Here is a 115,343-nt window from a genome sequence, read left to right on the forward strand (position 1 = left end):
TTCTGCGCATGGTCAACGATGGTCAGGACGATGCCGAACTCGTAAGCGCCGTACAGCAATTGCTCAACTATCCGGTCACGCCTGCAGTCAAGGCTATGGTTGCCCGTCATACGGGCGATATGGAGTGGCGTCGGGTGCGTGCACCGCTGGTTTCATTGAACGACGCGGATTTCAATGCAATTGGCAGTGTATTCGACCGTTTGCATATGGCAAAAGCGGCCTGATCACGGCATAAGCGAACGGCACTGAGAGGGGACAGGCTTTGGCGGAAGATCATAACGAACCGGTAAAATTGCGGGATAAGGCTTATCAGAGCTTCACCCAGCATTTGCTGGCGCGCGATTTTCATCCGGGCCAATTCGTTTCTCAGCGTCAGCTCGTCACCATGACGGGGTTGCCGCTCGGTGCTATCCGCGAGCTGATCCCGCGTCTTGAAGCGGAAGGTCTTATCAAGACCGTTCCGCAGCGCGGGCTTCAGATCGCCCATATCGATCTCAATCTGATCCGCGAGGCGTTTCAGTTCCGCCTGTTCATCGAAAAAGAAGCGATTGCGATTTTCTGCCAGTCGGCTTCCGATGAACTGTTACGTTCGTTGCGTGCTGAGCATGAAGGCACACTCAATCGTGCAATGAGTGAGGGCGAAACGCCGGAGCTGGAAGAGCAGGCGCAGAATATCGACTGGAGCCTGCACGATACGATTGTTGGCTCGCTGGATAATGAAATCATCTGGCGCGCCTACCAGACCAACACGATCAAAATGCGTCTGATCAATCAGGAGCGCTTCCGCATCACCGGGCGCGTTATCCCGGTCATGCAGGAACATCTTTCCGTATTGAGCGCAATCGAGACCCGAGAACCGCAGACAGCCATGGACGCCATCGCTGTTCATATCAACAATGCGCGGAAGCTGGCTTTGCAAATTTAACGTTGAAGGCCGGGCAAGAGGAGTTGCCGGGCCGGAAGACTTACAGGGCCTAAAAACCATAGGGGAGGAGCAAGCAATGAATCTATTACGTCCTACACGCCGTCAGTTTATGGCGGGAACAGCTGCAATCGCTGCATCAGGGATAACGGGCATCAGCCCATCCTTCGCCCAGTCGAATGTTGACTGGAAGAAATTTGCCGGAACCACGCTTGAAGTAAATCTCATCAAGAGCCCGCGCGGTGAAATTCTTCAGAAACATCAGAAAGAATTCGAAGAACTGACCGGCATCAAGGTGAATTCCGAGCAGATGCCGGAACAGCAGCAGCGCCAGAAGGCGGTGATTGAGCTGACTTCGGGTCGTCCGAGCTTCGACGTCATCCATATCAGCTATCACGTTCAGAAGCGTCAGTTTGAAAAGGGTGGCTGGCTTGCCGATCTTAATCCGTTCCTGAAAGACCCAACGCTCACAGATGCGTCGCTGACAGAAGATGATTTCGCAAGCGCTGGTCTTACATTCGCCAAGGATGCCAATGGCCGCTTTGGTGCGCTGCCGTTCTCGGTTGATTACTGGATTATCTATTGGAACAAGGAGCTCTTTGCGGAGAAGGGCATTGAATATCCAAAGACCTTTGAAGAGCTGGTCGCAGCCGCTGAAGCGCTCACCGATCCAGCGACCAGGACCTATGGTTTCGTCGCTCGTGGCATGAAGAATGCCAATGCCCCGGTCTATACCAGCCTGCTGCTTGGCTATGGCAAGCAGTCGGTTGATGCCGATGGAAACCTGCAGACGGATTCCGCTGAAGGTATCGAAGCTGCCAGGCTCTATCAGCGTTTGATGACCAAGTCGGCACCTCCCGGTGTTGCAGGCTTCAACTGGGCTGAATGCCAGTCGAACTTCCTTCAGGGTCGTGTCGGCATGTGGCTCGATGGTATTGGCTTTGCGCCACCGCTCGAAGATCCGAACAAGTCGCGTGTTGTCGGCAAAGTTGGCTATGGCGTTATGCCCGCTGGCCCGAATGCACAGGCAGCACCAACCACCGGCGACGGCATTGGCGTGACCGAAGCTTCCAAGAACAAGGAAGCGGCATATCTTTATTGCCAGTGGGCGATTTCCAAGGAAATGGGCGCACGTCTTCTGCAGTCGGGATCGGGCGTTCCGTTCCGCAAGTCAATCATTGACGACGAAGCGGTGCGCAAGGCTGTCACCATGCCGGAAGGCTGGGTGGAAGCCCTCTCGAAGTCCGCCCCGATCAGCCAGCTCTGCCTGCCTGTCATCGTGCCTGTCACGGAATTCCGAGACATTATCGGTGTGGGCCTCACCAATCTTCTGAATGGTGCTGACGCAGAAACTGAAATGAAACGCGCGACGGAAGAATTCCGTCCGGTCCTCGCACGGAGCGAAGGAAAATGACATCTGCCGCCCCGATAGGAGCAAAAACGGAAGCTGCTGCCACAGCAGCTTCCTCCACCAAGCCGGTCACGAGCCGCTTGCGGCCAAGTTACTGGCCGTTTGTTCTTCCAGCCTTGATCACCGTCGGGGCGGTGATCGTCTTCCCATGGGTGTTTACGCTCTGGATGAGTGCCAACCAGTGGCAGCTCGGCGGGGAGCAGAGCTTTGTCGGCTTCGACAATTATCTGCGTCTTGCAGCCGATATGCGCTTCTGGGAATCCATGTGGCATACGGTTATTTATACGATCCTGTCTGTTGTCGCGCCCATGGTTTTAGGCACCATTGCCGCGCTGGTTTTTGACAGCAAGCTACCAATGCGGGGGTTGTTGCGCGGTATCTTCGTCATGCCGATGATGGCAACGCCGGTTGCTGTCGCGCTGGTCTGGACGATGATGTATCACCCGCAGCTGGGTGTCCTGAACTATCTTCTGTCGCTGATCGGCATACCGCCACAGGAATGGATATTCAATCAGAATACGGTCATTCCGTCGCTGGTTGCCGTTGAAACCTGGCAGTGGACGCCGCTGGTCATGCTGATCGTGCTGGGTGGCCTTGCTTCGATGCCACGTGATCCGTTTGAAAGTGCGGAAATAGATGGTGCCAATGGCTGGCAGAAATTCCGCTATATCACGCTTCCGATGATCCTTCCTTTCATCATGGTGGCGGTCATCATTCGCTCGATCGATGCGCTCAAAAGCTTCGACATCATCTATGCAATGACACAGGGCGGTCCCGGAACCGCATCAGAAACCATCAACATCTATCTCTATAACGTGGCGTTTTCCTATTACGACATTGGCTATGCATCTGCGATTGCCGTGGTGTTCTTCATTGTCATTATCGCCATGTCACTTGTTCTTCTGGCACTGCGCCAGCGGACCAAGTGGAACAGCTGAGGACCGACCATGGCACGCAAGTCAATTCTTTCGAAGCTTGGCACGGCACTCATGGTTTTCATCATCGTGTCGCCAGCGATCTTCTTCTTTGTCTGGATGCTGTCGCTTTCGTTGAAATATGAAATCGACAATGGCGCTTATCCGCCGATCCTGATCCCCGACCGCATCGCGTGGTCGAACTATACCGATATTTTTGCGACCAACGACTTTCTGCTCTATTTCTGGAACAGTCTTCTTGTCACAGGAACTGCGACCCTGCTCGCGCTTCTGGTTGGCGTTCCTGCGGGATACGGCATCGCAAGGCTCAAGGCGCATAAATCGGCAATCGTCATCATGATTGCCCGTATGACGCCGGGCCTGTCCTATCTGATCCCGCTGTTCCTGCTGTTTCAGACCCTGGGCTTGCTTGGCACGCTCTGGCCGCAGATCATCATCCATCTTGTCGTCACCGTCCCAATCGTGATCTGGATCATGATCGGTTATTTCGAAACGACACCGATGGAGCTTGAAGAAGCAGCTATTATCGATGGGGCATCCTCGTGGCAGGTGTTCATGAAGGTAGCGCTGCCGATCGCCAAACCCGGTGTTGTGGTGTCGCTCATCCTTGCGGTGATCTTCTCATGGAATAATTTCGTTTTCGGTATCGTGCTCGCAAGTCGCGAGACACGCACCCTGCCGGTCGCGGTCTACAACATGCTGTCCTTTGAACAGGTCAGCTGGGGTCCGCTTGCCGCCGCAGCACTTGTGGTCACATTGCCGGTCCTATTGCTGACCGTTTTCGCACAGCGCCAGATCGTTGCCGGTCTGACCGCAGGCGCCGTCAAATAAGAGTTGAGGTTTAAGATGGCATCTGTATCCATCCGAAATGCAATCAAGAAATATGGCAATGTCGGCGTTCTGCATGGCGTGTCAGTGGATATTCAGGACGGTGAATTCGTCGTTCTGGTCGGTCCATCGGGCTGCGGTAAGTCCACGCTTCTGCGTATGATTGCAGGGCTTGAAGACATCAGCGGCGGCGAAATCGCCATTGGTCCGCGCGTGGTCAATGACCTGCGTGCCAAGGAACGCGATATTGCCATGGTGTTCCAGAATTATGCGCTCTATCCGCATATGACGGTGGCTGATAATATGGGCTTCGCGCTCATGCTGAAAAATGCTCCGAAAGAAGAACGCGACAGTCGCGTTAATCGCGCAGCGGAAATTCTCGGTCTCAACAAGCTGCTCGACCGCTTTCCGCGCCAGCTTTCCGGTGGTCAGCGCCAGCGTGTGGCCATGGGCCGTGCGATTGTTCGCGATCCGCAGGTGTTCCTGTTCGATGAGCCGCTTTCCAACCTCGATGCCAAACTTCGCGTGCAGATGCGCGGTGAAATCAAGGGCCTGCACCAGCGTCTGAAGACCACCACGATCTATGTGACCCACGATCAGATCGAAGCCATGACCATGGCCGACAAGATCGTTGTCATGCGTGATGGTCTGGTCGAACAGATTGGCGCGCCGCTCGATCTTTATGATCGTCCGGCCAATATGTTTGTTGCTGGCTTCATTGGTTCTCCATCGATGAATTTCGTCAACGGCAAGATCGAGGAAGGCACTTTCCTCGCTGATGGTGGCTTCCGGTTGCCGTTGCCAAAGGGCGATTATGCAAGCCTTTCAGGCAAGGCCGTTTACGGTGTTCGCCCTGAGCATATGAAGATTGCGGATAACGGCGTGCCGGTCACAGTCGAAATCGTTGAGCCAACCGGTTCGGAAATCATGGTTATGGGCAAACTCGGCGGTCAGCCGATCACTTGCCTGTTTCGTGAGCGCCTGACCGTGCGTCCGGGCGACGTGCTGACAATCGCCATTGATCCGGCAACGAGCCATGTGTTTGAGCCGGAAAACGGCGCTCGCGTCAGCCTGTAAATCGCTTGTCTGAAATGAAAAACGCCGGGTTTTGCCCGGCGTTTTGCTTTAGTGCGTTTCTGTTTTATTCGGCTGCTTCTTTCACGGCCATCGGGTTGTTTGGATGAGTCGTCCAATTGGAATAATGGTCCGGGATCGGAGCGTTGGTGCGTGGGTCAAAGTCGCTAATCTGCTCCATGGTGATGCAGTCCTCGACAGGACAGACACTGACGCAGAGATTACACCCAACGCATTCCTCGTCGATCACCTCAAAATGGCGCGCACCATCGACCATAGCAGTGATCGCCTGATGCGATGTGTCTTCGCAGGCAATGTGGCAGCGACCGCATTTGATGCACAGGTCCTGATCGATGCGGGCCTTGGTGACATAGTTGAGGTTGAGATACTGCCAGTCGCTGACCTGAGCGACAGCGCGCCCCTGAAAGTCTTCGAGACGCTCATAGCCTTTGCTGTCCATCCAGTCGGACAGGCCGTCGATCATTTCCTGCACGACCTTGAAGCCATAGGTCATGGCCGCTGTGCAGACCTGAACTGTGCCACAACCAAGCGCAATGAATTCCGCTGCATCGCGCCATGTCGTGATGCCGCCGATACCTGAGATCGGTAGTCCTGCCGTTTCCGGATCGCGGGCGATTTCCGCCACCATGTTAAGAGCGATCGGCTTTACTGCCGGGCCGCAATAGCCGCCATGGCTTCCGCGTCCGTCGATGGAAGGAACCGGTGACATATTATCGAGATCAACTGATACAATGGAATTGATCGTGTTGATCAGCGACACAGCGTCGGTGCCATTGGCTTTTGCGCCGCGTGCAGGCTTGCGAATATCGGTGATGTTTGGCGTCAGTTTGGTGATCACCGGCATCCGGCTATATTGCTTGCACCATTTCACGACCATGCCGACATATTCAGGCACCTGACCGACAGCCGCGCCCATGCCACGCTCACTCATGCCATGCGGACAGCCGAAGTTAAGTTCAATGCCGTCAGCGCCGGTTTCTTCGACCAGAGGCAGGATCGCTTTCCATGCTTCTTCTTCGCAAGGCACCATGATTGAAGCGATCAATGCGCGGTCGGGCCAGCGCATTTTCACTTCTTTCATTTCACGTAAGTTCACCTCAAGCGGCCGGTCGGTGATGAGTTCGATATTGTTAAGACCCAGCAAGCGCCGGTCAGCACCATGGATTGCGCCATAGCGCGGACCATTGACGTTGACCACCGGCGGGCCTTCAGACCCCAGCGTTTTCCAAACCACGCCGCCCCAGCCTGCCTTGAAAGCACGCTCGACGTTATAGGCCTTGTCGGTTGGCGGGGCCGAGGCCAGCCAAAACGGGTTCGGGGATTTGATACCGAGGAAATTCGTTGAAAGATCAGCCATATTTACTCTCCTCAGCCCTGTTGCTGGCCCAATGGGACACTGCGATCACGCGAAGCAGACGGTGTGGGCGCATGGAGCGCACCGCCCGAAAGTACGGCATCGGCAAAGCCCTCAATCGCTTCGGGTCGTTTGGTCAGCATTGCATGGATGGATTCAGCGGCAATCTTACCATCTTCCACCGATGCAACGGTCAGATCCTGACCACCGGCAACACAGTCGCCCCCCGCCCATATGCCCTCAACGGATGTGCGACGTTCCTCATCAACGCTGATGCGTCCTTTGGAAAGGCTGATGCCTGATCCAGCGACTGGTTCAGGTTCGAATTTCTGCCCGATTGCCTTGAAGACCTGATCGGCTTCAAGGATCAGGTATTCGCCAGTGCCGGAAAGCTTGCCGTCTTTGGCTGTCGTATATTCCATGACGATTGCATTGACCGTGCCGTCTTCATTCCGTTCCAGCGCATGTGGCTGCAACCAATGACGGATCACCACACCATGAATTTGCGCCAGTTCCTGTTCATAGGCGCTGGCATTCATGCTTTCCTGACCGCGGCGATAGACGATGGTGACGTTTTCAGCGCCAAGCTTTTTGGTCTGGATCGCGACATCAACTGCCGTCATTCCGCCGCCGATAACCACAATATTGCGGCCAACCGGGAGGGACGAGAGGTCCTTTGCCTGACGGAGATTGGCAATATAATCGACGGCGTCGATCACATTTGGCGCGTCTTCGCCAACCAGTCCCAGATCGTTTACGCCGGGCATGCCCATACCAAGGAACACGGCATCATATCCGGCCTTAAGGGCCTCAATAGTGATATCCTGACCGAGTGTCTGGTTATATTCGATGTTGATCGCGCCAATCTTCAGCACGAATTCCAGCTCACGCTGTGCGAAGTTGTTGACCGTCTTGTAAGCGGCGATACCATATTCATTGAGGCCGCCGCCTTTGGCGCGGGCTTCAAAAATCGTGACTTGATGGCCATGCATTGCAAGGCGATGAGCTGCTGAAATACCTGCCGGTCCAGCACCAACGATTGCGATATGCTTGCCGGTTTCAGGAGCGCGCTTGAACGGATGATTGCCCGTTTCCATCAGAACATCGGTAGCATAACGCTGCAATTCACCGATCTTGACCGGCTTGCCTTCCGACGTTTCGCGAACGCAGACTTCTTCGCACAGCGTTTCGGTCGGGCAGACGCGTGCGCACATGCCGCCAAGAATGTTCTCTGACAGGATTGTCTTTGCGGCACCAACCGGATTGCCTGCATTGATCTGGCGAATAAACAGCGGAATATCGATGCTTGTGGGACAAGCATTCATGCAGGGTGCATCATAGCAGAAATAGCAGCGGTCAGATTCAACGATGGCTTCGTGCTTGGTAAGCGGCGGATGCAGATCATCAAAGACATGCGCATAGTCGGCCTTTTCAAGCCGCGAGCCATGAATGTCCGGCCCCGACACATCAGGTCGGGTCGCATGATCGATTGCATCAATAGGCGAATTATCTGCTGATCGCATGGATCGCATCTCCCATTTTTGCTTGCGTTACGGCGCGGGTTCCCTTTGCGCACCTTAACTCTGTTCCGGGCTGCGATCTTTGCCGTCGCGTGATGCCCGTTGATGACAGGATGACAGATTTTTACGGAAGGTCAAATTTTTTATCATCTGGTCAATTTATGAGAAATACAGACAACAAATGCAGAAAAGGCCCGGCTGTGAAAGCGCGGGCCTTTGAAAGGAGTTACGTTGTGAAATCAGAGTGGGTCGGATTTGAGTGCGTCCGGCGTTGGCTCTGTTATAATCGCTGGATCGGAGAAAGTTTCTGCTTCACGTGGCAATACCGGGCGTGAACTGAGCACCAGAGCACAGCCTGCAATGATGACCGCTGCACCGATGAACTGGATGAAGGACAGCTGCTCTTTCAGGAAAACGGCACCTATCAGAACCGCGATTACGGTCACGGCAAATTCAACGCTGATGGCTTTGGTCGGTCCTACATTTCCCACGAGTTTGAAATAGAGCACATAGGTCAGAGCACTCATCACGCAAGCCGAGATAAGCAGATACGTGAAATCAACCAGTCCCGGTATGGTTGGCACAGGCACTGCGAAAATCAGCGGCAAGGTCAGGATGCCGCCAAAGACGAATGCGCCGATGGTTGTTTCCCAGGAACCTGTGCCGGAAAGGCGGCGGCTGGCATAATTGCTGCCGAAAGCTGCGGAAAAGCAGGAGAAAAGCACCGCAAGGCAGCCCATAATGAAGGCTGGCGTAACTGCGACCGCTGGAAAACCAACCAGCAGCACAATGCCCGTAACACCAAGCAACAGGCCCAGGAGGCCGCGCGACGTGATACGTTCAAGCCCCCAGAGCTGGCTGATAACCATTGAGAACAGTGGAATTGATGCGACGCAGATGGCGGCCATTGCTGTTCCGATCAGCGGTGTACCGTAGGACAGGCCGATAAGCTGACCAGCAACGGTTGTTGCACCAACCACGGCAAAAGGTTTCCAGCCCGCGTGAAAGTCCAGTTTGCGACCAGAGAGTTTTGCAATCGCGAAAAGCGTTCCGGCTGCGATGAAGGAGCGGAAGGCAACCGCGCCAACCCAGCCAAAGGCTTCAACCACGCGCAGAACCACGAGGAACGATAGTCCCCATGCTACGGCAAGGAAAATATACGTCGCAATATCTCTGGGTTTCATGCCGATAGGCCTTGTTACGGGTTACGCATTATCGACTATCTCAAATGGGCGAAAAGCAAAAACGCTTTCGCGCCTCTTCCAATATCATTTTGGAATGAAATTATGCCGTTTTTGCAGCGGCATTTTCTGCCGCTTTTTGCGCTGCCGCCGCGCCGATATTGGCAAAGAACCGATCTGCAATCTTGCGCGCCACCGAGCCAAGCAGTTTCGAGCCAAGCTGGGCTATCTTGCCGCCTGCATCGCCCCGGATCACGTAAGAGAGGATCGTGTCATCACCGTCCGTGGTGAGTGTTACATCGGTATCACCATGGGCGAAGCCCGCAATGGAGCCTTCGCCGCGGCCTGAGATGGTGTAAGAAACAGGTGGGTTCATGTTGGAAAGTTCGAGCATGCCGTGGAAACGAACTTTTATCACGCCAAGGCTGACTTTAAGCGCTGCGCGTATTTCCGAGTCCGACAGACGTTCGAGATCTTCGCAGCCCGGAATGCAGTTTTTCAGCGTCTCAATGTCGTTGAGCGCGTCCCATACGGCCTGCCGGGGCGCCGCGATTCTTTCTTCTCCGACGAGGTCCATGCTTTACACTTCTCCTGATCAACCTAAATTGATGCATATCCCTATATGGAACGACATCAAAATGGAAAATTTCTGTAATTTAACGGATGCACTTCTTCACTAAAATGCTCTATTAAGACAATTAAATCGATTTGATTGACCGGGAGTACCATCATGGCAAGAGACGCGGCGAAGCTTGAAGCAACGGTCGCAAAGCTGAAAAAGCACTGGACGGACGCTGCACCAAAGGACATGCGCGCAGCATTCAAAGCCGATCCGGGCCGTTTTGAGCGCTATTCGCTATCTCTGGACGATCTTCTGTTTGACTGGTCGAAAGCACGTGTCAACGACGAGACGATTGCGCTTCTGACCGAAGTGGCCAAAGCCGCTGACGTTGAAGGTCGTCGCGCTGCAATGTTTGCAGGCGAGCACATCAACAACACTGAAGACCGTGCTGTTCTCCATGTGGCACTGCGTGACACCACCTCCAAGGAAGTGCTGGTCGATGGCCACAACGTCCTGCCGGACGTAAAGGAAGTTCTCGACCGTATGGCTGCCTTCTCCGATGGCATCCGTTCAGGCTCGATCAAAGGTGCGACCGGTAAGAAGATCACCGATATCGTCAATATCGGTATTGGCGGCTCCGATCTCGGACCGGTTATGGCGACGCTGGCGCTTGCACCTTACCATGACGGTCCGCGTGCGCATTATGTCTCGAACATTGACGGCGCACATATTGCAGACACGCTCAATGCGCTTGATCCGGCAACGACACTCATCATTGTTGCTTCCAAGACTTTCACCACCATCGAAACCATGACCAACGCGCAGACCGCGCGCAAATGGATTGCCGATGCGCTGGGTGAAGACGCAGTTGGCGCACATTTCGCGGCTGTTTCCACAGCACTTGATAAGGTTGCGGCATTCGGCATTGGCGAAGACCGCGTCTTCGGCTTCTGGGATTGGGTTGGCGGTCGCTATTCGGTCTGGTCGGCTATCGGTCTGCCAGTTATGATCGCGGTTGGTGCTGACAATTTCCGCAAGTTCCTTGCCGGTGCGCATTCGATGGACGTGCATTTCCGTGATGCACCACTGGAAAAGAACCTGCCAATCTGGCTTGGTCTTATCGGCTATTGGCATCGTGCGATCTGCGATTATTCGAGCCGCGCTGTCATCCCTTATGATCAGCGTCTGGCGCGTGTTCCGGCCTATCTTCAGCAGCTCGATATGGAATCGAACGGCAAGAGCGTAACCGTGGATGGCAAGCCTGTTTCAGGTCCAACCGGTCCGGTTGTCTGGGGCGAACCCGGCACCAATGGCCAGCACGCTTTCTTCCAGCTGCTGCATCAGGGCACTGACACCATTCCGCTCGAGTTCATCGTTGCGGCAAAGGGCCATGAAAAGCATCTCGATCATCAGCACGAAATGCTGCTCGCCAACTGCCTTGCGCAGTCGGAAGCGCTGATGAAGGGGCGCACGCTGGATGAAGCACGCGCGCAGCTTAAGGGTAAGAACCTGCCGGAAAGCGAAGTCGAACGCATTGCGCCGCACCGCGTCTTCTCGGGCAATCGTCCATCGCTGACACTTATTCACGACAAGCTGGACCCATTTGCATTCGGTCGTCTGATCGCACTTTACGAGCATCGCGTGTTCGTTGAAGCACAGATTTTCGGCATCAATGCGTTCGATCAGTGGGGCGTAGAGCTTGGCAAGGAACTGGCAACAGAGCTTCTGCCAGTTGTTTCCGGTGCTGAATCGGCAGAGGGTAAAGACGCTTCGACCATCGGCCTCGTTGCCCATTTGCATGCACGCCGTAAAGCCTGATAATACAAACAGGTGGATAAGGATAAAGCCGGGTTTCACACCCGGCTTTTTTTTCGGCTAGTTATGAAGTGCTGAATGAAAATGGGAACTGAAATGAAGACCGAGATTATCGAGTTTGCCGGCGATGTACCGGGTAACGCCAACGAACTGCGTGTGCTGCGTTTTGCAGGCAATAACAGCGATGCGCCGACCGCCTATCTGCAATCCTCGCTGCATGGGGGCGAGTTGCCGGGGCAGGCAGCTCTGCATTTTCTCGTACCTTTGCTGAAAAAAGCCGCCGATGAAGGCCGCATTCTCGGCAATATTACGGTTATTCCACAGGCCAATCCGATTGGCTCGAACCAGTGGCAGGCGCATCAGCATCTGGGCCGTTTCGAGTTTTTCTCAGCCGTCAATTTCAACCGCGCTTTCCCGCTTTTGCCGGATTTCGACACGTCTGATCTGCCGGGTCCTGATGCGCCGGTTGCCCTTGCACAGCGCCTGAAAGCAACGCTTCTGAAGCTCGCTCTCGCCAATGATATCGTGCTTGATCTGCATTGCGACGACGAAAGCGAAAACTATGTCTATATCGCGAAGGAATTCGTCGAGGACATGAAGGATCTGGCAGTTGCGTTGGGTTCTACGGCAGTTCTTGCATGGGATACCACAGCGGACGCAGCTTTCGAGGAAGCCTGCGCGCATCCTGTGCTGCAATTGCCTGCCGACAAACGCAACATGAAGCGCCGCGCTGTTACCACGGTCGAATTCCGTGGCCTGAGTGATGTTTATGCCGATATGGGCAAGGGTGATGCGGAAGGTCTTTACAAGTTCCTCGTCCATCGCGGCGTTGTCCGTGATGAAAGTGTAAAACTTGACCTTGATTATAAGGGACTGGTGACACCTCTCGAAAACGTGGAAATGTTGCGCGCGCCGGAAGGTGGCATGGTGCTTTATCACGTTGCCCCCGGTGATGTAGTGGAGGCGGGTACAAAGCTTGTCACCGTTGTGACGCGTCCGGGTGAGCCGGAAGGCGACATTACGCTGACTGCCCCACAGGCAGGGCGCATCCTCACCCGCCGTACGCTGCGTTACGTTCGCCGTGGCGATGATTTGCTAAAGCTTCTTGGCTCCAAGCCATCGACAGTTAAAAAGCGCTCTGGTGCGCTGGAAGCATGAGTGCAGCACTTCCCTCTGAGAAGCTGAAAGCGATCCGTGCCATCCTGTTCGACAAGGATGGCACACTGATCGATTTCGACCGGACGTGGTTCACTGTGTCGTGGAACCTCGCACAGCGTACTGCCAATGGTGATGAACAGCGCGCGCGCTCTCTGCTCGATGCTGGTGGTTATGACTGGGAAGCCTCACGCTTCCGTGCCAACTCGGTCATTGCGGCTGGAACGGTGGAAGACATAGTTCAGCTCTGGCATCCCGATATCGATGAAGCCGATATCAAGGCCAAAATCAACGAGTTTGACACTTATACGGTTGCCGAAGGAGCTCGTTCGGCGGTGGCAATAGAGGGCCTCAGAGAGACACTCGAAACGCTGCGCGAGATGGGTTATCGGCTTGGTATTGCGACCAATGATTCAGAAGCCGGTGCACATGCGACAGCCAAAGCGCTTGGTATCGAGCATCTGTTTGAAGTGGTGATCGGCTACGATACGGCAGCGCGTCCCAAACCTTATCCTGATCCGCTGCTGTACTTCGCAGAAAAGGTCGGGCTTGCACCAGGCGCTATTGCGATGGTGGGTGACAATCTGCACGATCTGGAAACCGCGCAAGCTGCGAAGGCCGGTCTTGCGGTGGGCGTTCTCTCGGGCAACAGCCCACGCGAAGCGCTGGAGCCTCACGCAGATGTGGTGCTTGATTCCATCGCGGGCTTACCTGACTTGCTCAAATAATCCTGGCTGGGTGGTGAAACGCCATCCAGCAGCCAATTTGTCATTTCTGGCCAAAGGCTCTGCGCAAAACGTGAGCGGAAGAAGCCGAGATGGCCGATTGGCTGACCGCCGGTGTTCGCTGGCGAATACCAGCGCTGCTCAATTGGCGCATTGGTATGATAGCTGAGAAAATGGCTGACAGCACGCCGCGTTCCCCAAGGGTCGTCATCAAGCCCAATAGCCAGAATGGGCGTCCTGACCCTGGCAATCAGGTCGGCAGCGCCAAGCTCGGGGTCATCAAAGAAATAGTTTTTCATCCGACACCATCGTGCCCAGTCTCGGAAAACGGAGCCGGGGATAGGTTCGCCGTTCATCCAGCGTGGCGTATTGGGTGTGAGGTAGGAAATCGGGACGCCGACGATATTCATACGCGGCCAGACCCATTTATCATCCAACAGATGCACCGCCCCGGACATGGTTGCCACCATGCCATAACGCACGAAAGCGTTGGAGCAGTCAGAAACACCCAGCGCCTGTCCTCCAAATGATTGGCCAATGCCAACGACGTCATGTCCCACGGCCACAGCTTGCAAGCGCTGGAGCGCGGCAGGGAAATCCTGAATGGCCCAATCCTTGAAGCGGATCTCTGGCACTGCTTTGCGCGCACGTCGCGAGGCTGCGACACCGCGATAGTCGTATGTGAGAACTGCGCGCGCACCGTCTGCGATCAGGTGCTTTGCGAAAGCTGAATAAAAGCCTTGCGGCACGGCTGTGGCCGAGGAAATCAACACAAGTGGCTTGTTGCCTGTGCCATGAAACAGCTGGCCGGAAAGTGGAAAGCCGTCGCTGGCCTCGAAGGTGATTTCTTCAATCATAGGTCCATTTCCTTTGACACAAAGCTTCACCGTCTGCGGCTCAACAGAGCCGCAGTTTACCATCCTCATTGATCTGGACTTTTTAGTCCCTCAGTTCGCGACGCAGGATTTTACCGACATTGGTTTTCGGCAATGCATCGCGGAATTCCACTTCGCGCGGGCGCTTATAATTGGTCAGACGCTGCGCACAGAAGGATTTGACGTCTTCCTCGGTGAGGTTGGGGTCGCGGCGTACGACATAAAGTTTCACCACTTCCCCTGAGTGTTCATTTGGAATGCCGACAGCGGCGGATTCAACAATCCCCGGATGTTCGGCGGCCACTTCTTCAATCTCATTTGGATAGACGTTGAAGCCTGAAACCAGGATCATGTCCTTCTTGCGGTCCACAATCTTGGTGAAACCGTTTTCATCCATGAAGCCCATGTCACCGGTACGGAAGAAACCATCGGCCATGATGGACCGTGCGGTTTCATCATCGCGGTTCCAGTAGCCGACCATGACTTGCGGGCCGCGGACGCAGATTTCGCCCACTTCGCCGAGCGGCAGGTCCTTTCCGTCATCATCACGGATCGCAATCTCTGTGGATGGCATGGGGAGTCCGATGGTGCCGCTGAATTCAGTCGCATCAAGCGGGTTGGCGGAGGCGACAGGTGATGTTTCCGAGAGGCCGTAACCTTCCGTGATGTGGCAGCCGGTAAGTTCCTGCCAGCGTTCGGCGACCGGACGCTGCACAGCCATGCCGCCACCCAGTGTCAGAACAAGTGGCTTAAAGTTCAGCGCACGGAAATTGTCGTTGTTCATCAAGCCGTTGAACAGCGTGTTGAGCCCGGGAAAGATATGGAACGGAAATTTTTGCAGTTCTTTTACGAAAGCAGGAATATCACGTGGGTTCGGAATGAGAACATTGCGTGCGCCAAGCTTGATGCCGATCATCGCATTCACTGTGAGTGCGAAAATATGATAAAGCGGCAGGGCGCAGACGAAGTTGAGTTCCTTCGGCTTGCCTTTATTCTGGAATGCGACGTCCATCCATAGCCGCATCTGCTCAACATTGGCGAGAATGTTGTTGTGGCTCAACATCGCGCCCTTTGAAATGCCGGTTGTGCCGCCGGTATATTGCAGAAATGCGAGATCGGAATTGTCGACAGGGACAGGATTGAAAGACTTGTTGCGACCCTGTGCGAGCGCATCTTTAAAGCGCACATGATCAGGGATGCTCCAGGCAGGAACAAGCTTCTTCACCTTGCGCACCACCAGATTGATGATGTGGCCTTTCAAGCCATGCATGTCGCCCATCGAAGCAACGATAATATTCGGGACATGAATAGATGCGAGTGATTTCTGCACGGTTGCGGCAAAGTTTTCGAGCACGATCAGCGCCTTGGCGCCTGAATCGTTTAATTGATGCTGAAGCTCACGTGGCGTGTAGAGCGGATTGACGTTGACGACGACAAGACCTGCTCGCAGAACTGCTGCAATCGTGATTGGATATTGCAGGATATTGGGCATCATCACTGCAACGCGGTCGCCCTTGACCAGGCCGCGTGATTGAAGCCATGCAGCGAGTGCGCGTGAGTTTTCGTCCAGATCCTTATAGGATAGATCCTTACCCATACAGGTAAAGGCCGGCTTGTCATTAAACTGACGGCACGCAGCAGAGATCATGTCGCCAATAGACGTGGTCTTGCTCAGATCAATCTCATGCGGCACAGTTTTTGGATAGGATTTCAGCCAAATCTTATCGATTGCGGGCACAGTGGCTGTTGCCTTGCTCGACGTTGTTGTAGTCTCTGTTGCCTTTTTTGCCATGCCTTCTCCCCGGATTTCTCCGTCCTTTGTTTGAGCAGCAAGCCCGCCACCCTTCTCCCGATATTGCCTGATCCAGAAAGATGGATAGGCGCGCTCCTCAGAAATTAATGTGGGCGACTTTCGTCGCAATCGCAAGAGTTACATTGACGTAAGCGTAAATTAAAAAGCTGTCGGGCGTCTTTCCCAATTTCTTTGGCCGGACCAATGGAGCGCACAAAGAATGCACCGTTTTGTCAAATTTGGCATCACTTTGCTGTAAGAAGGAACCCGGGCTGTGCTGTCAGTCAAATACGAGCCAGCTGCACATTCGAGTATTTCCATTTATCGCTGAACTGGAAAAAATGTGCTAAGAATTTGTTTTGTCGCACTTATTTTACACTAGTGGATTGAAGCTGACGTTTGAATCCCGACTGACACAAATGCTGTTTCAAATGTCAAATTCGAAAAAAACCGCTAGCTTAATGAGCGCTTTTGTCGAAATTTACTATGCGCTGCGCATGGACTGTATCATTGTTTTGATGGTTTTGCTGCCGGACCCAACCAGATCAAAGCCGCGTTCACTTCTGAGCCATTCGTTGAGCAGGCCACCCAGTACAGCGAGAAGAATTTGCGCTGCCGTGAAAGATGTCCATTCTCTGGAAAGCTCTCCACGACGCTCTGCAACCTCGAGCAACCCTATGAAAAGAGACAGCACATTGGCCCGTGCTTCTTTCAGATGCTCGACGACAGGGGCGATCTCACCAACATATTCGCAACGCTGATGAATGATCGTGAATACATCCTGCTGTCGTTCATTGGTGATGAAGAGTTCTATTGCCGTCAGGATCGATTGTTCAAGAACATATAAAGGATTGGGGTGGTCACAGGCGGCTGCCTGTAGCATAATCTCTTCATGCGGAAAGCGAGTACGATTGATAATCGCTTGAAAAATGTCGAGTTTGTCGTGAAAATGAAAATAGATCGCACCACGGGTCACACCAGCATGACGTGCGATTTCCATCAAGGTAGACTGAGTTACGCCGCGTTCTAAAAAAACTTGCTCGGCGGCCGCGAGAATGGCGTCACGTGTTTCCGCGGCCTCGGCTTTGGTCCTGCGCATTCGGGTTCTTTCGATATTCCAAGGTGAAAGACGTTCAAAGCCGGTCTGGGCTTTTCCTTCACAATTGGGATAACTCATTCGTGATATGTAATATTATGTGATTGACTATAACACGGTAGTTCGTATTTACAAACATTCGTGTATGTTTATTCGGCTGCACCGTGCGACATCAAGGGCAACTCCCATTATGACCATGAACCGTTCTATTCGGCTTTTTGCGGCGGGAGCCGCATTTTTCATCATTGCAGGACAGTCTGCATTTGCGCAGGCACCGGGAGGCGCAACGCCACCGCCCCCGCCAGTCACTGTTACCGAAATCAAGGCGCAGAGCGTTTCCGTCCCTTATGAATATGCCGCTCGTGTAAGCGCATATCGTGATGTTCAGGTGCGTGCGCGTGTCGGCGGTATTCTTATGCATCGCAATTTCGTAGAGGGTACTGAAGTCAAGGCTGGCGATGTGCTTTTCGAAATCGATCCGGCACCTTATGAGGCTGAACTGGCCCGCGTTGAGGCGCAGGTAGCGCAGGCTGAAGCTCAATATCAGCAATCGATCCGCGATGCAGAACGTGCAGAACAGCTCGTTCAGCAGAAGGTTCAGAGCACGGCTGCCCGTGACACTGCCTTTGCAACCCGTGATCTTAACAAAGCTGCTGTTGCTGCTACCAAGGCTCAGTTACGCACGGCGGAGCTCAATTTGAGCTACACCAAAGTAACTGCACCAATTAGCGGCATAACCAGTCTTGAACAGGTTTCTGAAGGCAGCCTCATCGGTACGGATTCTGCGTCGAGCCTGTTGACTTCGATCACCCAGATCAACCCGGTCTACGTCAATTTCTCCTTCACCGACACGGAAGCTGCGGAAATCCGCAAACTGCGTGAGGCGAGGGGAGCAACGGGGCAGGATGCTGATCGTCTGCGTATCAGGATTCTGTTTGGTGACGGACAGGCTTATGATCACGAAGGCACCATCGACTTCACGTCTTCATCTCTCGATACGGAAACCGGTACATTGGGTGCCCGCGCTGTTGTGGAAAATCCCGATCAGCGTCTGATCCCCGGTCAGTTTGTGCGCGCCTCAATTCTTGGCGTTACCATCGAAAACGCAATTCTGGTTCCAAAGGCTGCATTGGTTCAGAGTCCGCAGGGACAGTTCGTCTATGTTGTGAACAAGGACAATGTTGCGGAAGTTCGTCCGGTTACGATTGCCCGCGAATTGACTGACGCCTGGCTCGTCAGCGATGGCTTGCAGGCTGGCGACCGCATCATCACTGAAGGCGTGATCAAAGCTGCTCCAGGCAAGACGGTTCAGCCGGTTGAAGCTTCGGCCGAAAAGGCCGCAGGCGCCGCTGGAGCAGAGGCCGGTAAAGAACAGGCGGCAGACAAGCAATGAATAGATTCTTCGTCGACCGCCCGGTTTTCGCGGCGGTTATCTCTATCGTCATTGTGTTGGCAGGCCTCATTGCGATGCGGATCCTGCCTATCGCACAATATCCCGAGCTGACGCCACCACAGGTTGTCGTCAGTGCGACCTATCCGGGCGCAAGTGCGGAAACGGTGACGCAGACTGTTGCAGCTCCACTTGAGCAGCAGATCAACGGCGTCGAGAACATGCTTTATATGCAGTCCTCGAGCCTTGGCAGCGGCACCATGCAGTTGACCGTGACCTTTGCTCTTGGCACTGATCCGGATCAGGCGACCATCAACGTCAACAACCGTGTGCAGCGTGCAACGTCTTCCCTGCCTCAGGAAGTGCAGCGTCTGGGCGTTACGGTCGACAAGCGTTCGAGCACAATTCTCGGCATGGTGGCGATGTTCTCCACCACTGACCGATACGACCGTACCTATGTCGGTAACTACGCGCTTTTGAACGTTATTGACGACCTCAAGCGTCTTACGGGCGTTGGTGACGTTCAGCTTCTTGGCAACATCGATTATTCGATGCGTGTCTGGCTGCGCCCTGACAAGCTGGCACAATATAATCTGACACCCGCGGACGTGCAGACAGCTATTCAGGAGCAGAACGCGCAGTTCGCGGCGGGTCGTTTTGGTGATCAGCCTGACCCGCAGGCGGGTCCGTTCACCTATACTGCGACAACGCAGGGTCGGTTGCCCGATGCGTCAGCGTTCGAGAACATCATTCTTCGTTCCGACAAGAATGCTGCAACACTGAAGCTCAAGGATGTGGCGCGTGTTGAACTGGGGACGGAAAGCTATCTCGTCGACAGTGCTCTCAATGGCACGCCGGCGGTTCCGATTGCGATCTATCTGCAGCCGGGCGCCAACGCGCTTAACACGATGGAACTCATCCAGAACCGTATGGCGGAGCTGAAGACGAGCTTCCCTGAAGGCATCGACTATTCGGTTCCATTTGATACGACCAAGTTCATTAAGGTCTCGGTCGAGGAAGTGATCCACACCTTCATCGAGGCGATCATCCTCGTGGTTCTGGTGGTCTTTATCTTCCTTCAGAACTGGCGTGCGACGCTTATTCCGGTCATTGCAGTTCCGATCTCGATCATTGGTACATTTGCAGGCATGTATGTGCTTGGCTTCTCCATCAACCTGCTGACACTGTTCGGTCTGGTTCTTGCCATCGGTATCGTGGTCGACGATGCCATTGTGGTGTTGGAAAACGTCGAACGTATTATGACGACGGAAAAACTGCCACCGCGCGAAGCCGCCATCAAGGCAATGAGCGAGGTGACAGGACCTGTTATCGCAATTGTTCTGGTGCTCTGCGCTGTGTTTATTCCAGTCGCCTTCATGGGCGGTCTGGTCGGCGAAATGTATAAGCAGTTCGCTGTTACGATTGCGATTTCGGTTATCATCTCTGGTATTGTGGCCCTGACGCTCACGCCCGCTTTGTGCGCGCTGATCCTCAAGCCGGGCCACCATGAGCCGATGCTGCCATTCCGCATTTTCAACCGTTTCTTTGACGGTTTGACGCGCGGTTACACCAACGGCGTGCGCTTCTTCCTGAAACGCGCGGCCATTGGCCTGTTGATTTTCGCAGGCTTGTTGGGCGGCACGTACTATCTCTTTGAGAAAGTGCCGAGTTCACTTTTGCCGGATGAAGATCAGGGCTTCCTGTTCAGTGTCGCTATCCTGCCACCAGCCGCATCGTTGGAGCGCACGAGTGCGGTTCTTCATGAGGCCAGCAGCAATATTCGCAAGCATCCTGCTGTTGAAAGCGTCTTTGAAGTCTCCGGTTTCGACTTGCTCTCGGGCGGTTTGAAAACCAGTGCGGGCACGATGTTTATCATGCTCAAGGATTGGAAAGAACGCACGACTCCGGATCTCGATGCACGTAATCTGCCCGGTGCGATCATGGGCATGAATGCGGGTATTCAGGATGGTATGGTTCTCGCATTCAATCCGCCTCCGATCATGGGCCTCAGCACGACCGGCGGTTTTGAACTCTACGTACAGGATCGTACCGGCGGCGGCGTGGAATCGCTGACCAATGCGACCAAGCTTCTGACAGACGCTGCGGCCAAACGCCCGGAACTGACAGGCGTCCGTACGACGTTCGATCCGAATGTGCCGCAATACGACATCCAGCTTGACCGCGAAAAGGCCAAGGCGATGGGCGTGCCGATCAACTCGGTATTCACCGCCATGCAGGCGACCTTCGGTAGCGTTTATGTCAACGACTTCACGCTCTATGGCCGTAACTATCAGGTCAATCTGCAGTCGGAAGCTGAGTTCCGTCGTGATCCAAGCGACCTCAAGCATGTGTTTGTGCGCGCCGATTCTGGCAGCATGATCCCGCTGAGTGCATTGGTAACGGTGAAGCGTGTCGTAGGCCCTGATCAGCTTGAACGGTTCAATGCGTTCAATGCTGCCAAGGTCACAGGCAATCCGGCACCGGGCTTCACCTCCGGCGACTCCATCAAGGCGATGCAGGAAGTGGCGGCTGAAGTGCTTCCACAGGGCTATCAGATTGCCTGGACGGGCTCCGCCTATCAGGAAGTCACGACGAGCGGTAGCGGCAGTCAGGCTATGATCTTTGGTCTGATCATGGTGTTCCTGATCCTTGCTGCCCAGTATGAACGCTGGAGCCTGCCGCTGGCTGTTATCACGGCAGTACCATTCGCAATCTTCGGTGCGCTGCTTGCAACCGATCTGCGTGGCCTGACCAATGACGTCTACTTCCAGATCGGTCTGGTGACGCTCATAGGCCTTGCGGCAAAGAACGCGATCCTGATCGTGGAGTTTGCGGTGTTGCAACGTGAAGAGGGCAAGTCGGCTATTGAGGCTGCTGCTGAAGCTGCGCGTCTGCGTTTCCGCCCGATTGTGATGACGTCACTGGCGTTCATCCTTGGTGTGGTTCCGCTGGCAATCAGCTCAGGTGCGGGTTCTGCAAGCCGTCACTCGATTGGTACCGGCGTTATCGGTGGTATGTTGGCTGCGACCTTTATCGCAACCTTCTTCATCCCGATGTTCTACAGCCTGATTGCACGCAAGCCGCCCAAAAAACGTCCTGACGATGCGGCAGTCACACCAGCTCCGGTTCAGACTGCTCCGGGTGAGGAAAGTGGCCCTTCTGCGCACTAGAGCACGTCTCCCAAAAGTGGTGACCGGTTTTGGGAGATAAGCGTAAAAGCAAAGAATTAAAGCGTGTCGTATGGATATGATAAAACGCGATACGCTTTAGTGATCTAATTCCGACATTTGCACTCCGGGTTATGGAAGCCGAGCAAATGTCGGAATTCAAATTGCCACTCGTGATTTTATGAAACGCCCAATCCGAAAGCTGTTTTTCCCTTTTGAGAATGCGAACTGGCCCTGTGTTCCATTACTGTCTCAACGGGTGCGCCAGGAATGGGGTCTTTGTCGAATTCAAGCATAAACACTGTACGACAGGACAAAGAAAAGCCCCGCTCTCTGGCGGGGCTTTTTCGTTGAAGCGCCGGTCTGACTGAAACAGATCGGCGCTTGAAGATTCGTATCTGGCGCAGGGCTCATTCCAAGTCACTATATGCTTTTTCGCGGTGCGTTCCTGAGCCAAGCAACCATGATCAAGCGCAACGAGCTCGCGTCAATACCAGCGCATTTATAACTGCGCGTTTCCTCCGGCGCAAAACATCCGGGGCTAAATCACAGCCCAACTCCGTCCTGCGCAGTAACAACGAGCGCTCCCGACTTGAATGCTGTCTGTGGGGTCAGAAATGCGTCGCGATGCTTTGAACAATTGCCCAAAGGATGATTGCTGCAGGAACCGTCAGACATGTCAGAAAGATGCCGAAGAATACGTAAGTAGCTTCATTCGGCGAACGTTGTGTTTGTGCAGGAGTCTTGTGCCAATGAGTGCTGATACCTTGGTACATGTATAATTCCTCCTTTTCCTCGATATTGATTATCGATCAAAAGCAAAAATCTTCAAGATCAAATAAATAACTGGATTTATTGACGAAATATGATAAAAGCGACACGGAAATAAGAGAATTAAGTCGATCTCTCATCGAGAATTTCCAAAAAATCCCGCTCAATATTCTGATTTCAAATAATTTTACTTTCGTACTGTAAGTATCGAATGAACGGAAGTTTCAAAAATTAGTGAAAATTAGACCTGCATTGCGCATCGTGGTGCGACAAAATGGCACAAAATTAACAGGCATCTAAAGGGAGTCGCAGTGGCTGCGGCAGGCCTGAATTCACCGAACGACTTCATTCAGCAGGCATTCTGAGAGTGTGAAACGTCTTTCAGGCGAGATATCTATGGAAACGGAAGCACAGAGCTCCACCCAATTCAAACGGGTCCCGATCCGCTAAAGATTGGTCGTTGAATGGTACATACTCGGTGTGTGATGGTTTCTAATAAAAGCTGTTGGGAAAATAGCGCAGATAAAGCTCTGTGAGTTTGCCCTGTTGTTGCAGGGACTGAAGCGCATTATTGAAAGCACTGGCCAGTGTTGCATTGTCCTGTGCCACAGCTATGCTTAGACCGGAGCCGAGATATTGCGGCGCGAGATAAGGCCCGTCGGCGAAGCTGCAACAATCATTGGCCTGATCACTCTCCAGCCAGAACGACAGGGCCATTCCGTCATCAAATGCCGCATTCACGTCGCCTGTTTGCAATGCGGTTAGCAGAGCTGTGCGATCGGGATAAGGTTTGACGATTGCTTGTGGGAAGTAAGCTTTCAGAAGCTGCTCATGTGCTGTTCCAGCTATGACCCCGATATTTTTATCGCGGACAGCGATAGCTGCGGGCTCGGAGAAACGATTTGTTTTGATTGTCACGAAGCGTGCAGGAAGGCGCATATAAGCACGGGTGAAAATAAACTTTTCCCGGTTGAGCGGATTAGCACTTAAACCTGCAATGATGGCTTCAGCCTCGCCACTTTCAAGCTTGGCTTCAAGCTCAGCCCACGGCACAGCTTCGATCTGGCATATGTCACTCAATCCCATCTGGCTGCACAGCGCTTTGGCGAGATCAATATTATAGCCGGAAAGCTGACCGGCATCGTTCAGCGCATTGAAGGGCGGAAAGTTGAGCGTGGTTACGAAGCGAAGCCTGTTGAGGCCCTGCAAAGACGGCAAAGCCAGCCTTTCCTTCTGGTTGAAGAAGTCAGGTGCTTTGGGTGCAGGCTGTGCGCCAGCCGGAAGGCTGCCAAAAAGCCACGAAGCTGCAACCGCTATGCTCAAAACGTGCCGTTTCATCGGTGCTTAGTGTAAGCAATATCCTATAATTTCACGTTAATTATCTTAATTATCTGGGCTTTAAAATCCCCGGTGATTTTGAACGTGAGCCATCTGTGTCGGAAAACATAAAATAAGTTTAATCTGATGCGAAGATTCATGTTTCAATTTTAAATAGAATGAAATAAATATTCATATGTGGTATTATTTAATAAATACATAAATTAGTAAAATAAATAAACCGCATCATGAATATGAATTAATATTACAAGTTATATAATATAATCCAGTAGTAGTGCGGGGGTACTATGAGTAACGGATCGATTTCTTTCGATCTGGGGATATGCACTGCCATATCTGCCAGATTGGAACGACGTGGCGTGCCGCGCGATCGCCTGAAGCAGGCATATGAAGCAGCAATCATAAATGGGACGAGTTTCTGCGAGGAAGTCGCGCATCAGCAGGGTATTTCAGAAGAGATTCTTTTTGAAGCGATAGCCGATTATCTCGAACTCACATTCACAGAAGAGGTTCTATCGAACCGGGTCTTTGTCACTGGCGAGGAAACATCGGCCATCTTCACCGACCCGGGGCAGTTGATGGTGCTCGGATATGACGGTACCTCCTATCTTTATCTCGCGCCGACCGAAAGTCGTATCGCAAAACTGCGAGATCACATTCGGCAGGCACCGGATCTGCGGGATCGGATCAGGATCTGCACACCCTCATTCATCAAGAAAATTCTGCGGCAGCGCCATCAGAAAGATCTTATCGCACGTGCTCACGCGATGACACCGCAGCTGTTTTCTGCTTCCCGTGTTCTCGAGACTCCACAGGCCTTTATCATCGCAATGGGGCTTTATGCGTTCATCGCCAGCATTGTGAACTGGCCGATACAAACCATTCTCGCATTGCACGTGTGCCTGACATTGTTCTTTTTTGGCTGCGTGCTTATTCGTCTTTTTGCAGCGGTTGGCAGCCGACGCCTGCGCTTTCCTGAGATTATGCCTTTCAAACGGCGTGACTTGCCGGTCTACTCCGTTCTGGTGCCTCTCTATCGCGAGCAGGCCGTCGTCGGGCAGTTGATTGCCTCGCTCGAACGGCTCAATTGGCCGCGCAGCAAGCTGGATATCAAGCTTGTGTGTGAGAAGGATGATTTCGATACAATTGCCGAGATCAGAGGACGGACGCTACCCTCCAATTATGAGCTGGTTCTCGTACCGTCAGGCGGGCCGCGCACCAAGCCAAAGGCGCTGAATTATGCGTTGCAGTTTGCACGCGGCGAAATCATCGCGGTTTTTGACGCGGAAGACCGCCCGCATCCTGATCAGTTGCTTGAGGCGTGGCAGGCATTCCAGCGTGGCGGTAAGCAGCTTGCTTGCGTTCAGGCACCGCTCATTATCGGTAATTTCCGACAGAACCTGCTGACACGCATGTTTGCATTTGAATATGCCACGTTGTTCCGTGGCCTGTTGCCATGGCTTGCATCGCAGGGGCTGGTCATCCCGTTAGGCGGAACTTCCAATCATTTTCGTCGCTCCTGCCTTGATCAGGTTGGCGGGTGGGATGCCTATAATGTGACGGAGGATGCCGATCTTGGCATGCGGCTTGCCCGCTTTGGCTATGGCATAGATGTTATTACACGCGGTACCGTCGAGGATGCGCCGGTGGATTATTCCGTCTGGCACAAACAGCGGACGCGCTGGATCAAGGGGTGGATGCAGACATGGCTCGTGCATGGCCGAAATCCTTACACGACGTGGCGGGAGCTGGGTTGGTGGCGCTTCGTGGTCAACCAAATTTATACGCTCGGTATTATTGGATCGGCACTTTTGCATCCATTCATGCTGATGACAGTTACAGTACTCGTTGCGATGATGATCTTCGGACCATTAGGCTCTGAGAATGTATGGCTTCTGCGCATCGATATGGTCAATATCATGCTGGCCTATCTGAGCTTCTATGTGCTTGGCTCCAAGACAATGGAGCCGACGGAACTGGGCGGATACGCCTATATTCTGGCCATACCTGCTTATTGGGTCTTGATCTCGATTTCGGCCTGGAGAGCCCTGTGGCAGCTGGTGCGTAAGCCGCATCTTTGGGAGAAAACTCCGCACCAGCCAAGTGCGTTTTATTTGCTGGAAGGTGAAGGGGCAGGTGTTTTGGATGCGAGGAATTCCGCACCGCGTCCGATAATGGACTGATCTTCAGGTCCGATGGCCTCGAGATCACGTCCTTCATAGGGCAATGTCAACAAGATGCGCCGGATTGCTGCCAGTCTGGCGCGTCTCTTGTCGTTGGAGCGGATGATGGTCCAGGGCGCATAACCGGTGTCGGTGCGTTCCAGCATTGTGTGCAAGGCCGCGGAATAATCATCCCAGCGTGAAATGCCCGCTACATCCATCGGAGAGAATTTCCAGTTCTTGAGCGGGCTGTGGCGGCGTTCATGGAAGCGTTTGAGCTGCATTTCCTGACCGATATCAAGCCAGAACTTGAACAGATGAATGCCTTCAGTAACAACCATGCGCTCGAAATCAGGTGTTTCCGTCAGAAAGGTCTCAAGCTGCTCTGGCGTGCAGAACTGCATGACGCGTTCGACACCGGCACGGTTATACCAGGAGCGGTCGAAGGTGACGAACTCTCCAGTCGTTGGGAAAAGCTGCACATAGCGTTGGAAATACCACTGACCGCGTTCGGTTTCGGTCGGTTTGGGCAACGCGACGTTACGTGCGGTACGTGGGTTCATGAATTGACGGATTGTGAAGATCGTACCGCCTTTGCCGGCAGCATCACGCCCTTCAAAGACTGAAATTACGCGCCCACCGGTCCCTTGCAACCAGTATTGCATTTTGACGAGTTCGATCTGAAGCCGCTCCAGCGTTTCTTCATAATCCTTCGTTTTCATCTTTTCTTCGTAGGGATAGTGGCCGGATTGCAGAGCCTGGTCGTCTATCCAATCCGGAAGTTTTGGATCATTGATGTCGAACTTGTGCGTCTCGCCTTCAATTTTGATCTTCAAGGGCTTATCAGCGGATTTCGAGTTGTCCTTTTCTGCTTTCTTTTTGTTAGCTGTCTTTGAACTGTCACCCACGGCAAGCTCCTTTGGTTTATAGAAAAGCACGCTTTGAAAAGTGCCCATATAGCATCATGCATGATATGGGCTGTTTATAAGCCGCGTAAAGGATGGTTTGCCTGCTTTTGGAACAATAGCTTGGGTAGGGTAAATCGCTTGCGCGGTGCAATAGTTGAGAGATGTCAGAATGAGTGAAAACAGCAGCCAGCCTTCGCCCGGTTCCGAGCCAGAGGAAAGCCTCTTCGCTCCACTGATCAGGGTCAAAGGTGTGCTCATTACCAGCATGGTTCTGGTAGTCTGCATCATGGTGCTGGAATTGCCGTTATGGTTCCGTATCGCTTTGATGGTCCTGATCATTGTCGGTGCCATATGGGTCGCAAGTGCTACGCGCGAGGAGACGGTTGAGGATAAGCCGCAGGGCGTGCATGCAACCAATGAAATGGCAGACGTTTCGGGGGAGCGGCTGGCTGAATTATTAACAGATCCGATGATCGTCTTCGATCAGCGCGGAACTGTCCTTTTTGCCAATGCGGCTGCTCTTGAAGCGTTTCAATCTCTCGAAAAAGACACGGGCCTTTATCTGCGTTTTCGCGCACCGGAAATGCATGCCCTCATCCAGGGCGTTATCGCAGATGGCGAACCGCGCAGCATCGATTATTTTGAACGCGTACCGATTGATCGCTGGTATAAAGCGGTGGTCAAGGCGCTCCGCGATCCAGACGGCAAACCGGAGCTTTTCGTCCTTCTGTTCCGCGACCAGAGTGAAACGCGGCGCATAGACCGTATGCGTTCAGACTTTATTGCCAATGCCAGCCATGAACTGCGCACCCCGCTTGCTTCGCTGCTGGGCTTTATTGAAACGCTGCAAGGTCCGGCACGTAACGATGCCGCAGCGCGGGATAGATTTCTCGGCATCATGCAGAAACAGGCAGAACGCATGTCGCGCTTGATAGATGACCTGCTGTCACTGTCGCGGCTTGAGATGCGTGCACATCTGGCTGTAAATGAATGCGTGGATATGACGGCGGTGCTCAACCATGTGGCTGATACGCTGAGCCCGCTCGCGGCAGGGCTGGATGTCACGATTGAACGCCATCTTCCGGATCATCCGGTTAATGTGACAGGCACACGGGATGAATTGATCCAGGTGTTCCAGAATCTGGTTGAGAATGCCTGCAAATATGGACAGGGCGGCAAGCGTGTTATTCTGAAACTGGATGAAGAAAACAACAGTGGCGCATTTGAGGTTGCGGCTTCCGTGCAGGACTTTGGCCCTGGCATTGCTGCGGAACATTTGCCCCGTCTGACAGAGCGGTTTTATCGTATCGATGTCGAAACCAGTCGTGCACAAAAGGGAACAGGCTTGGGGCTTGCGATCGCAAAGCACATCCTGGCGCGACATCGCGGACGACTGGTTGTACGCTCGCAGCTTGGTGAAGGCTCGACCTTCCTGGTCCGCCTGCCTAAACGGGCATGAGTGAGGGCTTATACTCAAAAGTGAGGACCGGTTTTCGGGAAAGGCGTGGATTCAGATAAGATATCAGCGCTTAGATCTCATTCAATCGGATTATAAATGCGCCTCAGGACTTCCTTCGAATAAAAGCCCCGGTAGCGTTTCCGCTCCGGGGCTTTTGTTTATAGACTTGGCTTTATCGTTCAGCGTGCGCGGCGGCGTTCTGCCGTCGGCTGGAAAGCCAGTTTCGAATGATATCCGCAATATGGGCTGGATTCACCGGATTCACTACCGCAGAAGTGAAAATCTTCATTGAGCGGATCACCGATTGGCCATTTGCAGGTACGTTCGCTAAGCTGAAGCAAGGTCAGCTTGCGCGAAATAGGAACAACAACGTCCGAAGTTGGTCTTACGACCCGTTCAGTCACTGCATCAGCCACATATTCCATCTGAAGCGCAGTTGCGCCAACGGTATGTGTAACAGTTGCTGTGCGGATGGTCGTGGTCGCCTGAGGACGGCTGCTGCCATTCGTCTGTGTTGCTGCAGGACGCGGCGCGGCTGCAACAGTATTAACTTTTTTGCTGCGCGGAGCAGCCGTGGTGGTTTTGCCACGGCCCGAAAGCTTCAAACGATGCACTTTGCCGATCACTGCATTGCGGCTCACGCCACCAAGCTGTGCTGCGATCTGGCTTGCACTCAAGCCCTCGTTCCATAATTTCTTCAGCAGTTCGACGCGCTCATCTGTCCAGTTCATCGCCCTGGGCTCCAATCAATTTTCGTTATCCGGAATCCACCAGTGTTCCCGGATTGCTCCAGGCGCAAACACTATATCTATCCGGGTGACTAGGTCCGTCGCACGAAATGTAGTTTTTTTGCTTTGAATAGAAACTACATTAATGAACGACTTCATGACAAGGGATAGCCTTGTCAGGCGGATTCCATTTTTATGGTTTTCCCCAACTTGGGTGCTAAAGACGGTTTTTCTGAGTCAGCTTCGGCCATTTTGCGGGAGCTTTTCAGCGGGATGTCCCGTCAGGGAAAACATCTGGCGTCTATATATCGACCCAATCCGCAAAATGCCAGCCCTGCACCGCATAGGTCCCATCTTATATAGTGAGTTCTTTCCAGCATGAACTCATGCATAAAGATGGATGATTATCCTTGCGCGCTTTGATTGACATTTTTTTTGCGAGCGCCAATATACGCCCGGGATTAAATAATGCCGCCTTGAGGGCGGTTTTTTATTTCCGCTGGGAGGCTCATGCAAAGACATGAGATCGCCTGATCCCGTTCCGGGGACTTTTTAGGCTCGTGGTGCGGGGTATTAGAGCGGTGTGCGTCCCTATCGGGCGCACAAAGGTCGCTCTAAAAGTTTAAATTTGCTGCATAATTTTACCTGTAACTGTTTCAGGTTTAAGGAATTAGGCAGTAACACAATGGGAAACGCTGCCTGACCGGCATTGCCGGAGGCGCTGCATTTACAAGGCTTATGGAGGCCTGACTGCAATGACCGACGTTACGACTGTGCAACCGCTCTACGACACCTATAATCGTGCGGCTCTGCGCTTCGAGCGAGGTGAGGGCATCTGGCTGATTACCGAAGGCGGCGACCGTTATCTAGATTTTGCTGCTGGCATTGCAGTTAATTCGCTGGGCCATTCCCATCCGCATCTGGTCAATACGCTCAAAGATCAGGCCGATAAGCTGTGGCATCTGTCCAATCTCTATGAGGTTCCCGGACAGGAGAAGCTTGGCCGTCGTCTGGTTGAAGCGACATTTGCCGATAAAGTGTTCTTTACCAATTCGGGTGCCGAGGCTCTCGAATGCGCGATCAAGACCGCGCGCCGTTATCATTTTGTAAACGGCAATCCTGAGCGCTTCCGCGTCATTACCTTTGAAGGTGCATTCCACGGACGTACGCTGGCAACGATTGCTGCTGGTGGTCAGGCCAAGTATCTCGAAGGTTTCGGCCCGAAAGTTGACGGCTTCGATCAGGTGCCGTTTGGCGATGAAGCAGCACTGCGTGCCGCGATCACCGAGGAAACTGCAGCGATCCTGCTTGAGCCTGTGCAGGGCGAGGGCGGTCTGCGCGGCTTCCCGGAAGAGTTCATGCGGCTGTTGCGTCAGATCTGCGACGACAAGGGGCTTCTTCTCATCCTCGATGAAGTTCAGACGGGCGTTGGCCGTACCGGCAGACTGTTCGCTCATGAATGGTCGGGCATCAAGCCGGACATCATGGCAGTCGCCAAGGGCATTGGCGGTGGCTTTCCGATGGGCGCTTGTCTTGCAACCGCAGAAGCTGCCAAGGGCATGACTGCTGGCGTTCATGGCACGACCTATGGTGGCAATCCACTGGCCATGGCAGTCGGCAATGCCGTGCTTGACGTCGTGCTTGCTGATGGCTTCCTCGAAAACGTGCAGGAAACAGCATTGACGCTGAAGCAGGGCCTTGCATCGATCATCGATCGTTTTCCGAACGTGGTTTCGGAAATTCGTGGTCGTGGTCTTCTTATGGGCATCAAATGCGTTGTGCCAAACGTGACGCTTATTCAGGCTCTGCGTGATGAGCATTTCCTGAGTGTCGGCGCTGGTGACAACGTCATCCGTCTTCTTCCTCCGCTTGTCACGACGCCTGAAGAGGCTCGTGAAGCATTGAGGCGTATTGAGATGGCTGTAGAACGGCTTGCAATCGCAAATCCGACCAGTAAGACGGCGTGAGATCATGGCGAACAATAACGGTATTAAGCACTTCATTGACCTCTCGACCGTTCCGGCCAGCGAACTTCGCGCCATTATGGAAGATGCCAAGGCACGCAAGGCGCGCCTGAAGGCTGGTGAACTCGAAAAGCCTTTTGCCGGCAAGGTGCTGGCAATGATTTTCGAGAAACCATCCACGCGTACCCGCGTCTCGTTTGATGTTGGCATGCGTCAGCTCGGCGGTGAGACGATCATGTTGACAGGCTCGGAAATGCAGCTTGGCCGCAGCGAGACGATCGCGGACACAGCCAAGGTGCTTTCGCGCTATGTGGATGCGATTATGATCCGCACGACATCGCATGATCGCATGCTGGAACTGGCTGAATATGCGACCGTTCCGGTTATTAATGCACTGACCGACGACACACACCCTTGTCAGATCATGGCTGACGTTCTTACATATGAGGAACATCGCGGTTCGATCAAAGGCAAGACCTTTGCCTGGATGGGGGACGGTAACAACGTCCTGCATTCTCTTGTGGAAGCCGCGGCGCGTTTTGATTTCAACGTCAATATCGCAACGCCGGAAGGCAGCGAGCCGAAGCAGCAATATATCGATTGGGCAAAGGCAAACGGCGCGAACATCATGTCCACAGCGGACCCGGATAAGGCGGTAAGCGGTGCAGATTGCATCGTGACCGACACTTGGGTTTCGATGGGGCAGGAAGATCACGCCCGTGGCCATAATGTTTTCATGCCCTATCAGGTTAATGCACATCTGATGGCTAAAGCTGACCAACAGGCGCTTTTCATGCACTGCCTGCCCGCGCATCGCGGCGAGGAAGTGACCGACGAAGTGATCGACGGCCCTCAATCGGTCGTATTCGATGAAGCTGAAAACAGGCTCCATGCCCAGAAAGCTATTCTGGCCTGGTGCCTGCAAGGCGGCATTTAGGAGCATAAATTGTCTGACAAGATCAGCAATGAGCAAATCGAAGTCGAAGACATCCAGATCGCTCTGGAAGACCTCGACTTCGCCGGTGACGATGCCGTTGTGCCCTTCCAGGTGGAGGGGCTCGACGTGCGTGGTCGCGCCGTACAACTGGGCGGCAGCATTGACGCTATTCTGAAGCGCCACAACTATCCGGAACACGTCGCACGCCTTCTCGCCGAAGCGACGGTTTTGACTGTGCTTCTTGGCACGTCTTTGAAATTTGAAGGCAAGTTTATCTTCCAGACCCAGTCTGGCGGCCCTGTCGATATGCTGGTGGTCGATTTCCGCACGCCGCGTTCCGTACGTGCCTATGCGCGTTTTGATGCTGAACGCGTCAAGGAAGCTGTAGCGGCAGGACAGACCCGTCCTGAGGAACTGCTTGGTCGCGGCACGCTGGCTTTCACCGTTGATCAGGGTGCCTATACGCAGCGCTATCAGGGCATTGTTGCTCTTGATGGATCGACGCTGGAAGAGATTGCACGCACCTATTTCCGTCAGTCGGAACAGATTCCTACCGATGTGAAACTGAGCGTTGCCAAGCTCGTTGAGCGCGGTGCTGACGGTAAACTGGTCGAGCGCTGGCGCGCTGGTGGTCTGGTTATTCAGTTTCTGCCTGAATCTGAATTGCGTTCACGTGTGCCGGATCTTCCGGGTGGTGATGGTGACGAAAACACGATTACGCGCGATCTGGAAGATGACGGCTGGGATGAAGCGCGCTCGCTGGTCGGCACGATTGAAAGCTCTGAGCTGACCGATCCGCAAGTTGGCTCGGAACGTTTGCTTTATCGTCTGTTCCATGAACGCGGCGTCCGCATCTATGAAGCCGTTCGGGTTCTGGATGAGTGCTCGTGCTCGCGTGAGAAAATCGAAGGTGTGTTTTCCAAGCTCTCGGCTGAAGAAATTAAGGACAGCATTGAGGACGGCAAGATTTCCGTGACCTGCGAATTCTGCTCGACGCATTACGAGTTTGACCCAGCGCAGTTTGCGAAGTGATCAGGCGCGCAGCTGGAAAAGTGTGACGCGGTTCTCTGATAGACTGAGCAACAGGTAAAATATTCATGGCGTCGATAGGCGCTCATAGAAAAAGGCGCTTCGTGAGAAGCGCCTTTTTTAATTCAGTGTACGACGTGTCTCTGGAATATCGAGAGAGAAGGCCGGAATATTGACTTCAAAAGCGTTGCCGTCGGAAGCCTGCATCTGATAGCGCCCGACCATCACACCAGATGTGGTGGAGAGTGGGCAGCCTGAAGAATACTGATAGGAATCACCGGGATTCAGCGTCGGCTGATCTCCAACGACACCGTCTCCCTTTACTTCTTCTATATGACCATTCCCGTCAGTGATCTGCCAGTAACGCGAGCGCAACTGTATGGTGTCAGAAGAATTATTGGCGATAGTAATCCGATAACCCCAGACGTAGCGGTTTTCTTCAGGCTCTGACTGATCTTCAAGATAAAAGGGCTCGGCTGTTACTTCGATACCCCGCGTTACCGCTCTGTACATACGCACCCGCCTTTGAATCGCATCAAGTCTTCGTCTTTCACCTATCGCGAAAGTTGCGCTGGAGGTCAACGATTTGAAGCGGACAATTGCGTTGCAATTGCCAAAATGTTCCGGCAATTGCGTTGTTTATGCATCATTTTGCGATCAAAAGACGCTAAAATAGCACATTCGCGTTAGCGAGCAGCCTTCAGCGCTTCCAATACATCTTCGATCAGATCGTCTGTGTCCTCAAGGCCCACAGAAAAGCGCAGCATACCATCCGAAATTCCGAGTTCTGCACGCGCTTCATCGGTGAGGCTCTGATGCGTGGTCGTGGCCGGATGTGTGATGATGCTCTTTGCATCGCCGAGATTATTGGAGATGCTGAAGACCTGAAGTGCATTTTCAAACTTGAATGCTGCTTCTTTGCCGCCTTCCAGTTCCAGTGCAATCAGCGTCGAGCCACCGGTCATCTGACGCGCGATAATATCTGCTTGCGGATGGTCGGCGCGTCCCGGATAGATGATCTGCTTGACGCCAGTCTGACCTGCAAGGGCGTCTGCTACTGCGGCTGCCGATTGCGTCTGCTGACGCACGCGCACACCGAGCGTTTCGAGCCCCTTGAGCATGATCCAGGCATTGAATGGGCTCATACCCGGACCGGTATGACGGAAGTAAGGCTGCAAAACTTCTTCGGTCCATTCCTGATCTGAAAGGATAATGCCACCCAGGCAACGGCCCTGACCGTCAATGTGTTTGGTGGTCGAATAGACAACGATATGCGCACCCAGTTCCAGTGGCTTCTGGAAGAGTGGTGTTGCAAATACGTTGTCCACGATCAGCTTGGCACCGATCTCATTGGCGATGTCGGCGACAGCAGCGATGTCGATGACTTCCAGCGTCGGGTTCGACGGGCTTTCAAGCAGCATCACTTTGGTGTTTGGACGGACAGCAGCTTTCCAGTTTTCAATCTGCGCGCCATCAATAACGGAAATTTCCACGCCATATCGTGGCAAAAGCGTTTCGACGATATAGCGCGACGAGCCGAAAACAGCGCGGGCACAAATCAGGTGGTCGCCAGCCTGTACCTGACACAGGATGGATGCCGCAACCGCAGCCATGCCCGATGTCAGTGCGCGTGCATCTTCAGCACCTTCAAGCGCACACATGCGCTTTTCAAACATATCGGTGGTTGGATTAGCATAACGCGAATAGATGAACCCCGGGTCTTCACCCTTGAAGCGAGCCTCAGCGGCTTCCGCCGTTGGATAGAGAAAGCCCTGTGTCAGATAGAGGGCTTCTGACAACTCTGCGAAACCCGAACGCAGCGATCCTGCATGAACGAGTTGAGTTGCCGGGCGGAACTTGCGGGTAGTCTCATTCGTCATTTTTCCAACCTGTCGAAAGCTGGTCGGCCGGGGCATGGTGACGCCTCGGCGGCCAATAAAAAACCGGCCTTGCGAAAACGCAAAAGGCCGGTAACGAACCGCGGCCTCATTTAGCGAATTCTTTAACGTGGCTGCAAGCCGGCCGGCCAAATCACCACGGAACACTTTTTCCTTATGCCTCTTGGGCGGGGTCGTCAATGCCAGAAGGATCAGTTTTCAGGAAAACGCCAGTCTGCCAAAGCATTGAACCCTGCGATTCCTGCGGAAAACCAGCGAACTGCGGGGTTTCAGGGTTGGCATTGAGGCTCAGAGCGGTCAATGGTCATAGACCAGTTTTAAGCCAGTTTTTAAAAAGTCACGGAGTTCAGTGTTATGACGCAGAGGGACGCAGGAATTCTGGCAGATGCGGATATTGCCGCACTGTTTGACAGCGGGTTGCTCGTATCTGCACGTCCGCTGGATGCCGACCAGATTCAGCCTGCCAGCCTTGATCTGCGGTTGGGTGTGAAAGCCTATCGTGTGCGCGCATCCTTCATGCCCGGTCCCGGTACGCCGGTTATCGATAAGCTCGAACGCCTCAAACTTCACGAGATCGATCTGACTGCGGGCGCAGTGCTGGAAACAGGCTGTGTCTATATCGTGCCACTGCTTGAAAGCCTGTCACTTTCACCAGAGCTTTCAGCATCTGCCAATCCAAAGAGCTCGACAGGTCGTCTTGATATCTTCACCCGTGTCATCACCGATGGCGCGCAGGAATTCGACAAGGTTCCGGCCGATTACAAAGGCCCGCTTTATCTTGAAGTCAGCCCGCGCACATTCCCGATTGTCGTGCGAACCGGTTCGCGTCTGTCGCAGATCCGCTTCCGAAAGGGGCGTGCGCAGCTGAACGAAGCTGAACTTTCGACCCTTCACCAGAACGAGACGCTCGTCGCTTCTGAAATGCCGAATATTTCCGGCGGTGGCATCGCGCTTTCTGTCGATCTGTCAGGTAGCGAAGACAGGCTCATCGGCTATCGCGGTAAGCACCACACGGCTGTTGTTGATGTCGACAAGCGCGCAGCACACGATGTGCTCGATTTCTGGGAGCCGATCTATGATCGCGGGTCACGCGAACTGGTGCTTGATCCCGATGAGTTCTACATCCTCGTTTCGCGGGAAGCTGTGCACGTACCGCCGCTTTTCGCAGCTGAAATGACGCCTTTCGACCCGCTGGTCGGTGAATTCCGTGTGCATTATGCGGGCTTCTTTGATCCCGGTTTCGGCCACAGCTCTGCTGGTGGCACTGGAAGCCGTGCGGTTCTGGAAGTGCGCAGTCATGAAGTCCCGTTCATTCTTGAACATGGCCAGATTGTCGGCCGTCTTGTTTATGAGCACATGTTGAATCGCCCGAAGGCGCTCTACGGTGTCGATCTTGGATCGAACTATCAGGCGCAACAACTCAAGCTCTCCAAGCATTTCAGGTGATTGCACTCTTCTTGGTTCCGCCTTTATAAAATAGGCCCGCCTTATAAGTAAGGATGAGGCGGAGGAGGTCGGTAGAGTGAAGCATGGGAAGGAATGGGAACGGGAGAACACAATAGATGTGCCGCCGCGCCGTCTGTTGGTGGGTATCGTTGCATTGCCGGGCTTCACACTGACGGCACTGAGCCTGTTTCTTGATCCGTTCCGACTGGCGGCCGATGATCGCGATAAAAGCCGACAGATCAGATGCGGGTGGAAAATCTGCACAATGTCCGGTGATCCGGTCACGTCGAGTTCCGGCATGGTAATCGAACCTACCGCAACCATCGGTGAGCTTGATGAATGTGACTATGTGGCCGTGGTGGGAGGTTTGCTTGCCCAATATCGCCCACGACAGCAGGCACTGATTGATCTCATCAAGAGGGCGGACAAACGCGGCAAGACGGTGGTCGGCCTTTGCACAGCCGCTTTTCTGCTTGCTGAAGGCGGATTGCTGGACGACCGCAATTGTTGTGTAAGCTGGTTCCATCGCGACGATTTCCTTGATCTTTTCGATGGCCATACGGCTGATACGACCAGCCTTTTTCATCGCAGCGGTCGGCACTATACTTGCGCAGGTGGGCTGGGCGCTGCGTCGTTGTCTCTGTCGATCATCCAGAATGAAATCTCGGAGGAACTGGCACGTAAAAGTGCCTCCATCCTGATGATCCCTTATGAACTGGTGCGTTCGGAACAGCCGGCACTCAGCTTCAATGGCGTTCGCTCGCCGATGATCCGCAGGGCGATCCGTATTTTCGAGGAAACGCTGGAAGAGCCAGTGCCGATGATCGATGTGGCGCGCAAGCTTGGCATCTCTGTGCGTCAGATGGAGCGCGGTTTCCGCATGGCCGTGGGGCGCACTGCGTTCGAGGTGCGCGAGGAGCTGCGGGTCAAGAAAGCGCGTGAGCTGTTGTTGGAAACCGGGCTTTCGCTTCTGGAAGTGGCTGTTGCCAGCGGCTTTACGGATACGCGCAGCATGAACCGTTCGTTTTTCAGGCAGAAGCAGAAAGCCCCACGCGAATATCGTAAACACCACTGAGTTTGTGAGATAACTTGCGAATCCCGCACTGACCTCCTATTTTCCGCGACGAAACTGCCAGTTTGGCAGAGGGGCTGAAACGCGGTGCATTCTATCGTATCCAAGCGACGCGTTTAAAGCCTTTGTTTTTACGCATGTCTTTAACGGAAAACCGGTTCCCACTTTTCCGAGACATGGTTTGATGCAGGAGATTTGCATGTCTGATGGTGTAAACCGTTTCCTTGGCGACTCGCCAGCGCGCGTGCTGATCAAGCTTGTGCTGATCTCGCTTGTCGTGGGCGTAGTGATGAGCGCATTCCACTGGACGCCTTATGATATACTTTATGGCATCCGTGATTTTGTTCTGCGTCTCTGGAATATGGGCTTCTCAGCCATTGCTGGTTTTGCCGATTATCTCATTCTTGGCGCGGCAGTTGTCATTCCTGCCTTTATTTTGCTCCGTATCCTGAGCTACCGGAAATAATCAGAGCGTTTAAGCCAAGGATGCGAAGCATTTTTGTGCCGAACAATGCTCCAATTTGAACCGTTCAGAAATCGGACAGATGCAGCAGAACGACACGTTTATTCTTTCCCGGCGTGGTTTTTTGATCCTTGCCGGTGGTGCACTGGCTTTTGCGGCCTTGCCCGCAGGCTTTGCGAATGCCGCGGCAGACGTCGATCCAACAGAATTGTTCAATCAAATCCGCAAGGCCAACGGCCTGTCGTCGATGGCAACTGACAGCAAGCTTGAGCAGGCAGCTCTTTATCAGGCACGACGTATGGCAGCCCATGGCAAGATCGGCCACTCGGTAGGCTGGGGCAATGGGTTTGTATCAAGGCTCAAACAGGCCGGTATTCGTGGACCTGCCGCGGAAAACGTGGCCTCTGGTCAGCCCAATACACAAGCCGTCTTCGATGCCTGGATGAAATCACCTGGCCATCGCAAAAACATGCTTGATGCGACTTTCCAGCATTACGGCCTTGCCTGGGCAACGCCAGAGAACAATCCACGTCGCATTTACTGGGCGATGATGCTGGGGCTTTAAATCTTATCTTCAGCTAAAAGCCCTGAAGCCAGATGTTGAAACACCTCTACAGCCTTTTTCAGCGCAGATGCCGGGTTGTCGCTTGCGGCAACCCAAAGTGCAGCATTCAGCGCCGCGCCGCTTAACAGTCGCGCTGCAGCATCCACATCGACGGGCTTCAAAACGCCTTCCGTAACCAAAACTTCGACCGTTTTGCGAGTGACGTCGAGGCAGGCATTCTGGCTGGGCCATTGCGAGGGGTCGCCAAGAAAAGCCGGGCCGTCCAGAAGCACGATGCGCTGCACTTCTGGTTCCAAAGCCATCTCAATATAGGTCGCAGCCTCTGTCATCAAAGCAGCCCAAGGGTCTGCTTCTAAGGAAGCTGCATTCTTTGCGCGTGAGGCCATTTCGCCATCAATCTGCGCGACAACGGCAGCCAGCAGTCCCTTTTTGTCCCCGAAATTATGATAGAGCGCTCCGCGTGTCAGTCCCGCTTCCGCTGTCAGATCATCCATGGATGATGCTGCAAAACCCTTTTTGGCAAAGGCTTTTCTCGCCGCAGCCAGCAACAGCTGGCGGTTTTCCATCATGGTTTCAGCGCGAGACCTCGGGGCCATGCAAATCTCCGTTATTGACATACGGTTCGTATATGAAATACACATACGTTACGTATATCAAATTTGCAGACCAGAGAAAAGCTGCATACCGAAAGGATATTCTATGACCCGCACCGCTGTATTTCCCGATGGCCGCCAAGACCTTTACGAACAAAACGGATACTCTGCTGCCATTCGCTCCGGCGATCTTGTTTTCGTATCAGGGCAGGTCGGCAGCCGCGAAGACGGATCGCCTGAACCTGAATTCAAGGCACAGGTTGAACGTGCCTTCGATAATCTGCGCAATGTATTGGCAGTGGCGGGCTGTACTTTCGATGACATCGTGGACGTGACCACTTTCCATACCGACCCGCAGAACCAGTTCGCCACGATCATGGACGTGAAGTCCCGAATGTTTGCCGAAAAGCCCTATCCAAACTGGACGGCCGTCGGCGTAAACTGGCTCGCTGGTTTCGACTTCGAGATCAAGGTTATTGCGCGCATTCCGAACGAGTAACCGCGTCCAATCTCTCCTGACATAGCGCTGTCAGACCTGCGACAATGCGGTGGCCGAATTATCTGTCGTTTCCAGAAATTCCAGAGTAGAGCTTCCTCCAATTGCTAATTAGTTGTTGGGGTCAGCTATGGATCAGATGCTGCACGAAAAGAGCATCGTTTCCAGACCATTTGATGTGACGCATCGCATGGTGATGATGATCGCCGTGCCGATGACGCTGGCTGCCGTCACCACACCTTTGCTGGGTCTTGTCGACATGGGCGTGGTCGGTCAGATGGGGCAGGCCGAACTGATTGGCGGACTGGCAATTGGTGCGCTGGTTTTTGATTTTTTGCTGACAATGTTCAGCTTCCTGCGTTCAGGCACCACTGGCCTTGTTGCGCAAGCCATCGGTGCAGAGGATAAGGCGGAAGAGCAGGCTATTTTCTGGCGCGCAATCATCATTGCGATTGTTGCCGGTTGCCTGATGATCTTAAGCCTGCCGCTTGTTCTCACTGTCGCGTCTGACTTTATTCACCCAACACCTGCGACACAGGCCGCGATGGTGAGCTATGTTTCCATCCGCATGTTGTCGGCACCTGTTGCGCTGATCAATTATTCAGTGCTTGGTCTGTTGCTCGGTCGTGGACAGGGCGTACTTGGCTTAAGCCTTCAGGTGTTGATCAACGGCATCAATATTGTGCTTTGCATCTGGCTCGGTCTGGAACTTGGCTGGGGTGTCGAAGGTGTTGCCTGGGCGACGGTGACGGGCGAAACAGTAGCCGCTATTGTCGGGCTGTTCCTTGTCATGCGGCATTTTCATAAGCAAACAGGCCGCCACCCGGATATCAAGCACATTCTGCATAAGGCTGGCATTGTGCGGATGATCGCGCTCAATCGCGATATCATGATCCGCTCTATCCTGCTTTTGACGGCATTTGCTTTCTTCACGCGCGCAGGCTCGGAGCTTGGACCTGTGACGCTCGCTGCGAACGCAGTGCTGATGAATTTCTTCCTCGTCTGCGGTTTCTTCCTTGATGGAATGGCTGCGGCTGTTGAGCAGATTGTCGGGCGCTCGGTTGGCGCGCGCCACAGCCCGGCTTTTGTGCGCGGCGCCAAGCTGACCTTCGTCTGGGGACTGGTCATGGCAAGCGTGATTGCACTCATCTTGCTGGTATTTGGTGATGCGATTATCGGCCTGCTGTCAAAGGCCGAAGATGTGCGCGATGAGGCGATCAGATATTTGCCATGGGCGGCACTAACAGGCCTGACTGGCCTCCTCGCGTTTCACATGGATGGCGTCTATATCGGCGCAACATGGTCGCGCGACATGCGCAACATGATGTTCTTCTCGCTGATATTCTTTATGGCAGTGCTTTATGCAGCAAAGCCCGTGATGGGCAATCACGGGCTTTGGCTTGCAATCAATCTGTTCCTGTCTATCCGCGGCGTAACGCTTCTGGCGTTGTTGCCACGCAGATACAGATCAGAATTTCATCAGTCTTAATCAGGCAGCTGGCGTGCGGCCCATTCCTTTGTGTCTCGGTCGCGCAACGCGGCAATATTGGCCACGCCTTCGGCCTTGACTGCTTCCGAAAGCCCACGCAGGATTTCTGATGCGAGGCCCGGACCGCGATAGATCATACCGGTATAAAGCTGCACAAGATCGGCACCGGCCTTAATCTTGACGAGTGCGGTTTCTGCATTGTCGATGCCGCCCACGCCGATCAGCGGCATGTCCGCACCGACACGCTCACGCATACGCGCAAGAATGATGGTCGAACGCTCGAAAAGTGGCGCGCCGGACAGGCCACCGGTTTCTTCACGGTTCTCAGCGCTTTTCAGGCCAGCGCGCGAAAGCGTGGTGTTGGAAACGATGATGCCATCGAGCTTCTGCTCTGTGGCTTCGGCTGCAATATCGTCCAGTTCTTCATTGCTGAGATCAGGCGCGATCTTGAGAAAAACCGGCCGCTTCAGCGTGCACATCTTGCCTTCTTCGTCACGCGCTGCAAGCACGCGTGAGAGAAGTTCGCGCAGTGCCTCACGGGATTGAAGATTGCGCAGGCCGGGTGTGTTGGGCGACGAGATGTTGACGGTGAAATAGCGCGCAAGCTGATAGAACTTGCGGATACCAGCCACATAATCGCCGATACGATCCTCAGTATCCTTGTTGGCACCGATATTGACGCCGACGATGCCGCTCTTGCCTGCACGCTGCGACAGCCGCTTGAACGCGGCATCATGGCCTTCATTGTTGAAGCCAAGGCGGTTGATCACGGCTTTATCGTCTGGTAGCCGGAAAATGCGCGGGCGAGGATTGCCGCTCTGCGGGCGAGGGGTGATTGTGCCGACTTCCGTGAAACCGAAACCAATTTTCAAAAGCGCGTCCGGCACTTCGGCGTTCTTGTCATAGCCTGCGGCCATGCCCAATGGATTGGGAAACTTCAGTCCTGCAATCTTAACCGAGAGCGCAGGATCATTGGGGCAGCTGCATGTGACAATACCGGTTTTAAGACCGGCAATCGACAGACCATGCGCCTGCTCGGCATCGAGCGAGAACAATGCACGTCGCCCGATAAGTTCAAAAATCCCGCTCATTTATCCTCAAGCTCCGGAAAAATATGGAGACCATTTTTGTCGAGCGCTAGTGGCTCGACTTTCATGACTGCCGACATTGGCAGCGCTGCATAAAGATGCGGAAACAGCGCCCCGCCACGCGAGGCTTCATATTTCAGCGCATCGCCGAAACTGCTCGTAAGAGAATCCGCATCCACGCTTACAAGCAGCAGATCCGTTTGCCCGGCGAAGTGTTTGGCGGCCGTTTCGAGCACCTGTGTACTGGTGGAGAAATGGATATAGCCATCAGCAATATCAACCGGTGCTCCGGTAAAAATGCCAGCCTCTTCTGCCTGCGCCCAGAGATCGCGCGGGGCGATCTTGTAGATGGTCCTTTTGGTCATGGCTGCTCTCTAGACCGAATTAATTAGAAAATCAAAGCATGACGTGTTCGTTTTTCTTGCATAGCTCCCATATGTTGGGTGGAAGCCTAAACTGCATCCCGAAAAGTGTGAAATAGTTTTCGGATAAGATGCGCTGAAAACGTGCCCTCAAAGGAGATCGAACCATGTCTGGCAAAACCATGCCGCTATTTCGCACACTGGCAGCTGTTGCATTGCTTGGTACAGGCTTTGTTGCAAGCAGTGCTTATGCTGAAGAAAATGGACGCTATCGCCTTGAGGGCACTGAAACCGGCTATGTGCGGCTTGATACGCGCACTGGTGCACTGTCGGTTTGTAATGAACAACAGGGGCAGCTTATCTGCAAGATGGCGACCGAGGATCGAGAAGCTTACGAAAATGATCTTTCCGATTTGCAGGATCGGGTGAAGAGGCTTGAAGATCAGGTTACAGCTCTCGAAGGTGGTGGCGCGTCTGTGACAGCGTCCAAGTTGCCAACAGATGCGGAATTTGAGCAGTCTCTTGGCTATATGGAACGTTTTATGCGTCGTTTCATGGATGTGACGAAAAGTTTCGACAGTGAAACCGACAAACCAGCCGAGGCTGCGCCACCCGCTCAATAGAGTGGTTGCGGCTAATAGTGAAACGCTGCAACCGCGTCTCACTATTTGTTTTACGCATTTCCTGACGCAAAATCGGGTCCCACTTTTGCGGGCAATGCTCTGACGAATTGATAATAGGGGAGGCCTTGCGCGCTTCCTATGAAAATGCTTGCCTTTTCCTGCCTGCTTCCTCCAACTATTAGGGTAGCAGCAGGGGGAGGATCGTCCGGTAATGCAGGGCTGGGGAATTATAGGCGCGGCCTTTTTATATCTGTTGATGCTGTTTGCTGTTGCAAGCATCGGCGACAGGCGGGCTGCGCGCTGGAGCAGTGCCCCACGTCCGTATATTTATGCGCTCAGCCTCGCAGTTTATTGTACCTCATGGACATTCTTCGGCTCAGTTGGCCTATCGGCGCAGCGCGGGCTTGAGTTCCTCGGCATTTATATAGGTCCTATCCTGGTCTTCACGCTCGGCAATCGCCTCTTGCGCCACATCGTACGGCTGGCGAAATCTGAACATATTACCTCCATCGCTGACTTTCTGGCCGCCCGTTATGGCAAGAGCTTTGGCGTAGCCTCGCTTGCTACCTGTATCGCAGCCGTTGGTTCCATTCCCTATATTGCGCTGCAACTCAAAGCCGTTTCCGGCAGCGTCGGGCTGGTGATGGAGCATTATGGTTCGGCTTTTGATCCAGCGTCCTTTGTCTTTGGCGATATTTCGTTGCCGGTGGCGGCGGTTCTGGCTGTCTTCGCTATTTTGTTCGGCACACGCCATACGGATGCGACTGAACACCAGAACGGCCTTATTCTGGCGGTCGCACTTGAATCGGTAATCAAGCTTTCCGCATTTCTGGCGGTCGGCTTTGCCTGCACTTTCTTTGTTTTTGGTTCGCCGGGAGAATTGATCGAGAAAATTTCGCAATCGCCAGCGGCCCTTGATGCCTTTCATTATGAGACATCCATTGGCACGTGGATTGTGCATACGACATTGAGCGCTGCAGCAATCATCATGTTGCCACGTCAGTTTCATGTGACGGTTGTCGAAAGCCGCAGTGAACAAGAATTGCGCACAGCCTCATGGCTGTTTCCGCTTTATCTGATCCTGATCAATATCTTCGTTTTTCCGATTGCACTCATCGGTGTGATGACGCTTGGCAACACAGTCAGCGGCGATCTTTATGTGCTGGCGCTACCGCTGTCTGCCGGTGCCCACTGGCTGGCGCTGATAGCTTTTCTGGGCGGGCTTTCGGCAGCCACAGCAATGGTCATTGTCGCCTGCGTGGCGCTGGCGATCATGATCTCCAATCACCTTGTGCTGCCACTCATCATTCGCAGGCTTGCTGTTCGCCACCCGGCTGAACAACGTGATCTGACGATGATCATTCTCAATACGCGACGATTGACGATTGTCGGCATTCTTGCGCTGGCTTTCGTCTATTACCGCATGGCGTCCAATAATATTCACCTTGCATCCATCGGCCTTATCTCTTTCGCAGCCATTGCGCAGTTCATGCCCGCATTCATCGGGGGGCTGTTCTGGAGAAACGCCAATGGTCGTGGTGCAATGCTCGGCTTGTCTGCAGGATTTCTGATCTGGGCCTACACGCTGCTTCTGCCAACCATGGCTCCGGAAAATGCCGCGATTCTAAGTGAAGGATTTCTTGGTTTCACTGCGTTAAGGCCTGAAGCGCTGTTTGGCACCGACGCCCTGCCTCTGACCAATGGCGTCATGTGGAGCCTCGCGGCCAATACGTTATTCTATATCCTTGGATCGCTTTCGCGTGCCTCGACACCGCTTGAACGCATTCAGGCGAGTATTTTCCTGCCGCGCTATTTCATCGGCACACCAACGCTAAAGCGTTTTCGCACAACCGTGACTGTCGCCGAACTTAAAGCGACCATGGCGCGTTATCTCGGAGCCGAACGAGTGGAGCGTGCTTTCCTGCGCTTTGAGGCACGAGAACAGCGCAGGCTCGATCCTGGTATGACGGTGGATACGCCGTTGATCCGTCATGCGGAACAATTGCTGGGAACGGCAGTCGGCTCATCGTCGGCACGTCTCGTGCTGTCTTTGCTTCTCCAGCGCAATGATGCTTCCGCACGCGATGCACGGCAATTGCTTGACGATGCTTCTGCTGCCTTGCAGCAAAATCGTGACCTTCTGCAAATCGCGCTTGATCAGATGGATCAGGGCATAACCGTGCTCGACAAGGATCTGCGGCTGACATGCTGGAACCGTCAGTTCCGCACTCTTTTTGATCTGCCGGATGAGGTGATGCAGGTTGGTATTCCGGTATCTGAGATTGTAGAGCATCTGGCCAGCAGCGGTGATCTCGCTGTCAACGCGCAGAATTCGGTCATACGATCTCTTGCAACTCTCAGGCAGCCATGGCGCATGACGCTGAAATCGACCGGAACAGTCATGGAGATAAACTCCAATCCGATGCCGGATGGCGGACTTGTCGCAACTTATACCGACATTACCACTGAAGTTGAGGCTGACATGATGCGCCAGAAGGCAGCTGAAGTGCTTGAGCAGCGTGTCGCGGATCGAACTGCCGAGCTTACGCATGTAAACCAGAAGCTTGCAAAGGCGCAAACAGCCGCCGAGGAAGCCAATCTCGGCAAGACACGGTTTCTGGCAGCTGCTGGTCACGACATTCTGCAACCGCTCAATGCAGCACGGCTTTACAGCACAGCACTGACAGAAAAGCTGGGCCGTGCGGAGACAAGCCAGCTCGCCCGTAACATCGACTCGTCACTGGAATCCGTTGAGGCGATCCTTGGGATGGTGCTCGACATATCGCGGCTTGATACAGGTGCACTCAAGCCGGAAGTCTCGGTCTTCCGTCTCGATAAACTTTTAAGCCAGATTGCGACTGACTTCACCCCGATGGCTCGTAAAAAAGGGCTCAAACTCCGCGTGGTGCCATCGAGCATCGCGGTAAAGACAGACCGCAACATGCTGCGGCGCCTCATCCAGAACCTGGTTTCAAACGCCATCAAATACAGCCGCAAGGGTGGTATTCTGTTTGGTGTTCGTCGACGTGGCAATTTCATTGAATTGCAAGTGCTTGATACCGGTATCGGTATCCCGCAACAAAAGCTGAAACTTGTTTTCCGTGAGTTTACGCGTCTTGATGAAGGTATGCGTGAAGCGGACGGTCTTGGCTTGGGTCTCTCTATCGTCGATCGTATTGCACGTGTTCTGTCGCTGCCCCTGACACTATCCTCAACGCCGGGAAAGGGCAGCGTTTTCACGCTGCGCATTCCGGTTAGTACAGCGCCTGCACCAATGGAAGAGGTTGCAAGCCGTAAGGGCCTGAAGCGCGCGTCAAGCCTCACTGGTCTTGATGTGCTTTGTATCGACAATGACGCCAACATTCTGGCCGGGATGGAAACACTGCTGATTGGTTGGGGTTGCAATGTAACCACCTTGCGCGGTGGTTCCGAGCTGAAGGTTTTCTGCCTCGAGCGCGAAGTCGCTCCCGATATTATCGTGGCCGATTATCATCTCGATAATGAAAACGGGCTCGATATGATTGGTTTTGCGCGCGAAAGTTTCAAACAAGAAATTTCGGCTATTCTGCTGACCGCCGATCGCTCCAAAGAAGTTCGCAAGCGTGCGGATGATGAGAATGTCGTCGTCCTGCACAAGCCATTGCGTCCGGCAGCGCTGCGTTCACTGCTATCAAGCGCACTGCATCAGCGTCAAAGCGTTGCAAGAAATCCGACAGCTGCGGAATGATCTTGCAGGCTCAGCTGGCTTCCGAGGTAAGGGCGTCGTTGCCAATCCGTGATAGAAGAATGACCGCCTGCGTGCGACTGTCAACGCCGAGCTTTTGCAGAACAGCAGAGACATGTGCCTTGACCGTCGCCTCTGAAACATTCAGCTCATAGGCGATCTGTTTGTTGAGCAAACCTTCGGCAAGCATGGTCAGAACACGCGTCTGCTGTGGCGTGAGAGTTCTGATCTTGTTGATGAGCGCTTCAATTTCAGGATCATGCGCTTGATCGAGATCTATATCGGACGGTGTCCAGATGTCGCCAGCGATGACTGCGTGTACTGCTTCACCGATCGTTTCCATGCTTGCGGATTTCGAAATGAAGCCAGATGCGCCCAGCTCGACCGCATGTCGGATCGTTGTCGTATCATCGGTGGCCGAGACAATAATGATTGGCAAGGCAGGCTGAAGCGCTTTCAGCGTGACCAGACCTGCAAGGCCGGTCCCCCCTGGCATGGTCAGATCAAGCAATAGCAAATCGATATCGTCACGTTCGACGACCAGCTTTTTTGCTGCATCGAAATCGCCGACTTCGAGGATTTCTGCTTCTTCGGGCAGGCTGGACAGAACCTGTCGCAGCGCGCCTCTGAAAAGCGGATGGTCGTCAGCGATGATAAATTGCATAAGCCTCGCACGCCATTCTGAAAGTCCTCCCCATGCGCTGCACTTTAAATGCAACTCTCTCGTTTTATGCCGATTTTCGTTCCGGGCAACCTAAAATAGCGTTGCTTAGCTGGATTCATATGTCGCATTGCCGCCTTCTGGCCGCATTATGTGCTAATTTTAGTTATGAACGAGAGCCTTCCCAGCCAAGATGGGAGCTGCTCCAGCGGGAACGAAAAGGCACTATATGACGCGCAATACGCTTTATCCGGAAATTCAGCCCTTCAAGGAAGAGATGCTGCAGGTTTCGACATTGCATCGCATCCATGTCGAGCAGTGCGGCAATCCTGATGGTAAACCTGTTGTCATGATTCATGGTGGCCCGGGCGGCGGCATCACGCCAGCCATGCGACGCCTGCATGATCCCGAGAAATATCGCATCATCCTTTTCGATCAGCGCGGCTGCGGACGCTCGACGCCACACGCAGAATTGCGCGAGAACACCACCTGGGATCTCGTGGCCGATATGGAGCACATTCGTGCACATCTCGGCATCGATAAATGGCAGGTTTTCGGTGGTTCATGGGGTTCGACGCTGGGGCTTGCCTATGCTGAAACCCATCCCGAACGGGTGTCGGAAATCATTCTGCGCGGCATTTTCATGGTGCGCCGATTTGAAGTTGAATGGATGTATTCCAACGGGGCGAGCATTATTTTCCCCGATCACTTTGAGGCCTATCAGGAGCATATCCCTGAGGAAGAACGCGGTGATATGATCGCGGCCTATTACAAGCGCCTGACAGACCGTAATCCGCAGGTTCAGCTTGCAGCTGCTCGGCTGTGGGCGCGGTGGGAAGGCTCTGTGCTCTCGGTGCAGCCCGATCCCGCTCGCGTTGATGCCTTTGGCGAAGACCATCACGCCATCGCCTTTGCGCGTATCGAATGCCACTACTTCCAGAACCGTGGTTTTCTTGAAAGCGACGACCAGCTTCTGCGGAATGTCGAACGCATCCGGCAGATTCCGGGCGTCATTGTCCACGGCCGTTATGATATCTGCACGCCGTTTATTAACGCATGGCAGCTCAAGAAGATGTGGCCGGAAGCTGATCTTAAAATCGTTGAAGACAGCGGTCATGCGGTGACAGAACCTGGAATTACCCATGAATTGATCGAAGCAACCAAGCGGTTTGCTGCTTAAGCTTGTTTCCGGAGGCGCATTTTTTGCGTCTCCATCACTTAAACATTAGCAAAATCAAAAAAAGGCACATCTAAACGGTGCATTTTGTGTGCTTCATCTTTTCTTTGTGTATTTTCGCCTACAAACTAGGGAGTGAACATTTGTGATCCTCCCCGATCCCATCAGTTCATCGTAAAGATTTCATCTGGCGAACCTTATCGCAGCAAAGACGGCCCGGTTTGAGTTCGTGTTCGAGAGGGATACAGGCTAATGTTGAAAGAGTTCAAGGAATTTGCTCTCAAGGGCAATATGGTCGATCTGGCCATCGGTGTTATCATCGGCGGGGCCTTCGGTACCCTCGTCAATTCCATCGTCAACGACATCATCATGCCGGTCATCGGTTTGCTGACGGGTGGTATAGATTTCTCCAATATGTATATCCAGCTTGCTGGCGATCCTAAAGGCACACTGGCTGCGGCCCGTGAAGCCGGTGCGACCATTGCTTACGGCAACTTCGTTACCCTGCTCATCAACTTCCTGATTATTGCCTGGGTTCTGTTCCTTGTCGTTAAAGGCATGAACAGGCTTAAGAAGAAGGAAGAAGCCAAGCCTGAAGCCGCTGCGGAACTGCCACGCGATGAAGTGCTGCTGGCCGAAATCCGCGATCTTCTTGTCAAGCAGAGCAAAGCCTGATTGTTTCGGGAATATTCGACAGAGAACGGGGCCTTTATGGCTCCGTTTTTTATTGAACGTGTTTTGAAAAGCGGGAGCTGATTTGATCCATCAATGCAGTTGATCGGATCATCACAAAATGCCACGTGATTTCATGATTGCTCCTTGCTAAGCAGGTGTAATCAAAACCGAATTTTATGTGGGAACAAATGACTCTTATCGCCAATCTTCGCCGTGAAGCAGCCCAGTCACCCGAAAGCGGCATTGTTGCCGTTGCCAATCACGGTCGTGGCAAAGAGGGCCTAATTCCGCTGTGGGTTGGTGAGGGTGATCTGTCCACGCCTGATTTTATCCGTGAGGCAGCCCAGAAGGGCATTGCCGATGGTGAGACATTCTATACCTGGCAAGCAGGTATTCCTGAACTGCGCGAGGCGCTTGCTCGTTATCATGCGCGCCATTTTCCGCAGACCTTCAAGCCGGAAAACTTCTATGTCACAGGTTCGGGCATGCACGCCATCGAGATGGCGCTGAAGGCAACAACGGGTGCAGGCGAAGAGGCAATTTATCTTTCGCCAGCCTGGCCAAATTTTGTGGGTGCTGCTGGTCTTGCCGGTGCGGTTCCGGTGCCTGTAGAGCTTGAATTCGGTGCCAATGGCTGGGTGCTTGATCCTGAAAAGATTGCGGCTGCGATCACCCCACGCACTCGCGCATTGTTCATCAATACGCCGTCCAATCCGACTGGCTGGACGGCAGATCGCGAGACACTGCGTTTTATTCTCGATTTGGCGCGTGAAAAGGGCATATGGATCATTGCCGACGAGATTTACACCCATTTCTATTATGGCGGTGCGCGCGCGCCGTCCTTCATGGATATTATGGAGCCAGACGACCACATCATCTTCGTCAACTCCTTTTCCAAAAACTGGGCGATGACTGGCTGGCGCGTGGGCTGGATGACAGTGCATCCTTCGATCGGCCCTGTCGTTGAAAATATGATCCAGTATTCCAACTCAGGTGTCGCACAGTTCATGCAGCGCGGAGCGGTCGCAGCACTCGACCATGGCGATGACTTTATTGCCATGCAAGTCGAGCGCGCACGCACCACACGTGACCGCCTCTGCGCCACTTTGCAGAGCACTGGAAAGGTACGCCTGAGCCCACCACAAGGTGCATTCTATTTGTTCTTTGGCGTCGATGGTGTGACGAATTCGGTAAAGGCCGCAATCGACATGGTCGATAATGCCAATGTCGGCCTTGCTCCGGGCAGTGCATTCGGGCTTGGCGGTGAAGGCTACTTCCGCCTTTGTTTCTGCCGCGATCTGCAGCAGATGGATGAATCTGCAACGCGCTTGGTTCGCTGGATCAACAGTCTTTAAAAATGAAAAAGGCCGGTGAAAACCGGCCTCTCTTCAATTCTGTTGAGCTGAGTTTATCAGCCGCCAGCTTTTGATACCATCAGCGGAATAATGCGGTCAGAATTTGCGACTTTCGGCGCATCCGGTTCAGCAAACGGAATGCCAAGCGTATTCCATACTTCCAAGAGCGCATCCTTGAGGCCGTCAATCAGCACATCGTCATGCAATGGCGATGGTGTGATGCGAAGACGCTCTGTGCCGCGCGGCACGGTCGGATAGTTGATCGGCTGGATATAGATGCCATGTACGTCGAGAAGACGGTCGCTGGCTTTCTTGCACAGTTCCGGATCACCAACCAGAATTGGTACGATGTGGGTTTCCGACGGCATGACCGGGAAACCGGCAGCCGACAGAACATCTTTGGCGCGCTGCGACTGGCGCTGCTGGCCATCGCGCTCGACCTGCGAAACCTTCAGGTGACGGATCGCAGCGGTAGCGGAAGCGGCAACTGCCGGCGGAAGTGATGTCGTGAAGATGAAGCCCGGTGCGTAGGAACGAACGGCATCAACGATGGCGCGTGAACCTGTGATATAACCGCCCAGCGCGCCGAATGCTTTTGCGAGCGTGCCTTCGATAATATCCATGCGGTGCGCAAGGCCATCGCGTTCAGTGATACCGCCGCCGCGCACGCCATACATGCCAACAGCATGAACTTCATCGATATAGGTCATGGCGTTATATTTGTCGGCCAGATCAGCAATCTTCTCGATCGGCGCAATATCGCCATCCATCGAATAGACGGATTCAAATACAATCAGCTTGGCGCGGGAGTGATCCGCAGCCTTAAGAAGCTGCTCAAGATGCTCGACGTCATTGTGGCGGAAAATCTTCTTCTCTGCACCCGAACGACGCACACCTTCGATCATTGAGGCGTGGTTCAGCTCGTCAGAAAGGATCAGGCAGTTTGGAAGCAAACGTGCAATGGTCGAAATCGAAGCTTCGTTGGACACAAAACCGGACGTGAAGACGAGGCCAGCTTCCTTGCCATGCAGGTCAGCAAGTTCGGCTTCAAGTTCTACGAGGGGGTGGTTGTTGCCCGAAATATTGCGCGTTCCGCCTGCGCCGGAGCCAGTGCTGTTGGCCGTATCGCACATCGCCTGAATGACATCTGGATGGTGTCCCATGCCCAGATAGTCGTTCGAGCACCAGACGGTGATCTCACGTGCAATACCATTGTTGCGCCAGGTAGCTCGGGGGAAACGTCCAACAATGCGTTCTAGATCAGCAAAAACGCGGTAACGCTTCTCGGCGTGCAGCTGGTCGATCGCTTCTTCAAAAAACCGGCGATAGTCCATTATACGCTCCTTGTTAATGCTCTAGTACCGCTTTTACTTATCTGCGTCCATGGCGCAATGACGGGCAATTTGCCACGCTTTCGTGAAGCTGCATTGATTAAAATCAACCCAATAGCCAGTTTCAGTATGTAAACAAAAACTTTGGCTAACGCGTCATAAGGCGGAAGATGAATTTTGGTGCCAGATCCCTGCGGCGCACATAAACGCGGGGCATGCCGAAAGGATCGTCGCCTGCACGCGCTCGTGCATGTACGGTGGTCGTTGCCGTTTCAAAGCCAGCATCGCGGCACATGTCACGATGAACTTGGTGATTCCCGCCATAGGGATAGGCGAAATTGGTCACGGCTGATCCAAGCATATCTTCAAGCATGGTCTTGGATTGTGCAATCTGCCGGCGAGCTTCCTCTTCCGAGGTCTTTTCCAGATTAACATGATCGAGCGTATGCGCGCCGACCTCATGACCAAGGGCCGCCCATTCACGCATCTGCGTTATCGACATGCAGGGTGTTAACGGAACACCCATTGCCTGATCCCAGACATTGCTACCGCCGACCTGATTTGCGACGAAGTAATTGGTTGCGGTAAAGCCGAATTCCGAGAGAACCGGCAGGGCGTTCTCGTAATTGTTGAGAAACCCGTCATCGAAGGTGATAACGGCAACCTTTCCCGTCTTCTCGCCCTTGATATAAGGCATCGCGTCACGCAACGACAGGCCCTGATAGCCAAGTCGCTTCAGCCATGCCATCTGGCTGCGAAACTTGTCCGGATGAACCCAAAGACCGCGAAACGGAATCTTCTTGTGCGGCAGGGGCGCAATCTGATGATAAAGAAGAACAGGGATCGCCATTTGTCTCACTTCGATCTTGAGGAGAAACTGCGCACCCGCATACGGTAGATTGGTCGCAGGATTTCCCGTTTAAGCTTGTCTGAAAAAGACTTCTTGTGCTGAATGGTCGTCCCTCCAAGCTGGGCTGAAATTTCTTTCACACCTCCGGGAATGACGGCGAGCGGCTGCAAGTCAGTTACCCACCGCATCTGAACCATTGTGTCGACCGGGCGGTCAAACTGTTCGGTCATAGCAAGCAGCTTTTTTGCCGCGTCGAAGCTTACAAGCTGTGCGACCATGCCAAGCCCAATCGGATTGGGGATAATGATGCGCACCTGATTGTTGCGAAACACTTCGCGGCCGATCTCGCGGTCATCGCGGAACGTAAAGCGCACGAAGCTGCCAGGCTCGAAATGATTGCTGACCGCATGAAATGCAGCGCTGAAAACATCGTTCAGTTCGATATCGTCTTCAATGACGAAGCCAGCTTCAAGCTGTTGGTCGACGATGGCCTGCCAGGCTTTGCGGTGAGACAAGAAACATGCAATCTCGTTCTTGCTCAGCTCAAACGGATAGCGTGGCGCATGGAGCTTGCGCCGGTACACGCGTTTGATGTCCGCGTCTGAAAGATTGCGGCTGTCAACAGCGTCGATTACTTCTGCTGTGACAGGCAATTCGTGAATGAGCTTTTCCACTTGCGGCTTGCGGTCAGCCGCGCGCGATAAATGTATGATGAAAGCCTTGATGTTCATGTAAAACCTGAGCGCGCAAAAAGTAATTTCAGCCAATGCGGCGTTCTATATCTGCTATGCGTCTCATTTTCGCAAGTCACACTTATTAGCTTACTTTATGTAGAAGTCCTGCGGCGACTTTTTCTTCAATCCACTTTCGTTCGGCATCCCAGTCATGACGCTTCCAGCCTTCCCAGCTGAAACCACAAATTTTGATATCCCAGTCGGGTAAGGAATATTTGCGCAAGACCAGCCAGATGCCGAAGAAGCCAGTGCTGGGGAACACCTTTTTCATCTGATCCGGGCCTATGCCAAGCTCGTCGCAAACCGCAAAATAATCCTGCGACGGCATGATGCGGATTTTTTTACCGGCCCGGCCGAAATAGTCGATTGCCTCATTGGTCCAGTCGGCGCGACGACCCTTGAGCCTTGAGAGGAAATTCGGGTGATGGTGAAACCGTTTTATGATGCTGGGGTGGAAGGCAAACAGCACTTCCGGTGTATTGCGAACAATTTCCGAACTGATGAAGGTTGGTTCCTTGATCCACTGTTCCATCTGCTTGCTCGATGTGGCGAGCATCAGCATGTCGGTCTTTGTGCCACTCATGCCGGTAGAGACACGTGGTTCGTTAAAACGCAGTACAAGATCGGCAGCGTCAATTTCAGCAGACAAGTCACGATCAAGGGGACCGTTCCCGACTATAAATATCGTTTTGTTCATAAGATGAGGAATCTTGTCCTGTTAAGCGAGATAAATAGATTTAATTAAAATGAGAACATTACAAGTTTCTAAACCGTTCCCGCTTGCTGTGAGGCACGTTTTTACGATCACTTTTGTCGTGCAAGTTATCGAACTACGTTACCGATGGGTATCTCTCAAGCTAGCAGGTTTGGCATTGCAGCCATGCAGTTTATGCACTTCTCAAAACGATTAAAAAGGCGGAAGCTCCATGTTGGGAGGAAGGTAAAGAAGCACAGCGCATCCTAAATGAGGTGCGCGGCAAATAAGGGGATACCACCATGAACCACCTTCGTACCCAGTTTTCCCGTTGGATGCAGTACCGCGAAAATCTGCGCGAACTCAGTGATTGCAGCGACCGCGAACTTTATGATCTCGGGCTGTCACGCGGTGATATTCATCGCGTTGCGCGCGAAGCAGCTTTCGCCTGATTTCTCAGGCGAAATTCTTCCACGAAGTTTGCAGATTTCAAACCTCACCTGGCCGTTTAAAGCGGATGTGGATGTTGTCATCTGCAAGATCAAAACCAGCATAGTTGCGCTGGAAGGCGATGAGGGCATCATTGACGCCCTTTGAATAATCGTCTTCCTGCACTTCAACGTGATGCCGGTAAATGATCCTATCGTCTTTATAGAATATAACCTGACCTTCCATGATGGCCTCCTCTTAAAGCCGTATGGGTGATGGGCGCTGTAGAGCTCCCTTTATGTCGGTGTATTCAATTGAGATAGGCGAGTGGTTGCTTGTTTCAAGCCTTGTCGCGGGTGTTTTCATGCTTGCACAGTGCGAGCCAGGCCCTTGCGGCGTGGGATAAAAAAGCACCTTTTCGCCAGATCAGCGCCATATCCCAGTTTACCTCCGCACCTTTGATTTTATGGATGCGGACATCGGGATGCTTGCGCTGTTCGGCAATCATTTGCGGCAGAAAACCGACACCCATGCCAGCGGCTACCAGTTCGACGATAAAATCGATCTGGCTGGAACGCATGGCGATCTGTGGGGACAATCCGTGCTGATGACATGCATCGAGAATGATGTGATTGAGGGCAAAACCGCTTTCAAAGAGAATGAACGGCAAACTGGCGATGTTGCGCAAAAGGATGCCGTCATCATCGGTGAAAGTATGGGTGGCGGGAAGCAGGGCCACGACCGGCTCACAACGAACCGCCTGCCACTCGAAACTGCTTTCATCGGAAAGAAGAGAAGCAGCCAGTTCGATATCACCTGCAAGAAGCAATTCTTCCAGTCGTTTGCTGCCATGTTCGACAAGCTGAATGTCGATCTCAGGGTAGAGCTTGGTGAAAGCAGCAAAAACCGGGGCGAACAGCACACTCGAACCGATGGGCGGCAATCCAAGGCGCAAAAGACCGCGCTTCAGGCCGCGCAGCTCGCCAAGCTCGGTGAGCATGTCGTCTTTTTCCGTCAGCATGCTCAATGCGCGCCGATAGACGATTTCACCTGCGCTGGTCAGACGGGGAGGGCTGGCTTCACGGTCAAGCAGAATGAGCTCGAGTTCGTCTTCGAGCTGCCGCACCGTCTTACTGACGGTGGATTGTGTGGCATTGATCGTGCGGGCTGCAGCCGAAAAGCCACCCTGTCGCACCACTTCCACGAAAGCCTGAAAGCTGCGTAAGTTCATAAGCTATTCTATTATGGAATAGCTGCAATGAAATCAATTCATTTCTGGAATATCGATTCCGCGCCTATATTGCTTTCACAAACACTTGCATTGGAACATGACCATGAATGCCCACAACCTGATGATCCGCTTTCGCTATGCGCTGCACAACAGCCGCTTGATGCAGATTGCGACGCTGGTCGGCTTCTGGTTGGCAGGTGAGGCATTTGTTCGTTTGAGCGGTCTGCCGCTGCCTGGTGGCATCGTCGGTATGGCGCTGGTTCTGGTGCTTCTTTTGAGCGGGCGTATCAGTCTTTTCAGCATGAAGCGCGGTGCCGAATGGTTCCTCGCAGAAATGCTGCTGTTTTTTGTGCCTGCAGTTCTTGCTGTTTTGGAACATCAGGAATTCCTCGGAATGCTGGGCCTGAAGATCATGGCCGTCATTCTGGTTGGCACACTGACAGTTATGACTGTCACAGCCTTGACCGTGGACTTCTGTTATCGCCTGAGCGCTCGCTATGCCGCTAAGTAACCCCTATGTGGCGACGCTATTCTGGTCTGTGGCCACGATCCTCTTCTATCTTGCTGCAAAGCGCGTTTATCGCCGCTTTCCCATGTGGTGGTTGACGCCGCTTGCGATCACTCCTTTGCTGCTGATGGGCTTGCTGATCGGGCTTAATGAAAATTATCGCAACTATTTCAGCGCAACCCACTGGCTGGTGGCGCTGCTAGGGCCGGCAACGGTAGCTTTCGCCATTCCGATCTACCAGCAGCGCGCAACCATTCGTCGCTATTGGCCGGTTCTTATGGTTGGTGTTGTAATCGGTAGCTCGTCTGCGATGTTTTCGGCGTGGGGGCTTGCGCATCTTCTTGGTCTGAACGACGCGATTAGTCTCAGCCTGATGCCGCGTTCCATGAGTACGCCTTTCGCCATGACGGTTTCCGGCGATATTGGCGGTACGCCCGACCTCACAGCCATTTTTGTGGTTATAACCGGCGTATTCGGCGCAGCTCTTGGCGAGGTGATGCTCAATTGGTTGCCGCTTCGCTCAGCTCTTGCGCGCGGTGCACTGTTTGGTATGGGCGCGCATGGCGCCGGTGTTGCTAAGGCCCATCAGATCGGCAGCGAGGAGGGCTCGATTGCTGGCCTCGTCATGGTTCTGGTCGGTTTGGTCAATGTTCTGGCTGCGCCGTTCATCGCCCAGCTTCTCTGAGCTGCTGATTTTTAAGCACATTTTACTCGATATGCTTATAATATAAGCAGACTCAACACATCTGTGTTTCTGCAACAATCTTAAGCATCGGCGTATTTGCATAACTGATATGCGTTATTGACCGTTGTTGAATAATGAGGCTGCAGGTAATTATTAGTCATCGGGTTCACTCCTCCTCCCAGAACCCGATGCGGGATACGGCACTCCTCCTCCCAGCCGTATTCAAGATCAGGCCGCGCATCCTCCTCCCGCGCGGCCTTTTTCTTTTTCTACTCTTCCCAACATCCCGATCAGTTAACAGTGCGTCGCTACATCGCCCCATGGGCAAGTGTGACAATGTAAACTATCTCTCGTGCAACTTCATATTTGCGGCGATTGTTTCTGTCTGAGAGACTTGCCGCAACGAAACGCGGGAGATTGCATCATGACCAGTGGCATCCACCACCTCACGCTGATTACGCGCAAGGTTCAAGCCAATGTCGACTTCTATGCTGGCTTTCTGGGTCTGCGCCTTGTCAAACAGACGGGCGGTTTTGAAGATGCCGAACAGTTGCACCTGTTTTATGGGGACCGTTCTGGCACGCCGGGATCGCTGATCACGTTTCTTGTCTGGGAAGATGGTGCAAAGGGGCGTGTCGGTCATGGACAGGTAAGCGAAATCGCACTTGCTATTGACCGCACATCCGTCGGATTCTGGCTGGAGCGGGCATTGCGACATCACGTCCAGTCTGAAGGTCCGGTGCAGGAATTTGGCGAACCCGTTCTGCGCCTGCGTGATCCGGATGGTGTTATCGTCAAGCTGGTAGGCAGCGATCTGGCGGCCAATGACGCATGGGCCTCAGGCGATATTCCTGCGGACCATGCGGTACGGCGGATACGCGGGGCAACCATTTTGTCCGAGGCGCCAGAGCAGACGGTTGGCTTCATCGAACGCTATTTCGGTTTCCGCGCTCAGGCAAAAGAAGGCACCATTGATCGTCTGGTTTCAGATTCAGGCGATGCGATTGACGTGCGCGATGCTAGTGGCTTTTGGCCAGGTATTCCCGGAACGGGCATTGCCGACCATGTGGCATTTCGTGCGGCTACAACGGATGATGTGACAACGCTGGAGAAGCAACTTTCAAAGCTCAATTCGAGTGAAGTCAACGTGCATGATCGTAAATACTTCACGTCACTCTATGTTCGTGAGCCGGGTGGAACCTTGTTTGAATTTGCCACCGATGCCCCGGGATTCACCTTGGATGAGCCGGTGGACACACTGGGGCAGGTTCTGTTCGTACCGCCCGGTAATGAACAGCGGGCTGATGCGATCCGAGCTCGGATGCCGCAATTTGGTTTGCCGGGTGAGGAACGGGTGATCTATCGCGATCTGCCTTTTGTGCATCGAATCCATCAGCCGTCAGATCCGGATGGCAGTACACTGATCCTGTTGCACGGCACAGGTGGCAACGAAAACGATCTCATGCCGCTTGCTCGTCTGGCCGCACCACGGGCAACGCTTCTCGGAGTTCGTGGGCGCAGTACGGAAGAGGGTATTCAGCGCTGGTTTCGTCGCTTCGATTTGAAGCGGTTCGATCAGCAGGATATTCGGTTCGAGGCAGAGGCCTTTGCAGCTTTTATTGAAGGTGCAATTGCTGCCTACGGCATCGATCCTGAGCGGACGGCATTTGTTGGTAATTCCAACGGCGCCAACCTGCTTGCGGCCTTCATGCGGCTTCATCCGCATATCGTGCGTAAAGCCGTATTGCTGCGGGCAACGGATGTTCTGGAAGAACAGCCAGTCGCTGACCTTTCAGATGCGGCGGTCCTGCTGCTCAATGGGATTGGCGATCCGTTCGGCGATGCATCCGGCAAGCTGGAACAGGCTATTCGGGCCGATGGCGCGGATATTGATGTCCGCTCCGCTGAAGGTGGTCATGGTCTGACGGATGAAGACGTTCGCCTGACCGGCGAATGGTTGCAGCAAAAGCTCTGACCGTTGTGCACTGAACAAGAAAAGGCCGCCGGATTTCTCCGGCGGCCCTTTTTGTAGGTTTAATCGAGTGGCTTTAAGCCCTTTTCAATCGCTTGACGTTTTCCTTCAAGGAAAGGTGGCAGCGATAAGCTTTCTCCGAGACTTTCCAGTGGTTCATCAACCGCAAAGCCCGGACCGTCTGTTGCGATTTCAAACAACACGCCATTCGGTTCACGGAAGTAGAGCGAGCGGAAGTAATAGCGCTCGACCTCACCGCTGGATGGGATGCGAAGCGCCCGCAGACGATCTACCCATTCCTGCATGGTTTCCTGATCCGGGGTGCGGAATGCAACGTGATGCACGGCACCTGCGCCCTGACCGGCAGGTGACAGGTTGGGTTGCACGGCGATATGCAGTTCTGCACCGGCACCACCAGCACCCATTTCAAACACGTGGACATGGCCTTCGCCATCGGGCGAAGCATAGTCTCCGGCTTCACGCATGTTCATTACCTTTTCCAGCACGATTTTCGTAGGCGCCAAATCAGGAACGCTCAGAGTGATGGGGCCAAGCCCGCGTATCTGCTGTGTAGCGGGAACGGGACTTTTCTCCCAACTATGTGCCGCACCGAGACCGCCATCGTCTGTCAAGCGAAGGCGCTGGCCTTCCGGGTCCTCGAAGTCGAGAACAGCACGGCCGGCAATTTCAAAAATATCGCCGGTCTCAACACCCTTTTCATTGAGATGTTTGCGCCACCAGTCGAGGCTTTCAACACCATTCACGCGCAATCCTGTCCGTGAAACGCTGTGTGTGCCGCGTCGTTCGCGCTGTGCCGGCCAGTCAAAGAAGGTGATGTCGGTTCCGGGTGAGGCCAGCCCATCGGCGTAAAACAGATGGTAGGCACTTGTATCATCCTGATTGACGGTTTTTTTGACCAGGCGAAGTCCGAGCGTGTCGGTGTAGAAGCGCCGGTTGCCAGGTGCATCTGCGGTGATGGCTGTCAGATGGTGCAACCCTGTGAGTTGCGGGGTAAGGTCTGAAGTCATTTTATGTCCTCCTGCGCAAAAGCGGAGTTGCCCGCGCTGTTGGTTTCAATATTGGGCAGAGGAGCTGTGTGGAAAAGTGCCCGTTACGGAAACAGTGTGTAACCGAGAAGCCGCAGCAGCGCGATGTTTCCACAGGTCTCGACAATTAGGGCTTGGCTTATCGTCTCAGGTAAAGAATATATTAACCGCGCGCTTCGCCTTGAATCGGGCGTTTTTAGGGTTTGTGTCTTGTCGGGAGAGTTGGGTTTTGCGAAGCATCATTCGTCGTACTGCCCCGGCATTGCTTGTCTGCCTGACCCTTATCGTCGGCTGCGCCAGCCGTCCTGACGGCGTACTCATTCCTGTTGCAGAAAGTGTTCCCGGCGCATCAAAGGTCGATCTTCTCGTGGCGACCACCCGTGCACCATCCGGCAATCCCGGGACATTGTTCTCTGGTGAACGTGATCAACAAGTCAGCCTGACGGAGATTATGGTCTCCATCCCGCCGGAAAAGAACCGCAAGGTGGGTGAAGTCCAGTGGCCCAAAAAGCTGCCAGCCAATCCGCTGAAGGATTTTACAACCGTCGAAGTCAAGGCGATCAACACCGAAACCGGTGCGCGCCAGTGGCTCAATCATAGCCTACCGAAATCCCGTCGAGTCATGGTTTTCGTCCATGGCTTCAACAATACTTATGAGGATTCGGTCTATCGTTTCGCGCAGATTGTGCATGATTCTGGTGCCGATGTTGCACCGGTCATCTTTACATGGCCGTCTCGCGGCAGCGTGTTCGATTATAATTATGACAAGGAAAGCACGAATTATTCGCGTGATGCGCTGGAAATGACTCTGCGCAAAATCGCCGATGACCCACGTGTGAAAGATATTACTGTCATGGCCCATTCTATGGGCAGCTGGCTGACGGTTGAGGCGCTGCGCCAGATGGCGATCCGCGATAAGCGCGTTAATCCGAAGATTACTGATGTCATTCTCGCGTCGCCTGATCTCGACGTGGATGTTTTCAATCAGCAGTTCCGCGCCATGGGCAAAGACCATCCGCGTTTCACATTGTTCACCTCACGTGATGACCGCGCGCTCCGAGCGTCCCGCTTCATCTCCGGTAATGTTGATCGACTGGGCCAGATCGACCCTTCGGTCGAACCCTATCGTTCGCAGCTTGAAGAAGCAGGAATCACGGTCATCGACCTCACGCAGCTTAAAGCTGGCGATAGACTCAACCACGGCAAATTCGCTTCAAGTCCGGAAGTCGTTCAGCTGATCGGCAAACGTCTCGTCACGGGTCAGACCATCACCGATTCTGACATCGGTCTGGGCGAACGGTTGGGTGCAGTTGCGCTTGGTACAGCACAAGGCGTGGGTAGTGCGGCTTCTCTGGTGGTCAGTGCACCGATTGCAGTTTTTGACCCGAATACCCGCAGAACCTATAATGAGCAGATCGATCGGTTTGGCCGAACTGTCGGCAACACTGTGAGTGGCACTGTAGGGAACTGATGCATCGCGCCTTCAGGTATTCATTAGCGAAAGCGCCGTTGTCATATGTGAGGGCGCGCTGTAGGACTAGTGGATTGAATTTGACGTTTGAATCCCGACTGACACAGTTGCTGTTTCAAATGTCAAATTCGAAAAATCCATTAGATTCATAAACTTGCTAGTGGCCTTCAGAATTTCGACATTTGCTCAACGCTAGTAGTTGAGGGATGCAAATGTCGGACTAAGACCACTAGCGACCAAATCTGGTTGTTGGCAGGGAGACCCTCATGCAGATCGTCCATACGATTGCAGAATTGCGCCATGCACTTGGAATTGCGCGCAAGAGTGGAAAGCACATCGGCCTCGTGCCGACGATGGGTTATCTTCACAAAGGGCATCTCGAACTTGTTCGCCGCTCTCGCGAAGAGAATGACGTGACTGTGGTGTCGATTTTCGTCAATCCGCTGCAGTTCGGTGCCAATGAAGATCTCGACAAATATCCACGCGATCTCGAACGCGATGCAAATCTGCTTCGCAATGCGCAGGTCGATTTCCTCTTTGCGCCCGCCGTGTCCGAGATGTACCCACGCCCGATGCAGACGGTGGTCGACGTACCTGCGCTTGGCAACCAAATGGAAGGCGAGGCGCGTCCCGGTCACTTTGCAGGTGTCGCTACAGTGGTCAGCAAGCTGTTCAATATCGTTGGTTCCGACGCTGCCTATTTTGGCGAGAAGGATTTCCAGCAGCTTGTCATCATACGTCGGATGGTTGAGGACATGGCCATTCCGGTGCGTGTGGTCGGTGTTGAAACCGTGCGGGAAGATGATGGGCTCGCCTGTTCATCGCGGAATGTTTATCTGACGGCGGAACAGCGCGACGCTGCAATCATTGTGCCGAAGGCACTGGATGAAGCTGAGCGTCTTTATCGTTCAGGCATTGATGACCCGGAGGCGTTTGAAGCCGCGATTCGTGCTTTCATCGAGACAGAATCTCTGGCCACACCCGAAGTGGTAGCACTTCGCGATCCCACAACACTGGAGCGTCTGGCCTCTGTGCAGGGGAAGCCTCTGCTCGTGGCTCTGTTTGTGCGGCTGGGCACAACGCGCCTTCTCGATAATCGGGTGATTGCGCATTTGGCGCAGGAAAAGGCAGCCTGAAATGAGCGCGACCGTTAAAAAGAAGCGCCTTTCGCCCAAGGCGATTGAAGCGATGAAGGGCGAGCGCCCGATTGTCAGCCTCACCGCCTACACGACACCCATCGCGCGGCTGCTCGATCCACATTGCGATCTGCTGCTGGTGGGCGATTCCCTTGGCATGGTTCTTTATGGGATGGATTCGACCCTTGGCGTTACGCTCGGCATGATGATTGCGCACGGGCAAGCGGTGATGCGTGGCGTTGATCATGCTTGCGTTATCGTTGATATGCCGTTCGGTTCTTATCAGGAATCGAAGGAACAGGCGTTCCGTAATGCCGCGCGCATTATGCAGGAAACAGGCTGCGACGGTGTGAAGCTCGAGGGCGGCGAGGAGATGTCGGAAACGGTTGCATTCCTCGTCAAACGTGGCATCCCGGTCTTTGGTCATGTCGGACTGATGCCGCAGCAAGTGAATACGGTCGGTGGGTTTCGCTCGATGGGCCGTGGAGATGAAGAGGCCAATCAGATACGTCGCGATGCACTGGCGATTGCAGATGCAGGTGCTTTTGCTTTGGTTATCGAAGGCACATTCGAACCTTTGGCCCGCGAGATCACGGCGGCGCTGAAAATCCCAACAATTGGTATTGGTGCGTCACCGGCCTGCGACGGACAGATCCTTGTTTCAGATGATATGCTGGGACTGTTTCAGGATTTCACGCCGCGTTTTGTCAAGCGCTTTGCTGAGCTTGCACCACAGGTTGAGGGCGCCGCAAAGGCATATGCGGAAGCAGTGCGTGCTCGGTCTTTTCCCGGCCCGGAACACGTATTCGGGATAAAGAAGCAATAGCCTTTGAGGCCTAGAACTTTACTGATTTGAGAAAAAGGTCCTGCACGCCGCGAACCATTTCGGCGCGCTCCACGATGTCTGATCGGATGATGAAGTCGTCAACTGCGCCATGCAGGGCGTGGAAGAGAAGTGTCGCCAATAGTCGTGAATTCTCAATCTTCCAGGCGCCCGCAGCTTTTCCTTCGCTCAGGAGTGTTTCAAGGCGAAGGATAGCCGGGTTTTCCTGCTTTACGTGCCGCATGGGCGGGTGAAAATCATAAAAAACCAGATCGTGCAGGCGATAATTGTCAAGATAGCCTGCGACCCCGGTCGCGGCCCAGGTCGCAAGACGTCCATTCCAGTCGCCGACAGGCACTGCATCCAGTTTTTTGTCGAGGGTCTCGCAATAAGAATTAACAAACTGGTCACGCAGCGCGATCAGCATGTCATCCTTGCTGCGAAAATGCAGATAGAAGGTGCCTTTAGCTACGTCGGCTTTGCGTACAATTTCATCAACGCTTGTAGCGGCAAAGCCTTTTTCCAGAAAGATTGTTTCAGCAGCCGCCATAAGCTCGCTACGGCGTATTTCAGCCGGTTTCGTGCGGGGCTTAGGCTTGGTTGCTGGCAAATCTATGTCTCCAGTTTCGCGCGGATGGCTGCTCTGTCAAAGGCCAGTTGATTGGGACGCACAACTCTTTCTTCGAGCCAATGCAGTGCCGCATCCACATTTGAGAATGTGCCTGCTGGTACGCGAAACAGCTTTTCCGCGTCCATACGACTTGCTTCCTCATACACGGATTCTGGCACGATGCTAACCATCGCCATGACCTGATTACGGATGCGTTCCGCATTTTGCTGAAACCATTGCTTGATCTCACGCGGCGCGCCCTCTGGATGAAGGAGAGATGCCTCGTCAAGAAAGTAACGGATGGCAATGAAGGGCTTTCCATCATCCAGCCACCTATTCCAGCTATCAATAAATGCACGTACGTCTTCAATTGTTGACGGGCCTTTGGCAAAGGTGACTACGTAAGGCCATTGCTCGGTATCGTGGAACATAGGATCTCGCTTCTGCCGCAGCAGTTTTGGTGCGCATCCCGAAAAGTGCGAAACGGTTTTCGGGCTGGATGCGCGTTAACTTGGATCGAGCGCATCCCGAAAAGCATGAAGCGGTCTTCGAGGTAGATGCGCGTTAGCAACAAACAATCAGATCGAACCGCGCTCTAAGCGAGCCAGAACACTGATGTTTTGTTCATTGTTGACGGTGGCAACCTGAAAGACCCGCACGCACACTTTAGCTGGCCTCTCAGATTGCTACTTGTAACTGACTGATAGTCAGTCATTGATAAATGCCATGTAAATATGAATATTGCAATCATGTTTTTTGTTGTACGGAATATACGAGTTGGAGCTATGCAGTCCGAAGTCCGAAGTCCGAAGTCCGAAGTCCGAAGTCCGAAGTCCGAAGTCCGAGCTTCGACGCCGTATCGTGCTGATTGAAAAATGGCCTGCTCGCGATTTGCGAACAGGCCTTGGTGTTTCAAATCACTTGTCGACTACAACGCTCTGCCAATAGCGATAAAGCGCTGCAATATCGCCATTTGTCAAAATAGCCATAGCACCCTTCAACTGATCGTCAGACCAGCCCCACCACTGCATTTCAAGCAGCATAGTGACCGCCGCTTCATCAAAACGGGAGCGGATTGTACGGGCAGGATTGCCACCGACAATCGTATAGGGTTCGACATCGCGTGTAACCAATGCACGTGTGCCGATAATTGCGCCATGACCGATCTTCACGCCGGGCATAATGATGGCTTCTGAACCAATCCACACATCATTGCCGATGACTGTATCACCTGAAGGGCTATAGCCATTCGCAGCGCCTGCAAACATGTCCACTTCGGACATGAAGAAGAAAGGGAAGGTGCTGATCCAGTCGTGTCGATGGCCCTGATTGCCTGCCATGATAAAGGCAGCACCTGATCCAATGGAGCAGAAGCTGCCGATGATGAGCTTGTCTGCTCCTTCATCGGGCAAGAGAAAACGAGCGCAATCATCGAAGCTATGGCCATGATAATAACCAGAATAATAGCTGTAGCGCCCAACAATAATATTGGAGTTTGTGACCTGTTTGTCGAGCGTGATGCCCTTGAAGGGGCTTTCAAAGAAATTTTTCATGAGAGTACTCACTGCATCCAGCATTTCCAGCAAAACGATGTCGCGATCTTGCGTTTGGATAATGCGTGAAAAGCTGATGTGATCAGCATTTGTTCGGTCACACATGTGCAAACGAACGCTCCGCGAGCAACCAACGGGCCACTCACGTTCATGCTCCGAGTGTTCAAACTCTTGTTTAAATCACTGGAGCGCGATGCAGGGGATACTCGAACAGTTTATCATGAGAGGCAGTTTAATGCTGACCCGGGGAAAAGCCAAGCAGGCAAAGATCTAGTTTTTCTTTTCGAGGGCCTCACTGAAAAAAGCAGTGATTTCAGCGTTGATACGCGCATGAAGTGCCGTTCGATCTATTTCAGGGTCATCAGTGCAAAGCGCAGGAGCCGCTTGCGTAAGCGCATCTGAACAAGGAGCGAGGAAGGTGAAGTGAGCTGCTTTTTCAATTATCTGCAAGCGCACTTGGGGTAATGCGCGAGTGAGTGCCATGGCATTGTCGTCCGGGGACAATTCTTCATCATGATCACCGACATAAACCAGCGCAGGCGCTCTCACCGACTTCAGGCTATCGGGCGAAAACACGACGCTTAGCGGTGCCAGGAAGACATAAGTGCTGATACGCGCGTCGGCTTGTGGTTGGAGGTCAGGACGATCAACTCTGATCTTGCCTTTAGCCTCACAAACACTGTGATCTTCTGGTCGTTTGGCGCAATAGTCTTCAAGGCGCGAAAGATCTGGCTTGGCGCCCGCGAGAATAAGACCGGTTGTTCCACCCGCCGAGAAGCCGACAAATGCGATACGGTTTTTGTCGATGTGAGGGCCAAGGACAGGGTCTTCGAGTGCTGTCGTGATTGCCGCTGAAATCTGCATGGGGCGGCCATAAATTGAACTGACCGCACCGACCCGGCTCGAATCCTGAAAGTTATCACCGGCATGGGTTACGCTGATAACGACATAACCATTAAGAGCAAGGAAGGCGGCAAGATCGTGATGCCCCCACATGCTACCCATTGTGCCATGGGATAGCACGATCAATGGATGACGGCCTTCTCCGATCGGTGCTTTATTTGATGTTTGGACCCTATAAGGTCCGATCTTAATGCCATCTGTTGCCACTGTGCTCGGATAGAATGTCACGGCTTCCATCGGACGGTTGTCGATTGGATCAATAACGGTGAGTTTTCTGATGCCGCTGCCATTGAAGGTGCTTGCGCTTGCGAGCGGTGCGAAGAAAAGCAAAGCGGTGAAGAGGGCGAATAATCTCAGCAACATTTTGGAGTACTCAAAGAGGCAAATGAGCTGCAGACAGTAATTTGTTTTCCCAATAAAAAAAGGGAGGCGTAAGGCCTCCCTTTTTGTTCCGGTATTCGGTCGCTTATTTCTCGACGAAAGCCTTTTCGATCACAAAGTGACCTGCTTCGCTCTGGCTACCTTCTTCTAGGCCCAGACCTTCGAGAATCTGACGCATGTCGGCAAGCATTTCCGGGCTGCCACAGAGCATCATGCGGTCGTCTTGCTCAGAGAATTTCGGCAGACCAAGATCCTCAAAAATCTTGCCCGAGCTGATCAGGTCGGTGAGGCGGCCCTTGTTGCGGAAGTCTTCACGCGTCACAGTTGGATAGTAAATGAGCTTTTCGCGCACCATCTCGCCGAGGAATTCATCTTCCGGCAATTGCTTGGTGATGAGATCGGCATAGGCAAGCTCATTCACTTCGCGCACGCCATGAACCAGAATGATTTTCTTGTAGCGCTCGTAGGCTTCCAGATCGCGGATGATCGAAAGGAACGGCGCAAGACCTGTGCCTGTCGAAAGCAGCCACAGATTGTCGCCTGGAATAAGATTATCATAGAGCAAAGTCCCAACCGGCTTTTTACCGACGAGAATCTTGTCGCCCTCTTTCAGGTGCTGCAGACGGGAAGTCAGTGGACCTTCCTGCACCTTGATCGAGAAAAATTCGAGCTGTTCATCGTAGACGCTGGAAGCAATCGAATAGGCGCGCAACAGCGGTTTACCGTTCACTTCAAGGCCGATCATGATGAACTGGCCGCTCTGGAAGCGGAAACCCTGGTCACGCGTGGTGCGGAAGGAAAACAGCCTGTCGGTCCAGTGGTGAACGTCAAGAACGGTTTCCTGATTAAAATTGCTGCTCATCTTCGGAACTGTCTCTATTTCGCTTTTCACGGTGCTCACTTCCAAAGAAGCGAACGACTTCTGTCGCAATCTGGGCATAGCAATCATGGGGGATCGCGTCAGGCTGCCTTGCGTGCTTCGCTCATCTGCTCAATCCGTCGAACAGCATGAGCGCTGGGTGGCTTCCGCGACTTCGTGATTGGCTGGGCTGTTGGTGAAAATTCACTGCAAGTCCGGCCGACGATTACGGAAATCGGAATAATGCTTATGCGTCCCGACATCAAGGGTTAAAGCATGTCTCCTAAAAGTCGAAACGGGTTTTGGGAGACATGCGTTAGAATAATGAGGCAGCACTCGTCGCGCAATTAAATCGAATTCAAACGCAGCCTCAAGGAATTGCGTTCTAATCGCTGCGGCTTCCGGAGTATGTTGTGCCTCCGGCAGCAGCTTTTGTGTGTCAGCGTGAGCTGCGAACAAGCGCTATGGCTGAAAGCAGTGCGATGCCTGACAGAACGGAGAAGCCGATGAACAACCAAAGCGCTGCGTTTGCTGTTCCGGCAACGCCGCCGGGATTGCTCAGCCCAGCAAGATTGGCCACCATGCCCGCAAGTGCTGCGCCCATTGCGGTCGTGAAAAGCTGAACGGTTGTAAGCGATGCCGACGCCAGATTCTGGTCCGCCGCATCTGCGCGCTTGAAGATACGTGTAAGCAGATGTGGCCACGTCATACCGACACCAAAGCCGATAACAGCCATTGCAATGCAGATCGGCAGTAGATTGTACCAATGGCCTTCACTGCCCGGAGGGACGAGAACTGCAAGCGTTACCATGCCAACAATGCCCATAACCGGAGCTGCCAGTATAACGCGGTTCACGCGGGCACCGGATACACCGGATGAGCCGATAGAGCCCAATGTCCAGCTTCCGCCCATAAGCGCCGCAAGATAGCCTGCCACCAGCGGCGACTGGTTGTGCAACACCTGAAAAAACAGCGGTACGAAGACTTCAGAACTCGTAACTGATGCGCCGAGAAAACCCATTGTCAGATAAAGCGCGCCAAGACGGCTGATGCTGAATGTGCCTTTGGGCAAAATGCGTTTGGTTGCTTTCTTTTCTACAACGACCAGCAAAAGCAGTACAGCAAATGCGATTGCAACACCGGCAACATTCCAGAATGTGCTTGCGGAAATACTCGCAGCCGAAACGATCAGCACGGCAGCCGTCAGCAAAATAAGCTGGGGCCATGCAAGCCTGTCTTTCGTTTCATCATCGCCTGTGCGTTTTGGCAGGATGAGTGTTGCCATCACAGCAAAGATGCCGATCACAGGCACAAGCGACCAGAAGGCTGCACGCCAAACACCAAGTTCAGCGAAAATGCCACCAACAGCAGGACCAACGAGCGTTGCGACGCCCCACATACCAGAGACGAGCGCGATAGCACGCGGCCAGAGCGATTCGTTAAAGACGATGCGGATCATGGCGTATGAGAGTGCGAGCATCATGCCGCCGCCGAGCCCTTGCACGACGCGGCCTGCAAGCATGGCAGGCATGGATGGTGCCAAGCCACAGGCGAGTGTTCCGGCAGCAAAAATGATCGCGGCCACGAGATAGGCATTGCGCGGACCGGCTTGCGAAAGGAGTTTCGGTACGAGTGCCGAGCCGAGAATCGATGCCGTTACAAACAGCGCCGTGTTCCAGGCATAATAATCCATGCCGCCGATATCGGCGACGACGGTTGGTAATATGGTTGTTGCAATGAAAACATTGATGGCGTGGAGTGCTACGCCGCCCACGAGCGTCAGCGAACGGATCGCATTTTTGCCCGCGAACAATTCTCCCCAGCCTGCGGTAGCCCCTGCTGCTGCAGTGGCGGCTGGATTATCGGTCTGCATTTCTTCCCTGGTCCTATCTCGCATTTCAGTGGCGGGTTGATGCCCGCCGACCGCACGCGTTGACCGACCTTATAAAATGCTTTTTTGATCTTCGGAATGGGGGATGAAGTAAAACGGCTTCACTAAAAGTTCAAAGGGGTTCAAATCTCGCGGAAAAACTCTATATGAAGCTGAGAATTACAGAATCCGCTGCCGCGTCGGAGATTTTTTCTCTAAACGTCTGTGGCGGATTTGTGTTTCTGTCACAAGCTTCCTATAAGCCTGTACGAATAACGGCCTTTAGAGTGTATTCCGAAAAGTGCGAAGCGGTTTTCGGGTTAAATACGCGTCCAGACCCAAACAACGTGCCCGCCAGCCTAGCTGGACAGGCCATATTTCCCCAATGACGACCCGGAACGCTCATGATCCAGACGCCATACTACCTGATCGACAAGACCAAGCTGAAGCGCAACATGGAAAAAGTTGCCTATGTGCGCGAGAAATCGGGCGCGAAGGCTCTGCTTGCGCTGAAATGCTTTGCCACATGGTCGGTGTTTGATTTGATGAGCGAATATATGGACGGCACGACGTCTTCTTCGCTGAACGAAGTGCGCCTTGGTCATGAGAGATTCGGCGGCGAAACCCATGCTTACAGCGTGGCCTATGCCGATCACGAGATTGATGAAGTCATCAGCCACGCCGACAAGATCATCTTCAATTCGATTGGTCAGTTCGAACGTTTTGCTGACAAGGCAGCGCATATCAAGCGCGGCCTGCGGCTGAACCCGGGCATTTCCTCGTCGAGCTTTGATCTTGCTGACCCGGCGCGTCCGTTCAGCCGTCTTGGCGAATGGGATGTTGCGAAGGTTGAAAAGGTCATGGACCGCGTCACCGGCTTCATGATCCATAACAATTGTGAAAATTCCGATTTCGGTCTTTTCGACAAGATGCTGACCGATATTGAAGAGAAGTTCGGCTCGCTTCTGCACCGTGTTGAATGGGTCAGCCTTGGCGGCGGCATCCACTTCACCGGAGACGATTATCCGGTCGATGAATTTTGCGCGCGCCTGAAGGCATTCTCGGAAAAATTTAGCGTGCAGGTTTATCTGGAGCCGGGCGAAGCATCAATCACCAGGACCACGACGCTGGAAGTGACGGTTCTCGATACACTTTATAACGGCAAGAACCTCGCGATCGTCGATAGCTCGATTGAAGCGCATATGCTTGACCTGCTGATCTATCGCGAAAAGGCGAAGATGGCGCCCAACGATGGCGAGCACAGCTATATGATCTGCGGCAAGTCCTGCCTTGCAGGTGATATTTTCGGTGAGTTCAATTTCGACAAGCCGCTGGCCATTGGCGACCGCCTCTCATTCGAAGATGCGGCTGGTTATACGATGGTCAAGAAAAACTGGTTTAATGGCGTGAAAATGCCTGCCATTGCCGTGCGTGAACTCGACGGCACGGTCAAACTTGTCCGCGAATTCGATTATGCGGATTTCGAGGGTTCGCTCTCCTGAACCCTGCGTCGCAGCATTCATCAGCGACGTGAAGCAGAAGCATTTCCTGCAAAACTGCGAAGAGGTTTTGTCAGGGATGATGCGGATAGCAAAGATTTAAACGGTTTCGCGGCTGAGAGCACCGGGGAACGAGAAACAGATGGCGGGTGACCGCTGGAAGAGGAAGCATCGACAGAAAATGAAGAAGAACGTTCTCATTATCGGCGCCGGGGGCGTGGCACAGGTTGTTGCACATAAGTGTGCACAAAACTCTGACATATTGGGCGATATCCATATTGCGTCCCGCACGGTTGAGAAATGCCGCAAGATTATCGATAGCGTGCATGAAAAGAAGAGCCTCAAGACTGAGGTGAAACTGGAAGCGCATGCGCTGGACGCTCTGGATGTGGAAGCCACAAAGGCACTGATCCAGAAAACAGGCGTTCAGATCGTCATCAATGTCGGCTCGGCCTTCCTCAATATGTCGGTCCTTCGCGCCTGTATCGATACGGGCGTGGCTTATATGGATACCGCGATCCACGAAGACCCGAAGAAGATCTGCGAAACCCCGCCGTGGTATGGCAACTACGAATGGAAGCATCTCAAAGAATGCGAAGAGAAGGGCATCACCGCCATTCTCGGCATTGGGTTTGATCCGGGCGTAGTCAATGCCTATGCACGTCTGGCTGCTGACGATTATCTTGATGAAGTCAAATCCATCGATATCGTTGATATCAATGCTGGTTCGCATGGCCGCTGGTTCTCGACCAATTTCGACCCGGAAATCAATTTCCGCGAATTTACCGGCACGGTTTATTCCTGGCAGGGTGGTGATTGGCAGTCGAACAAGATGTTCGAAGTCGGCCACACCTTCGATCTGCCTGTCGTTGGCCCGAACAAGGCCTATATGACCGGCCATGATGAAGTGCATTCGCTGGCGAAGAACTATCCGAACGCCGATGTGCGTTTCTGGATGGGCTTTGGCGATCACTACATCAACGTCTTTACGGTGCTGAACAATCTCGGCCTCCTGTCCGAACAGCCGGTCAAGACCGCTGAAGGTCTGGAAGTTGTGCCGCTCAAGGTGGTCAAGGCTGTTCTGCCTGATCCCTCGTCACTTGCACCAGATTACACCGGCAAAACCTGCATTGGCGATTTCGTCAAGGGTTTGAAGGACGGCAAGGAGAAGGAAGTCTTCATCTACAACGTTGCCGATCACAAGGATGCTTACAACGAAGTGGGTTCGCAGGGCATTTCCTATACTGCGGGCGTTCCTCCGGTTGCAGCGGCGATCCTGATCGCTTCGGGCGAATGGGATGTGAAGAAGATGGTCAATGTGGAAGAGCTTAATCCGAAGCCTTTCCTCAACATCCTCAACCATATCGGCCTGCCATCGCGCATCAAGGACGAAGACGGTGACCGCGCTCTCGATTTTGCGTAATCGTGATTTGAATGAATAAAGAAAACCCCGCTCAGGCGGGGTTTTTTGTTGTGTGCCTTGTTCTGCCTCCCCTCCAACCTCATCCAGAGGAGGCCCGCAGGGCCGTCTCGAAGGGCTGAGGTTGGTGGCACTATTCCGGCATATTCGGCCAGGTGTCTGACAGACGATACCCACCCGGAAACGGGTCGCTTGGATCGAGCATGAGTTGCGATGTGCCTGTCACCCATGCACGACCAGAAATGATCGGGCTGATGGCGGGTTTACCGCCAAGCTCAAGAACTTTATCCAGCCTGCAGTGAAATTCCGTGCCAAGTACGGATTTGCCGATAAATCGTTCCCCGACCTTCATCTGGCCTTTTGCGTGCAGCACGGCCATACGCGCCGAACAGCCGGTGCCGGTTGGTGAGCGATCAAGCTTGGCCGGACGAATGGCAACGGTGTTTACGCCGGTCAGTAAATCGCCCTCGCGTTTTACCGGCTCGGTGATCTGGCAAAAGGAAATGTGGTTCCAATCTTTTTCCGGATGGCGGAAACCGAGCTGTTCATTGGCCGCTTTTGTGATTTTTACACCAATCTCGGCCAGTTCCCGCGCCTGGCCGGGGTCGATCTTCATGCCAATCTGAGCCGCATCCACAATAACAAAACTATCGCCGCCATAGGCTGTATCGACAGTTATGGTGCCAAGTCCTGCGACTTCCAATGAAGCATCCAGCCGATCTGCAAAGGATGGCACGTTGCGCACGCTAATGCGCTCGGCCTTGCCGTTGCGACATTCGGCTTCCACCTCAATAATACCGCCCGGCGCTTCCAGAACCATGCGCGTTATTGGCTCCTGCATCGGGATGATGCCGCTATCAAGCAGGACAGTGGAGACACAGATCGAATTTGAGCCTGACATGGGTGGCGTATCGGCCGGCTCCATGATGATGAAACCCATCTGCGCACGCGGGTCTTTCGGGGGCACCAGCAAATTGACGTGGCGAAACACGCCGCCGCGCGGCTCGTTTAAAACGAAATTACGCAAGGTCTCGTCACCGGCGATGAAACGCGACTGTTCCCACACAGTTTCACCCGGAGGAGGGGCCACGCCACCGACGATAACATCACCGACTTCACCTTCCGCGTGACAGCCGACGATATGGATGACCTTGGTGCTTCGCATGATTTCCCTCGCAAAATTGCATCCCCATCATTCCTAGATACTCAGATGTTATGGTCAACTGTTCTGCGGACAGGAAAGTGCATTTTTGCGACACGGCAGAAAATTGATTTCTCTGCATGTCAGGAGGAGAGAATTTACTTTCCGACACGTGTTGCTTCTTTAAGCAAGTCTGATATCCATTATGCTCTTATTTTGTGCAAATCGATGCGCAGCCCGCTTGGCTCCGGATCAGTTTCTGGAACATACACAACGTTCCCAATAGAAATTGAGAAACCCGAAAAGTTGGGGCGTGGTCGCTTCTGAAGCGACGACAGCTCTTAGCCGGCATGGGACGATCGATGATCGTATCACGATGCTAAATTCCTCAGATTGACATGGTCTCTGACGTCATGGCGCGTGTTTTAGCTATGGATTGTCCGGCTGGTTGACGGCCGCGGATAATTTGGGGGAGTGACCCCGGGAGTAGGTTTGTGACCAATACATTTGATGCGGGCTTTCGCGAGCCCCAGCTAAGCAGCGTTCGGCGCTGGACCCGGGAAATGGCAACAGCTCTCAAACTGGGCTGGCCGCTGATTTTGACCAATCTTTCTCAGGCAGCACTCACGGCCACCGATGTGATCTTCATTGGCCGTCTTGGCAAGGACACGCTGGCTTCAGCGCTGCTGACCACTAGTTTCTATCATACGCTGATGATCTTCTCGATGGGGCTGGTGTCGGCGGTAATGCCGATGATTGCCATTGCACTAGGCCGGAACCGCCATTCGGTGCGCGATGTCCGCCGCACCGTACGTCAGGGCATGTGGTCGGCCATCATCATCTCGATTCCGATCTGGGTCGTGCTCTGGTATTGCGAGGAAATATTCCTGTTCCTTGGCCAGCAACCGGATATCGCCGCGCGCTCAACCGATTTCATGCATACGCTGCAATGGGCGCTGTTGCCATATCTGTTCTATATCGTGTTGCGCTCCTTTTTCGCAGCGATGGAAAGGCCGATGTGGACGCTGATCGTTGCAGCAATCGCTATCGGGTTCAACGCGCTGGCGGGCTGGACGCTGATTTTCGGCCATTTCGGCTTTCCGCGTATGGAGCTCCATGGCGCGGGCATCGCAACTACCCTGTCGAGCACGATGATGTTTCTGGGCATGGCTTTCATTACCATGCGTCATCGCCGTTTCCGGCGTTATCGCCTGTTTGGACGCTTCTGGCGCCCTGACTGGCCGCGCTTCATTGAGCTATGGCGCATTGGTTTTCCGATGGCGCTGACCTTTGTGTTCGAGACATCGATCTTTTATGCGGCCGTTGTCATGATGGGCTATATCGGCTCCACGGCCATGGCGGCCCATGCGGTTGCGATACAGGTTGCATCGCTTAGCTTCATGGTGCCGCTTGGTTTCGGGCAGGTTGCCACGGTACGGGTGGGGCGCGCCTATGGACGCGGTGACATTCAGGCTGTGGCCTATGCGGGATGGAGCGCGTATGCACTTGGCGTTGGTTTCATGGCGATCATGGGATTGCTGATGATTCTGATCCCGCGCCTGTTTATCGGTGTATTTCTTGATCTCAAGGACCCTGAGAACTTTGCGGTTATAGAGCTGGCCGTAACATTCCTTGCGCTCGCGGCACTGTTTCAGATTGTCGACGGAGCACAAGCCGTTGCTGCAGGTATGCTGCGCGGCCTCAGAGATACCCGCATACCCATGTATTTGGCATTGGTTGGCTATTGGGGTGTAGGATTGCCGTTCGGCGCTTTGCTGGCATTCCAGTTTGGTTTTGGTGGTGCAGGGGTCTGGTTAGGTCTGGCAGCTGGGCTGGCGATGGTCTCGGTATTGATGACTATGCGCTGGCGGCGTTCGCTGATGCGCATCAGCACAGTGCCACGCTAACTGATGTGGATGGGCAGTTCTCACGCAGATAGGCGCGATCTGATTGAAACGGATTGGTGCTCTTGTGCTGACGCTGCAATCCCTTCGGATTGTCATAAAAAATGCCGTACGGTGAAAACCGTACGGCATGATCTGCGATGCTGCGGATATCGTTATGTATCCGCTAAAATCAAATGCCCCCAAATTATTTCGTGAGTGCAATAATACGGTCCAGCGCTGCACCGTAGCCTTTCAGTGAAATTTTGAAAGCCACGGCCTGACTTGGGCTGAGTGCAGTCGCATTGACATTCAAATTGGTACCAGCTTTCAAAGCGGCCACCTGCTTGGCATCAAAACTCACTGGTGCCAGACAGCCTTGTGGTAAACAGGTCGAGAAGGTCAGGTGGGGGCCGTCGGCATCATCGATCTTCAGCTCAGTGCCTTTAGCGAGATCAAGACCGAATGGCATCAGAATGACACCTTCAACCTTGCCGCCAGCCATATTGCGCAACTCAGCGGTCAGGACGCGCTGACCGGTCTGTGTGCTGCTTTGATCCTGTCGCACAGCGCAGACCGTTGTTTCCTTTTCTGACTGACAGGAGACAGTCCAGTCCTGATAGGTTTCCTGCAGTGTGCTCGCTCCGCCCGGAAGAGGAGCTGCAAAAGCTGGAAGACCCGAAATTACAGCAAATCCAATTGCAAGGCCGGTCAGTCTATAGTTTTTCATAAATGTATTCTCTTTTAAGCGGTAATGAGTGATGCGATGATACAAATCACGAGACCTTGGATATTAATAACCACAAAGTTAAATGAGATACAATAGGCAATATATTTAACGTAATTGACAATATAAATGAACTCTAAAATGAAAATTCACTAATTTAAACATTATAACGCGTTGCCTGGCTGTGTATTGCATTCAAATAATGCGCCTAACTCAGTTGGGAAGCGCGAGTTCGGATTCCTGGAGCTCATCCTGGAAAGTGTGAGCCGGGTCTCGAATGAGATGTGCGTAGAGGCAAACAATTGGACGGTTCCGCCGACCCGAACGCAACGGCAGCATTTTCGTGTTTTAGCAACAGAAAATTGGCTATCGGAAATGTAAGTAAATATAGAATTAATTACATATAAAATTACAGGCAATTAATTGCTAAATAAATATAATGAAGTAATAAAAACTCGCATTTATGTTATATATTTGTTGGGCGAATAAAATAAACTGTTAAATAGTGCCGAATTTACCACACGGTTATTGATAATACCAATTTTGAATAAGTTGTAATTGAGATTTTAACTGGATTCATTCTATCAGTTGCCAGTGTTAATTATTCAGATTTGCTGGAGGCATATCAAAATGACTATTAAGGGTTTTCTTCTGGGTTCAGCAGCCGTTGTCGCGGCAGGAACTGGCGCTGCTCATGCTGCTGACGCGATTGTTGCGCCAGAGCCAGAGGCCGTTGAATACGTACGTGTTTGCGATGCATATGGTGCGGGTTATTTCTACATCCCGGGAACCGAAACCTGCCTGCGCATCTCCGGTTATGTTCGCTATGATGTAACTGGTGGCAATGACGTATATGGCCGCGGATTTACTGATCGCGACGGCGCTGCTCTTGCAAGCGATGGATACAAGCGCAAGACATGGGACAACAAGGCTCGCTTCACACTCCGTTTCAACACCGCTTCGGAAACCGAACTTGGCACTCTCAAGACCTATGCTGAAACCCGTTTTGACTGGGGCAATGGCGAAGCCGGTACTTCAGGCGAATTGCGCTTCGGCTACATTCAGTTGGGTGGCCTGCGCGTCGGTCTCGACGAATCGGCTTTCGTAACGTTCCCTGGTTATCTTGGCAACGTCATCAACGATGACGTGATCCTTGCAGGCGGATATCGCACCGGCCTTATCAGCTATACCTTCAATGGTGACAACGGCCTGTCGGCAGTTCTGTCGCTTGAGCAGGGCAACAACGTCGATACCGATAGCAAGTACGGCTATGACGGCGTCATCAAGGATTACACCCCTCACGTCGTTGGTGGAGTGAAGTACGAACAGGGCTGGGGCAAGATTGCAGCTGTTGCAGCTTATGACGCGCGTAACAAGGAATGGGCAGGCAAGCTGCGTGGTGATCTGAACATTACCGATCAGCTGTCGATCTGGGCCATGGGTGGTTACAAGTCGAACAAGGACCAGTACATGAACGTGACCGATGGTTCGGGCAACGTTATGGGCCAGGTCCGTGCGATCAGCAGCTTCTACGGCACATGGGGTGGCGACTGGGCCGTTTGGGGCGGTGCCGCATTCAAGGCAACCGAACAGGCGACCTTCAATGTACAGGCTGCTTATGATGGTAGCAGCACCTTCGCAGCAACCGCTAACGTTGCCTATGAAATGGTTCCTGGCTTCACCGTTACTCCAGAAGTTTCCTACACCAAGTGGCAGGACGACAAGTCCTATCTCAAGGGTAAGGATGCTTGGCAGGGTATGGTCCGCTTCCAGCGTTCGTTCTAATCAGTATATTGGCCGTTACGTTTCGTGGCGGCCAATGTAAAATGAACATATTGTATAAATTTAGAATTTTATAAAATTAATACAATTATTATCTATATATATTGCTATTATGTTATTCGAAAAATCTAGATATACTTGAATTCCATTCGACAAAGTAGAAGGACTGCTTTGTTAATTAAATCTGATCTCCAGTCAGAAGAATGGTGACGGCGGGCTTCGGTCCGCCGTTTTTATTTGCGAGACCATTGAGAACACATACCGAAGAGCGGGAACCGCTTTTCGGAAAAAGATGTGCGTGAAAACAGAAAGACAGAGCATTTCAAATTTGACGTTTGAAACAGCATTTGTGTCGGTCGGGATTTAAACGTCAAATTCAATCCACCAGATCGTCGCTCTAAAGAAAAGGCCGGATCAAGTCCGGCCTTTGTGTCTGTGAGAATGATGCTTAGCACCTATCGCGACAACTTCATGTGGCGGTTTACATCCTTGTAGAGCAGATAACGGAACTTGCCCGGTCCACCTGCATAACAAGCCTGCGGACAGAAGGCGCGTAGCCACATGAAATCGCCGGCCTCTACTTCCACCCAGTCCTGATTGAGCCGATAGACGGCCTTGCCTTCAAGCACGTAAAGTCCGTGTTCCATCACATGTGTTTCTGCAAATGGAATTACACCGCCTGGCTCGAATGTCACAACGGTCACATGCATGTCGTGGCGCAGGTCGTTCGGATCGACAAAGCGCGTCGTGGCCCATGCACCGTCGGTGTCGGGCATTGGTGTCGGCGCAATGTTCTTCTCGTTGAGGAAGAGCGGCTCTGGCACATCAATGCCGTCTACATATTCATAAGCCTTGCGTACCCAATGGAAACGGGTAACGGCATTGCTGTGGTTGCGAAGTCGCCAGCCGCTTTTCGGCGGCAGATAGGCATAGCCACCTTCGGTGAGCACATGGTCTTTGCCCGCGAGCGTGACAGTGACTTCACCTTCGACAACAAACAGAACACCCTGTGCGCCATCGTCCAGCTCTGCGCGGTCGCTGCCGCCGCCCGGCTGAACTTCCATGATATATTGCGAGAATGTCTCGGCAAAACCCGACAGTGGGCGAGCGATGATCCACAGCCGCGTCTTGTCCCAAAAGGGCAGGAAGCTGGTAACGATATCGCTGAATGTGCCTTTTGGAATGACCGCATAGGCTTCGGTGAACATCGCGCGATCAGTCAGCAGCTGCGTTTGTGGCGGCAAGCCACCCGTTGGTGCATAATAATTTCGGCTCATCGGTCTTTTCCTAATCAGTAAAGTGTCTCTGGAAGAATGTCTTTGAGCCGAAGCAGCGCAATGCGCTCGACCTGCTCGGACGCGGTTTCCAGTTCAGCAGCTTGCGTATTCTCGACACGTCGTTTGAAAGCGTCGAGAATTTCCTTTTTATTGCGGCCCTTGACCGCAATGATGAAAGGAAAGCCGAATTTCTGCGTGTAAGTGTCGTTGAGCCCGGTGAATGTCTTCCGCTCGTCGTCCGTCAATGCATCAAGACCGGCAGAAGCCTGCTCAGCAGTGGATTCAGGCGTCAGGCGTTTGGCTGCCGCAAGCTTACCCGCAAGATCGGGATGCGCGCGCAACACGCCGAGCTTTTCATCGCCGGATGCAGCGCGGAAAGCGCGGACCAATACTGTGTGAAGACCGGAGGCTGAATCGGCAAGCTCAGTCAGGCCGGCATCATATGCGCGCTCGGCAATCCACGGAGAGTGCTCAAAGATGCCGCCGAAACGCGCGACAAAATCCGCTTTGCTGGCTGTCGATGGCACAATATCATTGGTTTTTGGCTTGTGATGCTCATGCCAGTGGCGGGCAATATCAACGCGTTTGGCAATCCAGACCTTGTCATGGCTCTGGACGTAATCGAGGAAACGCTCCAGCGCCGCCGCGCGGCCAGGCCGTCCAACAAGACGGCAATGCAGGCCAATCGACATCATCTTCGGCGCACCTTCTGCCCCTTCGCGATAAAGCACATCGAAGGTGTCTTTCAGATAGCTGTAGAACTGATCGCCGGAATTAAACCCCTGCGGCGTTGCAAAACGCATGTCATTGGCGTCAAGCGTATAAGGCACGATGAGATGCGGTCCCTTGGGACCCTTCACCCAATAAGGCAGTTCATCGGCATAAGAATCGGCGGAGTAGAGAAACCCGCCTTCCTCCATGACAAGCTTCAGCGTGTTGTCAGACGGCTTGCCCTGATAAATACCCAGGGGACGCGAACCGGTAACTTCGGTGTGCAGGCGCACTGCTTCGCGAATATGCTCGCGTTCAACGTCTTCGGGAACGTCCTTATATTCCCACCAGCGCAAGCCATGGCTGGCGATTTCCCAATCGGCTTCCTTCATGGCTGAAATGGCTTCAGGGTTGCGCTCCATGGCGAGCGTCACGCCATAGACTGTGACCGGCATGTTGCGTCGCGTGAAAGCGCGCCACAAACGCCAGAAGCCGGAACGCGACCCATATTCATAGATGGATTCCATATTGAGATTGCGCTGGGCTTTCCATGCCGGCGCACCCACAATCTCGGAAAGCAGGCATTCGGAAGCCGGATCGCCATCGAGAATGCAGCTCTCGCCGCCTTCTTCGTAGTTGACGACGAACTGCACAGCAATGTTGGCCCCACCCGGCCAGCGTGGGTCTGGTGTGTTGCGGCCATAGCCAACCAGATTGCGCGGATAACTCATATGGAATTCCCTCGATTTTCATCTGTTTTGCGCATGATAATAAAGATTTACGCGGATCATTCCCCCTCAAAATTTTGAAAGACATCCAACGATTATCATCTTTCGCAAGACATGAGATCGGTAAATACTCAAAATCGGGAACAAGTGTGATTTGCAAACCCCTATGGTTTGGCCAGAATAAGACACACTAAATCAATAGCTTGCAACGATTCCAACGGTAGGGTCGAGAGAATCGGACAGGCGGCAGGAGTATAAATGGGTCAGGAAATGAGCGGTCAGGGCCGGTTGACGACGCATGTCCTCGATACGGCGAGTGGCAAGCCAGCAGCAAATCTCCGCATCGAATTGCGCCGTGTTGGGAATCAGCAGCCCGAAACGCTTCGTGAAATCCGCACCAATGCGGATGGTCGTTGCAACGAGCCGCTGCTTGCCGGTGATGCGTTGCATACTGGTTCATATGAGCTGCTTTTCCATGTTGGCGAATATTTTGGAAAGAGCGATGACGTCGTGCCATTTCTGGATGTGGTGCCGCTGCGCTTTGGCATTTCGGATGAAAAGGCGCATTATCATGTGCCGCTTCTGGTTTCGCCATTTTCCTATTCAACCTATCGCGGGAGTTGAGCGATATGGGTCAAGCAGTCAGACATAGTATCCGCTTCCTGTTGAATGGCGAGACGGTCGAACTCGATCGCGTATCGTCAACGGAAACCTTGCTCGATTACCTGCGTCTGGCCTGCAAGTTACGCGGCAGCAAGGAAGGTTGCGGTGAAGGAGATTGCGGTGCCTGCACGGTGCTGGTCGGCAAGATTGTGGATGGCGAACTGATCTACGAGAGCGTGAATGCCTGCATTCGCTTCGTTGGATCGCTTGATAGCTGCCATGTCGTAACGATTGAACATTTGCGTGGGTCGGATGGCGGTCTGCATCCTGTGCAGAAAGCAATGATCGACTTTCACGGTTCGCAGTGCGGCTTCTGCACGCCGGGCTTTGTCATGTCGCTTTATGGTCTCTGGATGCGCAATCCAAAGCCTCAGGACGCACAGATCGAAAAGGCGCTGCAAGGCAATCTTTGCCGCTGTACCGGCTATGAAGCCATCATGCGCGCAGCCCGTGCAATTTCCGATTACGGCACGGTTATGGAAGATCCGCTTGCCGGCGAACGGGCACATGTCATTGCGCAACTGACTGCAATGCGGGATGGTGCGCGGGTCGAAGTCGGTACCGACAAGGATCGACTGGTCGTGCCTGCCAATCTTGATGATTTTGCTGCCATTTTTGTAAACGAGCCAAAAGCCACAATCGTCGCCGGTTCTACCGACGTGGGGCTGTGGGTTACAAAAATGATGCGAGATATTTCGCCCGTTGTCTTTATTGGCCATCTCACAGAGCTGCGCGCAATCAGTGAAGAAAAGGGCGTCATCACCATTGGTGCGGGCGTAACCTACACGGAAGCTTTTACGTTTCTCGCAAAGCGTATTCCTGCTTTGGGAAGCCTCATTAATCGTATTGGCGGCGAGCAGGTACGCAATATGGGTACTATTGGCGGCAATATTGCCAATGGTTCGCCGATTGGCGACACGCCACCGCCATTGATTGCGCTGAACGCGAAACTCACTCTGCGCAAGGGTGCGGAACGCCGAACGATTCCTCTGGAAGAGTTTTTCATCGCCTATGGCAAGCAGGACCGTCAGCCGGGTGAGTTTGTGGAGGCCGTGCATGTGCCGGTGCCGGACGAAGGCAACCAGTTCGCCATTCACAAAATTTCCAAGCGCTATGAGGAAGATATCACTGCCACGCTCGGTGCTTTCCATCTGACGCTTGATACGGGCGGCAATGTCGCATCCATTCGCATCGCCTATGGCGGCATGGCAGCAACACCCAAGCGGGCCTTTGCCGTTGAAGCGGCACTGACCGGAAAACCATGGAGTGAGGCGACAGTTGAGGCAGCACTCGATGCTTATGCCAGCGATTATCAGCCTCTGAGCGACATGCGTGCAACTGCTGACTATCGTCTGCTGGTGGCCAAAAATCTGCTGCGCCGCTTCTATGCTGAGACACAAGGGCAAGCCGAACCTTTACGCACCCCAAGCGTTAAAGCCGCATAAGGAGGATGGCATGAACAAACATCCTGCAAACGCCATCAAAGCTGCCCGGATCAAGGGTGGTGTCGCTACCGATCAGCGACATGATTCCGCGCATAAGCATGTGACGGGCGAAGCCGTTTATATTGACGACATTCCAGAACCCGAAGGCACGCTGCATATCGGCGTCGGCTTTTCGACGGTGGCGCATGCCAGGATCAGCACGGTTGATCTGTCCGCAGTGCGTGCTGCTCCCGGCGTGGTCGATGTGCTGACCTATAAGGATGTGCCGGGCGAGAATGATGTCTCGCCATCGGGTATGCATGACGATCCGATCTTCGCGGTTGATACTGTACAGTTTCACGGTCAGCCGATTTTTGCGGTTGTAGCGCGTACTCGCGATCAGGCCCGCCGCGCGGCACGTCTCGCCAAGGTCGAATATGAAGAAATGCCTGGTCTGTTTTCGATTGCAGGTCTCGATGGTTACAAGGACCGTCTGGTTTTCACACCGCTGACGCTTAATCGCGGTGATGCCCGCAAGGCCATTGACGACGCGCCGCGCAAGGTCAAAGCGCAGATGCTTGTCGGTGGACAAGATCACTTCTATCTGGAAGGTCAGGCTTCACTCGCTATCCCCGGTGAGGATGAAGACGTCACCATCTATTGCTCCACGCAGGGGCCGAGCGAAACGCAGCATCTGGTTGCACATGCGCTTGGCGTGCCGAGCCATTCAGTCACGGTTGAAGTGCGCCGCATGGGTGGCGGTTTTGGCGGTAAGGAAACGCAGGCCAATCAGTGGGCGGCGATTGCAGCCATTGCGGCCAAGAAGCATAAGCGCGCCATGAAAATCCGGCTCGACCGTGACGAGGATATGACCTCAACCGGCAAGCGCCATGATTTCATGATCGATTACGAAGTCGGGTTTGATGAAGAGGGTAATATTCTCGGCGTCGATTATATGTTCGCCCTGAATGCCGGTTTTTCTGCCGATCTGTCAGGGCCGGTCGGCGACCGTGCGCTGTTCCACTGCGATAATACCTATTTCTTCCCCGCTGTTCATGCACAATCTGCACCGCTTTACACCAATACGGTATCCAACACAGCGTTTCGCGGTTTTGGCGGTCCACAAGGCATGGTGGGTGCTGAGCGCGTCATCGAGGAAGTGGCTTTTGCTGTCGGCAAAGACCCACTCGAAATCCGCAAGCTCAATTTCTACGATCAGATGGGCGCAGAAGGTACGCGCAATGTGACGCCGTATCACCAGAAGGTCGAAGATTGCATCATTCAGCGCATCGTTGCGGAGCTTGAGGAAAGCGCTGATTACGCCAAGCGCCGTGAAGCAATCCGCGAATTCAATGCAACAAGCCGCTATGTTAAACGCGGCATGTCGCTGACGCCGGTGAAGTTCGGTATCTCTTTCACCAAAACGGAATCCAATCAGGCTGGCGCACTGGTGCATGTCTATAATGATGGTTCGGTGCATATGAACCACGGCGGCACGGAGATGGGGCAGGGGCTTCATCTTAAAGTGGCGCAGGTGGTGGCCGAAGAATTCCAGATTGACCTTGATCGTGTAAAGATCACTGCAACGACCACTGCCAAAGTTCCGAATACGGCACCGACGGCAGCATCATCAGGCGCTGACCTCAACGGTATGGCCGCACAGGATGCGGCGCGTCAGATTAAGAAGCGCCTCATTCATTTTGCAGCGCAACAATATCAGGTGCCGGAAGATCAGGTTGTCTTCCTGCCGAACCGTATCCGCGTGGGCAATCAGGAAGTCAGTTTCAACGATCTGGTGAAGCAGGCCTATATCGGGCGTGTTCAGCTGTCTGCGTCGGGCCACTACAAGACGCCAAAAATTCATTGGGACCGTGCCAAAGGCAGAGGCCACGCCTTCTATTATTATGCTTATGGTGCGGCCTGTTCGGAAGTGTCTGTTGATACACTGACCGGCGAATATGTGGTTGAACGCACCGATATTCTGCATGATACCGGTCGGTCACTCAATCGTGCCATCGACATTGGTCAGGTGGAAGGTGGCTTCGTTCAGGGTATGGGCTGGCTGACAACAGAAGAGCTGGTCTGGGACAATAAAGGGCGGTTGCGTACGCACGCGCCGTCGACTTACAAGATCCCATTGGCATCTGACCGACCGAAGATTTTCAATGTGGCGCTGACAGACTGGTCGGAGGCTTACGAGCCGACGATCCACCGTTCCAAGGCGGTTGGCGAGCCACCGCTGCCGCACGGTATGTCGGTGCTCTATGCACTGTCAGATGCGGTTGCCAGTGTTGCCGATCACAAGATCAGTCCGCGTCTCGATGCGCCCGCCACGCCGGAGCGCGTGTTGATGGCCATCGAACGGTTACGCAGTCAGAAGGGCTAATGGGATGCCGGGCGCGAGGGATGACATAAGAGCGTTTCTCAACAAGCGATCCGACAGCGTGTTGATCGAAGTGACAGACGTCAGAGGATCGGCACCGCGTAACGCAGGTGCATGGATGCTTGTCGCTCGTGACATGATCTTCCGTACGATTGGCGGTGGGCAACTCGAATTTATGGCGATTGACCACGCCCGCAAGATCCTCCTCGGAGGCAAAGATTCCTCGTTGGATGTGTCGCCCATGGACGTAGCATTGGGCCCCGAAATTGGCCAATGCTGCGGTGGCCGCGTGGCTTTAAGCTTCCGGCGCGTCAATCGCGGATTAGCAGAGGAACTCATCGCGAAGGTCGATGCTGAAATCTCTACCCGTCCGCATGTCTATGTCTTTGGCGCAGGCCATGTGGGTGACGCCTTGGCTTACTCATTATCGCTGACGCCTGTGCGGGTCATTCTGGTTGATACGCGCGAAGCAGAACTCATGGCTGTCGACGCACCCGGAGTTGAGACTTGTCTCGCAGCCTTGCCAGAGCAGGTTGTGCGGTCAGCACCGCCCGGCAGTGCTTTTATCGTGCTGACCCACGACCATGCGCTTGATTTCCTGATCGTGGCCGAGGCTTTGCAGCGTGGTGATGCTGTTTATGTCGGGATGATCGGTTCCAAGACGAAGAAAGCCACTTTCAAAAATTGGTTGAAACGTGAAATCGGCAGCGATGGTCTATTTGAGAATCTTGTTTGTCCGGTCGGTGGATCGGTTGTGAAAGACAAGCGACCGGAAGTCATTGCCGCACTAGCGGCGGCTGAGGTTTTAACCGCGGTACTGGTTTCCAGCAAAGTCTTGCAGCCCGCCTAAAAGCATTTCCAGAAAAAGTGCGAGGCGCTTTTGCGTAGGATAATGCGCAAAAACAAATAGTTACAGCGGTTCCAACGATCCAGACTTAACTGGAACCGCATGTAAAGACATGCATTTAATATGACGGGCTTCTTTTTATGCCAATGCCTCACGGATGAGACGCTGGCACCGCTCACTCATGAAATCGATGATCAGACGGACTTTCGGGTCCTGAAAACGTTTATGCGGATAGATCGCAGCAAGCTGGATCGATGCCGGTGGTGTGCTTGAGAGAATAGGAATCAATCGTCCGTCGCGGATATATTCCTTCACTTCAAACAGTGGCTTGTTGATAATTCCACGTCCACCCAAGGCCCATTGCGTCAATACGTCGCCGTCATCGGAGTCATAAGGTCCAGTTACTTCAAACTTGCGAAGCCCTTCCGGTGTTTGCAGTGACCAGTAATACTCTTTCGAGCCGGGAAAGCGGAGCAAAAGGCAGTCATATTTATCGCCTAAAAGCTCTTCAGGCGACTGAGGCGTTCCGTGCTTTTCGAGATATTCCGGGGCTGCGCAAATCACACGTTCGCAATTCAGAATACCGCGCATGCGCAGGTTCGAATTTTCCAAAACGCCCAATTTGAAAGCAACATCAACACTTTCGCTCATGATGTCGATCTCGTGGTCAGATAGTCGCAGGCGCACTTCAATGTCGGGATACTTGTCGTGAAACTCCGGAATCCCTGATGCAATGAGCCTTCGGCCGAGCCCTAACGGCGCGGTAATTCGAATCGATCCCTTCGGATTCTTAGCCAGTTCAGCGACTGCCGCTTCGGCTTCATCCACGGCTTCGAGGATTTTCAGTGCGCCGTCATAAAATACACGGCCATGCTCGGTTGGCGTCAGCTTGCGCGTGGTCCGGTTAAAGAGCCGCACACCAAGATGTTTCTCCAACTCTTTGATTCGATTACTTGCAACGGCTGGCGAAGCGCGCTGGTCGCGTCCTGCTGCCGACAAATTTCCCAATTCGACAACGCGCACAAAAACGCGCAGATTATCAAGATATGACATGCGTCCCCTCCACGATTGTCTATATTTTTTTGAAAGTGATGGTCGTGATGTGACGTTCCCTCAGGCGCAAAGCTTTGGCACATAATAAATTAACGAACAATGGGGTCAGCGCATCGGCCCAAAAATCGAAATCGAATTTTGGAAAGCACGATGCGTCAACGAAACGAGACAGAGAGTCCTTGTGTAGCGTCCCTTAGGACACACGACGCTCTGAGAATGGGAGTGCCTGATGTATGATCTTGCCGTGGCCTGGGACTGGCTGGGCTTCGCAGTGCGATGGCTGCACGTCATCACTGCGATTGCGTGGATCGGCTCGTCTTTCTATTTTATCGCACTGGACCTTGGCTTGCGCCAGCGTCCGGGCTTGCCTGTCGGCGCTTATGGCGAAGAATGGCAGGTCCATGGGGGCGGTTTCTATCACATCCAGAAATATCTGGTTGCGCCTGCCGAAATGCCTGAGCATCTGACCTGGTTCAAATGGGAATCCTACGCCACGTGGCTGTCGGGCTTCACTTTGCTTTGCATCGTTTATTATGCGGGTGCCGATCTTTATCTGGTCGATCCGAATGTGCTTGATGTATCGGCACCGGTTGCGATTGCCATTTCGATTGCCTCACTGGCGTTCGGCTGGATCGCCTATAACACCATCTGCAAGCTGATGCTCGGCAAGAGCGATACACTCCTGATGGTCATTCTCTACTGCATTCTGGTGGTGATGGCATGGGGCTATACGCATCTGTTTACAGGGCGCGCAGCCTTCCTGCATCTGGGTGCTTTCACCGCAACGATCATGTCGGCCAACGTGTTCATGGTCATCATTCCGAACCAGAAAATTGTGGTTGCGGATTTGATCGCCGGTCGTAAGCCAGATCCGAAATATGGCAAGATCGCCAAGCAGCGTTCGACGCATAATAACTATCTGACGCTGCCGGTTCTGTTCCTGATGCTATCGAACCACTATCCGCTGGCGTTCGGGACCGAGTTCAACTGGATCATCGCATCGCTGGTGTTCCTGATGGGCGTTACGATCCGCCACTGGTTCAACACGCAACACGCCCGTAAGGGTAGCCCGACCTGGACATGGCTGGTGACGGTTATCCTGTTCATCATCATCATGTGGCTGTCGACTGTCCCGAAAATTCTGACCGGTGAACCGGCGGAGCAGAAGGTTTCATCGTTGCAGCAAACTTTCATCTCGGACCCGCACTTTGAAAAAGTGCGGGATACCGTTCTGGGGCGTTGTGCGATGTGTCATGCCAAGGAACCAGGCTGGGAAGGCATGATCGTGCCACCAAAAGGCGTGGTTCTTGAAACAGACAGGGATATAGCAGCCCACGCCCGCGAAATCTATTTGCAGGCTGGCCGATCCCATGCCATGCCGCCTGCCAATGTTACCGGCGTGAGCAATGAGGAGCGCAAGCTGCTCGCTTCCTGGTATGAATCCGCTACTGCTGGAGCAAAGTAATAATGACCAAACTTCTCATCCGTGGCCGCGTGCTGACCTTTCGTGATGAACCGCAAAGTCTGGATGACAGTCAATCCTATCGCTATATCGATGATGGTGCCGTGCTTGTTGAAAATGGCCGCATCGCGCGCCTCGGAGACTATGCCGAGATAAGCGCTGAAGCAGGCAGCGGCGTGAAGGTTGCCGATCATCGCCCACATCTCATCCTGCCCGGTTTCATCGATACGCATATCCATTATCCGCAGACGCAGGTTATTGCGTCCTATGCCGCCAATCTTCTCGAATGGCTTAACACCTATACATTTGTGGCAGAGCAGAAGTTTGCCGATGAGCAGCACGCTGAATTTATCGCTGAGCGCTTTCTGGACGAACTGATACGCCATGGAACCACGACTGCTGTCGCTTATTGCTCAGTGCATCCGCAGAGCGTCGATGCCTATTTCCGTGCGTCGCAGCATCGCAATATGCGTATGCTCGGCGGCAAGGTGATGATGGATCGCAACGCACCGCCAGCGCTCTGCGATACAGCACAATCGGGTTATGATGACAGCAAGCAGTTGATCGAACGCTGGCATGGCAAGGATCGGCTTGATTATGTGATCACACCACGTTTCGCGATCACTTCTACACCAGAACAGCTCGAAGCCAGTCAGGCGCTGGCACGCGAACATCCTGAATGCTTTATCCAGACGCATTTGTCGGAAAACCACGATGAGATTGCGTTTACGAAATCGCTTTATCCGGATGCGCCGGATTATCTGGGCATTTACGAGCATTACGGTCTGTTGGGCCAAAAGACATTGCTTGGCCATTCCATCCATCTTGAAGAACGCGAAGTAGAGGTAATGGCAGAAACCGGTTCGGTCGCTGTTTTCTGCCCAACCTCAAACCTGTTCCTTGGTTCCGGTCTGTTCGACCGTGATCGCCTGAAGGCGTCCGGCGTGCGCATCGCTGTCGCAACCGATGTCGGTGGCGGCACCAGCTTCTCAATGCTTCGGACCATGGATGAAGGTTATAAGATTCTGCAGTTGCGCGAGCAGCGCCTCAATCCATTCCAGTCATTTTATATGATGACGCTGGGCAATGCCCGGGCGCTCTCGATGGAAGACAAGATCGGTACTCTCGACGAGGGTACAGAAGCTGATATCGTGGTGCTCAATTCAGCCGCCACGTCGTCAATGCGTCTTCGCATGGCGGCAGGTGCTTCGCTCGAACAGGAGCTGTTTTTGTTGCAGACAGTTGGTGATGACCGCGCGATTGTTGAAACCTATGTGGCGGGTAAGCCACTGAAGGCTGAACTCGCATAATTGGAGCGCATCCTGAAAAGTGTGAAACGGTTTTCGGAAAAGATGCGCTTGAAAACAGATAATCAGAGCGCTGATCTGATTCAATCAGATTGAAACGCGCTCTTAAGAATCTCTGGAGGAGGGAGAGGGAGGACCCGTAGCGGAGAGATCTGCTGCGGGTTCTTCTGTTTACCAGAGTATTTTTTTGATCATAAACCGGTTCCCACTTGTGGGAGACATGCTTTAAAGCTCTTCCGGTCGCTTGCCGCCCATGGTGCGGGTCAGTTCATCGGCTGTCGAGCGGATGAGCGGCCCAAGTTCTTCCAGCTTTTTCTTAGGCAAACGCACGGCAGGTCCAGAAACGGAAATGCCTGCAATTGCTTCGCCATATTCATTGAAAATAGGAGCCGCGATGCAGCACATGCCCAGCGTGTGTTCCTCATCATCAATCGACCAGCCGCGCGTGCGGGTTGCCTGAATATCCTTCAACAGAGCGGGCATTGTGTCGAGCGTCCGCTGTGTGAAATGCTCCAGCGTCCTGCCCGAAAGTGTGCGCGCAATCTCCGTATCCGACCATGTGGAAAGAACAGCCTTGCCAATGCCAGACGCATGAATCGGTCCGCGCCGCCCCGGGCGGAAGAAAGCGCGCATCGGTGCATGGCTTTCGATCTGCGAGATAAACACCACGTCGCCATCGTCTTCGACGCCGACATTTGCGGTTTCCCCGCTCGCCTCCATCAGTTGCTTGAGATAAGGCCGCGCCAATGTGCCAAGCTTGCGGAAGCGGCGAAAGGCATTGCCGATTTCAAATGCCTTGACGCCAATGGTCCAGTCGCCGCTTTCCGCATCATGCGAAACCATACCGTGATTTGAGAGCGAAGAGAGAAGCCGGTGTACAGTTGAAGGCGCCATGCCACTCGCATCGGCCAGGTCGGTCAATGTCGAGCCGTCATTCTCCGCAATCAGTGCCAGCAGCTTGAGACTGCGATCCAGAACCTGAACGGATGACGGTGCTGCGTTTTCCGCCGCCTTGCGACCCCGCTTCGGTTTTGCCTGTTCCATGAGCCGCCTCCGATTCCCTGTTCGTGCATCACTACCTTATCCCTGTAAACTGGGAAAGTGTGCGGCGATTATCTCCATTCCGTTGAAAATCTTTATTTCCATATAATGGTATGAATTTCCATTTTTTAATAATAGCATCTGTAAATGGATATGTTTTCCGTAGGAGGAAGCCGTCATGGCCAGAATGCGTGCAGTCGATGCAGCCATACTTGTGCTGGAGAAGGAAGGAATCAATTGCGCTTTTGGAGTGCCAGGCGCGGCTATCAATCCATTTTACTCTGCCATGAAAGCACGAGGGTCCATCCGTCACATTCTGGCGCGCCATGTTGAGGGCGCATCGCATATGGCTGAAGGCTATACCCGTGCGAAACATGGCAATATCGGTTTGTGCATCGGCACGTCCGGCCCTGCTGGAACGGATATGATCACCGGCCTTTACTCGGCATCTGCCGATTCAATTCCAATCCTCTGCGTTACAGGCCAGGCCCCCCGCGCGCGCCTCGACAAAGAGGACTTTCAGGCAGTCGACATTGCCAAGATCGCAGCCTCCGTTACCAAATGGGCGGTTACGGTTATGGAGCCAGCACTGGTGCCTTTTGTTTTCCAGAAGGCATTTCATATCATGAAGTCGGGTCGTCCCGGCCCGGTGCTGATCGACCTGCCGATCGATGTCCAGCTCGCGGAAATCGAGTTTGACATCGATACTTATCAGCCGATGGAGGCTTACAAGCCAGCAGCAACGCGGGCTCAGGCTGAGAAGGCGATTGCCATGCTGAACGAGGCGGAACACCCGCTCATCGTCGCAGGCGGTGGCATCATCAATGCCGATGCATCCGATCTTCTCGTCGAATTTGCAGAAATCACGGGTATTCCGGTCATTCCAACCCTGATGGGCTGGGGTGTTATTCCTGACGATCATCGTCTCATGGCTGGCATGTGTGGTCTTCAGACCTCGCACCGCTATGGCAATGCGAGCCTGCTCGCGTCAGATTTTGTCATCGGGATTGGCAACCGTTGGGCAAACCGTCACACCGGCAATGTCGAGACCTATAAGAAAGACCGCAAGTTCATCCATATTGATATCGAGCCAACGCAGATCGGTCGTGTTTTCGCACCGGATTTTGGTATCGTGTCGGATGCAGGCAAAGCCTTAAAGCTGTTGCTGGATGTCGCCACCGAATGGAAGACGGCAGGCAAGCTGCGTGACTGGTCAGGCTGGGCGCAGGAATGCGGTGAGCGCAAAAAAACCATGCTGCGCAAGACGCATTTTGATCAGACACCGCTCAAGCCGCAGCGCGTTTATGAGGAGATGAACAAGGCATTTGGTCGCGACACCTGCTATGTCACGACAATTGGTCTCAGTCAGATTGCGGGCGCACAATTCCTGCACGTTTATCGCCCACGCAACTGGATCAATTGCGGTCAGGCCGGCCCATTGGGATGGACATTGCCCGCCGCGCTTGGCGTTCGCGCAGCAGACCCCGATCGCCCGATTGTTGCGTTATCGGGTGACTATGATTTCCAGTTCATGATTGAAGAACTGGCGGTCGGTGCCCAGCACAAGCTGCCCTACATTCATGTGGTTGTGAACAATTCCTATCTCGGCCTCATCCGTCAGGCACAGCGCGGCTTCAATATGGACTTTGAAGTCAGTCTTGCCTTCGACAATATCAACGCATCGGGTGACGCCGAAAAGGGTTACGGCGTTGATCATGTGGCCGTTGCCGAAGGCCTTGGCTGCAAGGCTATCCGGGTGCGCAGCCCCAACCAGTTCGCCGAAAGTTTTGAACAGGCAAAGGCGTTGATGGAAGAACATCAGGTGCCGGTGGTTCTGGAGTTCATCCTTGAACGCGTCACCAATATTTCCATGGGTGCGGATATCGATCAGGTCGTTGAGTTCGAAGAGCTTGCCGAACGTGGCGAAGATGCGCCAACCGCGATTGCAGCTTTATTGGATTAAGAGCAATTCCAGGAACTGCGTAAAAAAGAAACTTAGAGGAGGCGAAAATGCCAAGATTTGCAGCCAATCTCACCATGCTTTTTACCGAAGTGCCGTTCATGGATCGGTTCGCGCTGGCCGCAAAGGCTGGCTTCACAGGGGTTGAATATCTCTTCCCCTATGATTTCAATCGTCATGAACTGAAAGCCGCACTCACCAAGCACAATCTGGCGCAGGTGTTGCACAATTTGCCAGCTGGCAACTGGGGCGGTGGCGAACGTGGTATCGCGGTTCTGCCTGATCGTATCGATGAGTTTCGGCGTGGTGTCGCCGACGCAATTGACTATGCCACAGCGCTCAACTGTTCGCAGGTAAATTGCCTCGCGGGTATTGCGCCGCAAGGCGCCGATCCTGATGTGCTGCGTGCGACCTTCGTCAGCAATCTGCGGCTTGCATCGAAGGAACTTGGCAAACACGGCATCCGCCTGCTGATCGAGCCGATCAATCACTATGATATTCCGGGCTTCTACCTCAACACGGTCGAACAGGCAGTTTCGATTATCGATGAGGTCGGCAGTAACAACCTGTTCATCCAGTATGACCTCTATCACCAGCAGCGCACACGCGGCGAACTGATCGCCACTTATGAGCGCTACAAGCCACTGATCGCGCATGTTCAGCTTGCCGATAATCCGGGTCGTAACGAGCCGGGCACGGGCGAAATCAACTATCCATACGTGTTCGAAGCACTGAAAGCCGCTGGTTACAAGGGCTGGATCGGCTGCGAATACAAGCCAAAGACCACCACCGAAGACGGTCTTGGCTGGTTTAAACAATATGAAGCCGAACGGCTTAGTGCATAGGGAGATTTGTCATGGCCAAGATCGGCTTCATCGGACTGGGGATCATGGGCAAGCCAATGGCGCAGCATTTGCAAAATGCGGGCCACCAGCTTTTCACCTCAAAGCACACACAGCCACCGCACAAGGATTTGCTGGATGCAGGACTGACTGTCCTCGATACGCCAAAGGCAGTGGCTGCTGAATGTGAAACAATCATCCTCATGCTGCCGGATACGCCTCAGGTCGCAGAAGTTCTTTTCAACGAGAATGGCGTCGCTGAAGGTCTCGGCAAAGGCAAAACGCTTATCGATATGAGCTCGATTTCGCCTATCGAGACCAAGGAATTTGCAAAGAAAGTCCGGGCAACGGGTGCGGAATACATCGATGCGCCAGTGTCAGGCGGCGAAGTCGGCGCGAAGAACGCCAGCCTTTCGATCATGGCAGGCGGCGCGCAGGCAACATTCGATGCAGCACTACCCTTGCTGAAGCTCATGGGCAAAAACATCACGCTGGTCGGGGATTGCGGTGATGGTCAGACGACCAAAGTAGCCAATCAGATCATCGTAGCACTCAATATTGAGGCTGTTGCCGAAGCACTGGTTTTTGCCTCCAAGGCGGGTGCCGATCCGGCAAAGGTGCGTGAAGCGCTGATGGGTGGCTTTGCTGCATCGCGCATTCTGGAAGTCCACGGTGAACGCATGATCAAGCGTACATTCGATCCAGGGTTCCGCATTTCACTGCACCAGAAGGATTTGAACCTGGCGCTTCAGGGAGCGAAAGCTCTCGGTGTATCGCTGCCGAACACGGCAACAGCACAGGAATTGTTCAACTCCTGTGCAGCCCATGGCGACGATGGTCTGGATCACTCCGGACTGGTACGGGCGCTGGAACGTATGGCAAATCACGACGTTGCTTAGCTCAAGAGGTTGATTTCTCTGGAGGGGAGAAGATGGAGCTGGCTTTCTGGAGGAGAAGGCCGGCTCCATTGCTTTTATAAGCGCGGCACGGAATAGTGTTGCCAAACAATAATCAAGACCGGGAATCTCATGACTGCCATCACCGATCCGAAGAAGTTTCTGACCAGTCTTTTCGATGCGGCCGTTGCTGCGGCTGACCCTGAGCTGGTGATCCGCGCCAATCTGCCGGCAAAGCCCAAAGGCCGGACGATTGTGATTGGTGCTGGCAAGGGTTCGGCGCAGATGGCGGCTGCTTTCGAGCGAGCATGGGCCGAGCGACATGAGCATGAGGATGCACCGCTCGAAGGTGTTGTTGTCACGCGCTATGGCTATGGAGCGCCTTGCAAAACCATTGAGATCATCGAGGCGTCGCATCCGGTTCCTGATGATGCAGGACTGACAGCCTCGAAACGATTGTTTGATGTGGTGTCCAATCTCACCGAAGATGACCTTGTCGTGGCGCTCATTTCCGGTGGCGGTTCGGCACTTCTGCCATCACCGCCCGAGGGGCTCACGCTCGAGGATGAAATTGCGGTCAATAAAGTACTGCTGGCATCCGGTGCACCGATTTCAGCGATGAATGCCGTTAGAAAGCATCTTTCCACCATCAAGGGTGGACGGCTCGCGGCCGCTGCTCACCCCGCCAAAGTCTTTTCGCTGGTGGTTTCCGATATTCCCGGCGACAACCCGGCTTTCGTTGCATCTGGGCCGACCGTGCCGGATGAAACCAATCGCGATGAGGCGTTGAAGATCATCGAACGCTATGGCCTGGAATTACCCGACGCTGTGCTTGCTCATATCAAGAGTGAAAAGGCCCACGCGCCAAAGCCTGACGACAAGATTTTTGCCCAGAATGAAGTGCGCGTAATTGCTTCAGCAGCTGTTTCGCTTGAAGCCGCTGTTAAGGAAGCTGAACGACACGGTGTTGAGGCCGTCATTCTATCTGATGCGATGGAGGGTGAGGCACGTGAGGTAGCTCATGTTCATGCGGCAATTGCCCGCGAAGTGGCAGACCGCGATCGTCCGTTCAAGAAGCCAATAGTTATCCTCTCAGGCGGTGAAACCACTGTGACCATTCGGGGAAAAGGTGGCAAGGGCGGGCGCAACAGCGAGTTTCTGCTGTCCTTCGCGCTGGATATCGATGGCTATAAAAATATTCACGCGCTGGCAGCCGATACCGATGGCATCGACGGTTCGGAAGATAATGCCGGAGCTTTTGCCGATGGTACAACAGTTTCGCGACTGCAGAAGGCGGGTGAGGACGGTGCTGCGCGGCTGAATGCCAATGATGCATGGACTGCATTTGACGCCATCGATGATCTGTTTACGCCCGGTCCTACTGGCACAAACGTCAATGATCTGAGAGCTATTTTGATAGTGGCTTAGTTTCGTCGTCGATAAGTATCCGGGTGGCGGCTCCGTCTAAGTCTTCATACTGGCCATTTTTCAGGGACCACAAAAACCCGACGAGTCCCAGCGCGCCCAAAAACAGCGCGATGGGAATGAGAAAAAGAAGTCCGCTCATTTGTGCGCTTCCTTCATGATGACAGTGGTTGCAACGGCCGTTTGCACCTGCTGCTTTTGTTTTCCGGCGCGCAATCGCATGGCATTGCTGACAACCACGATAGACGATAGCGACATAGAAAGAGCGGCCACCAGTGGCGTCACATAGCCGAAAATCGCGATGGGTACCGCGATGATATTGTAACCAATGGAAAGCGCAAAGTTCTGCTGAACAAGTCTGCCTGCTTCTTTCGAGACCGCAAAAGCAAGCGGCACGGCAGAAAGGCTTTCGCGCAGGAAGACGAAATCCGCAGCATTGCGGCCAATATCGGCAGCCGTTGCAGGAGCCATGGAGACATGAGCGGCAACGAGGGCCGGAGCATCGTTCAGCCCATCACCCACCATCAGCACTTTGCGACCGTCAGCGGCCAGATCTCGTACAAGCGCTGCCTTATCAGCAGGCAAAACTTCGCCGCGATAGCTGTCGACGCCGAGATAGAGTGCCAGTTTGCGCACGGCAGACAGCTTGTCACCGGAAATGATCTCGAGCGTCAACCCACAGCGTTTGAGTTTGTCGATTGCAGCGAGCGCATCTTCGCGCGGCTGATCTTCAAAGCGAAAAGTTGCAACCAGCTTCCCGTTGATGGAAAGACAGGTCTCCGGGCCGTCAGAATGCGAAAGACTGGTATTGCTATCCGCCCATTCGCGCTTGCCAAGCCGATAAATGGTACCATTCAGCTCTGCTTCAATACCAGAACCCGCCACCTCCTCAATGCGCGTGAAAGCGGTCATCGGTTTAGCGCCTGATAGCAGTGCCAGCGCACGTGACAATGGATGGCGCGAATAGAGTGACAGTTCGGTGGCAATTTCGAGATTGTCCGGGTCAATCTCACCATGATCAATCAATTGCGGCTGACCAAGTGTCAGCGTGCCGGTCTTATCGAAGATGGCAGTGTCGATCTCGGCCATCCGCTCCATGGCGGAACCGTCCTTGATCATGATGCCGTTTTCAAACAGGCGACGCGCTGCAACTACCTGAACGATTGGCACGGCAAGCGCCAACGCACAGGGGCAGGTGATGATAAGCGTGCAGATCGCAATATAAATGGATCGATACCAGTCACCGCCCGTGTAAATCATCCAGCCGACAAATGCCGCAAAAGCTATCGTATGGACCATCGGCACATAAAGCTCGGACGCACGGTCGGCGAGGCGGCGATAATAGGCGCGGCCACCTTCGGCTATATCCATCAAGCGCACCATTTCGGCAAGGAAGGAATCCTTGGCTTCCGCTGTGGCGCGAATGACGAGCGGTGCGGAAAGGTTCATGGTGCCCGCACGAATATCGGAACCGGGGCCAACTGGTACGGCGTCACTTTCGCCCGATGCGATGGCGCAGTCGAGTTCGGAACGACCATCTTCCACCCTGGCGTCGACCGGTACACGTTCGCCTGCTGCAAGGATGATCCGCATTCCTGGTCGAATTTCATTGACCGGCAGATAGTTGCGCTCATCATTTTCGCCGATCACCACTGCACCACGAGGGCTGAGCTGTGCCAAACCGCGAACAGCCGAACGCGCGCGTGCACGCATGAGATAATCGAGTGTGCGACCGACCAGCAGGAAGAAAAGCAGCGATACCGAGGCATCGAAATAGGCGTGTTGGCCATGGTTCAGCGTCTCATAAACGCTCATGCCGAAGGCGAGTGAAATAGCGAGCGCAATCGGTACATCCATATTCACACGCCGGGCGCGCAAGGCATTCCACGCGGAAACATAGAAAATCCGACCTGAATAGATCAGTGTCGGCAGAGCAATAAGACCGGAAATCCAGTGAAACATATCGCGGGTGGCTGCGTCTGCACCGGACCAGACCGCAACAGACAATAACATCACATTGCTGGAGGCAAAGGCCGCAACACCAAGTGCGATCAGGAGCCGCGTGAAGGTGGGGTCCTTATCCTGCACCATGTCAAAGATGTGTGCTTCATAACCAAGACTGCGCAGTGGATCAACGACATCGGGCGGTGTTTCTCCATCCGTCCAGCGGATGGTGACGCGGCGTGCGGTCAGGTTGACGCGAACATAGTTGACACCCTTGAGTTTGCCGAGCGCATCTTCAATGGTCTTGATGCAGAGACCGCAATGAACACCGGGAACCGAGAGATCAAGTTGCCGCAGCCCATCGCCAAGTGCGCGGCTTGCTATCTGCATTTCCTCTGGCGAGACGGCCTGAATGACGGTGGCTATCTGAGCATTTTCAACGCAACAACTCATAAGATCCTCCCGTCCTTCACAAGAACGCGGATGATGTGGCGATATGGGTCTTCAAGACCAGCATCTGCCCCGATATCGGCATTGACTTCCATGATCCAGGCGCCTTCGCCAAGTTCGAGCGGCGCGGTCAGCACACCCGCTTCAGAGGTGATAAGAGTTATTTTGGTGTCGTGGACATCACCGACCGGGCGCTTGAATTCAGCAGTCCCCCCCGTCACGGCAACAGCATTACCGTCATGATCTACGAGCTTCCAAATGAATACACCTTCCGCATAGAACGGCTGTGACTGCCACCCGAGTGCGGCCTGGACTTTGCCGGTCTCGGCTTTGTCGTTGAACTCCTGGCTTGCGACATAGGTGTTTTTCACCACAAGTCCGCTCCAGCTGCTGACCGCCTTGTAAGCCATTGTCATGTTGACAGCGATGATCACACCAAAGAAGGCAACCATGATGCCCAGCATGTGCCAGCCAGTGAACGTGCCTGGGCTTTTTGATTTCGCTGACATCATCTCTTCTCCGGGGCCATGAAGGTTGCTTTGTATCGGGCGCTTTCGGAGCCGTCCGCATCGCGCACTTCGATTTCATAGTCGGAGCGTGGCTCCGTGATTGCATCATGCGGCAGGGTTACGAAAACGCGCAGTGTCTTCAGCCGGTCGGGTTCAACCGGCACGTCGTAATGGCCATCCGCATCGATGTTTTCGTCCTGAACTGTCAGTGTAGCGCCCGACAGGCCTTCTATGGACAGACGGAAAGTGCGCGGAACCGGGATCATATTGAGCAATTTGACTGTGTAGCCATTGCGGATGGAGCCATCCGACAGCAGCACATATTGCGGGGTACGATCATGCAGCACATTGATGCCGATACGCTGACGCATGGAAAGCGAGATGACCAGTGTGAGGCCGATCAGCGCCCAGACGATGAAATAAAACAGGATGCGCGGACGCAGAACTTTCTTGAGAGACAGGTGTTCGACCGCACTGGAAAACTTGTTCGGTGCTTCATAGACGCGTGTCGGATTGATAGGGGCCGTACCGTTAATCGTGGCAAGGTCCATGTTTGAATTATAATCAGCAAGTGTTGCATAGGAGATAAGCCCGCGTTCTTTGCCGACCTTATCCATGACGGAGTTACAGGCATCAATGCAAAGCGCGCAGGTGATACATTCAAGCTGCTGCCCGTCGCGAATGTCGATACCCATCGGGCAGGCGGCAACGCAAGCATTACAATCGACGCAATCGCCAACGGTTTCACCTGCGGCAACTGCCTTTTTTGCGTGACGTGACCGCGGTTCGCCGCGCCAGTCATTATAGGTGACGGTGAGCGAATTTTCGTCGAGCATGGCGGCCTGAATGCGTGGCCAGGGGCACATATAGGTGCAGACCTGCTCACGCATCAAACCACCAAAAACATAAGTCGTGGCGGTGAGAATAGCGACGGTGAAATAGGCGACGGGTGCTGCCTGAGCCGTGACGAAATCCAAGAGCAGGGTGGGCGCGTCGGCAAAATAGAAGATCCATGCGCCACCCGTCAGGATGCCGATCAATATCCAGACACCATGCTTGCTCACTCGCTTCCAGACCTTGTCAAAGGTCCATGGTGCCTTGTCGAGTTTCATTCGGGCGTTGCGGTCGCCCTCGATGGCGCGCTCGACAACAAGATAGAGATCGACCCAGACGGTCTGGGGGCAAGTGTAGCCACACCACGCGCGACCAGCAGCAGCTGTCACCAGAAACAGACCGAGGCCCGCCATGATGAGCAGGCCCGCAACATAATAGAATTCCTGCGGCCAGATTTCGATGAAGAAGAAATAGAAACGGCGATTGGCAAGATCAATCAACACCGCCTGATCGGGCGCATAGGGGCCGCGATCCCAGCGCAGCCACGGCGTCAGGTAATAGATCCCCAATGTGATGAACATGATGATCCATTTGAAGCGGCGGAACTCACCCTGCACACGCTTCGGAAAAATCTTCACCCGCGCCGCATAAAGCGACTTCCCACTTTTAGGGAGACGGGTCTTGGGGGAGTTGACTGCCTGAACGTCTATGCGTTCGACATCGTCTGACATTTGCCTTGCTCCTGAAGCGCGATGCCGGACAGACAGAAGCTGGCTTGCCGGTAGATCGCACTTGCAACAATTGAGAGCGGGGTGGTTATTCGCCGTCCGTTCCAATGCAGTGATATGAGAGCAGCCCCGATTTGCCGTTCAACTGAAGCTGCCCTTGTTGTCACTGGCCCCGTTACGGGGCCAATGGTCGTTAGAGCGGGTCCAGTTAAGACTGAATTGTTGAAACCGCTCTAACTATTTGTTTTTACGCTTTATCCTACGCAAAGACGCTGCGCACTTTTGCTGGAAATGCTCTATTCACCACCACCGAGCGAGTGGACGAAAATTGCGAGCTGCTTGACGGTGGCATCGCCGAGGCGTGTTTCCCAGGCAGGCATAACGCCGTGTTTTGGCCGCGCGACCTGACGCGCAATGGCGTCTTCGCCGGAGCCGTAGAACCAGATGGCGTCGGTGAGATTTGGGGCTCCAAATTCGCGCAAGCCCTTTGCATCCCCGCCATGACAAACCGCGCAGTTTTCAGCAAAGACCGTCTGGCCTTCAGGAACCATGGCCGGATCGTGTGGAGTACCCGAGAGGCTGACCACATAGGCTGCGACATCACGTATTTGCGCTGGTTCAAGAACATCCGCAAAGCCGGGCATTTCCGAAATGCGGGTTTCACTATCGTCAGGCGAGCGCACGCCATGACGAATGGTCGTCAGGATGTCGTCGACCGAACCGCCCCAGAGCCAGTCATCGTCATTAAGGTTCGGGTAGCCGGGCGCACCTTGTGCGCCAGAGCCGTGGCACTGCACGCAATTGACGCGGAAAGCAGCCGCACCACCCGCAATCGCATATTGGCGCAGGTTTTCATCGGCCAGAATCTCATGCACATCCTTGGCTTTGATCTGGTCGACAATGCCCTGACGGCCAGCCGCAATCTCTGCGTTTTCTTTCCAGAAATCTCCACGGCTCGACCAGCCGATCATGCCTGAGGTTGAATTGGAAATCAGCGGCCATGCGGGATAGGCGATAACATAAGCAAGCGCCCAGACAATCGTTGCGTAGAAGGTCCAGAGCCACCAGCGTGGCATAGGGTTATCGAGTTCCCGAATGCCATCCCATTCGTGGCCTGTGGTCTCTACGCCACTGACTTCATCTATTTCTTTGTCAGTCATTTTTGTCGTCCTTGAATGGAATTTCCTTCGCTTCATCGGCCTTCTTCTTGCTTCCCGGACGGAAGGCAAAGAAAATGACAAAGACGAAGAACAGCGCCATGGCGAGCAGGCCCCAGCTATCGGCAAAAGTGCGTAGGGTATTGTAATCCATCGCTAAATCTCCGCTTTATCGCGCTTTGGGGGACTGATCGTAGGTCGAGAAATCAACGAGCGTGCCGAGCATCTGGAGATAGGCAATCAGCGCATCCATTTCGGAAATAACCTGCGGATTGCCATCGAAATCACCTACACGTGCCTTGGGATAGCGCCCTTCGACACCGGAGGTATCGGCATTGGGGTCGGCCTGAGCATTAAGATCAGCAAGTGCACGATCGACCATCTCCTGGCTGTACGGCACACCGACTGCCGCATTTGCCTTGAGGTTTGCTGCGATGTTGTTGGCATCAAGCGGACGATCTTTGAGGAAGGCATAGCTTGGCATGACCGATTCAGGCACCACGTCGCGTGGACGGATCAAATGTTGCACATGCCATTCGTTGGAGTAACGACCACCGATACGTGCAAGGTCTGGACCTGTACGCTTGGAACCCCACTGGAATGAATGGTCATACATGGATTCAGCCGCCAGACTGTAATGTCCGTAGCGTTCCACTTCGTCACGGAACGGACGGATCATCTGGCTGTGGCAAAGATAGCAGCCCTCACGCACATAGATGTCACGGCCCGCAAGTTCCAGCGGCGAATAGGGACGCATCCCCTCCACCTTCTCGATGGTGTTTTCGAGATAAAACAGTGGCGCGATTTCAACGATGCCACCGACTGTTACCACCGCGAGCGAGGCAATCAGCAGCAAGGTTGCGTTTCTCTCCAGCTTGGAGTGTTTTTTCAGGATAGACATAGATCACACTCCTTATTCGGCTGGCTGCATTGTGGCGCCGACTGCAGGTCGGATGCCGCCCATAGGGGCTTCTTTGCGCAGATTGCCTCGAATGGTCTGGTAAACGTTCCATGCCATCACCAGTCCACCGGCGAGGTAAAGCAGACCACCTGCGGTACGGATGACGTAGTAAGGGAACATTGCGAGCACGGTTTCAGCGAAGGAATAGACGAGGAAACCCTGATCGTCGTATTCGCGCCACATCAGACCTTGCTGGATACCGGCAACCCACATGGCGGCGGCGTAGAGCACGATGCCGAGTGTTGCGAGCCAGAAGTGCCAGTTGACCATGCGGATCGAGTAGAGGCGTTCACGGTCCCACAGCTTTGGCGTAAGGTAATAGACCGCAGCGAATGTGATCATACCGTTCCAGCCAAGTGCGCCCGCATGAACGTGACCAATGGTCCAGTCGGTGTAGTGCGACAGCGAATTGACTGCCTTGATCGACAGCATCGGACCTTCAAAGGTTGCCATGCCGTAGAAGGCAATGGCTGCAACCATCAGACGGATGATCGGATCGGTACGAACCTTGTCCCATGCACCCGAAAGCGTCATCAGACCGTTGATCATACCGCCCCACGAAGGCATCCAAAGCATGATCGAGAACACCATGCCGAGCGTCTGCGCCCAATCGGGAACAGCTGTGTAATGCAGATGGTGAGGGCCAGCCCAGATATAGAGGAAGATGATCGACCAGAAGTGAACGATCGACAGGCGATAGGAATAGACCGGACGGTTCGCCTGCTTGGGTACGAAGTAGTACATCATGGCGAGGAATGGCACGGTCAGGAAGAACGCAACTGCGTTATGGCCATACCACCACTGTGTGACCGCATCCTGCACGCCTGCAAAAGCGGAATAGCTTTTCACGCCGAGGAACGATACCGGGATCGCCAGATTGTTGATGATGTGCAACATGGCGATTGTGATGATGAAGGACAGATAGAACCAGTTCGCCACATAGATATGTGGTTCTTTACGCTTCAACACCGTGCCGAGGAACACAACGAGATAGGCGACCCAGACAATAGTGAGCCAGATATCGACGTACCATTCCGGTTCTGCATATTCGCGGCTCTGTGTGATGCCGAGCAAATAGCCGGTTGCGGCCATTATGATGAAGAGCTGATAACCCCAGAAAACGAACCATGCCAGATCGCCGCCAATGAGGCGTGCGCGACAGGTGCGCTGCACGACATAGAAGGACGAGGCGATCAGGATGTTGCCGCCAAATGCAAAAACAACTGCTGAGGTATGCAGCGGGCGCAACCGGCCAAAGTTCAGATAGGGTTCCAGATTGAGATCAGGAAAAGCGAGCTGGGCTGCGATAAGCACACCAACCAGAAAGCCAACAACGCCCCAGAATACTGTTGCGATGACACCATAGCGGATTGGCCCATCCATATAGGTGGACTGATCTACCTTCTTCGGCGTCAGGCCGTAATCGGCATTGCGCATCAGCAGAATGGTGAAAATGGCAAGTGTAGCGAACAGAATCCACATATGGGTTCTGAACAACTCATCATGAGAAAATCCGGCCAGAAGCACGGCAAAAAGTGCTCCCAGACCAGAAAGGACTGTTCCAGCGGCGTAGTTCATCTAATCCCCTCGCAGCGCAAGTCAGAAGCTGTCGGAGTGAAGACAGCTATAGCGATAGTTCCCTATCGGCTCTCTACGAGAAGGTGTCATTGATCTAAATCAACGAGCGTTTGAGCGCATCCCGAAAAGTGTGAAACGGTTTTCGGACAAGATGCGCGCCAAAACAAAAGATCAGAGCGCCCGCGAAGAATTGGGAGTTTGTGGGAAATCAGTTGCCGTCTGTGATGGGCGTCAGATGGATGACGATATCAACTTTACTGACCTTGTAGCCCGCAGGGGGTGAGGGCAGGGGGCCGACACTCACATCATTGGATGCAATGTCGATGATCTTGTCTTCGTCATGAATGTAGAAATGTGTATGGTCGCCGGTATCCGTATCGAAATAAGTCCGCTCACTGTGCAGGCTGATCTTGCGGATGAGACCCGCGTCGGCGAACTGATTGAGCGCGTTGTAAACGGTTGCGACGGAAAGTTTTTCACCGAGCAGTAAGGCTTCCTCATTCAACATATCCGGGGTTACATGCCTATGCTTGTCAGTAAACAGCAAACAACCAAGGGCAATGCGCTGCCGGGTGGGGCGAAGTCCGGCTCGCCTTAAAATTGCTTTGACGAGTAAAGCTTGCTGCTTTCCAGAACGAGAAGCGGCTTTTGACACGAGCAGTGACGCTTTAGGCCCTGAATTAGGATTGAACAGCATGAATAGTCTCGGCTTGTTGGCTCAAAAGCTACGTCTGAAATTCCGAAGAATGCACGGTTACAGTTGCAAATGGTTTGCAATTGCATAATACAGAATGAAGCGAACCGGTCAATCTCAATAGGCGGAAATTTATGTCGCAGCTTGTGCAGGAATGACGAGCAGCGCACGCAGGCCACCTTCAGGCCGATTGTGCAACTGCACTTCGCCGCCCATGCGTGTTGCTGCCATCTGGACAATTGGAAGGCCAAGGCCGCTGCCGTTCTCGCTTCTGTTCGCGCCGCGATAGAAGCGCTCAGTCACGTGCATCATTTCATTGGGCGGTATGCCCGGGCCGTCGTCCTCAACAGTGAAGATGAGGCGTTCGCCCGCCTGATGAAGACTGCATCGGACTGAACCGCCTTCCGGTGAGTGGTTGACGGCGTTCTCGATCAGATTGCGCATGGCAAGGGTAAAGAGGTGGGGATATTGCATCCTGACCAGTGGCAGATTGTCTGGCAGCTCAATTTCGACGCCACGATGTGCTGCAAGCATCCGCATATCTGTTGAGATCGACACGAGCAGCTGACATGCGGGTTCTGGTGCGGGCGGCTCCATTTCGTCGCCTGTTTCAAGGGCTGCCAGATCGAGCAACTGGTTGACAAGTCGACTGGTGCGATCCACGCCAGCCGCAATCTGACGAACGGCATTGAGACGCATGGCGTCGTCTTTTGCACCTTCGGCAATCTGTGCCTGCGTTTTAAGTCCAGCAAGCGGGGTCTTCAACTCATGTGCGGCAAAGATTGCGAAATTGCGCTCGCGTTCACGCGCTTCTTCCACGCGATGGAAAAGCCCGTTGAGCGCTGAAACGGCAGGGGCAATTTCGGATGGCAGTTTCTCTTCACGCAGCGGGCGCAAGTCCCGTGCATCCCGTGTGGATAACACCGCAGCAAGACTGCTCAACGGATTAAGACCACGCCGCACGCATAGCCAGATCATGCCGGCAAGGATTGGTAGCAGCAGCAGCGCTGGCAACACGACACCTGTAACGACACTTTGCACAAGCCGCTCACGCACGGACAGGCTGTCGCCCACCATCACGCGAAGGCCGAGTTGCGTATTCTCGACCGCAAAAACACGCCAGCGGTCGCCCGCGACAACTGTATCGGAAAAGCCATTGGCCACGTCGGTCAGTCGCTCGCCGGGTGCGCTTTCAGATCGCCCTACGAGTTTGCCATTGAGCGCCCATATCTGACAAAATAGCTGGCGGTCATACATGGGAAAATCGGGCATCGGTTTCAGCGAAAGCTGTCCGCCATCTCCATCTGGGCCGACTTCGACGCGGTGCTCGGTCAATAGCGAGTTGACCATGCGAGCAGCTTCCATCAGGCGTGCATCAAGCACTTTTTCCAGTCGCGATTGTGTGCTGACATGAATCCAGATCACTGCAAACAACCAGACAAGACAAGTGATGCCGATCAGGATGCCGGTGAGGCGACTGCGAATGGAGTTCATGCCGGGGCTCCCGCAAGCCTGTAGCCGACGCCGCGCACAGTCTCGATAAAGCTTGAGCCAAGCTTGGAGCGTAAGTGATGGATATGCACTTCCACCGCATTGCTTTCCACTTCCTCCTGCCAGCCATAAAGAGCTTCTTCGAGCGAGGACTTGGAAATGGTCGCCGTAGGGCGTTCCATCAGGGTGCGCAATATTGAAAATTCACGCCGCGTCAGGCGCAAAGGTTCCCCTTTGAATTGCACCGACATTTCAGCGGGATCAAGCTCTACGCCCTGCCATTCAAGCGTAGCACTGGCGCGGCCTGAGCCACGCCGTGCGATGGCGCGAACACGCGCCGCAAGTTCATGAAGATCGAAGGGCTTACCGACATAATCGTCTGCACCAGCATCAAGACCTGCAATGCGTTCGGGTACCTGATCGCGCGCAGTCAGCAACAGGACGGGTGTTTCGTCGCGGGCCTGTCGCATCGACTTCAATATGTCGAGGCCGGAACCGTCAGGCAGCATCAGGTCGAGCACAACCGCATTATAATTCTGGACCGCAAGAGCTGCTTCTGCGTCGCCACAGCTTGCCACAGCATCCACGGTAAAGCCGGCCAAGCCCAGACCCACGGAAAGCCCGTCGAGCAGGATTGCATCGTCTTCAACCACCAGAATGCGCATGTAACTTCCCGTTTCCGCCTTGTTTGATCTGTAAGCGGCTTCTCGCTTTGCCAGCTTAAGGCTGCCTTAAGGTGACGGCAGCATTTGCTTTTTACAACCTAAACTATTTTGTACGAATCAAATTACCCGGAATAACCCGAATGCGCTTTTTTGCGATACTAACCACTTTTCTTATGGTCGTTCTTTCGTCGGCACTGGCTGCAAGCCCGCTGCCGGTCGATGACGCGTTTCGTCTGAGTGTGTCGAAGGATGGTGATAACCGACTGGTCCTCAACTGGCAGATTTCAGAAGGCTATTATCTCTATCGCGATCATATTGAAGCAAAAGATGTAAAAGGTGAGGCGGTTGCCGTCGACACACAGCCGGGTGTAGCCAAGGATGATCCGAATTTCGGGCGCCTTGAAGTCTATTATACCCGCACAAGCGCTAGTGTGCCGGTCGGTAACGAACCCATTCAGCTGACCTATCAGGGCTGCCAGGAAGACGGCATCTGCTATCGACCTGAAACCCGTACCATCGATCCGGTAACGCTCGCAGTCAGCAGTCAGATGGGCAAAGCATTCACGCAAGGTTCTGCGTTTACGGCTGCTGTTCCTGCTCCTGCCGACCAGGGTAAAGCGTTCGCACTCGCTCCTGAAAAAGGCATGATTGAAAGCCTGCTCGATCAAGGTGGTTCAGCGCTGGTGATCGCGGCTTTTCTGGCTTTTGGTGTGCTGCTGGCCTTCACGCCTTGCGTATTCCCGATCTATCCCATTGTTGCGGGAACCCTGGCACGAGAAGGTGAAAAGCTCACGGCGCGGCGCGGCTTCGTGCTCTCCAGCACCTATGTCGTCAGTCTCGCGCTTGGTTTTGCGGTCATAGGTGCGATTGCAGGCTGGTCAGGTCAAAACCTGCAAATGGTTCTGCAATCCAAGTGGATGGCGCTGGCACTTGCGGGAATATTCACGCTGCTTGCCCTCTCGATGTTCGGCCTGTTCCAGCTTCAGCTGCCATCATCGTGGGTAAGTGCAATTTCGGCCAAGACTGGTCAGCGCACAGGCTCCAAACGCTCAGCCGCAATTCTTGGCTTTTCATCAGTGCTGATCGTCGGCCCTTGTGTAACGGCGCCGCTGGCTGGTGCACTGCTTTATATCGCGCAGACCGCCAATGTCGCACTCGGAGCCAGCGCCCTGTTCGCACTTGGCATTGGTAAGGGCTTGCCTCTGATCGCTTTTGCTACGCTTGGCGCAGGCACACTTCCACGTGCCGGTGCATGGATGGAAATGTTCAAGCAGGTCTTTGGCTTTGGCTTTCTGGCAACCGCTATCTTCATGGCTGCACCTTTGCTGCCATCGGGCGTGGATATGGTGCTCTGGGCCTTGCTGCTGTTTGGCGTTGCGAGCTTTGCCTTTCTTAAAATACCGGGGCGCAGTGTTGTTGCCCGCACCATCGGCACGACGGCCTTTGTCTATGGTGTTATTTTGATGCTTGGCGTGGCGTCGGGGGGGCGTGATCCATTGCAACCGCTGGCGGCATTGGTTAACCGTGACGTTAACCATAATTTGGCCGAGCTGCGATTCGCGCCGGTCGATACGGTTTCTGCCCTTCAGGAAAAGCTGGATGCGGCGCGCGGCGATAAGCCGACGCTGGTCTATTTCACGGCAGATTGGTGCGTAAGCTGTTCCACTGTGGAGCGGCGCGTCCTGCCCGATGCAGGCGTGAAGAAAGCGCTTGGCGGATATCAGCTTATCAAGGCGGATGTCTCGGATCTCAATTCGGGCAATGCCGACCTTATGGCAAAGCTTAAAGTGGCCGGTCCGCCAACCATGGTTTTCTTCAACAATGCCAGCAAAGAGCCTGAGGGAACAAGATTGGTCGGCGATGTTTCGTCGGCAACTATTGAACGTTCTGTCGGGCTTCTAAAGAGCGGACAGAAACAAGGCTTATAGAATTGAACATGGCTCGGGGACATTCGTATTGAGCCATCTGTATCAGGGACAGGGAAATTGGGGTTTGAGAAATTGACCACTCATAATCAAACGGGACGCTCAGGCGTGTCGCTCGCGCGGGTGATATTGATCAGCCTGTTGCCGCTGGCGGTTGCGGCTTGTACCACCACAGCGTCAGACAGACCGATAGCTGTAAACATGCCAGAGCCACTTGCTCCAGCACCGCAGCAAGTGGCCACAGCCCCTGTTGTGGAGCCTCTGTCAGCGCCGGAAGTGAAAACGGCAAAGAGTGAATATGAAGTGATGTATGGTGCGGTCAGCGATGGCGGCAATCAGATTGCAGCACTCGATCTCAGCAAAATCGCCGAGCGTAATCTGCGCAAACAGGTCAACTACACCACCAGCCATCCGGTCGGAACCATCATTGTCGATCCTTATGCGCGCTATCTTTATCTCGTGCAGCCCGGCGGCAAGGCCATGCGCTACTCCGTTGGTGTCGGTCGTGCTGGCCTGACTTTCAGCGGTGAGGCCAAGGTTGCCTATAAGGCACAGTGGCCGCGTTGGACGCCGACGCAGAACATGATCAAGCGCAATCCGGATCATTACGCGAAATATGCCAAGGGTCTGGAAGGCGGCATCCGCAATCCACTCGGCGCGCGAGCCCTCTATCTCTATCGCGATGGCAAAGATACGCTCTATCGCATCCACGGTACCAATGAGCCATGGTCAGTCGGAAAGGCCGCATCTTCAGGCTGTATCCGTCTTTTCAATCAGGACATTCTCGACCTTCATAAGCGTGTTTCCAGTGGAAGCCGTGTCGTCGTTCTGGACAAGTCTCAATCAAGAGCCCAATCTTCTGAAGGAGAAAACTAATGATCAATCGTCGTCAGATGCTGGCAGCTACTGCAGCTGGTGCCGCAACAATTGCCATTTCTGGCGGCGACAGCTTCGCCCAGCGTGTGCCGACCGTTGCCGATGTCCTTTATGACAAGGAAATCCCGGTTCTCGGCAATCCAAATGGCGATGTCACCATCGTTGAATATTTCGACTATCAGTGCCCTTACTGCAAAAAGGGCCATGCTGAACTGATGCGGGTTGTCGAGAAAGACGGCAAGGTGCGGCTGGTGTTGAAGGACTGGATCATTTTTGGTGACAACTCTGCCTATCCGGCGCGGCTGGTGCTGGCAGCTGAAAAGTCTGGCGAGTATGTCAAGGCGATGGAAGCCATGATGGTAACACCGGGCCGTCTGACCAAAGACCAGACAGATGCAGCACTTAAGAAAGCTGGTCTTGATCCGAAAAAGCTTGAAGCGGCTTACAAAGCTGACGCTGCACGGATCAACAGCATTCTTGAGCGCAATATGGATCAGGGTGAAGCCTTCAATTTTGGTGGCACACCGTCCTTCGTGATAGGCACCAGACTTTATGGCGGCGTGATGAAAGAGCAGGACCTGATCGAAGCGATCAAGGAAGCGCGCAAGGCTTAGAGCATAATCCGACCGGAGTGAAACGAGGGTCGATAAGATTATGCTTCAAAAAAAAGGATTTAGAGCGCCGATCCGATTCAATCAGATCAAAACGCGCTCTGAACCGCTGTTGAAAATTTGAAAGCAAGCAGCGGAGTGTTGTCAGTCTTGTCTGGGGTTAGATTTCCTTCATAGTAAGAAGGACAACGGACATGAACCTGATGACACTCACTCCAATGAGCAGCAATGACACTGATGAATGCCGCTGGCAGAAAGTGCTGGCGCGCGACAAGGCATCAGATGGCGAATTCGTTTACGCTGTACGCACGACAGGCGTCTATTGCCGCCCGTCATGCCCGTCGCGTCGCGGCAAGCGCGAAAACGTGCAGTTTTTTGTTGCTTGCGAAGATGCCGAACATGCAGGCTTTCGCCCTTGCATGCGGTGCAAGCCGCATGTCGATGCGACGCTCGATGCGCAGAATAATGCACGTTATGCCGATATGGTTTCTACGGCCTGCCGCTTCATCGAAAGCGCCGACGAAGTTCCGGCTCTGGAAGATATTGCAAAGGCTGCAGGTGCCAGCCCTGCACACTTCCATCGCATCTTTAAAAGCTTTACTGGCCTGACGCCAAAAGCTTATGCCGATGCCCATCGCGCAGAAAGAATGCGCGCTGCACTCAAAGCCAGCAACGCCCGCGTAACAGATGCGATCTACGAGGCAGGCTATAATTCCTCAAGCCGCTTTTATGAGGCTTCGGATAAGATTCTTGGCATGAAGCCCAGGACTTATAAGTCTGGCGGTGAAAATGAGACCATCCGATTTGCCATTGGACAATCGGTACTCGGCGCTGTTCTGGTGGCGGAAAGCGGGAAGGGCGTTTGCGCCATTCTGATGGGGGATGATCCGCAGGAACTGATCATTGATCTTGAAAAGCGCTTTCCCAAGGCAGAGCTTTTAGGGGCGGACCGCACCTTTGAAGATCATATCGCGCAGGTGATCGGCTTTGTTGAAAATCCCGGCATTGGTTTTGATCTTCCACTGGATTTGAGAGGCACCGCTTTCCAGCAGCGCGTGTGGCAGGCGTTGCGGGAGATCCCGCTTGGCAAGACCGTAAGCTATAGCGAACTTGCACAGACCATCGGCCTGCCCAAATCAACGCGGGCCGTGGCGCAAGCCTGTGGTGCCAACAAGATCGCTGTTGCTGTTCCTTGCCATCGCGTCGTGCGCAATGATGGCGGCCTTTCCGGCTATCGCTGGGGTATAGAGCGCAAGCGTGATCTGCTCGAAAGAGAGCGCCAGTCATGAAGGATAAACTGGCCTCTTACGACTGGGGAAAAATCGCCGATGAGCTGGATCAGTTTGGCACGGCGACGCTTGCAAGAATCTTTTCCCCCCAGCAATGCAACAAGATTGCCGGGCTCTATGAAGCACCAGATGCATTCCGCTCGACAATCACGATGGCGAGACATGGCTTCGGGCGCGGTGAATACAAGTATTTTGCCAACCCGCTCCCGGACGTCATTCAGGGCTTACGGCAGGAGTTATATGCGCGGCTAAGTCCCATCGCCAATCTTTGGAGTGAGCGTCTGGGGAGCGGAGGCAAATATCCCGCAAGCCATGATGAGTATCTCGCAATCTGCCATGCAGCAGGGCAGGTGCGTCCGACACCGCTGATCCTGCAATATGTCGAGGGTGACTATAATTGCCTGCATCAGGATCTTTACGGCGATCTTGCTTTCCCACTTCAGGTAGCTGTCCTGCTGTCACAGCCGGGCGAAGATTTTACCGGCGGTGAGTTTGTATTGACCGAGCAGCGTCCGCGCATGCAGAGCAGGGCGGAAGTCGTGCCGTTGCAACAGGGCGATGCGGTGATATTTGCCGTCAGTGATCGACCGATGCGCGGGACGCGTGGTGATTATCGCGTCAAGATGCGCCATGGGGTGAGCCGCTTGCGCTCAGGCAAACGCCATACGCTGGGCATTATATTTCATGATGCAAAATAAGGGGTTGCAACGTTTCGGTTGATGGCTTTTGATCGCGACACAAGATCAAAGGAGTCGGAAATGAGCGTGACCATCTACGGTATCAAAAACTGTGACACCATGAAGAAGGCGCGCACCTGGCTTGAAGATCACGGCATCGATTATGCCTTCCACGATTACAAGAAGGAAGGTCTTGATGGCGGGACACTTGACCGATTTCTACAAGACATCGAATGGGAAAAGCTGCTCAATCGTGCAGGCACGACTTTCCGCAAACTACCCGAAGAAGATCGTCAGAATGTCGATGCTGCAAAGGCGCGCGAATTGATGCTGGCACAGCCTTCCATGGTCAAACGTCCGGTACTTGATAAGGATGGAAAACTGACCGTTGGCTTCAAACCTGATCAGTATGAGGCGTTTTTCAAAGCTTGAGCATCTCAAGGTCTGCCTTAGATAATATGTCTTAACATGACGATAGCGGGCAGGCCAAACCATGCATAAGCGGATAGACAAAGTTTTGCAGCAATGGTCGGTAAGTTGGCGTGATGCGCTGATTGCCTCTATTGGTGGAGCCGTCGCATGGCTCATTTGTCAATGGCTGCTGGGTCAGCCGCTGCCGGTCTTTGCCATGGTGACGGCAGTTATCTGTTTGGCGCCCAATCTCCCTAATCATGGCAAACAGGCCGTCGGCGTCATTACGGGTGTCACGACGGGTGTCGTGGTGGGAGAGTTGTCCCTGCTTTTACCGGAAACAATTCCGGTCTTGCATATGAGCGTTGTCACCTGCATCGCCATGGTTCTTGCCACAACTTTTGGTCTCGCACCTGCAATTGCCATCCAATCGGGTGTTTCCGCCATTCTTGTGCTGGCCATGGGGCCGCAAGTGGCTGGAATGACACGTCTTATCGATGTGCTGGTGGGCGCTGGCGTTGGTCTGCTGTTCAGCCAGATACTGGTGACGCCCGATCCTGTGCGGCTGATTGATCGAGCCGTTCGAGGACTGGTGGATAACATCCTGAAAGGCTTAAAGCAGTCAGCAACCGCTCTTGAAAAACAGGACGTTGTTCATGCGCAAAGCGCGATAAACCAGTTCACGCAGGCCCAACGAGCGGTCAATGCTCTGGGCGACGGCATTGCTTTAGCGCGGTCGAATGCGCGCTGGTCGTTGCGTGGACGCCTTGTCGCGCGTGAAGTCAGTGAAATGGCAGGCCGCTATGATCGTCGCGGCATTCGTCTTTATGCATCGGCGCTGCTGTTTGGCGAAGCGCTTGGCAATGCGTTGCGCAAGAAAGAAGCTTCGCCACCTGAATGGATCGCACGGTCACTGCAATCAGTGATCCACAATTGCAATCTGGAAGAAGGTGAGACACCGGAGCGTCTGACGCCAGTGCCTCAGGATATTGATTTCAGCTGGCGTGATACGGCTTTCCGTCTGCAATCGGTGAATGAAACGCTGCTTCACTTCCTGCATTCGGCCCAGCCCGACAGTGTGCCTGTTCGCAGGACATAATTTTATGCTTCTGTAGAATCGCTACTGTAAAAGCCACCAAGTGACCGGAAACCTTACAAAAATTTAACTGGTAAAGGATGCGGGACAGGCATTTCATAAACGCAGAATTGCATTTTTGGATTTCCCCGATGTTTGTATCGTTCTTCCCGCGTCCCAGGCTCTTCTTTTCATCAGCACTTCTCTGGACCATCCTTGCTGTCCTGGGCTGGTATGAAGGGGGTGCGAAACTGGGCCGAATAATCGGGTTGCCGCCCGCTGCAGCTGACGCGGTGCCGATTATCGGTGTGAGCATCTTCTGGTCAGCGCCATTCCTTTGGTTCTATATTTATTTCGCAGTCGTGGCGCTGGCGTTCTACACTCTGTGGGCTTGCTTCTCACCGCATCAATGGCAGCGCTGGTCGATCCTTGGCTCGGCGCTTATCCTTTTTACGACCTATTTCAGCGTTCAGGTCAGCGTTGCGGTCAATGCCTGGTATGGCCCGTTCTATGACATGGTGCAAAAGGCATTGAGTACGCCGGGTGCCGTTAAGGCGGCCGATTTTTACTGGGGCGCATTACAATTCGCGGGGATTGCTTTTCTGGCGATCACCATCGGCGTGCTGAGTATGTTCTTCGTCAGCCATTATATCTTCCGCTGGCGCACGGCCATGAACAATTATTACATGCTGCACTGGCAGAAGCTGCGCCATATCGAAGGTGCTGCCCAGCGCGTGCAGGAAGACACCATGCGCTTTTCAACCACGCTGGAGCAGCTTGGTGTAAGCCTTGTAAAGTCGGTTATGACGCTGATAGCCTTTCTGCCGGTACTTTTCACGTTCTCGGAAAAGGTCAACGAACTCCCGCTTATCGGCACTATTCCGCATGCTCTTGTTTGGGCAGCGATCGTCTGGGCTATATTCGGGACCGGTTTTCTGGCGCTTGTCGGCATCAAGCTGCCGGGGTTGGAATTCAACAATCAACGTGTGGAAGCGGCTTATCGCAAGGAGCTTGTTTACGGCGAAGACCACGCAGACCGCGCTGAACCTATAAGAATGGGCGAGCTGTTTTCAAATGTGCGCCACAATTATTTCCGGCTGTATTT

General features: G+C 53.6%; 102 protein-coding genes and 1 riboswitch (2 of these 103 cut by a window edge). Of the genes, 56 read left to right on the top strand and 46 right to left on the bottom strand.

From position 1 onward, the window contains the following. The 6 genes from CEV32_RS20085 to CEV32_RS20110 form a co-directional block, all read left to right on the top strand. On the top strand, positions 1-224 hold the end of the coding sequence (locus tag CEV32_RS20085; RefSeq protein ID WP_094578852.1) for a dihydrodipicolinate synthase family protein. It extends 679 nt beyond the left edge of the window; the window shows 224 of its 903 coding nt (coding positions 680-903); the start codon falls outside the window, past its left edge; its stop codon occupies positions 222-224. A 38-nt stretch (positions 225-262) separates the two neighbouring features. Beyond that, entirely contained in the window at positions 263-925 is a 663-nt protein-coding gene (locus tag CEV32_RS20090; RefSeq protein WP_094578853.1) for a GntR family transcriptional regulator, read from the top strand. A 76-nt stretch (positions 926-1,001) separates the two neighbouring features. Then, positions 1,002-2,336 carry an ABC transporter substrate-binding protein gene (locus tag CEV32_RS20095; RefSeq protein ID WP_094578854.1) on the top strand — a complete coding sequence of 445 codons (1,335 nt, stop codon included), beginning with the start codon at positions 1,002-1,004 and terminating at the stop codon, positions 2,334-2,336. Continuing rightward, on the top strand, positions 2,333-3,271 hold the full coding sequence (locus CEV32_RS20100) for a carbohydrate ABC transporter permease (RefSeq protein WP_094578855.1): 939 nt from the start codon (positions 2,333-2,335) through the stop codon (positions 3,269-3,271). The genes CEV32_RS20095 and CEV32_RS20100 overlap by 4 nt, the downstream gene beginning before the upstream one ends. Positions 3,272-3,280: 9 nt before the next feature. Beyond that, positions 3,281-4,099: a carbohydrate ABC transporter permease gene (locus tag CEV32_RS20105; RefSeq protein ID WP_094578856.1), complete on the top strand. Its 819-nt coding sequence runs from the start codon at positions 3,281-3,283 to the stop codon at positions 4,097-4,099. 15 nt (positions 4,100-4,114) lie between these two features. Next, positions 4,115-5,173, top strand: coding sequence for an ABC transporter ATP-binding protein (locus CEV32_RS20110; RefSeq protein WP_094578857.1), 1,059 nt, complete (start codon positions 4,115-4,117; stop codon positions 5,171-5,173). 64 nt (positions 5,174-5,237) lie between these two features. Here CEV32_RS20110 and preA read toward each other — a convergent pair whose 3' ends face one another. From preA to CEV32_RS20130, 4 genes are all read right to left on the bottom strand, one after another. Continuing rightward, a complete protein-coding gene (gene preA, locus CEV32_RS20115) occupies positions 5,238-6,548 on the bottom strand; it encodes an NAD-dependent dihydropyrimidine dehydrogenase subunit PreA (protein ID WP_094578858.1) in 1,311 nt (436 codons plus the stop codon). 11 nt (positions 6,549-6,559) lie between these two features. Next, positions 6,560-8,077 carry an NAD(P)-dependent oxidoreductase gene (locus CEV32_RS20120; RefSeq protein WP_208620875.1) on the bottom strand — a complete coding sequence of 506 codons (1,518 nt, stop codon included), beginning with the start codon at positions 8,075-8,077 and terminating at the stop codon, positions 6,560-6,562. Positions 8,078-8,304: 227 nt separating this feature from the next. After that, the gene (locus CEV32_RS20125) at positions 8,305-9,249 is read right to left on the bottom strand and encodes a DMT family transporter (RefSeq protein ID WP_094578860.1); all 945 of its coding nucleotides are present in this window, start codon (positions 9,247-9,249) and stop codon (positions 8,305-8,307) included. Between the two features lie 100 nt (positions 9,250-9,349). Continuing rightward, positions 9,350-9,823, bottom strand: a complete 474-nt coding sequence (locus tag CEV32_RS20130; protein WP_094578861.1) for a CoxG family protein — start codon at positions 9,821-9,823, stop codon at positions 9,350-9,352. Between the two features lie 153 nt (positions 9,824-9,976). Here CEV32_RS20130 and pgi point away from each other — a divergent pair, with 153 nt between their 5' ends. From pgi to CEV32_RS20145, 3 genes are all read left to right on the top strand, one after another. Next, positions 9,977-11,626, top strand: a complete 1,650-nt coding sequence (gene pgi, locus CEV32_RS20135; protein ID WP_094578862.1) for a glucose-6-phosphate isomerase — start codon at positions 9,977-9,979, stop codon at positions 11,624-11,626. 93 nt (positions 11,627-11,719) lie between these two features. Then, positions 11,720-12,781, top strand: a complete 1,062-nt coding sequence (locus tag CEV32_RS20140) for a M14 family metallopeptidase (protein ID WP_094579194.1) — start codon at positions 11,720-11,722, stop codon at positions 12,779-12,781. Beyond that, positions 12,778-13,506, top strand: coding sequence for an HAD family hydrolase (locus tag CEV32_RS20145; protein ID WP_094578863.1), 729 nt, complete (start codon positions 12,778-12,780; stop codon positions 13,504-13,506). Before CEV32_RS20140 ends, CEV32_RS20145 begins: the two co-directional genes overlap by 4 nt. Here the strand turns inward: CEV32_RS20145 and CEV32_RS20150 are convergent. From CEV32_RS20150 to CEV32_RS20160, 3 genes are all read right to left on the bottom strand, one after another. Then, a complete protein-coding gene (locus CEV32_RS20150) occupies positions 13,452-14,360 on the bottom strand; it encodes an alpha/beta hydrolase family protein (protein ID WP_143128857.1) in 909 nt (302 codons plus the stop codon). The two genes, CEV32_RS20145 and CEV32_RS20150, sit on opposite strands and share 55 nt — an antisense overlap. Before the next feature lie 82 nt (positions 14,361-14,442). Further along, a complete protein-coding gene (locus tag CEV32_RS20155) occupies positions 14,443-16,170 on the bottom strand; it encodes a long-chain fatty acid--CoA ligase (protein WP_235818849.1) in 1,728 nt (575 codons plus the stop codon). 484 nt (positions 16,171-16,654) lie between these two features. Beyond that, entirely contained in the window at positions 16,655-17,269 is a 615-nt protein-coding gene (locus tag CEV32_RS20160; RefSeq protein ID WP_094578864.1) for a TetR family transcriptional regulator, read from the bottom strand. 187 nt (positions 17,270-17,456) lie between these two features. Between CEV32_RS20160 and CEV32_RS20165 the strand changes: the two genes are divergently transcribed. Continuing rightward, a complete protein-coding gene (locus tag CEV32_RS20165; protein WP_094578865.1) occupies positions 17,457-18,659 on the top strand; it encodes an efflux RND transporter periplasmic adaptor subunit in 1,203 nt (400 codons plus the stop codon). Next, complete coding sequence (locus tag CEV32_RS20170; RefSeq protein WP_094578866.1) at positions 18,656-21,826, top strand: efflux RND transporter permease subunit; 3,171 nt, start codon at positions 18,656-18,658, stop codon at positions 21,824-21,826. Before CEV32_RS20165 ends, CEV32_RS20170 begins: the two co-directional genes overlap by 4 nt. 1,260 nt (positions 21,827-23,086) lie before the next feature. Here CEV32_RS20170 and CEV32_RS20175 read toward each other — a convergent pair. Beyond that, positions 23,087-23,932 (bottom strand): transporter substrate-binding domain-containing protein, encoded by an 846-nt coding sequence (locus CEV32_RS20175; RefSeq protein WP_094578867.1) that lies wholly within the window; start codon positions 23,930-23,932, stop codon positions 23,087-23,089. A gap of 287 nt (positions 23,933-24,219) precedes the next feature. On the opposite strand from CEV32_RS20175, the gene CEV32_RS20180 reads away from it, so the two are divergent. Beyond that, on the top strand, positions 24,220-26,115 hold the full coding sequence (locus CEV32_RS20180; protein WP_094578868.1) for a glycosyltransferase family 2 protein: 1,896 nt from the start codon (positions 24,220-24,222) through the stop codon (positions 26,113-26,115). Here CEV32_RS20180 and ppk2 read toward each other — a convergent pair. Further along, a complete protein-coding gene (gene ppk2, locus CEV32_RS20185) occupies positions 26,043-27,002 on the bottom strand; it encodes a polyphosphate kinase 2 (protein WP_094579196.1) in 960 nt (319 codons plus the stop codon). The two genes, CEV32_RS20180 and ppk2, sit on opposite strands and share 73 nt — an antisense overlap. Positions 27,003-27,171: 169 nt before the next feature. On the opposite strand from ppk2, the gene CEV32_RS20190 reads away from it, so the two are divergent. Beyond that, entirely contained in the window at positions 27,172-28,461 is a 1,290-nt protein-coding gene (locus tag CEV32_RS20190) for an ATP-binding protein (protein ID WP_094578869.1), read from the top strand. 179 nt (positions 28,462-28,640) lie between these two features. Here CEV32_RS20190 and CEV32_RS20195 read toward each other — a convergent pair whose 3' ends face one another. Further along, entirely contained in the window at positions 28,641-29,192 is a 552-nt protein-coding gene (locus CEV32_RS20195) for a GcrA family cell cycle regulator (protein WP_094578870.1), read from the bottom strand. Positions 29,193-29,944: 752 nt separating this feature from the next. On the opposite strand from CEV32_RS20195, the gene CEV32_RS20200 reads away from it, so the two are divergent. The 3 genes from CEV32_RS20200 to CEV32_RS20210 are packed head-to-tail and all read left to right on the top strand — an operon-like array spanning position 29,945 to position 33,122. Continuing rightward, positions 29,945-31,156, top strand: a complete 1,212-nt coding sequence (locus CEV32_RS20200) for an aspartate aminotransferase family protein (protein ID WP_094578871.1) — start codon at positions 29,945-29,947, stop codon at positions 31,154-31,156. Between the two features lie 4 nt (positions 31,157-31,160). Then, the gene (gene argF, locus CEV32_RS20205; RefSeq protein ID WP_094578872.1) at positions 31,161-32,090 is read left to right on the top strand and encodes an ornithine carbamoyltransferase; all 930 of its coding nucleotides are present in this window, start codon (positions 31,161-31,163) and stop codon (positions 32,088-32,090) included. 9 nt (positions 32,091-32,099) lie between these two features. Further along, on the top strand, positions 32,100-33,122 hold the full coding sequence (locus CEV32_RS20210) for an Hsp33 family molecular chaperone (RefSeq protein ID WP_094578873.1): 1,023 nt from the start codon (positions 32,100-32,102) through the stop codon (positions 33,120-33,122). Positions 33,123-33,239: 117 nt separating this feature from the next. Here the strand turns inward: CEV32_RS20210 and apaG are convergent, their stop codons facing one another. Both apaG and CEV32_RS20220 read right to left on the bottom strand, forming a co-directional pair. Further along, on the bottom strand, positions 33,240-33,632 hold the full coding sequence (apaG, locus tag CEV32_RS20215; RefSeq protein WP_094578874.1) for a Co2+/Mg2+ efflux protein ApaG: 393 nt from the start codon (positions 33,630-33,632) through the stop codon (positions 33,240-33,242). A 173-nt stretch (positions 33,633-33,805) separates the two neighbouring features. Then, the gene (locus tag CEV32_RS20220; RefSeq protein ID WP_094578875.1) at positions 33,806-34,999 is read right to left on the bottom strand and encodes an O-succinylhomoserine sulfhydrylase; all 1,194 of its coding nucleotides are present in this window, start codon (positions 34,997-34,999) and stop codon (positions 33,806-33,808) included. A gap of 88 nt (positions 35,000-35,087) precedes the next feature. Next, positions 35,088-35,167: riboswitch (SAM riboswitch) on the bottom strand. Positions 35,168-35,371: 204 nt separating this feature from the next. Here CEV32_RS20220 and CEV32_RS20225 point away from each other — a divergent pair. The 4 genes from CEV32_RS20225 to CEV32_RS20240 all read left to right on the top strand — a co-directional run bounded on the left by CEV32_RS20225 (position 35,372) and on the right by CEV32_RS20240 (position 38,563). Next, positions 35,372-36,463: a 2'-deoxycytidine 5'-triphosphate deaminase gene (locus tag CEV32_RS20225; protein WP_094578876.1), complete on the top strand. Its 1,092-nt coding sequence runs from the start codon at positions 35,372-35,374 to the stop codon at positions 36,461-36,463. 43 nt (positions 36,464-36,506) lie between these two features. Continuing rightward, positions 36,507-37,538, top strand: a complete 1,032-nt coding sequence (locus CEV32_RS20230; RefSeq protein WP_374883150.1) for a GlxA family transcriptional regulator — start codon at positions 36,507-36,509, stop codon at positions 37,536-37,538. 196 nt (positions 37,539-37,734) lie between these two features. Then, the gene (locus CEV32_RS20235; protein ID WP_094506571.1) at positions 37,735-38,001 is read left to right on the top strand and encodes a DUF6460 domain-containing protein; all 267 of its coding nucleotides are present in this window, start codon (positions 37,735-37,737) and stop codon (positions 37,999-38,001) included. A gap of 79 nt (positions 38,002-38,080) precedes the next feature. Further along, positions 38,081-38,563, top strand: coding sequence for a CAP domain-containing protein (locus tag CEV32_RS20240; RefSeq protein WP_094578878.1), 483 nt, complete (start codon positions 38,081-38,083; stop codon positions 38,561-38,563). On the opposite strand, the gene CEV32_RS20245 is transcribed toward CEV32_RS20240, so the two are convergent. Beyond that, positions 38,560-39,159 carry a TetR/AcrR family transcriptional regulator gene (locus tag CEV32_RS20245; RefSeq protein WP_094578879.1) on the bottom strand — a complete coding sequence of 200 codons (600 nt, stop codon included), beginning with the start codon at positions 39,157-39,159 and terminating at the stop codon, positions 38,560-38,562. The genes CEV32_RS20240 and CEV32_RS20245 overlap by 4 nt on opposite strands. 103 nt (positions 39,160-39,262) lie before the next feature. Here CEV32_RS20245 and CEV32_RS20250 point away from each other — a divergent pair, with 103 nt between their 5' ends. Then, positions 39,263-39,655, top strand: coding sequence for a RidA family protein (locus CEV32_RS20250; protein ID WP_094578880.1), 393 nt, complete (start codon positions 39,263-39,265; stop codon positions 39,653-39,655). Positions 39,656-39,791: 136 nt separating this feature from the next. Beyond that, entirely contained in the window at positions 39,792-41,141 is a 1,350-nt protein-coding gene (locus CEV32_RS20255) for an MATE family efflux transporter (RefSeq protein ID WP_374883148.1), read from the top strand. On the opposite strand, the gene CEV32_RS20260 is transcribed toward CEV32_RS20255, so the two are convergent. Together CEV32_RS20260 and CEV32_RS20265 are read right to left on the bottom strand one after the other, a co-directional pair. Next, positions 41,138-42,232: a quinone-dependent dihydroorotate dehydrogenase gene (locus CEV32_RS20260; RefSeq protein WP_094578882.1), complete on the bottom strand. Its 1,095-nt coding sequence runs from the start codon at positions 42,230-42,232 to the stop codon at positions 41,138-41,140. The two genes, CEV32_RS20255 and CEV32_RS20260, sit on opposite strands and share 4 nt — an antisense overlap. Then, entirely contained in the window at positions 42,229-42,594 is a 366-nt protein-coding gene (locus CEV32_RS20265) for a DUF952 domain-containing protein (RefSeq protein ID WP_094578883.1), read from the bottom strand. The genes CEV32_RS20260 and CEV32_RS20265 overlap by 4 nt, the downstream gene beginning before the upstream one ends. Before the next feature lie 164 nt (positions 42,595-42,758). Here CEV32_RS20265 and CEV32_RS20270 point away from each other — a divergent pair, with 164 nt between their 5' ends. Continuing rightward, a complete protein-coding gene (locus tag CEV32_RS20270) occupies positions 42,759-43,214 on the top strand; it encodes a hypothetical protein (protein WP_094578884.1) in 456 nt (151 codons plus the stop codon). A 211-nt stretch (positions 43,215-43,425) separates the two neighbouring features. Further along, entirely contained in the window at positions 43,426-46,941 is a 3,516-nt protein-coding gene (locus CEV32_RS20275; protein WP_094578885.1) for a PAS domain-containing hybrid sensor histidine kinase/response regulator, read from the top strand. Positions 46,942-46,951: 10 nt separating this feature from the next. Here the strand turns inward: CEV32_RS20275 and CEV32_RS20280 are convergent, their stop codons facing one another. Beyond that, positions 46,952-47,602, bottom strand: coding sequence for a response regulator transcription factor (locus CEV32_RS20280; protein WP_094578886.1), 651 nt, complete (start codon positions 47,600-47,602; stop codon positions 46,952-46,954). Between the two features lie 226 nt (positions 47,603-47,828). On the opposite strand from CEV32_RS20280, the gene pip reads away from it, so the two are divergent. The 3 genes from pip to CEV32_RS20295 all read left to right on the top strand — a co-directional run bounded on the left by pip (position 47,829) and on the right by CEV32_RS20295 (position 50,806). After that, positions 47,829-48,779, top strand: coding sequence for a prolyl aminopeptidase (pip, locus tag CEV32_RS20285; RefSeq protein WP_094578887.1), 951 nt, complete (start codon positions 47,829-47,831; stop codon positions 48,777-48,779). Between the two features lie 249 nt (positions 48,780-49,028). Beyond that, positions 49,029-49,451, top strand: a complete 423-nt coding sequence (gene mscL / locus CEV32_RS20290; RefSeq protein WP_094578888.1) for a large conductance mechanosensitive channel protein MscL — start codon at positions 49,029-49,031, stop codon at positions 49,449-49,451. A 188-nt stretch (positions 49,452-49,639) separates the two neighbouring features. After that, positions 49,640-50,806, top strand: coding sequence for a pyridoxal phosphate-dependent aminotransferase (locus CEV32_RS20295; protein WP_094579197.1), 1,167 nt, complete (start codon positions 49,640-49,642; stop codon positions 50,804-50,806). 56 nt (positions 50,807-50,862) lie between these two features. Here the strand turns inward: CEV32_RS20295 and hemA are convergent, their stop codons facing one another. The 4 genes from hemA to CEV32_RS20315 all read right to left on the bottom strand — a co-directional run bounded on the left by hemA (position 50,863) and on the right by CEV32_RS20315 (position 54,418). Further along, complete coding sequence (gene hemA / locus CEV32_RS20300; protein ID WP_094578889.1) at positions 50,863-52,140, bottom strand: 5-aminolevulinate synthase; 1,278 nt, start codon at positions 52,138-52,140, stop codon at positions 50,863-50,865. A 145-nt stretch (positions 52,141-52,285) separates the two neighbouring features. Next, positions 52,286-52,987, bottom strand: coding sequence for a polysaccharide deacetylase family protein (locus CEV32_RS20305; protein ID WP_094578890.1), 702 nt, complete (start codon positions 52,985-52,987; stop codon positions 52,286-52,288). A 5-nt stretch (positions 52,988-52,992) separates the two neighbouring features. After that, entirely contained in the window at positions 52,993-53,718 is a 726-nt protein-coding gene (locus tag CEV32_RS20310; RefSeq protein ID WP_094578891.1) for a glycosyltransferase family 25 protein, read from the bottom strand. Between the two features lie 85 nt (positions 53,719-53,803). Then, the gene (locus CEV32_RS20315; protein ID WP_094578892.1) at positions 53,804-54,418 is read right to left on the bottom strand and encodes a glycosyltransferase family 29 protein; all 615 of its coding nucleotides are present in this window, start codon (positions 54,416-54,418) and stop codon (positions 53,804-53,806) included. A 299-nt stretch (positions 54,419-54,717) separates the two neighbouring features. Between CEV32_RS20315 and CEV32_RS20320 the strand changes: the two genes are divergently transcribed. Next, on the top strand, positions 54,718-54,867 hold the full coding sequence (locus tag CEV32_RS20320; RefSeq protein ID WP_094578893.1) for a DUF1127 domain-containing protein: 150 nt from the start codon (positions 54,718-54,720) through the stop codon (positions 54,865-54,867). A 37-nt stretch (positions 54,868-54,904) separates the two neighbouring features. On the opposite strand, the gene CEV32_RS20325 is transcribed toward CEV32_RS20320, so the two are convergent. Both CEV32_RS20325 and CEV32_RS20330 read right to left on the bottom strand, forming a co-directional pair. Continuing rightward, the gene (locus tag CEV32_RS20325) at positions 54,905-55,090 is read right to left on the bottom strand and encodes a hypothetical protein (RefSeq protein WP_094578894.1); all 186 of its coding nucleotides are present in this window, start codon (positions 55,088-55,090) and stop codon (positions 54,905-54,907) included. Between the two features lie 94 nt (positions 55,091-55,184). Then, entirely contained in the window at positions 55,185-56,075 is an 891-nt protein-coding gene (locus CEV32_RS20330) for a LysR family transcriptional regulator (RefSeq protein WP_094578895.1), read from the bottom strand. A gap of 103 nt (positions 56,076-56,178) precedes the next feature. On the opposite strand from CEV32_RS20330, the gene CEV32_RS20335 reads away from it, so the two are divergent. From CEV32_RS20335 to CEV32_RS20345, 3 genes are all read left to right on the top strand, one after another. After that, positions 56,179-56,586 carry a CidA/LrgA family protein gene (locus tag CEV32_RS20335; RefSeq protein WP_094579198.1) on the top strand — a complete coding sequence of 136 codons (408 nt, stop codon included), beginning with the start codon at positions 56,179-56,181 and terminating at the stop codon, positions 56,584-56,586. Then, positions 56,573-57,268 carry an LrgB family protein gene (locus tag CEV32_RS20340; protein ID WP_094578896.1) on the top strand — a complete coding sequence of 232 codons (696 nt, stop codon included), beginning with the start codon at positions 56,573-56,575 and terminating at the stop codon, positions 57,266-57,268. The genes CEV32_RS20335 and CEV32_RS20340 overlap by 14 nt, the downstream gene beginning before the upstream one ends. A gap of 424 nt (positions 57,269-57,692) precedes the next feature. After that, a complete protein-coding gene (locus CEV32_RS20345; protein ID WP_094578897.1) occupies positions 57,693-59,243 on the top strand; it encodes a VOC family protein in 1,551 nt (516 codons plus the stop codon). A 59-nt stretch (positions 59,244-59,302) separates the two neighbouring features. Here CEV32_RS20345 and CEV32_RS20350 read toward each other — a convergent pair whose 3' ends face one another. Beyond that, on the bottom strand, positions 59,303-60,268 hold the full coding sequence (locus tag CEV32_RS20350; RefSeq protein WP_094578898.1) for a ring-cleaving dioxygenase: 966 nt from the start codon (positions 60,266-60,268) through the stop codon (positions 59,303-59,305). Between the two features lie 247 nt (positions 60,269-60,515). On the opposite strand from CEV32_RS20350, the gene CEV32_RS20355 reads away from it, so the two are divergent. The 3 genes from CEV32_RS20355 (at position 60,516) to panB (ending at position 63,719) form a co-directional block, all read left to right on the top strand. Further along, positions 60,516-61,757, top strand: a complete 1,242-nt coding sequence (locus CEV32_RS20355; RefSeq protein ID WP_094578899.1) for an alpha/beta hydrolase — start codon at positions 60,516-60,518, stop codon at positions 61,755-61,757. Positions 61,758-62,023: 266 nt separating this feature from the next. Next, positions 62,024-62,893: a pantoate--beta-alanine ligase gene (panC, locus tag CEV32_RS20360; protein WP_094578900.1), complete on the top strand. Its 870-nt coding sequence runs from the start codon at positions 62,024-62,026 to the stop codon at positions 62,891-62,893. A gap of 1 nt (position 62,894) precedes the next feature. Further along, positions 62,895-63,719, top strand: a complete 825-nt coding sequence (panB, locus tag CEV32_RS20365; RefSeq protein WP_094578901.1) for a 3-methyl-2-oxobutanoate hydroxymethyltransferase — start codon at positions 62,895-62,897, stop codon at positions 63,717-63,719. 10 nt (positions 63,720-63,729) lie between these two features. On the opposite strand, the gene CEV32_RS20370 is transcribed toward panB, so the two are convergent. The 6 genes from CEV32_RS20370 to CEV32_RS20395 all read right to left on the bottom strand — a co-directional run bounded on the left by CEV32_RS20370 (position 63,730) and on the right by CEV32_RS20395 (position 69,895). Beyond that, positions 63,730-64,326, bottom strand: coding sequence for a TetR/AcrR family transcriptional regulator (locus CEV32_RS20370; RefSeq protein WP_235818850.1), 597 nt, complete (start codon positions 64,324-64,326; stop codon positions 63,730-63,732). 2 nt (positions 64,327-64,328) lie between these two features. Beyond that, a complete protein-coding gene (locus CEV32_RS20375) occupies positions 64,329-64,757 on the bottom strand; it encodes a hypothetical protein (RefSeq protein WP_094578902.1) in 429 nt (142 codons plus the stop codon). A 486-nt stretch (positions 64,758-65,243) separates the two neighbouring features. Further along, entirely contained in the window at positions 65,244-65,879 is a 636-nt protein-coding gene (gene catB, locus CEV32_RS20380; RefSeq protein ID WP_094579200.1) for a type B chloramphenicol O-acetyltransferase, read from the bottom strand. A 270-nt stretch (positions 65,880-66,149) separates the two neighbouring features. Beyond that, positions 66,150-67,145, bottom strand: coding sequence for an alpha/beta hydrolase family protein (locus CEV32_RS20385; protein WP_094578903.1), 996 nt, complete (start codon positions 67,143-67,145; stop codon positions 66,150-66,152). 103 nt (positions 67,146-67,248) lie between these two features. Further along, positions 67,249-68,025 carry a ferredoxin--NADP reductase gene (locus CEV32_RS20390; RefSeq protein WP_094578904.1) on the bottom strand — a complete coding sequence of 259 codons (777 nt, stop codon included), beginning with the start codon at positions 68,023-68,025 and terminating at the stop codon, positions 67,249-67,251. A gap of 436 nt (positions 68,026-68,461) precedes the next feature. Continuing rightward, positions 68,462-69,895, bottom strand: coding sequence for an MFS transporter (locus CEV32_RS20395; RefSeq protein ID WP_094578905.1), 1,434 nt, complete (start codon positions 69,893-69,895; stop codon positions 68,462-68,464). 401 nt (positions 69,896-70,296) lie between these two features. Between CEV32_RS20395 and nspC the strand changes: the two genes are divergently transcribed. Together nspC and CEV32_RS20410 are read left to right on the top strand one after the other, a co-directional pair. Then, positions 70,297-71,394 (top strand): carboxynorspermidine decarboxylase, encoded by a 1,098-nt coding sequence (gene nspC / locus CEV32_RS20405; RefSeq protein WP_094578907.1) that lies wholly within the window; start codon positions 70,297-70,299, stop codon positions 71,392-71,394. Positions 71,395-71,572: 178 nt separating this feature from the next. Then, complete coding sequence (locus tag CEV32_RS20410; RefSeq protein ID WP_094578908.1) at positions 71,573-72,814, top strand: saccharopine dehydrogenase family protein; 1,242 nt, start codon at positions 71,573-71,575, stop codon at positions 72,812-72,814. Positions 72,815-72,944: 130 nt separating this feature from the next. Here the strand turns inward: CEV32_RS20410 and CEV32_RS20415 are convergent, their stop codons facing one another. Next, complete coding sequence (locus CEV32_RS20415) at positions 72,945-73,976, bottom strand: trans-3-hydroxy-L-proline dehydratase (RefSeq protein ID WP_094578909.1); 1,032 nt, start codon at positions 73,974-73,976, stop codon at positions 72,945-72,947. 470 nt (positions 73,977-74,446) lie between these two features. Here CEV32_RS20415 and CEV32_RS20420 point away from each other — a divergent pair, with 470 nt between their 5' ends. After that, entirely contained in the window at positions 74,447-75,859 is a 1,413-nt protein-coding gene (locus CEV32_RS20420) for an MATE family efflux transporter (RefSeq protein WP_094578910.1), read from the top strand. A gap of 184 nt (positions 75,860-76,043) precedes the next feature. Here the strand turns inward: CEV32_RS20420 and CEV32_RS20425 are convergent, their stop codons facing one another. Then, positions 76,044-76,565 carry an invasion associated locus B family protein gene (locus CEV32_RS20425; RefSeq protein WP_094578911.1) on the bottom strand — a complete coding sequence of 174 codons (522 nt, stop codon included), beginning with the start codon at positions 76,563-76,565 and terminating at the stop codon, positions 76,044-76,046. A 627-nt stretch (positions 76,566-77,192) separates the two neighbouring features. Between CEV32_RS20425 and CEV32_RS20430 the strand changes: the two genes are divergently transcribed. Then, positions 77,193-78,347, top strand: coding sequence for a porin (locus CEV32_RS20430; RefSeq protein ID WP_094578912.1), 1,155 nt, complete (start codon positions 77,193-77,195; stop codon positions 78,345-78,347). 452 nt (positions 78,348-78,799) lie between these two features. Here CEV32_RS20430 and CEV32_RS20435 read toward each other — a convergent pair whose 3' ends face one another. Continuing rightward, positions 78,800-79,621 carry a bifunctional allantoicase/(S)-ureidoglycine aminohydrolase gene (locus CEV32_RS20435; RefSeq protein WP_094578913.1) on the bottom strand — a complete coding sequence of 274 codons (822 nt, stop codon included), beginning with the start codon at positions 79,619-79,621 and terminating at the stop codon, positions 78,800-78,802. 14 nt (positions 79,622-79,635) lie between these two features. Further along, positions 79,636-81,063: an allantoinase PuuE gene (gene puuE / locus CEV32_RS20440; RefSeq protein WP_094578914.1), complete on the bottom strand. Its 1,428-nt coding sequence runs from the start codon at positions 81,061-81,063 to the stop codon at positions 79,636-79,638. A 255-nt stretch (positions 81,064-81,318) separates the two neighbouring features. Here puuE and uraH point away from each other — a divergent pair, with 255 nt between their 5' ends. The 4 genes from uraH to xdhC are packed head-to-tail and all read left to right on the top strand — an operon-like array spanning position 81,319 to position 86,380. Then, positions 81,319-81,684: a hydroxyisourate hydrolase gene (gene uraH / locus CEV32_RS20445; RefSeq protein ID WP_094578915.1), complete on the top strand. Its 366-nt coding sequence runs from the start codon at positions 81,319-81,321 to the stop codon at positions 81,682-81,684. Positions 81,685-81,689: 5 nt separating this feature from the next. Next, positions 81,690-83,168 carry a xanthine dehydrogenase small subunit gene (gene xdhA, locus CEV32_RS20450; protein WP_094578916.1) on the top strand — a complete coding sequence of 493 codons (1,479 nt, stop codon included), beginning with the start codon at positions 81,690-81,692 and terminating at the stop codon, positions 83,166-83,168. Positions 83,169-83,178: 10 nt separating this feature from the next. Continuing rightward, positions 83,179-85,533, top strand: a complete 2,355-nt coding sequence (gene xdhB / locus CEV32_RS20455) for a xanthine dehydrogenase molybdopterin binding subunit (protein WP_094578917.1) — start codon at positions 83,179-83,181, stop codon at positions 85,531-85,533. Positions 85,534-85,537: 4 nt separating this feature from the next. Beyond that, positions 85,538-86,380: a xanthine dehydrogenase accessory protein XdhC gene (gene xdhC / locus CEV32_RS20460; RefSeq protein WP_094578918.1), complete on the top strand. Its 843-nt coding sequence runs from the start codon at positions 85,538-85,540 to the stop codon at positions 86,378-86,380. Between the two features lie 135 nt (positions 86,381-86,515). Here the strand turns inward: xdhC and CEV32_RS20465 are convergent, their stop codons facing one another. Continuing rightward, the gene (locus tag CEV32_RS20465) at positions 86,516-87,430 is read right to left on the bottom strand and encodes a LysR family transcriptional regulator (protein ID WP_094578919.1); all 915 of its coding nucleotides are present in this window, start codon (positions 87,428-87,430) and stop codon (positions 86,516-86,518) included. A 229-nt stretch (positions 87,431-87,659) separates the two neighbouring features. Here CEV32_RS20465 and CEV32_RS20470 point away from each other — a divergent pair, with 229 nt between their 5' ends. Both CEV32_RS20470 and guaD read left to right on the top strand, forming a co-directional pair. After that, the gene (locus CEV32_RS20470; protein ID WP_094578920.1) at positions 87,660-88,895 is read left to right on the top strand and encodes a urate hydroxylase PuuD; all 1,236 of its coding nucleotides are present in this window, start codon (positions 87,660-87,662) and stop codon (positions 88,893-88,895) included. 2 nt (positions 88,896-88,897) lie between these two features. Continuing rightward, complete coding sequence (guaD, locus tag CEV32_RS20475; protein WP_094578921.1) at positions 88,898-90,202, top strand: guanine deaminase; 1,305 nt, start codon at positions 88,898-88,900, stop codon at positions 90,200-90,202. A gap of 222 nt (positions 90,203-90,424) precedes the next feature. Here guaD and CEV32_RS20480 read toward each other — a convergent pair whose 3' ends face one another. Beyond that, on the bottom strand, positions 90,425-91,243 hold the full coding sequence (locus CEV32_RS20480) for an IclR family transcriptional regulator (protein WP_094578922.1): 819 nt from the start codon (positions 91,241-91,243) through the stop codon (positions 90,425-90,427). 175 nt (positions 91,244-91,418) lie between these two features. On the opposite strand from CEV32_RS20480, the gene gcl reads away from it, so the two are divergent. From gcl to CEV32_RS20500, 4 genes are all read left to right on the top strand, one after another. Further along, positions 91,419-93,203: a glyoxylate carboligase gene (gcl, locus tag CEV32_RS20485; RefSeq protein ID WP_094578923.1), complete on the top strand. Its 1,785-nt coding sequence runs from the start codon at positions 91,419-91,421 to the stop codon at positions 93,201-93,203. Positions 93,204-93,250: 47 nt separating this feature from the next. Then, positions 93,251-94,045 carry a hydroxypyruvate isomerase gene (gene hyi / locus CEV32_RS20490; protein WP_094578924.1) on the top strand — a complete coding sequence of 265 codons (795 nt, stop codon included), beginning with the start codon at positions 93,251-93,253 and terminating at the stop codon, positions 94,043-94,045. An 11-nt stretch (positions 94,046-94,056) separates the two neighbouring features. Further along, entirely contained in the window at positions 94,057-94,941 is an 885-nt protein-coding gene (locus tag CEV32_RS20495; protein WP_094578925.1) for a 2-hydroxy-3-oxopropionate reductase, read from the top strand. A 129-nt stretch (positions 94,942-95,070) separates the two neighbouring features. Then, entirely contained in the window at positions 95,071-96,366 is a 1,296-nt protein-coding gene (locus CEV32_RS20500) for a glycerate kinase type-2 family protein (RefSeq protein ID WP_094578926.1), read from the top strand. Here CEV32_RS20500 and ccoS read toward each other — a convergent pair. The 11 genes from ccoS to CEV32_RS20555 form a co-directional block, all read right to left on the bottom strand. Continuing rightward, positions 96,347-96,505, bottom strand: coding sequence for a cbb3-type cytochrome oxidase assembly protein CcoS (gene ccoS / locus CEV32_RS20505; RefSeq protein WP_094578927.1), 159 nt, complete (start codon positions 96,503-96,505; stop codon positions 96,347-96,349). The two genes, CEV32_RS20500 and ccoS, sit on opposite strands and share 20 nt — an antisense overlap. Beyond that, positions 96,502-98,760 (bottom strand): cation-translocating P-type ATPase, encoded by a 2,259-nt coding sequence (locus CEV32_RS20510; protein ID WP_094578928.1) that lies wholly within the window; start codon positions 98,758-98,760, stop codon positions 96,502-96,504. Before CEV32_RS20510 ends, ccoS begins: the two co-directional genes overlap by 4 nt. Further along, entirely contained in the window at positions 98,757-99,266 is a 510-nt protein-coding gene (locus tag CEV32_RS20515) for a FixH family protein (protein ID WP_094578929.1), read from the bottom strand. The genes CEV32_RS20510 and CEV32_RS20515 overlap by 4 nt, the downstream gene beginning before the upstream one ends. Beyond that, complete coding sequence (ccoG, locus tag CEV32_RS20520; RefSeq protein WP_094578930.1) at positions 99,266-100,831, bottom strand: cytochrome c oxidase accessory protein CcoG; 1,566 nt, start codon at positions 100,829-100,831, stop codon at positions 99,266-99,268. Before ccoG ends, CEV32_RS20515 begins: the two co-directional genes overlap by 1 nt. 293 nt (positions 100,832-101,124) lie before the next feature. Next, positions 101,125-101,988: a cytochrome-c oxidase, cbb3-type subunit III gene (gene ccoP / locus CEV32_RS20525; protein ID WP_094578931.1), complete on the bottom strand. Its 864-nt coding sequence runs from the start codon at positions 101,986-101,988 to the stop codon at positions 101,125-101,127. Next, positions 101,981-102,139: a cbb3-type cytochrome c oxidase subunit 3 gene (locus CEV32_RS20530; RefSeq protein ID WP_094578932.1), complete on the bottom strand. Its 159-nt coding sequence runs from the start codon at positions 102,137-102,139 to the stop codon at positions 101,981-101,983. Before CEV32_RS20530 ends, ccoP begins: the two co-directional genes overlap by 8 nt. A gap of 15 nt (positions 102,140-102,154) precedes the next feature. Next, complete coding sequence (gene ccoO, locus CEV32_RS20535; RefSeq protein ID WP_094578933.1) at positions 102,155-102,886, bottom strand: cytochrome-c oxidase, cbb3-type subunit II; 732 nt, start codon at positions 102,884-102,886, stop codon at positions 102,155-102,157. 12 nt (positions 102,887-102,898) lie between these two features. Next, positions 102,899-104,524, bottom strand: a complete 1,626-nt coding sequence (gene ccoN / locus CEV32_RS20540) for a cytochrome-c oxidase, cbb3-type subunit I (RefSeq protein WP_094578934.1) — start codon at positions 104,522-104,524, stop codon at positions 102,899-102,901. Positions 104,525-104,732: 208 nt separating this feature from the next. Next, positions 104,733-105,221: an iron response transcriptional regulator IrrA gene (gene irrA, locus CEV32_RS20545; protein ID WP_094578935.1), complete on the bottom strand. Its 489-nt coding sequence runs from the start codon at positions 105,219-105,221 to the stop codon at positions 104,733-104,735. A 129-nt stretch (positions 105,222-105,350) separates the two neighbouring features. Next, positions 105,351-106,712: an ATP-binding protein gene (locus CEV32_RS20550; RefSeq protein ID WP_094578936.1), complete on the bottom strand. Its 1,362-nt coding sequence runs from the start codon at positions 106,710-106,712 to the stop codon at positions 105,351-105,353. After that, complete coding sequence (locus CEV32_RS20555; protein WP_094578937.1) at positions 106,709-107,374, bottom strand: response regulator; 666 nt, start codon at positions 107,372-107,374, stop codon at positions 106,709-106,711. The genes CEV32_RS20550 and CEV32_RS20555 overlap by 4 nt, the downstream gene beginning before the upstream one ends. A gap of 140 nt (positions 107,375-107,514) precedes the next feature. Between CEV32_RS20555 and dsbD the strand changes: the two genes are divergently transcribed. The 8 genes from dsbD to sbmA form a co-directional block, all read left to right on the top strand. Then, positions 107,515-109,302, top strand: coding sequence for a protein-disulfide reductase DsbD (gene dsbD / locus CEV32_RS20560; protein WP_094578938.1), 1,788 nt, complete (start codon positions 107,515-107,517; stop codon positions 109,300-109,302). A 198-nt stretch (positions 109,303-109,500) separates the two neighbouring features. Then, on the top strand, positions 109,501-110,175 hold the full coding sequence (locus CEV32_RS20565; protein ID WP_374883146.1) for a L,D-transpeptidase: 675 nt from the start codon (positions 109,501-109,503) through the stop codon (positions 110,173-110,175). Further along, positions 110,175-110,789: a DsbA family protein gene (locus CEV32_RS20570; protein WP_094578940.1), complete on the top strand. Its 615-nt coding sequence runs from the start codon at positions 110,175-110,177 to the stop codon at positions 110,787-110,789. Before CEV32_RS20565 ends, CEV32_RS20570 begins: the two co-directional genes overlap by 1 nt. Before the next feature lie 191 nt (positions 110,790-110,980). Next, the gene (gene ada, locus CEV32_RS20575; protein WP_094578941.1) at positions 110,981-112,075 is read left to right on the top strand and encodes a bifunctional DNA-binding transcriptional regulator/O6-methylguanine-DNA methyltransferase Ada; all 1,095 of its coding nucleotides are present in this window, start codon (positions 110,981-110,983) and stop codon (positions 112,073-112,075) included. Then, positions 112,072-112,773, top strand: a complete 702-nt coding sequence (locus CEV32_RS20580; protein WP_094578942.1) for a 2OG-Fe(II) oxygenase — start codon at positions 112,072-112,074, stop codon at positions 112,771-112,773. Before ada ends, CEV32_RS20580 begins: the two co-directional genes overlap by 4 nt. 60 nt (positions 112,774-112,833) lie before the next feature. Further along, positions 112,834-113,184, top strand: coding sequence for an ArsC family reductase (locus CEV32_RS20585; RefSeq protein ID WP_094579201.1), 351 nt, complete (start codon positions 112,834-112,836; stop codon positions 113,182-113,184). Positions 113,185-113,245: 61 nt separating this feature from the next. After that, positions 113,246-114,262: an FUSC family protein gene (locus CEV32_RS20590; protein ID WP_094578943.1), complete on the top strand. Its 1,017-nt coding sequence runs from the start codon at positions 113,246-113,248 to the stop codon at positions 114,260-114,262. 128 nt (positions 114,263-114,390) lie between these two features. Beyond that, on the top strand, positions 114,391-115,343 hold the 5' portion of the coding sequence (sbmA, locus tag CEV32_RS20595) for a peptide antibiotic transporter SbmA (RefSeq protein WP_094578944.1). It continues 292 nt past the right edge of the window; 953 of the gene's 1,245 nt are visible here — the first part of the coding sequence; its start codon is at positions 114,391-114,393; the stop codon falls past the right edge of the window.

It is taken from the genome of Brucella rhizosphaerae, assembly GCF_002252475.1.
Taxonomy (GTDB): Bacteria; Pseudomonadota; Alphaproteobacteria; order Rhizobiales; family Rhizobiaceae; genus Brucella; species Brucella rhizosphaerae.

Excerpts from the sequence above, each read along its gene's own strand:
- CEV32_RS20095 (WP_094578854.1), top strand. The coding sequence starts at position 1,002 with ATGAATCTATTACGTCCTACACGCCGTCAGTTTATGGCGGGAACAGCT.
- CEV32_RS20100 (WP_094578855.1), top strand. The coding sequence starts at position 2,333 with ATGACATCTGCCGCCCCGATAGGAGCAAAAACGGAAGCTGCTGCCACA.
- CEV32_RS20105 (WP_094578856.1), top strand. The coding sequence starts at position 3,281 with ATGGCACGCAAGTCAATTCTTTCGAAGCTTGGCACGGCACTCATGGTT.
- CEV32_RS20110 (WP_094578857.1), top strand. The coding sequence starts at position 4,115 with ATGGCATCTGTATCCATCCGAAATGCAATCAAGAAATATGGCAATGTC.
- preA (WP_094578858.1), bottom strand. The coding sequence starts at position 6,548 with ATGGCTGATCTTTCAACGAATTTCCTCGGTATCAAATCCCCGAACCCG.
- CEV32_RS20120 (WP_208620875.1), bottom strand. The coding sequence starts at position 8,077 with ATGCGATCCATGCGATCAGCAGATAATTCGCCTATTGATGCAATCGAT.
- CEV32_RS20125 (WP_094578860.1), bottom strand. The coding sequence starts at position 9,249 with ATGAAACCCAGAGATATTGCGACGTATATTTTCCTTGCCGTAGCATGG.
- CEV32_RS20130 (WP_094578861.1), bottom strand. The coding sequence starts at position 9,823 with ATGGACCTCGTCGGAGAAGAAAGAATCGCGGCGCCCCGGCAGGCCGTA.
- pgi (WP_094578862.1), top strand. The coding sequence starts at position 9,977 with ATGGCAAGAGACGCGGCGAAGCTTGAAGCAACGGTCGCAAAGCTGAAA.
- CEV32_RS20140 (WP_094579194.1), top strand. The coding sequence starts at position 11,720 with ATGAAGACCGAGATTATCGAGTTTGCCGGCGATGTACCGGGTAACGCC.
- CEV32_RS20145 (WP_094578863.1), top strand. The coding sequence starts at position 12,778 with ATGAGTGCAGCACTTCCCTCTGAGAAGCTGAAAGCGATCCGTGCCATC.
- CEV32_RS20150 (WP_143128857.1), bottom strand. The coding sequence starts at position 14,360 with ATGATTGAAGAAATCACCTTCGAGGCCAGCGACGGCTTTCCACTTTCC.
- CEV32_RS20155 (WP_235818849.1), bottom strand. The coding sequence starts at position 16,170 with ATGGCAAAAAAGGCAACAGAGACTACAACAACGTCGAGCAAGGCAACA.
- CEV32_RS20160 (WP_094578864.1), bottom strand. The coding sequence starts at position 17,269 with ATGCGCAGGACCAAAGCCGAGGCCGCGGAAACACGTGACGCCATTCTC.
- CEV32_RS20165 (WP_094578865.1), top strand. The coding sequence starts at position 17,457 with ATGACCATGAACCGTTCTATTCGGCTTTTTGCGGCGGGAGCCGCATTT.
- CEV32_RS20170 (WP_094578866.1), top strand. The coding sequence starts at position 18,656 with ATGAATAGATTCTTCGTCGACCGCCCGGTTTTCGCGGCGGTTATCTCT.
- CEV32_RS20175 (WP_094578867.1), bottom strand. The coding sequence starts at position 23,932 with ATGAAACGGCACGTTTTGAGCATAGCGGTTGCAGCTTCGTGGCTTTTT.
- CEV32_RS20180 (WP_094578868.1), top strand. The coding sequence starts at position 24,220 with ATGAGTAACGGATCGATTTCTTTCGATCTGGGGATATGCACTGCCATA.
- CEV32_RS20190 (WP_094578869.1), top strand. The coding sequence starts at position 27,172 with ATGAGTGAAAACAGCAGCCAGCCTTCGCCCGGTTCCGAGCCAGAGGAA.
- CEV32_RS20195 (WP_094578870.1), bottom strand. The coding sequence starts at position 29,192 with ATGAACTGGACAGATGAGCGCGTCGAACTGCTGAAGAAATTATGGAAC.
- CEV32_RS20200 (WP_094578871.1), top strand. The coding sequence starts at position 29,945 with ATGACCGACGTTACGACTGTGCAACCGCTCTACGACACCTATAATCGT.
- argF (WP_094578872.1), top strand. The coding sequence starts at position 31,161 with ATGGCGAACAATAACGGTATTAAGCACTTCATTGACCTCTCGACCGTT.
- apaG (WP_094578874.1), bottom strand. The coding sequence starts at position 33,632 with ATGTACAGAGCGGTAACGCGGGGTATCGAAGTAACAGCCGAGCCCTTT.
- CEV32_RS20220 (WP_094578875.1), bottom strand. The coding sequence starts at position 34,999 with ATGACGAATGAGACTACCCGCAAGTTCCGCCCGGCAACTCAACTCGTT.
- CEV32_RS20225 (WP_094578876.1), top strand. The coding sequence starts at position 35,372 with ATGACGCAGAGGGACGCAGGAATTCTGGCAGATGCGGATATTGCCGCA.
- CEV32_RS20235 (WP_094506571.1), top strand. The coding sequence starts at position 37,735 with ATGTCTGATGGTGTAAACCGTTTCCTTGGCGACTCGCCAGCGCGCGTG.
- CEV32_RS20240 (WP_094578878.1), top strand. The coding sequence starts at position 38,081 with ATGCAGCAGAACGACACGTTTATTCTTTCCCGGCGTGGTTTTTTGATC.
- CEV32_RS20245 (WP_094578879.1), bottom strand. The coding sequence starts at position 39,159 with ATGGCCCCGAGGTCTCGCGCTGAAACCATGATGGAAAACCGCCAGCTG.
- CEV32_RS20250 (WP_094578880.1), top strand. The coding sequence starts at position 39,263 with ATGACCCGCACCGCTGTATTTCCCGATGGCCGCCAAGACCTTTACGAA.
- CEV32_RS20255 (WP_374883148.1), top strand. The coding sequence starts at position 39,792 with ATGCTGCACGAAAAGAGCATCGTTTCCAGACCATTTGATGTGACGCAT.
- CEV32_RS20260 (WP_094578882.1), bottom strand. The coding sequence starts at position 42,232 with ATGAGCGGGATTTTTGAACTTATCGGGCGACGTGCATTGTTCTCGCTC.
- CEV32_RS20265 (WP_094578883.1), bottom strand. The coding sequence starts at position 42,594 with ATGACCAAAAGGACCATCTACAAGATCGCCCCGCGCGATCTCTGGGCG.
- CEV32_RS20270 (WP_094578884.1), top strand. The coding sequence starts at position 42,759 with ATGTCTGGCAAAACCATGCCGCTATTTCGCACACTGGCAGCTGTTGCA.
- CEV32_RS20275 (WP_094578885.1), top strand. The coding sequence starts at position 43,426 with ATGCAGGGCTGGGGAATTATAGGCGCGGCCTTTTTATATCTGTTGATG.
- CEV32_RS20280 (WP_094578886.1), bottom strand. The coding sequence starts at position 47,602 with ATGCAATTTATCATCGCTGACGACCATCCGCTTTTCAGAGGCGCGCTG.
- pip (WP_094578887.1), top strand. The coding sequence starts at position 47,829 with ATGACGCGCAATACGCTTTATCCGGAAATTCAGCCCTTCAAGGAAGAG.
- mscL (WP_094578888.1), top strand. The coding sequence starts at position 49,029 with ATGTTGAAAGAGTTCAAGGAATTTGCTCTCAAGGGCAATATGGTCGAT.
- CEV32_RS20295 (WP_094579197.1), top strand. The coding sequence starts at position 49,640 with ATGACTCTTATCGCCAATCTTCGCCGTGAAGCAGCCCAGTCACCCGAA.
- hemA (WP_094578889.1), bottom strand. The coding sequence starts at position 52,140 with ATGGACTATCGCCGGTTTTTTGAAGAAGCGATCGACCAGCTGCACGCC.
- CEV32_RS20305 (WP_094578890.1), bottom strand. The coding sequence starts at position 52,987 with ATGGCGATCCCTGTTCTTCTTTATCATCAGATTGCGCCCCTGCCGCAC.
- CEV32_RS20310 (WP_094578891.1), bottom strand. The coding sequence starts at position 53,718 with ATGAACATCAAGGCTTTCATCATACATTTATCGCGCGCGGCTGACCGC.
- CEV32_RS20315 (WP_094578892.1), bottom strand. The coding sequence starts at position 54,418 with ATGAACAAAACGATATTTATAGTCGGGAACGGTCCCCTTGATCGTGAC.
- CEV32_RS20320 (WP_094578893.1), top strand. The coding sequence starts at position 54,718 with ATGAACCACCTTCGTACCCAGTTTTCCCGTTGGATGCAGTACCGCGAA.
- CEV32_RS20325 (WP_094578894.1), bottom strand. The coding sequence starts at position 55,090 with ATGGAAGGTCAGGTTATATTCTATAAAGACGATAGGATCATTTACCGG.
- CEV32_RS20330 (WP_094578895.1), bottom strand. The coding sequence starts at position 56,075 with ATGAACTTACGCAGCTTTCAGGCTTTCGTGGAAGTGGTGCGACAGGGT.
- CEV32_RS20335 (WP_094579198.1), top strand. The coding sequence starts at position 56,179 with ATGAATGCCCACAACCTGATGATCCGCTTTCGCTATGCGCTGCACAAC.
- CEV32_RS20340 (WP_094578896.1), top strand. The coding sequence starts at position 56,573 with ATGCCGCTAAGTAACCCCTATGTGGCGACGCTATTCTGGTCTGTGGCC.
- CEV32_RS20345 (WP_094578897.1), top strand. The coding sequence starts at position 57,693 with ATGACCAGTGGCATCCACCACCTCACGCTGATTACGCGCAAGGTTCAA.
- CEV32_RS20350 (WP_094578898.1), bottom strand. The coding sequence starts at position 60,268 with ATGACTTCAGACCTTACCCCGCAACTCACAGGGTTGCACCATCTGACA.
- panC (WP_094578900.1), top strand. The coding sequence starts at position 62,024 with ATGCAGATCGTCCATACGATTGCAGAATTGCGCCATGCACTTGGAATT.
- panB (WP_094578901.1), top strand. The coding sequence starts at position 62,895 with ATGAGCGCGACCGTTAAAAAGAAGCGCCTTTCGCCCAAGGCGATTGAA.
- CEV32_RS20375 (WP_094578902.1), bottom strand. The coding sequence starts at position 64,757 with ATGTTCCACGATACCGAGCAATGGCCTTACGTAGTCACCTTTGCCAAA.
- catB (WP_094579200.1), bottom strand. The coding sequence starts at position 65,879 with ATGAAAAATTTCTTTGAAAGCCCCTTCAAGGGCATCACGCTCGACAAA.
- CEV32_RS20385 (WP_094578903.1), bottom strand. The coding sequence starts at position 67,145 with ATGTTGCTGAGATTATTCGCCCTCTTCACCGCTTTGCTTTTCTTCGCA.
- CEV32_RS20390 (WP_094578904.1), bottom strand. The coding sequence starts at position 68,025 with ATGAGCAGCAATTTTAATCAGGAAACCGTTCTTGACGTTCACCACTGG.
- CEV32_RS20395 (WP_094578905.1), bottom strand. The coding sequence starts at position 69,895 with ATGCAGACCGATAATCCAGCCGCCACTGCAGCAGCAGGGGCTACCGCA.
- nspC (WP_094578907.1), top strand. The coding sequence starts at position 70,297 with ATGATCCAGACGCCATACTACCTGATCGACAAGACCAAGCTGAAGCGC.
- CEV32_RS20410 (WP_094578908.1), top strand. The coding sequence starts at position 71,573 with ATGAAGAAGAACGTTCTCATTATCGGCGCCGGGGGCGTGGCACAGGTT.
- CEV32_RS20415 (WP_094578909.1), bottom strand. The coding sequence starts at position 73,976 with ATGCGAAGCACCAAGGTCATCCATATCGTCGGCTGTCACGCGGAAGGT.
- CEV32_RS20425 (WP_094578911.1), bottom strand. The coding sequence starts at position 76,565 with ATGAAAAACTATAGACTGACCGGCCTTGCAATTGGATTTGCTGTAATT.
- CEV32_RS20430 (WP_094578912.1), top strand. The coding sequence starts at position 77,193 with ATGACTATTAAGGGTTTTCTTCTGGGTTCAGCAGCCGTTGTCGCGGCA.
- CEV32_RS20435 (WP_094578913.1), bottom strand. The coding sequence starts at position 79,621 with ATGAGCCGAAATTATTATGCACCAACGGGTGGCTTGCCGCCACAAACG.
- puuE (WP_094578914.1), bottom strand. The coding sequence starts at position 81,063 with ATGAGTTATCCGCGCAATCTGGTTGGCTATGGCCGCAACACACCAGAC.
- uraH (WP_094578915.1), top strand. The coding sequence starts at position 81,319 with ATGGGTCAGGAAATGAGCGGTCAGGGCCGGTTGACGACGCATGTCCTC.
- xdhA (WP_094578916.1), top strand. The coding sequence starts at position 81,690 with ATGGGTCAAGCAGTCAGACATAGTATCCGCTTCCTGTTGAATGGCGAG.
- xdhB (WP_094578917.1), top strand. The coding sequence starts at position 83,179 with ATGAACAAACATCCTGCAAACGCCATCAAAGCTGCCCGGATCAAGGGT.
- xdhC (WP_094578918.1), top strand. The coding sequence starts at position 85,538 with ATGCCGGGCGCGAGGGATGACATAAGAGCGTTTCTCAACAAGCGATCC.
- CEV32_RS20465 (WP_094578919.1), bottom strand. The coding sequence starts at position 87,430 with ATGTCATATCTTGATAATCTGCGCGTTTTTGTGCGCGTTGTCGAATTG.
- CEV32_RS20470 (WP_094578920.1), top strand. The coding sequence starts at position 87,660 with ATGTATGATCTTGCCGTGGCCTGGGACTGGCTGGGCTTCGCAGTGCGA.
- guaD (WP_094578921.1), top strand. The coding sequence starts at position 88,898 with ATGACCAAACTTCTCATCCGTGGCCGCGTGCTGACCTTTCGTGATGAA.
- CEV32_RS20480 (WP_094578922.1), bottom strand. The coding sequence starts at position 91,243 with ATGGAACAGGCAAAACCGAAGCGGGGTCGCAAGGCGGCGGAAAACGCA.
- gcl (WP_094578923.1), top strand. The coding sequence starts at position 91,419 with ATGGCCAGAATGCGTGCAGTCGATGCAGCCATACTTGTGCTGGAGAAG.
- hyi (WP_094578924.1), top strand. The coding sequence starts at position 93,251 with ATGCCAAGATTTGCAGCCAATCTCACCATGCTTTTTACCGAAGTGCCG.
- CEV32_RS20495 (WP_094578925.1), top strand. The coding sequence starts at position 94,057 with ATGGCCAAGATCGGCTTCATCGGACTGGGGATCATGGGCAAGCCAATG.
- CEV32_RS20500 (WP_094578926.1), top strand. The coding sequence starts at position 95,071 with ATGACTGCCATCACCGATCCGAAGAAGTTTCTGACCAGTCTTTTCGAT.
- ccoS (WP_094578927.1), bottom strand. The coding sequence starts at position 96,505 with ATGAGCGGACTTCTTTTTCTCATTCCCATCGCGCTGTTTTTGGGCGCG.
- CEV32_RS20510 (WP_094578928.1), bottom strand. The coding sequence starts at position 98,760 with ATGAGTTGTTGCGTTGAAAATGCTCAGATAGCCACCGTCATTCAGGCC.
- CEV32_RS20515 (WP_094578929.1), bottom strand. The coding sequence starts at position 99,266 with ATGTCAGCGAAATCAAAAAGCCCAGGCACGTTCACTGGCTGGCACATG.
- ccoG (WP_094578930.1), bottom strand. The coding sequence starts at position 100,831 with ATGTCAGACGATGTCGAACGCATAGACGTTCAGGCAGTCAACTCCCCC.
- ccoP (WP_094578931.1), bottom strand. The coding sequence starts at position 101,988 with ATGACTGACAAAGAAATAGATGAAGTCAGTGGCGTAGAGACCACAGGC.
- CEV32_RS20530 (WP_094578932.1), bottom strand. The coding sequence starts at position 102,139 with ATGGATTACAATACCCTACGCACTTTTGCCGATAGCTGGGGCCTGCTC.
- ccoO (WP_094578933.1), bottom strand. The coding sequence starts at position 102,886 with ATGTCTATCCTGAAAAAACACTCCAAGCTGGAGAGAAACGCAACCTTG.
- ccoN (WP_094578934.1), bottom strand. The coding sequence starts at position 104,524 with ATGAACTACGCCGCTGGAACAGTCCTTTCTGGTCTGGGAGCACTTTTT.
- irrA (WP_094578935.1), bottom strand. The coding sequence starts at position 105,221 with ATGCTGTTCAATCCTAATTCAGGGCCTAAAGCGTCACTGCTCGTGTCA.
- CEV32_RS20550 (WP_094578936.1), bottom strand. The coding sequence starts at position 106,712 with ATGAACTCCATTCGCAGTCGCCTCACCGGCATCCTGATCGGCATCACT.
- CEV32_RS20555 (WP_094578937.1), bottom strand. The coding sequence starts at position 107,374 with ATGCGCATTCTGGTGGTTGAAGACGATGCAATCCTGCTCGACGGGCTT.
- dsbD (WP_094578938.1), top strand. The coding sequence starts at position 107,515 with ATGCGCTTTTTTGCGATACTAACCACTTTTCTTATGGTCGTTCTTTCG.
- CEV32_RS20565 (WP_374883146.1), top strand. The coding sequence starts at position 109,501 with ATGCCAGAGCCACTTGCTCCAGCACCGCAGCAAGTGGCCACAGCCCCT.
- CEV32_RS20570 (WP_094578940.1), top strand. The coding sequence starts at position 110,175 with ATGATCAATCGTCGTCAGATGCTGGCAGCTACTGCAGCTGGTGCCGCA.
- ada (WP_094578941.1), top strand. The coding sequence starts at position 110,981 with ATGAACCTGATGACACTCACTCCAATGAGCAGCAATGACACTGATGAA.
- CEV32_RS20580 (WP_094578942.1), top strand. The coding sequence starts at position 112,072 with ATGAAGGATAAACTGGCCTCTTACGACTGGGGAAAAATCGCCGATGAG.
- CEV32_RS20585 (WP_094579201.1), top strand. The coding sequence starts at position 112,834 with ATGAGCGTGACCATCTACGGTATCAAAAACTGTGACACCATGAAGAAG.
- CEV32_RS20590 (WP_094578943.1), top strand. The coding sequence starts at position 113,246 with ATGCATAAGCGGATAGACAAAGTTTTGCAGCAATGGTCGGTAAGTTGG.